Annotated in this window: 115 protein-coding genes, 2 tRNA genes and 1 other RNA gene (1 of these 118 running past the window's edge); 53 read left to right on the top strand and 65 right to left on the bottom strand. The window is 68.8% G+C overall.

Features of this window, described 5'->3' with window-relative positions; all coding sequences use genetic code 11:
* Together ACZ5IK_RS35975 and ACZ5IK_RS35970 are read right to left on the bottom strand one after the other, a co-directional pair.
* A protein-coding gene (locus ACZ5IK_RS35975; protein ID WP_465491732.1) for a GMC family oxidoreductase crosses the window boundary here: on the bottom strand, positions 1-210 show its 5' portion. The gene continues 1371 nt to the left of window position 1, outside the view; only the first 210 of its 1581 coding nucleotides appear in the window; the start codon lies at positions 208-210; its stop codon lies beyond the left edge, outside the window.
* 105 nt (positions 211-315) lie between these two features.
* Entirely contained in the window at positions 316-1089 is a 774-nt protein-coding gene (locus tag ACZ5IK_RS35970; protein ID WP_465491731.1) for a hypothetical protein, read from the bottom strand.
* Between the two features lie 66 nt (positions 1090-1155).
* On the opposite strand from ACZ5IK_RS35970, the gene purS reads away from it, so the two are divergent.
* Both purS and purQ read left to right on the top strand, forming a co-directional pair.
* Positions 1156-1395, top strand: a complete 240-nt coding sequence (gene purS / locus ACZ5IK_RS35965) for a phosphoribosylformylglycinamidine synthase subunit PurS (RefSeq protein ID WP_465491730.1) — start codon at positions 1156-1158, stop codon at positions 1393-1395.
* The gene (purQ, locus tag ACZ5IK_RS35960) at positions 1392-2075 is read left to right on the top strand and encodes a phosphoribosylformylglycinamidine synthase subunit PurQ (protein WP_101611286.1); all 684 of its coding nucleotides are present in this window, start codon (positions 1392-1394) and stop codon (positions 2073-2075) included. The genes purS and purQ overlap by 4 nt, the downstream gene beginning before the upstream one ends.
* Positions 2076-2299: 224 nt before the next feature.
* Here the strand turns inward: purQ and ACZ5IK_RS35955 are convergent, their stop codons facing one another.
* Together ACZ5IK_RS35955 and ACZ5IK_RS35950 are read right to left on the bottom strand one after the other, a co-directional pair.
* A complete protein-coding gene (locus ACZ5IK_RS35955) occupies positions 2300-4027 on the bottom strand; it encodes an ABC transporter ATP-binding protein (protein ID WP_465491729.1) in 1728 nt (575 codons plus the stop codon).
* A complete protein-coding gene (locus ACZ5IK_RS35950) occupies positions 4024-5661 on the bottom strand; it encodes an ABC transporter ATP-binding protein (protein ID WP_465491728.1) in 1638 nt (545 codons plus the stop codon). The genes ACZ5IK_RS35955 and ACZ5IK_RS35950 overlap by 4 nt, the downstream gene beginning before the upstream one ends.
* 119 nt (positions 5662-5780) lie before the next feature.
* On the opposite strand from ACZ5IK_RS35950, the gene purL reads away from it, so the two are divergent.
* Positions 5781-8066, top strand: a complete 2286-nt coding sequence (purL, locus tag ACZ5IK_RS35945) for a phosphoribosylformylglycinamidine synthase subunit PurL (protein WP_465491763.1) — start codon at positions 5781-5783, stop codon at positions 8064-8066.
* 74 nt (positions 8067-8140) lie between these two features.
* Here purL and ACZ5IK_RS35940 read toward each other — a convergent pair whose 3' ends face one another.
* The 6 genes from ACZ5IK_RS35940 to ACZ5IK_RS35915 all read right to left on the bottom strand — a co-directional run bounded on the left by ACZ5IK_RS35940 (position 8141) and on the right by ACZ5IK_RS35915 (position 13744).
* On the bottom strand, positions 8141-8986 hold the full coding sequence (locus ACZ5IK_RS35940) for a hypothetical protein (RefSeq protein WP_465491727.1): 846 nt from the start codon (positions 8984-8986) through the stop codon (positions 8141-8143).
* On the bottom strand, positions 8983-10089 hold the full coding sequence (locus ACZ5IK_RS35935; protein ID WP_465491726.1) for a pentapeptide repeat-containing protein: 1107 nt from the start codon (positions 10087-10089) through the stop codon (positions 8983-8985). Before ACZ5IK_RS35935 ends, ACZ5IK_RS35940 begins: the two co-directional genes overlap by 4 nt.
* Before the next feature lie 4 nt (positions 10090-10093).
* A complete protein-coding gene (locus ACZ5IK_RS35930) occupies positions 10094-10978 on the bottom strand; it encodes a flagellar basal body-associated FliL family protein (protein WP_410662639.1) in 885 nt (294 codons plus the stop codon).
* A 186-nt stretch (positions 10979-11164) separates the two neighbouring features.
* A complete protein-coding gene (locus ACZ5IK_RS35925) occupies positions 11165-12010 on the bottom strand; it encodes a lysozyme (RefSeq protein WP_465491725.1) in 846 nt (281 codons plus the stop codon).
* 187 nt (positions 12011-12197) lie between these two features.
* A complete protein-coding gene (locus ACZ5IK_RS35920) occupies positions 12198-13013 on the bottom strand; it encodes a lysozyme (protein ID WP_465491762.1) in 816 nt (271 codons plus the stop codon).
* A 104-nt stretch (positions 13014-13117) separates the two neighbouring features.
* Positions 13118-13744 carry a type VII secretion system-associated protein gene (locus tag ACZ5IK_RS35915; protein ID WP_410605070.1) on the bottom strand — a complete coding sequence of 209 codons (627 nt, stop codon included), beginning with the start codon at positions 13742-13744 and terminating at the stop codon, positions 13118-13120.
* Between the two features lie 53 nt (positions 13745-13797).
* Between ACZ5IK_RS35915 and ACZ5IK_RS35910 the strand changes: the two genes are divergently transcribed.
* The gene (locus tag ACZ5IK_RS35910) at positions 13798-14178 is read left to right on the top strand and encodes a sterol carrier family protein (RefSeq protein WP_465491724.1); all 381 of its coding nucleotides are present in this window, start codon (positions 13798-13800) and stop codon (positions 14176-14178) included.
* Positions 14179-14262: 84 nt separating this feature from the next.
* Here the strand turns inward: ACZ5IK_RS35910 and ACZ5IK_RS35905 are convergent, their stop codons facing one another.
* Positions 14263-15060, bottom strand: a complete 798-nt coding sequence (locus ACZ5IK_RS35905) for an SAM-dependent methyltransferase (protein WP_465491723.1) — start codon at positions 15058-15060, stop codon at positions 14263-14265.
* A gap of 203 nt (positions 15061-15263) precedes the next feature.
* Here ACZ5IK_RS35905 and ACZ5IK_RS35900 point away from each other — a divergent pair, with 203 nt between their 5' ends.
* The 6 genes from ACZ5IK_RS35900 to arfB all read left to right on the top strand — a co-directional run bounded on the left by ACZ5IK_RS35900 (position 15264) and on the right by arfB (position 20432).
* Positions 15264-16142 carry a helix-turn-helix domain-containing protein gene (locus tag ACZ5IK_RS35900; protein WP_465491722.1) on the top strand — a complete coding sequence of 293 codons (879 nt, stop codon included), beginning with the start codon at positions 15264-15266 and terminating at the stop codon, positions 16140-16142.
* Positions 16143-16438: 296 nt separating this feature from the next.
* Positions 16439-16678: a DUF397 domain-containing protein gene (locus ACZ5IK_RS35895; protein ID WP_037320466.1), complete on the top strand. Its 240-nt coding sequence runs from the start codon at positions 16439-16441 to the stop codon at positions 16676-16678.
* Complete coding sequence (locus ACZ5IK_RS35890; RefSeq protein ID WP_465491721.1) at positions 16662-17063, top strand: hypothetical protein; 402 nt, start codon at positions 16662-16664, stop codon at positions 17061-17063. The genes ACZ5IK_RS35895 and ACZ5IK_RS35890 overlap by 17 nt, the downstream gene beginning before the upstream one ends.
* 265 nt (positions 17064-17328) lie before the next feature.
* Complete coding sequence (gene purF, locus ACZ5IK_RS35885) at positions 17329-18867, top strand: amidophosphoribosyltransferase (protein WP_101611275.1); 1539 nt, start codon at positions 17329-17331, stop codon at positions 18865-18867.
* Between the two features lie 30 nt (positions 18868-18897).
* Positions 18898-19968: a phosphoribosylformylglycinamidine cyclo-ligase gene (gene purM / locus ACZ5IK_RS35880; RefSeq protein WP_101613593.1), complete on the top strand. Its 1071-nt coding sequence runs from the start codon at positions 18898-18900 to the stop codon at positions 19966-19968.
* A gap of 32 nt (positions 19969-20000) precedes the next feature.
* A complete protein-coding gene (gene arfB, locus ACZ5IK_RS35875; RefSeq protein WP_233222919.1) occupies positions 20001-20432 on the top strand; it encodes an alternative ribosome rescue aminoacyl-tRNA hydrolase ArfB in 432 nt (143 codons plus the stop codon).
* Here arfB and ACZ5IK_RS35870 read toward each other — a convergent pair.
* From ACZ5IK_RS35870 to ACZ5IK_RS35845, 6 genes are all read right to left on the bottom strand, one after another.
* Complete coding sequence (locus tag ACZ5IK_RS35870) at positions 20421-21179, bottom strand: GNAT family N-acetyltransferase (RefSeq protein WP_465491720.1); 759 nt, start codon at positions 21177-21179, stop codon at positions 20421-20423. The genes arfB and ACZ5IK_RS35870 overlap by 12 nt on opposite strands.
* 177 nt (positions 21180-21356) lie before the next feature.
* Entirely contained in the window at positions 21357-22007 is a 651-nt protein-coding gene (locus tag ACZ5IK_RS35865; RefSeq protein ID WP_465491719.1) for a VanZ family protein, read from the bottom strand.
* Positions 22008-22241: 234 nt separating this feature from the next.
* Positions 22242-23141 carry a Gfo/Idh/MocA family protein gene (locus tag ACZ5IK_RS35860; protein WP_101611271.1) on the bottom strand — a complete coding sequence of 300 codons (900 nt, stop codon included), beginning with the start codon at positions 23139-23141 and terminating at the stop codon, positions 22242-22244.
* 103 nt (positions 23142-23244) lie between these two features.
* Positions 23245-23502 (bottom strand): hypothetical protein, encoded by a 258-nt coding sequence (locus tag ACZ5IK_RS35855; protein WP_465491718.1) that lies wholly within the window; start codon positions 23500-23502, stop codon positions 23245-23247.
* 63 nt (positions 23503-23565) lie between these two features.
* Entirely contained in the window at positions 23566-24426 is an 861-nt protein-coding gene (locus tag ACZ5IK_RS35850; protein ID WP_101611267.1) for a 3-hydroxybutyryl-CoA dehydrogenase, read from the bottom strand.
* An 88-nt stretch (positions 24427-24514) separates the two neighbouring features.
* Entirely contained in the window at positions 24515-24700 is a 186-nt protein-coding gene (locus ACZ5IK_RS35845; protein ID WP_020632289.1) for a DUF3073 domain-containing protein, read from the bottom strand.
* A 207-nt stretch (positions 24701-24907) separates the two neighbouring features.
* Here ACZ5IK_RS35845 and ACZ5IK_RS35840 point away from each other — a divergent pair, with 207 nt between their 5' ends.
* Entirely contained in the window at positions 24908-25807 is a 900-nt protein-coding gene (locus tag ACZ5IK_RS35840) for a DUF8083 family protein (protein WP_465491717.1), read from the top strand.
* Here the strand turns inward: ACZ5IK_RS35840 and ACZ5IK_RS35835 are convergent.
* From ACZ5IK_RS35835 to ygfZ, 3 genes are all read right to left on the bottom strand, one after another.
* Positions 25804-26751, bottom strand: a complete 948-nt coding sequence (locus ACZ5IK_RS35835) for an asparaginase (protein WP_465491716.1) — start codon at positions 26749-26751, stop codon at positions 25804-25806. The genes ACZ5IK_RS35840 and ACZ5IK_RS35835 overlap by 4 nt on opposite strands.
* Positions 26748-27311, bottom strand: coding sequence for an RsiG family protein (locus ACZ5IK_RS35830; protein ID WP_400939987.1), 564 nt, complete (start codon positions 27309-27311; stop codon positions 26748-26750). Before ACZ5IK_RS35830 ends, ACZ5IK_RS35835 begins: the two co-directional genes overlap by 4 nt.
* A gap of 417 nt (positions 27312-27728) precedes the next feature.
* A complete protein-coding gene (gene ygfZ, locus ACZ5IK_RS35825) occupies positions 27729-28856 on the bottom strand; it encodes a CAF17-like 4Fe-4S cluster assembly/insertion protein YgfZ (RefSeq protein WP_465491715.1) in 1128 nt (375 codons plus the stop codon).
* Between the two features lie 30 nt (positions 28857-28886).
* Here ygfZ and ACZ5IK_RS35820 point away from each other — a divergent pair, with 30 nt between their 5' ends.
* Positions 28887-29741, top strand: coding sequence for an aminodeoxychorismate lyase (locus ACZ5IK_RS35820; protein WP_465491714.1), 855 nt, complete (start codon positions 28887-28889; stop codon positions 29739-29741).
* On the opposite strand, the gene ACZ5IK_RS35815 is transcribed toward ACZ5IK_RS35820, so the two are convergent.
* The 9 genes from ACZ5IK_RS35815 to ACZ5IK_RS35775 all read right to left on the bottom strand — a co-directional run bounded on the left by ACZ5IK_RS35815 (position 29734) and on the right by ACZ5IK_RS35775 (position 35668).
* The gene (locus ACZ5IK_RS35815) at positions 29734-30147 is read right to left on the bottom strand and encodes a hypothetical protein (protein WP_465491713.1); all 414 of its coding nucleotides are present in this window, start codon (positions 30145-30147) and stop codon (positions 29734-29736) included. The genes ACZ5IK_RS35820 and ACZ5IK_RS35815 overlap by 8 nt on opposite strands.
* On the bottom strand, positions 30135-31007 hold the full coding sequence (locus ACZ5IK_RS35810; protein ID WP_465491712.1) for a 5-oxoprolinase subunit C family protein: 873 nt from the start codon (positions 31005-31007) through the stop codon (positions 30135-30137). Before ACZ5IK_RS35810 ends, ACZ5IK_RS35815 begins: the two co-directional genes overlap by 13 nt.
* The gene (gene pxpB / locus ACZ5IK_RS35805; protein WP_465491711.1) at positions 31004-31615 is read right to left on the bottom strand and encodes a 5-oxoprolinase subunit PxpB; all 612 of its coding nucleotides are present in this window, start codon (positions 31613-31615) and stop codon (positions 31004-31006) included. Before pxpB ends, ACZ5IK_RS35810 begins: the two co-directional genes overlap by 4 nt.
* Positions 31616-31624: 9 nt before the next feature.
* On the bottom strand, positions 31625-32248 hold the full coding sequence (locus tag ACZ5IK_RS35800) for a heme-binding beta-barrel domain-containing protein (RefSeq protein ID WP_465491710.1): 624 nt from the start codon (positions 32246-32248) through the stop codon (positions 31625-31627).
* Positions 32249-32484: 236 nt separating this feature from the next.
* On the bottom strand, positions 32485-32805 hold the full coding sequence (locus ACZ5IK_RS35795; RefSeq protein ID WP_465491709.1) for a DUF1416 domain-containing protein: 321 nt from the start codon (positions 32803-32805) through the stop codon (positions 32485-32487).
* Complete coding sequence (locus tag ACZ5IK_RS35790) at positions 32805-33641, bottom strand: sulfurtransferase (protein ID WP_465491708.1); 837 nt, start codon at positions 33639-33641, stop codon at positions 32805-32807. The genes ACZ5IK_RS35795 and ACZ5IK_RS35790 overlap by 1 nt, the downstream gene beginning before the upstream one ends.
* A 21-nt stretch (positions 33642-33662) precedes the next feature.
* Positions 33663-34097: a DUF4395 domain-containing protein gene (locus ACZ5IK_RS35785; RefSeq protein ID WP_101611256.1), complete on the bottom strand. Its 435-nt coding sequence runs from the start codon at positions 34095-34097 to the stop codon at positions 33663-33665.
* Positions 34098-34332: 235 nt separating this feature from the next.
* Positions 34333-34752 carry a TlpA family protein disulfide reductase gene (locus tag ACZ5IK_RS35780; RefSeq protein WP_465491707.1) on the bottom strand — a complete coding sequence of 140 codons (420 nt, stop codon included), beginning with the start codon at positions 34750-34752 and terminating at the stop codon, positions 34333-34335.
* A gap of 22 nt (positions 34753-34774) precedes the next feature.
* Positions 34775-35668, bottom strand: a complete 894-nt coding sequence (locus ACZ5IK_RS35775) for an LmeA family phospholipid-binding protein (protein ID WP_465491706.1) — start codon at positions 35666-35668, stop codon at positions 34775-34777.
* A gap of 143 nt (positions 35669-35811) precedes the next feature.
* Between ACZ5IK_RS35775 and ACZ5IK_RS35770 the strand changes: the two genes are divergently transcribed.
* The 6 genes from ACZ5IK_RS35770 (at position 35812) to pstB (ending at position 41701) form a co-directional block, all read left to right on the top strand.
* On the top strand, positions 35812-36567 hold the full coding sequence (locus tag ACZ5IK_RS35770; protein WP_410604851.1) for a winged helix-turn-helix transcriptional regulator: 756 nt from the start codon (positions 35812-35814) through the stop codon (positions 36565-36567).
* Between the two features lie 66 nt (positions 36568-36633).
* The gene (gene mshD, locus ACZ5IK_RS35765) at positions 36634-37509 is read left to right on the top strand and encodes a mycothiol synthase (RefSeq protein WP_465491705.1); all 876 of its coding nucleotides are present in this window, start codon (positions 36634-36636) and stop codon (positions 37507-37509) included.
* A gap of 229 nt (positions 37510-37738) precedes the next feature.
* Positions 37739-38866: a phosphate ABC transporter substrate-binding protein PstS gene (pstS, locus tag ACZ5IK_RS35760; RefSeq protein ID WP_465491704.1), complete on the top strand. Its 1128-nt coding sequence runs from the start codon at positions 37739-37741 to the stop codon at positions 38864-38866.
* A 210-nt stretch (positions 38867-39076) separates the two neighbouring features.
* Positions 39077-39994 carry a phosphate ABC transporter permease subunit PstC gene (gene pstC / locus ACZ5IK_RS35755; protein ID WP_465491761.1) on the top strand — a complete coding sequence of 306 codons (918 nt, stop codon included), beginning with the start codon at positions 39077-39079 and terminating at the stop codon, positions 39992-39994.
* 2 nt (positions 39995-39996) lie between these two features.
* Positions 39997-40914, top strand: a complete 918-nt coding sequence (gene pstA / locus ACZ5IK_RS35750) for a phosphate ABC transporter permease PstA (RefSeq protein WP_465491703.1) — start codon at positions 39997-39999, stop codon at positions 40912-40914.
* Between the two features lie 10 nt (positions 40915-40924).
* Complete coding sequence (pstB, locus tag ACZ5IK_RS35745; RefSeq protein ID WP_101611249.1) at positions 40925-41701, top strand: phosphate ABC transporter ATP-binding protein PstB; 777 nt, start codon at positions 40925-40927, stop codon at positions 41699-41701.
* 277 nt (positions 41702-41978) lie between these two features.
* Here pstB and phoU read toward each other — a convergent pair whose 3' ends face one another.
* The 5 genes from phoU to ACZ5IK_RS35720 form a co-directional block, all read right to left on the bottom strand.
* Positions 41979-42641, bottom strand: coding sequence for a phosphate signaling complex protein PhoU (gene phoU, locus ACZ5IK_RS35740; RefSeq protein WP_101611248.1), 663 nt, complete (start codon positions 42639-42641; stop codon positions 41979-41981).
* Positions 42642-42721: 80 nt separating this feature from the next.
* Complete coding sequence (locus ACZ5IK_RS35735; RefSeq protein ID WP_465491760.1) at positions 42722-44125, bottom strand: LCP family protein; 1404 nt, start codon at positions 44123-44125, stop codon at positions 42722-42724.
* 837 nt (positions 44126-44962) lie between these two features.
* Positions 44963-45691: a GGDEF domain-containing protein gene (locus tag ACZ5IK_RS35730; protein ID WP_465491702.1), complete on the bottom strand. Its 729-nt coding sequence runs from the start codon at positions 45689-45691 to the stop codon at positions 44963-44965.
* 65 nt (positions 45692-45756) lie between these two features.
* Positions 45757-46368 (bottom strand): isopentenyl-diphosphate Delta-isomerase, encoded by a 612-nt coding sequence (idi, locus tag ACZ5IK_RS35725; protein WP_101613589.1) that lies wholly within the window; start codon positions 46366-46368, stop codon positions 45757-45759.
* A 58-nt stretch (positions 46369-46426) separates the two neighbouring features.
* Entirely contained in the window at positions 46427-47260 is an 834-nt protein-coding gene (locus ACZ5IK_RS35720; RefSeq protein WP_101611246.1) for an alpha/beta fold hydrolase, read from the bottom strand.
* A gap of 43 nt (positions 47261-47303) precedes the next feature.
* Here ACZ5IK_RS35720 and ACZ5IK_RS35715 point away from each other — a divergent pair, with 43 nt between their 5' ends.
* Complete coding sequence (locus ACZ5IK_RS35715; RefSeq protein WP_465491701.1) at positions 47304-47570, top strand: hypothetical protein; 267 nt, start codon at positions 47304-47306, stop codon at positions 47568-47570.
* A gap of 54 nt (positions 47571-47624) precedes the next feature.
* On the opposite strand, the gene dusB is transcribed toward ACZ5IK_RS35715, so the two are convergent.
* The gene (gene dusB, locus ACZ5IK_RS35710; protein WP_410666129.1) at positions 47625-48770 is read right to left on the bottom strand and encodes a tRNA dihydrouridine synthase DusB; all 1146 of its coding nucleotides are present in this window, start codon (positions 48768-48770) and stop codon (positions 47625-47627) included.
* A gap of 122 nt (positions 48771-48892) precedes the next feature.
* Between dusB and ACZ5IK_RS35705 the strand changes: the two genes are divergently transcribed.
* Positions 48893-49390 (top strand): hypothetical protein, encoded by a 498-nt coding sequence (locus tag ACZ5IK_RS35705; RefSeq protein ID WP_465491700.1) that lies wholly within the window; start codon positions 48893-48895, stop codon positions 49388-49390.
* A 155-nt stretch (positions 49391-49545) separates the two neighbouring features.
* Here the strand turns inward: ACZ5IK_RS35705 and ACZ5IK_RS35700 are convergent, their stop codons facing one another.
* Together ACZ5IK_RS35700 and ACZ5IK_RS35695 are read right to left on the bottom strand one after the other, a co-directional pair.
* Positions 49546-49935, bottom strand: a complete 390-nt coding sequence (locus ACZ5IK_RS35700) for a hypothetical protein (RefSeq protein WP_465491699.1) — start codon at positions 49933-49935, stop codon at positions 49546-49548.
* Positions 49920-50120 carry a hypothetical protein gene (locus ACZ5IK_RS35695; RefSeq protein ID WP_465491698.1) on the bottom strand — a complete coding sequence of 67 codons (201 nt, stop codon included), beginning with the start codon at positions 50118-50120 and terminating at the stop codon, positions 49920-49922. Before ACZ5IK_RS35695 ends, ACZ5IK_RS35700 begins: the two co-directional genes overlap by 16 nt.
* Before the next feature lie 145 nt (positions 50121-50265).
* On the opposite strand from ACZ5IK_RS35695, the gene uppS reads away from it, so the two are divergent.
* The 3 genes from uppS (at position 50266) to ACZ5IK_RS35680 (ending at position 53579) form a co-directional block, all read left to right on the top strand.
* Positions 50266-51024 carry a polyprenyl diphosphate synthase gene (uppS, locus tag ACZ5IK_RS35690; protein ID WP_465491697.1) on the top strand — a complete coding sequence of 253 codons (759 nt, stop codon included), beginning with the start codon at positions 50266-50268 and terminating at the stop codon, positions 51022-51024.
* Positions 51025-51096: 72 nt separating this feature from the next.
* Positions 51097-53133, top strand: coding sequence for a DUF2339 domain-containing protein (locus ACZ5IK_RS35685; RefSeq protein WP_465491696.1), 2037 nt, complete (start codon positions 51097-51099; stop codon positions 53131-53133).
* 44 nt (positions 53134-53177) lie between these two features.
* Complete coding sequence (locus ACZ5IK_RS35680) at positions 53178-53579, top strand: TIGR03667 family PPOX class F420-dependent oxidoreductase (protein ID WP_101611241.1); 402 nt, start codon at positions 53178-53180, stop codon at positions 53577-53579.
* 9 nt (positions 53580-53588) lie between these two features.
* On the opposite strand, the gene ACZ5IK_RS35675 is transcribed toward ACZ5IK_RS35680, so the two are convergent.
* Positions 53589-54143 carry a superoxide dismutase gene (locus ACZ5IK_RS35675; protein WP_465491695.1) on the bottom strand — a complete coding sequence of 185 codons (555 nt, stop codon included), beginning with the start codon at positions 54141-54143 and terminating at the stop codon, positions 53589-53591.
* Between the two features lie 135 nt (positions 54144-54278).
* Between ACZ5IK_RS35675 and ACZ5IK_RS35670 the strand changes: the two genes are divergently transcribed.
* Positions 54279-55241 (top strand): DMT family transporter, encoded by a 963-nt coding sequence (locus ACZ5IK_RS35670; RefSeq protein WP_465491694.1) that lies wholly within the window; start codon positions 54279-54281, stop codon positions 55239-55241.
* On the top strand, positions 55186-55650 hold the full coding sequence (locus ACZ5IK_RS35665; protein WP_465491693.1) for a DUF6328 family protein: 465 nt from the start codon (positions 55186-55188) through the stop codon (positions 55648-55650). The genes ACZ5IK_RS35670 and ACZ5IK_RS35665 overlap by 56 nt, the downstream gene beginning before the upstream one ends.
* Here ACZ5IK_RS35665 and ACZ5IK_RS35660 read toward each other — a convergent pair whose 3' ends face one another.
* Entirely contained in the window at positions 55651-56196 is a 546-nt protein-coding gene (locus ACZ5IK_RS35660; protein WP_465491692.1) for a hypothetical protein, read from the bottom strand.
* 77 nt (positions 56197-56273) lie between these two features.
* Here ACZ5IK_RS35660 and ACZ5IK_RS35655 point away from each other — a divergent pair, with 77 nt between their 5' ends.
* Positions 56274-58088, top strand: coding sequence for a LamG-like jellyroll fold domain-containing protein (locus ACZ5IK_RS35655; protein WP_465491691.1), 1815 nt, complete (start codon positions 56274-56276; stop codon positions 58086-58088).
* Positions 58089-58275: 187 nt separating this feature from the next.
* On the top strand, positions 58276-60480 hold the full coding sequence (gene helR / locus ACZ5IK_RS35650; RefSeq protein ID WP_465491690.1) for an RNA polymerase recycling motor ATPase HelR: 2205 nt from the start codon (positions 58276-58278) through the stop codon (positions 60478-60480).
* Between the two features lie 78 nt (positions 60481-60558).
* Here the strand turns inward: helR and ACZ5IK_RS35645 are convergent, their stop codons facing one another.
* The 7 genes from ACZ5IK_RS35645 to ACZ5IK_RS35615 form a co-directional block, all read right to left on the bottom strand.
* On the bottom strand, positions 60559-61053 hold the full coding sequence (locus tag ACZ5IK_RS35645; protein ID WP_465491689.1) for an Lrp/AsnC family transcriptional regulator: 495 nt from the start codon (positions 61051-61053) through the stop codon (positions 60559-60561).
* Between the two features lie 168 nt (positions 61054-61221).
* Positions 61222-62565: a diaminopimelate decarboxylase gene (gene lysA, locus ACZ5IK_RS35640; protein WP_465491688.1), complete on the bottom strand. Its 1344-nt coding sequence runs from the start codon at positions 62563-62565 to the stop codon at positions 61222-61224.
* Positions 62566-62722: 157 nt separating this feature from the next.
* Complete coding sequence (locus ACZ5IK_RS35635) at positions 62723-62881, bottom strand: DUF6307 family protein (protein WP_168214436.1); 159 nt, start codon at positions 62879-62881, stop codon at positions 62723-62725.
* 9 nt (positions 62882-62890) lie between these two features.
* The gene (locus tag ACZ5IK_RS35630) at positions 62891-63070 is read right to left on the bottom strand and encodes an RGCVC family protein (RefSeq protein ID WP_101611232.1); all 180 of its coding nucleotides are present in this window, start codon (positions 63068-63070) and stop codon (positions 62891-62893) included.
* On the bottom strand, positions 63067-64095 hold the full coding sequence (locus ACZ5IK_RS35625; RefSeq protein WP_465491687.1) for a fatty acid desaturase family protein: 1029 nt from the start codon (positions 64093-64095) through the stop codon (positions 63067-63069). Before ACZ5IK_RS35625 ends, ACZ5IK_RS35630 begins: the two co-directional genes overlap by 4 nt.
* Positions 64096-64605: 510 nt before the next feature.
* Positions 64606-65076 (bottom strand): heme-degrading domain-containing protein, encoded by a 471-nt coding sequence (locus tag ACZ5IK_RS35620; RefSeq protein WP_465491686.1) that lies wholly within the window; start codon positions 65074-65076, stop codon positions 64606-64608.
* Positions 65077-65109: 33 nt separating this feature from the next.
* Positions 65110-66339: a M20 metallopeptidase family protein gene (locus ACZ5IK_RS35615; protein ID WP_465491685.1), complete on the bottom strand. Its 1230-nt coding sequence runs from the start codon at positions 66337-66339 to the stop codon at positions 65110-65112.
* A gap of 76 nt (positions 66340-66415) precedes the next feature.
* Between ACZ5IK_RS35615 and ACZ5IK_RS35610 the strand changes: the two genes are divergently transcribed.
* The 3 genes from ACZ5IK_RS35610 (at position 66416) to ACZ5IK_RS35600 (ending at position 67665) form a co-directional block, all read left to right on the top strand.
* Positions 66416-66898, top strand: a complete 483-nt coding sequence (locus ACZ5IK_RS35610) for a tRNA adenosine deaminase-associated protein (protein WP_465491684.1) — start codon at positions 66416-66418, stop codon at positions 66896-66898.
* A gap of 23 nt (positions 66899-66921) precedes the next feature.
* Positions 66922-67374 carry a nucleoside deaminase gene (locus ACZ5IK_RS35605; RefSeq protein WP_465491759.1) on the top strand — a complete coding sequence of 151 codons (453 nt, stop codon included), beginning with the start codon at positions 66922-66924 and terminating at the stop codon, positions 67372-67374.
* Between the two features lie 84 nt (positions 67375-67458).
* Positions 67459-67665, top strand: a complete 207-nt coding sequence (locus ACZ5IK_RS35600; protein ID WP_465491683.1) for a CsbD family protein — start codon at positions 67459-67461, stop codon at positions 67663-67665.
* Positions 67666-67711: 46 nt separating this feature from the next.
* On the opposite strand, the gene ACZ5IK_RS35595 is transcribed toward ACZ5IK_RS35600, so the two are convergent.
* Together ACZ5IK_RS35595 and ACZ5IK_RS35590 are read right to left on the bottom strand one after the other, a co-directional pair.
* Positions 67712-67799 (bottom strand) — tRNA-Ser (locus ACZ5IK_RS35595).
* 42 nt (positions 67800-67841) lie between these two features.
* Complete coding sequence (locus ACZ5IK_RS35590) at positions 67842-68396, bottom strand: DUF305 domain-containing protein (protein ID WP_101611224.1); 555 nt, start codon at positions 68394-68396, stop codon at positions 67842-67844.
* 93 nt (positions 68397-68489) lie between these two features.
* Between ACZ5IK_RS35590 and ACZ5IK_RS35585 the strand changes: the two genes are divergently transcribed.
* Positions 68490-68936: a limonene-1,2-epoxide hydrolase family protein gene (locus ACZ5IK_RS35585; RefSeq protein WP_410604877.1), complete on the top strand. Its 447-nt coding sequence runs from the start codon at positions 68490-68492 to the stop codon at positions 68934-68936.
* A gap of 234 nt (positions 68937-69170) precedes the next feature.
* Here ACZ5IK_RS35585 and ACZ5IK_RS35580 read toward each other — a convergent pair whose 3' ends face one another.
* Positions 69171-70493, bottom strand: coding sequence for a BNR-4 repeat-containing protein (locus tag ACZ5IK_RS35580; RefSeq protein ID WP_465491682.1), 1323 nt, complete (start codon positions 70491-70493; stop codon positions 69171-69173).
* Positions 70494-70687: 194 nt separating this feature from the next.
* On the opposite strand from ACZ5IK_RS35580, the gene ACZ5IK_RS35575 reads away from it, so the two are divergent.
* Complete coding sequence (locus ACZ5IK_RS35575) at positions 70688-73174, top strand: endonuclease/exonuclease/phosphatase family protein (RefSeq protein ID WP_465491681.1); 2487 nt, start codon at positions 70688-70690, stop codon at positions 73172-73174.
* Between the two features lie 121 nt (positions 73175-73295).
* Here the strand turns inward: ACZ5IK_RS35575 and ACZ5IK_RS35570 are convergent, their stop codons facing one another.
* From ACZ5IK_RS35570 to ACZ5IK_RS35545, 6 genes are all read right to left on the bottom strand, one after another.
* Positions 73296-73667 (bottom strand): hypothetical protein, encoded by a 372-nt coding sequence (locus ACZ5IK_RS35570; RefSeq protein WP_465491680.1) that lies wholly within the window; start codon positions 73665-73667, stop codon positions 73296-73298.
* Complete coding sequence (locus tag ACZ5IK_RS35565; protein ID WP_465491679.1) at positions 73660-76401, bottom strand: FtsK/SpoIIIE domain-containing protein; 2742 nt, start codon at positions 76399-76401, stop codon at positions 73660-73662. The genes ACZ5IK_RS35570 and ACZ5IK_RS35565 overlap by 8 nt, the downstream gene beginning before the upstream one ends.
* Positions 76402-76416: 15 nt before the next feature.
* Positions 76417-76662, bottom strand: coding sequence for a hypothetical protein (locus tag ACZ5IK_RS35560; protein WP_101611219.1), 246 nt, complete (start codon positions 76660-76662; stop codon positions 76417-76419).
* Between the two features lie 3 nt (positions 76663-76665).
* Complete coding sequence (locus ACZ5IK_RS35555; RefSeq protein WP_101611218.1) at positions 76666-76926, bottom strand: hypothetical protein; 261 nt, start codon at positions 76924-76926, stop codon at positions 76666-76668.
* Positions 76927-77063: 137 nt separating this feature from the next.
* Positions 77064-77151: transfer RNA gene (locus tag ACZ5IK_RS35550), tRNA-Ser, on the bottom strand.
* Positions 77152-77223: 72 nt separating this feature from the next.
* On the bottom strand, positions 77224-77970 hold the full coding sequence (locus ACZ5IK_RS35545; RefSeq protein WP_465491678.1) for a PP2C family protein-serine/threonine phosphatase: 747 nt from the start codon (positions 77968-77970) through the stop codon (positions 77224-77226).
* 77 nt (positions 77971-78047) lie between these two features.
* Between ACZ5IK_RS35545 and ACZ5IK_RS35540 the strand changes: the two genes are divergently transcribed.
* The 5 genes from ACZ5IK_RS35540 to ACZ5IK_RS35520 all read left to right on the top strand — a co-directional run bounded on the left by ACZ5IK_RS35540 (position 78048) and on the right by ACZ5IK_RS35520 (position 87320).
* Positions 78048-79709, top strand: coding sequence for an N-6 DNA methylase (locus ACZ5IK_RS35540; RefSeq protein WP_465491677.1), 1662 nt, complete (start codon positions 78048-78050; stop codon positions 79707-79709).
* Complete coding sequence (locus ACZ5IK_RS35535) at positions 79710-80594, top strand: serine/threonine-protein kinase (RefSeq protein ID WP_410604886.1); 885 nt, start codon at positions 79710-79712, stop codon at positions 80592-80594.
* Between the two features lie 117 nt (positions 80595-80711).
* Positions 80712-81365, top strand: coding sequence for a L,D-transpeptidase (locus ACZ5IK_RS35530; protein ID WP_410666140.1), 654 nt, complete (start codon positions 80712-80714; stop codon positions 81363-81365).
* A 222-nt stretch (positions 81366-81587) separates the two neighbouring features.
* Positions 81588-84410 carry a PQQ-dependent sugar dehydrogenase gene (locus tag ACZ5IK_RS35525; protein WP_465491676.1) on the top strand — a complete coding sequence of 941 codons (2823 nt, stop codon included), beginning with the start codon at positions 81588-81590 and terminating at the stop codon, positions 84408-84410.
* An 87-nt stretch (positions 84411-84497) separates the two neighbouring features.
* The gene (locus tag ACZ5IK_RS35520; RefSeq protein ID WP_465491675.1) at positions 84498-87320 is read left to right on the top strand and encodes a PQQ-dependent sugar dehydrogenase; all 2823 of its coding nucleotides are present in this window, start codon (positions 84498-84500) and stop codon (positions 87318-87320) included.
* A 63-nt stretch (positions 87321-87383) separates the two neighbouring features.
* Here the strand turns inward: ACZ5IK_RS35520 and ACZ5IK_RS35515 are convergent, their stop codons facing one another.
* Positions 87384-88907, bottom strand: a complete 1524-nt coding sequence (locus ACZ5IK_RS35515; RefSeq protein WP_465491758.1) for a 3-hydroxyacyl-CoA dehydrogenase — start codon at positions 88905-88907, stop codon at positions 87384-87386.
* A gap of 170 nt (positions 88908-89077) precedes the next feature.
* Here ACZ5IK_RS35515 and ACZ5IK_RS35510 point away from each other — a divergent pair, with 170 nt between their 5' ends.
* Positions 89078-89272: a hypothetical protein gene (locus tag ACZ5IK_RS35510; RefSeq protein ID WP_410604889.1), complete on the top strand. Its 195-nt coding sequence runs from the start codon at positions 89078-89080 to the stop codon at positions 89270-89272.
* A gap of 10 nt (positions 89273-89282) precedes the next feature.
* Complete coding sequence (locus tag ACZ5IK_RS35505; protein ID WP_465491674.1) at positions 89283-89906, top strand: TetR/AcrR family transcriptional regulator; 624 nt, start codon at positions 89283-89285, stop codon at positions 89904-89906.
* Here the strand turns inward: ACZ5IK_RS35505 and ACZ5IK_RS35500 are convergent.
* Positions 89890-90579 (bottom strand): TetR/AcrR family transcriptional regulator, encoded by a 690-nt coding sequence (locus ACZ5IK_RS35500; RefSeq protein WP_465491673.1) that lies wholly within the window; start codon positions 90577-90579, stop codon positions 89890-89892. The two genes, ACZ5IK_RS35505 and ACZ5IK_RS35500, sit on opposite strands and share 17 nt — an antisense overlap.
* Before the next feature lie 129 nt (positions 90580-90708).
* Between ACZ5IK_RS35500 and ACZ5IK_RS35495 the strand changes: the two genes are divergently transcribed.
* Complete coding sequence (locus tag ACZ5IK_RS35495; RefSeq protein ID WP_465491672.1) at positions 90709-91161, top strand: nitroreductase family deazaflavin-dependent oxidoreductase; 453 nt, start codon at positions 90709-90711, stop codon at positions 91159-91161.
* A gap of 100 nt (positions 91162-91261) precedes the next feature.
* Here the strand turns inward: ACZ5IK_RS35495 and ACZ5IK_RS35490 are convergent, their stop codons facing one another.
* From ACZ5IK_RS35490 to ACZ5IK_RS35480, 3 genes are all read right to left on the bottom strand, one after another.
* Entirely contained in the window at positions 91262-91468 is a 207-nt protein-coding gene (locus ACZ5IK_RS35490) for a hypothetical protein (protein ID WP_465491671.1), read from the bottom strand.
* Positions 91469-91535: 67 nt separating this feature from the next.
* Positions 91536-92192, bottom strand: coding sequence for a response regulator (locus tag ACZ5IK_RS35485; RefSeq protein ID WP_184896984.1), 657 nt, complete (start codon positions 92190-92192; stop codon positions 91536-91538).
* A complete protein-coding gene (locus ACZ5IK_RS35480) occupies positions 92189-93364 on the bottom strand; it encodes a sensor histidine kinase (RefSeq protein ID WP_465491670.1) in 1176 nt (391 codons plus the stop codon). The genes ACZ5IK_RS35485 and ACZ5IK_RS35480 overlap by 4 nt, the downstream gene beginning before the upstream one ends.
* A 52-nt stretch (positions 93365-93416) precedes the next feature.
* Between ACZ5IK_RS35480 and ACZ5IK_RS35475 the strand changes: the two genes are divergently transcribed.
* Complete coding sequence (locus tag ACZ5IK_RS35475) at positions 93417-94499, top strand: hypothetical protein (RefSeq protein WP_465491669.1); 1083 nt, start codon at positions 93417-93419, stop codon at positions 94497-94499.
* On the opposite strand, the gene ACZ5IK_RS35470 is transcribed toward ACZ5IK_RS35475, so the two are convergent.
* Positions 94493-95134, bottom strand: coding sequence for a hypothetical protein (locus ACZ5IK_RS35470; RefSeq protein WP_465491668.1), 642 nt, complete (start codon positions 95132-95134; stop codon positions 94493-94495). The two genes, ACZ5IK_RS35475 and ACZ5IK_RS35470, sit on opposite strands and share 7 nt — an antisense overlap.
* 171 nt (positions 95135-95305) lie before the next feature.
* Between ACZ5IK_RS35470 and ACZ5IK_RS35465 the strand changes: the two genes are divergently transcribed.
* Both ACZ5IK_RS35465 and ACZ5IK_RS35460 read left to right on the top strand, forming a co-directional pair.
* Entirely contained in the window at positions 95306-96055 is a 750-nt protein-coding gene (locus ACZ5IK_RS35465) for a response regulator transcription factor (protein WP_101611202.1), read from the top strand.
* The gene (locus ACZ5IK_RS35460; protein WP_465491667.1) at positions 96033-97505 is read left to right on the top strand and encodes a sensor histidine kinase; all 1473 of its coding nucleotides are present in this window, start codon (positions 96033-96035) and stop codon (positions 97503-97505) included. The genes ACZ5IK_RS35465 and ACZ5IK_RS35460 overlap by 23 nt, the downstream gene beginning before the upstream one ends.
* A 1-nt stretch (position 97506) precedes the next feature.
* On the opposite strand, the gene ACZ5IK_RS35455 is transcribed toward ACZ5IK_RS35460, so the two are convergent.
* Positions 97507-98397 (bottom strand): serine/threonine dehydratase, encoded by an 891-nt coding sequence (locus ACZ5IK_RS35455; RefSeq protein ID WP_465491666.1) that lies wholly within the window; start codon positions 98395-98397, stop codon positions 97507-97509.
* Between the two features lie 46 nt (positions 98398-98443).
* On the opposite strand from ACZ5IK_RS35455, the gene ffs reads away from it, so the two are divergent.
* Positions 98444-98538, top strand: an RNA gene (gene ffs / locus ACZ5IK_RS35450) — signal recognition particle sRNA small type.
* Positions 98539-98911: 373 nt separating this feature from the next.
* Here ffs and ACZ5IK_RS35445 read toward each other — a convergent pair.
* Positions 98912-99745, bottom strand: coding sequence for a spermidine synthase (locus tag ACZ5IK_RS35445; RefSeq protein WP_465491665.1), 834 nt, complete (start codon positions 99743-99745; stop codon positions 98912-98914).
* A 30-nt stretch (positions 99746-99775) separates the two neighbouring features.
* Between ACZ5IK_RS35445 and ACZ5IK_RS35440 the strand changes: the two genes are divergently transcribed.
* Entirely contained in the window at positions 99776-101863 is a 2088-nt protein-coding gene (locus ACZ5IK_RS35440; protein WP_465491664.1) for a DNA polymerase III subunit gamma and tau, read from the top strand.
* Positions 101864-101923: 60 nt separating this feature from the next.
* Here ACZ5IK_RS35440 and ACZ5IK_RS35435 read toward each other — a convergent pair whose 3' ends face one another.
* Positions 101924-102766 (bottom strand): N-acetylmuramoyl-L-alanine amidase, encoded by an 843-nt coding sequence (locus ACZ5IK_RS35435; RefSeq protein WP_465491757.1) that lies wholly within the window; start codon positions 102764-102766, stop codon positions 101924-101926.
* A gap of 89 nt (positions 102767-102855) precedes the next feature.
* On the opposite strand from ACZ5IK_RS35435, the gene ACZ5IK_RS35430 reads away from it, so the two are divergent.
* Together ACZ5IK_RS35430 and recR are read left to right on the top strand one after the other, a co-directional pair.
* Entirely contained in the window at positions 102856-103212 is a 357-nt protein-coding gene (locus tag ACZ5IK_RS35430) for a YbaB/EbfC family nucleoid-associated protein (protein WP_005166259.1), read from the top strand.
* A 1-nt stretch (position 103213) separates the two neighbouring features.
* Complete coding sequence (recR, locus tag ACZ5IK_RS35425; protein ID WP_076156102.1) at positions 103214-103810, top strand: recombination mediator RecR; 597 nt, start codon at positions 103214-103216, stop codon at positions 103808-103810.
* A 173-nt stretch (positions 103811-103983) separates the two neighbouring features.
* Here the strand turns inward: recR and ACZ5IK_RS35420 are convergent, their stop codons facing one another.
* The gene (locus ACZ5IK_RS35420) at positions 103984-105096 is read right to left on the bottom strand and encodes a UDP-N-acetylglucosamine 2-epimerase (protein ID WP_101611195.1); all 1113 of its coding nucleotides are present in this window, start codon (positions 105094-105096) and stop codon (positions 103984-103986) included.
* Positions 105097-105157: 61 nt separating this feature from the next.
* Here ACZ5IK_RS35420 and ACZ5IK_RS35415 point away from each other — a divergent pair, with 61 nt between their 5' ends.
* The 6 genes from ACZ5IK_RS35415 to ACZ5IK_RS35390 all read left to right on the top strand — a co-directional run.
* Positions 105158-106174 carry a glycosyltransferase family 2 protein gene (locus tag ACZ5IK_RS35415; RefSeq protein ID WP_465491663.1) on the top strand — a complete coding sequence of 339 codons (1017 nt, stop codon included), beginning with the start codon at positions 105158-105160 and terminating at the stop codon, positions 106172-106174.
* Positions 106171-107469: a hypothetical protein gene (locus ACZ5IK_RS35410; RefSeq protein ID WP_465491662.1), complete on the top strand. Its 1299-nt coding sequence runs from the start codon at positions 106171-106173 to the stop codon at positions 107467-107469. The genes ACZ5IK_RS35415 and ACZ5IK_RS35410 overlap by 4 nt, the downstream gene beginning before the upstream one ends.
* 73 nt (positions 107470-107542) lie before the next feature.
* Positions 107543-109519: a DUF6541 family protein gene (locus ACZ5IK_RS35405; protein WP_465491661.1), complete on the top strand. Its 1977-nt coding sequence runs from the start codon at positions 107543-107545 to the stop codon at positions 109517-109519.
* A gap of 59 nt (positions 109520-109578) precedes the next feature.
* Positions 109579-110280, top strand: coding sequence for a glycosyltransferase family 2 protein (locus ACZ5IK_RS35400; RefSeq protein WP_465491756.1), 702 nt, complete (start codon positions 109579-109581; stop codon positions 110278-110280).
* Between the two features lie 12 nt (positions 110281-110292).
* Entirely contained in the window at positions 110293-110730 is a 438-nt protein-coding gene (locus ACZ5IK_RS35395) for a DUF2304 domain-containing protein (protein ID WP_101611191.1), read from the top strand.
* A 44-nt stretch (positions 110731-110774) separates the two neighbouring features.
* A partial coding sequence (locus ACZ5IK_RS35390) for a uridine kinase family protein (protein WP_465491660.1) occupies positions 110775-111338 on the top strand: 564 nt, incomplete at its 3' end.

The following is a 111338-nucleotide window of genomic DNA, read 5'->3' as shown; positions in this document are numbered from 1 at the left end:
CTGCTCGACCGTCTCGTAGTTCCAGTCCCACTTCGTCTTGAACAGGCCGGGGAACGCGGCGGGGATGTGGATCTCGTCGGCGTCGTCCTCGCCACCCGCCTCGAGCAGGAGCACCCGCGCTGACGGATCCTCGCTCAGCCGGTTCGCGAGCACGCATCCCGCGCTGCCCGCGCCGACGATGACGTAGTCGAAGGAGTCCTGATCGGCCACGGTGCCTCCTGCTGCTGCTCACCCGGTGTTGGCGCCCCGCCAATGGGCTCATCTTGGCCCAGCGCCGCGCTCCGAGCATCCCCCAGTCGAAGGATTGAGGCGCGCTCAGTCGGAGTCGGGTGAAAAAGAGGTCACGCAGGGGCCGCCTTCGCCACCGTCCTCGGTCTCGATCCGCCCTGGGCCCTGTACACCGTCGATGAGACCGGAGAGGTGCAGGATCGTCTGCTCGGCGGTGGTCAGCACGTCGGCCTTGTCGACGGTGTAGCTCGCCTCGCCGTGGATGACCTGCTGGACGCCGTCGCGGGTGGTGTCGGGCACCTCGTCGCACAGCACGGACAACGCGGCCGGGATGTCACGGGCGTTGATCGCGTCGACGAACTTGGTCCCCGCCTCTTCCCCGGTCTTGACGTCGGGGCGCGGCGACGGCCGCGTTTCGACGCTGGGCAGGGGCTCGGGCTCGCCGCCGACCTTGGCGTCGCGCACGCACCAGCCGCCTTCGCCGGGGATCATCGCGATCCCGACGGCCGGGCCGGTGGAGGTGAACGCGGCCGAGTACTCCTGTGCCGCACGCTGGTGCGCGGGCGTGCTGAGCTGTGCGCCCGCGGCGGTGGCCATGGCCTGCTCGAAGGCGTAAGACCGCTTCGACCGGATCGCGCACCAGAGCTGGCTGACCCGGTCATCATTGACGCCGTTCACGAACGACTGGCTGAGCTGCTCCGGCGTCGCGCGTGACGTGGTGTCGGCCTTCGACTTGAAGAACCCCGGCGTCACGAAGCCGGTGAACGCGACACCTCCCGCGATCAGGACGAAGACCAGCACGAGAGTGATCCAGAGCCAGGTCTTCGGCTTCTTCGGCGGCGCGTACTGCCCGTAGGTCATGCGGCAACCGTAGTGAAGTAGGCTCGGGCGGTACCCACGACCTGCGTGAATAAGGAGCAGCCTGCCGTGGCCCGAGTCGTCGTCGACGTCATGCCCAAGCCCGAAATCCTCGACCCGCAGGGGCAGGCCGCGCTCGGCGCGTCCGGTCGTCTCGGCTTCCCGGGGATCGTTGAGATCCGCCAGGGCAAGCACTTCGAGATCGAGGTCGACGACTCCGTCGACGATGCGACACTCGAAAAGATCGCCGAAGGTTTCCTCGCGAACCCCGTCATCGAGCAGTGGACCATCAAGCGGGTCGACGCGTGAGCGCGCGGATCGGGGTCATCACCTTCCCGGGCACGCTCGACGACGGTGACGCGGCCCGCGCGGTCCGCTACGCCGACGCCGAAGCCGTCCCGCTGTGGCACGCCGACGAGGACCTCAAGGGTGTCGACGCGGTCGTCATCCCGGGTGGCTTCTCCTACGGCGACTACCTGCGCGCCGGCGTCATCGCACGGTTCGCGCCGGTGATGTCGTCGGTGATCGAGGCCGCCCACCAGGGCATGCCGGTGCTGGGCATCTGCAACGGCTTCCAGATCCTGTGCGAGGCCGGGCTGCTGCCGGGCGCGATGATCCGCAACGCGGGCCTGCACTTCATCTGCCGTGACCAGTGGCTGCGGGTCGAGAACAACGACACCGCGTGGACCACCCGGTACGACAAAGACGCCGAGATCCTCATCCCGATGAAGAACATCGACGGCTGCTTCGTCGCCGAGCAGGCCACCCTCGACGAGTTGGAGGGCGAAGGCCGCGTCGTGTTCCGCTACGCCGGCGGCAACCCGAACGGCTCGCGCAACGACATCGCCGGGATCCGCAGCGAGAACGGCCGCGTGGTCGGTCTCATGCCGCATCCGGAGCACGCCATCGACGCCCTCACCGGGCCCTCCGATGACGGCCTCGGCATGTTCTACAGCGCCGTGGACGCCCTGTCTTTGATCGCGCGCTGACGTAAACGCGCCGAAGGGGCGCCGCTCCATACGCAACTCACGTTGGGTGCGGAGGGCGCCCCTTCATCGCGTTTACATGGGCCTTCGGCCCGAAAGAGGGCGCGCGATGTGAAGTCTCCGTCGGGCGCGGGGCGCCCTTGGGGAGACGCCGTTTCTGCCTAAGCGTGTGTCATGAAAGGGGCTTTCAGGACGAAAAGTGTCCTGAAAGCCCCTTTCATGACACTTCAGGAGGCAGCGGCCACCAGTGCCGCGTAAGGCCCATCCGCCGCCAAAAGCTCCGAGTGCGACCCCAGCTCGGTCACCTTGCCGCCCTCGATGACGGCGACCCGGTCCGCCGCGGCCGCGGTGTGCAGCCGGTGCGCGATCGCGATCACCGTGCGCCCCTCGAGCACCGCGCTCAGCGACCGCTCCAGCTCCCGCGCCGAACCCGTGTCCAGCAGTGACGTCGCCTCGTCCAGCACCAGGGTGTGCGGGTCGGCCAGGACCACCCGCGCCAGCGCGAGCTGCTGCGCCATCGCCGCCGGGACGGCGACCGCCCCGGCCCCGACCTTCGTGTCCAGGCCGTCCGGCAGTCCGGCCACCCACTCCGAAGCGCCGACCGAGGCCAGCGCGGCCAGCAGCCGCTCGTCCGGCCAGTCGCCGGCGGGCAGCGTGAGGTTGTCCCGCAGCGTTCCCGCGAACACGTGGTGCTCCTGGGTCAGCAGCAGGACCTCGCCGCGCAGGACGTCGTCCGGCAGCGTCGACACCTCGGCGCCGCCGATCCGCACCGAACCCGACGTCGGCGCCGACATCCCGGCCAGCAGCCGTCCCAGCGTCGACTTGCCCGCACCCGACGGCCCGACGATCGCCAGCCGTTCACCGGCGGGCACCCGCAGGTCGATCCCGTGCAGCACCTCGCGGTCCGCGTTGTAGCCGAAGCGCACGTCGCGGACCTCGATGTCCTGACCGCGCGGAGCCTCCGAAACCGAATCCGCCGAGGAAGGCGGCCGCACCCCCAGCAGCCGTCGCAGCGAGGCCCCGGCGACCTGCATGTCCGCGAGCCAGAACAGCGCCTCGTTCAGCGGGCCCGTCATGACCTGCGAATACAGCAGCATCGCGGTGATCGTGCCGAGCCCTTCCCAGCCGTTCGAATAGGCGAGCAGGCCCAGCCCGAGCATCACCGGCACCGGCAGTACGTAGCTGATCTCCAGCGACGGGATCCACCACATCTGCAGTGCCCGGATCTTGCGCTCGCCCAGCATCGCCTCGTCGAGACCGTCGTGCCCGGTCTGCACCCGGCGGCCGGTCAGGTTCAGCGCCTCGGCCGTCCGCGCGCCCTCCGCGGTCTCGTGCGTGGTCGACTGCAGCTCGGACCAGCGGTCCAGCATCCGCCGCATCACGTCCGGCACCCGCCGCTGGTACCAGATGTTCACCGGCACCAGCAGCGGCAGCGCGATCAGCAGGCCCAGCGCCAGGAACGGCGACGTGATCACCATCGCCACCACCGTGAACACCACCGTGACGGCGGCGATCAGGATCTCCGGCGCGCCGAACCGCACCGCGTGGTCGATGCGGCTGACGTCGGTGGTCGCCCGGCTGAGCAGGTCACCGGTACCCGCCGCTTCGACCGTGCCCAGCGGCAGGTTCAGCGCGTTCCCGACGAACTCCTCGCGGTTGCGCGCCAGGATCCGCTCGCCGAACACCCGCGCGCGCAGCCGCGCCAGGCCCTTGAACCACGCCTGCGCGCCCAGTACGACCACGAACGCGACCGCGAGCCAGGTGATCGTGGTGGTCGTCGTGCCTTCGACGACCTCGTCCACGAGCGAACCCAGCAGTTGCGGCCCGGCCAGCCCGATCGCGGTCGCGACGCAGAACAGGCCGAGCATCACGGAGAACTCGCGCTTGTTGTCCCGCGCGGTCTCCTTTATCCAGCGTCGGACGTCCTTCTTGTCTGCCAGCGGCAACTTCTTCATGCGGGCACTTTCGTACTCACGACCACATCGGCCACATGCGTCCACAATGGACTCTGACTGAACACGACGGTGGTCTTGCCGCGCCGCAGTTTCGCGACGCGTTCGGTTATGCGAGCTTCGGTATGCGCGTCGACGGCCGAAGTCGGCTCGTCGAGCAGCAGGACGTCGGCGTCGGTCGCCAGCGCGCGGGCCAGGTTCAGCCGCTGCCGCTGACCGCCGGAAACCTCGCGTCCGCGTTCGCCGATGACCTCGTCGACGCCGTTGGGCAGCGCCTCCACGATGTCTTCGGCGTCCGCCGCGTACAGCGCTTCGGTGATCTCGACATCGCCAGGCTCCGCAGGGGCGACCTGCTCGCGCAGCACCCCGGAGAACCAGATGTCCTGGTTGTGCGCGTAGACCACCCGCCGCCGCAGTTCGCCGAGGGCGACCTGATCCACCGGGACCCCGCCGACCAGGGCAGGTTCACTCGGATCGGTGAACCGCGCCATCCGCGAAGCCACCGCCTCGGCGTCGGCGTCGGCGTCGGCGCCGACGTCGATCACGGTCAGCTTCCCGGCCTCGGCCTTGATCCCGGACGTCCCGTCGTACAGGTCCAGCAGGCCTTCCGGCAGCGGGACCGGGGTTTCCGGTTCGGCGAGCGTGCGTTCGGTGGTCAGCAGTTTGCACACCTTGCGCGCCGAAACCAGCGCGGCGCTCAGCACGCCCGCGAACTCGGTCGCCGTCGTCACCGGGATCACCAGGAACACCGAGACGCCGTAGAACGTGATCAGCTCGCCGACGCCGATGGTGCCGTTGATCGCCAGCTGCGCGCCCAGCCAGGTGATGACCACCGTGACCAGGCCCGGCAGCGCGACCTCCGCTGCCGAAAGCCAAGCCTCGCTGCGGCCGACCTGCACACCGGCCGCCCGGACCCGCTGACTGGAGCGGCGGAAACGGTCGAGGAACTGCTTCTCACCGCCGACACCGCGAAGGATCCGCAGGCCGGAGACGATGTCCGCGGCCAGCGCGTTGACGTCGGTCTTCTCCTCGCGCTGTTTCGTCTGGCGCTTCTCCAGCGGCTTCAGCAGCGGGCCGATGCCCACCACCGCCAGCGGCACGCCGACCAGCGCGACCAGCCCGAGCAGCGGGGACGTCGTCAGCAGCGCCGTCGCGCACACGATGAACGCGATCAGCGAACCGAAGGCCCGGCCGAGTACTTCGAAGGAGTCGCCGATCGGGTTGATGTCGCTGGTGGTGATCGCGACCACGTCACCGGTGGTGGTCGTGTCCCGCAGGTTCGCGCCCAGCTTCGCCGCGTGTTCGGTGGCGAGCCGCTGGGTGACCCCGGCGCCGTGGATCCAGCAGCCGTAGGACGCGAAATGCTGCACCGTTCCCGCGAGTGTCTGCGCGATCCCGAGCCCGGCGGCCGCGAGACCCCACAGCCAGACGGTGTCACCGTCGCCGCGGCCGATCGCGTCGATGCCCCGGCCGATCGCGACCGGCAGCAGGGCGATCGGCAGCGACCACAGGGCACCGCTGATCGCCGAGACGACGAGCAGTCCCGGACGCGCGAGCATCATCGCGACCAGGTAGCGCCAGGCGGTCGGCTTGGCGGGCAGCCTCAGTCGCGGAAGGGGATATGTGGCGGAAAGCACGATTGTCGACGGTAAGCGGATCACCGCCGCCGGCGCGACCGATTTATCCGTGGGCGACCGCAAGGTGAACAACCCCCTCCCTTATTCTGGCGGCCGTGGCGAACCCTGATGTGGACACCGTGACCAGCACCGACGTCGACACCACCGCACGCGCCGAGGCGACTCCGGAACAGACCCAGCCGTACGTCGAGCTCGGCCTCGCCGACGACGAGTACGCCCGGATCCGGGAGATCCTCGGCCGCCGTCCGACCGACGCCGAACTGGCGATGTACTCGGTGATGTGGAGCGAGCACTGCTCGTACAAGTCCTCGAAGAAGCACCTGCGCTACTTCGGTGAGACGGCCACTCCCGAGATGAAGGAGAAGATGCTCGCCGGCATCGGCGAGAACGCCGGCGTCGTCGACATCGGCGAGGGCTGGGCGGTCACCTTCAAGGTCGAGAGCCACAACCACCCGTCTTACGTGGAGCCGTACCAGGGCGCCGCGACCGGCGTCGGCGGCATCGTGCGCGACATCATGGCGATGGGCGCGCGCCCGCTGGCCGTGGCCGACGCGCTGCGGTTCGGCCCGGCCGACGCGCCCGACACCCGCCGCGTGCTGCCCGGTGTGGTCGCCGGCGTCGGCGGCTACGGAAACTGCCTCGGCCTGCCGAACATCGGCGGCGAGCTCGTGTTCGACCCGAGCTACTCCGGCAACCCGCTGGTCAACGCCCTGTGCGTCGGCGCGATGCGCGTCGAGGACCTGCACCTTGCCTTCGCCTCCGGCAAGGGCAACAAGATCATCCTGTTCGGCGCGCGCACCGGCCTCGACGGCATCGGCGGCGTGTCCGTGCTGGCGAGTGACACGTTCTCCGGCGACGAATCCTCGGGCGGCCGTAAGAAGCTGCCCAGCGTCCAGGTCGGCGACCCGTTCACCGAGAAGGTGCTCATCGAGTGCTGTCTCGAACTGTTCGCGCAGAAGCTCGTCGTCGGCATCCAGGACCTCGGCGGCGCCGGGCTCTCCTGCGCGACCTCGGAGCTGGCGGCCGCCGGTGACGGCGGCATGCACATCTATCTCGACCGGGTTCCCTTGCGCGCCACCGGGATGACTCCGGCGGAGGTGCTGTCCAGCGAGTCGCAGGAGCGCATGTGCGCGGTCGTCTCGCCGGAGAACGTCGAGGCGTTCATGAAGGTCTGCGAGAAGTGGGACGTCATCGCCACCGACATCGGCGAGGTCACCGACGGCGAGCACCTGGTCATCACCTGGGACGACGAGATCGTCGTCGACGTCCCGGCGCACACCGTGGCGCACCAGGGCCCGGTGTACGACCGCCCGATCCAGCGTCCGTCCACACAGGACGCCCTGCAGGCCGACACCTCGGCGAAGCTGCCGCGTCCGTCCACTTCGGATGAACTGCGCGCCGACATCCTCAAGCTGATCTCGTCGCCGAACCAGGCGTCGAAGGAATGGGTGACCTCCCAGTACGACCGCTACGTGCGCGGCAACACCGTGTCGGCGCAGCCGTCGGACTCCGGCGTCATCCGGATCGACGAGTCGACCGGCCGCGGCGTCGCCGTCTCGACCGACTGCAACAGCAAGTTCGTCTTCCTCGACCCGTACGAGGGCGCGAAGCTCGCGCTGGCCGAGGCGTACCGCAACGTCGCCACCAGTGGTGCGAAGCCGGTCGCGGTGTCGGACTGCCTGAACTTCGGCGCGCCGACCGACCCGGGCGTGATGTGGCAGTTCGAGCGGGCCGTGCACGGGCTGGCCGACGGCTGTGTCGAACTCGGCATCCCGGTCACCGGCGGCAACGTCAGCTTCTTCAACCAGACCGGTGACGTGGCCATCCTGCCGACGCCGGTGGTCGGCGTCCTCGGCGTGATCGACGACGTCACCCGCCGCATCCCGACCGGCATCGGCGCCGAGGCCGGGGAAACCCTGCTGCTGCTGGGCGAGACCCACGACGAGCTGGACGGTTCCGCGTGGGCGCGCGAACTGCACGGCCACCTCGGCGGACTCCCGCCTCGCGTGGATCTGGCGCGCGAGAAGCTGCTCGCCGACATCCTCATCGCCGGTTCCCGCGACGGCATGATCTCCGCCGCGCACGACGTCTCCGACGGCGGCCTGATCCAGACGCTCGTCGAGACCGTCCTCATCGGACAGTGCGGCGCCCGCGTCTTCCTCGACTCGGAGCAGGACCCGTTCGTGCAGCTGTTCTCCGAGTCCGCGGGCCGGGTGCTGGTCGCCGTGCCGCGCACCGAGGAACTGCGGTTCACCGAGATGCTGACCGCCCGCGGCCTGCCGTGGCGCAAGACCGGTGTGGTGGACCCGGAGTCGGGCTCGCTCGAACTCCAGGACATCACCGAGTTCACCCTGGACGAGCTTCGGGAGACCTGGGAGAAGACCCTCCCGGCGCTCTTCAACTGAGCTGAAGGGGCCTTTCCCCGCGTAGGACGTGGCGAAGGACGCTTTCCTCCCATCCCATGAGGGGAAAGCGTCCTTTAGCTTTCTCTAGGCAGAACCGACCCGGTCGCGAGTTTCACGCCCTCCAGCGACGGAGGCTCCGCGAAGGTGGCGACGCTGAAGTCGACCGGCGCCTCGACGACTGTGTTGACCAACGACACCTTTCGCTCGAAGCGCGAGCGGGTGAGCACGAACTCACCGTGGATCGTCGCGTTCTCCAGCAGGAACTTCCCGGAGAGCTGGGTGTCGGTGAGGTCGAGATACGTCAGCACCTCGCAGCGATCCGCGCCGAACCAGCCGACCCGCCTGCCGAGCAGCCCCAGCTTGTCGAGCCGCGCGTCGCTGAGGTTGAGCGAAAGCGTCGGCCCGGTGGTTCCGGTGTGGGGAAGGATGTCGCGGATCAGCCGTTCGGCCGCGCGCCGGACCAGCCGTTCGCGTTCGGCCTCGGCCTCTTTTTCCTTGTCCCACTTGGTGTCACTCGGGAACTTCGGATGGTCGAACGGCCGCCGCAGGTAGGCGCACAACACGTCGAGCACGGTCTGCCGGTACTCCGGCCGCGTCCTGGCCAGGCCCGCGAGCGAATGCATCGCCCCGACCCGGACCTGGTCGGCGTCGTTGCCCAGCAGTTCGATCGACTTGGCGAAGCGCTCGTCGGAGATCCGGCTGCGCTCGATCTCGTGCCGGTCCTCCTCGGTACGCCGCCGCCGGTCGTTGAGCCAGAGCCCGTAGAGCGCGGCGATCGCCCCGCCCGCCAGCGCACCGGTCTTGAGCGCGTCCCCGCGGCTCGTCGCGCGATCCATGAGCAGCCAGGCGGTGACCCCGACCAGCACGGCGACCGAAGACAGCAACGTCCACAACAGCGGTGACCCGAGCAGACGTTTCATGAGTCCTTCACCGTCAGCCGGGCACGGCCGTCAGGCAGGGTCTCGACGGTCCAGCCCGCCGGGAGTTCGTGGTCCCTCGCCGGTTCCACCGTCGTGTTGTACAGCGACACCGTGCCGGGCGGCTCGCGGAAACTCAGGTCGCTGTAGCCCTCGAACCGCGCGCGGCGCAGATCCAGCGTCTCCTTGAACTCGGCTCCGGCGAAGACGGCGTCCTTCGCGAAGACGCTGTCCTTGAAGGAAGCCTCGCCCGCGAACACCGTGCCGCGGAACTCGACGTCTTCGCTGAACTGCACTCCGCTGAACCACGCCCGCTGCTCGAACCTGGCTTTATCGCAGCGGAAGAAGCCGATCAGCTTCTTCTTGGCCGTTCCCGCGCCGGTCAGGTACACCGGCCCGAGGAACACGCAGCCGGACAGGTTGGTGCTGCTGTACAAACCCGCGTAGCGGAGCAGGAGCTTGCCGATCTTCCGTTCCGAAAGGTCGAAGTACTCCAGTACCGCCCCGGTCAGGTCGAGGTCGTATCCCGGCGTGCCCTCGGAATCCGCCGCCGGGAGCAACTCCCCGATGAGCCGCTGGGCGGTCTGCCGCACCTGCAGTTCCTGGGCCTGCTCCACGCTTCCTTCTTTGGGAGGCGTGTTCCCTTGCCGCTTCGCCGTTTCGTACCGCGGATGCTCGAACGGCCGCCGCAGGTACGAGCACAGGATGTCCAGCACGGTCTGCGTGTAGATCTTGCGCCCGCGAGCCAGTCCGGCCAGCGCGTGCAGGGCACCCACCCGTACCTGGTCGGCGTCGTGCCCGAGCAGTTCGACGGCCTTCGCGAACCGTTCGTCGGAGATCCGGTCCCGGTCCTGGTCGGCCCGCCGCAGTTCGAGTTCCTGCCGCTGCCGCTCGATCTCCTGGCGCCGCTCCTCGACCCGGCGCCGCCGGTCGTTGAGCCACAACGCGTAGAGCGCGACGATGGCGCCACCGGCGATGCCGCCGGTCTTCAGCGCCTCGCTTCGGCTGGTCGCCGGATCGGTCAGCAACCAGCCGCCGACGGCGAGCAGCAGTACGAGGGAGACGACGAACGTCCAGAGCAACGGGGAGCGGAGCAGCCGCTTCATTCGCTCAGAATACGAAGAAGTTGCGGACACAGAAGGACTTGTCCGGGTTGTCGTCCGAAGAGATCCCCGACCCGCTCACCTTCTTGCCCTTGACCGTGCCTTCGATGTCACCGGTGATGAAACCGTCACCGATGCCCGCGGTCGAGGTGACCTCCAGCTGCGACGGCGCCGGGGCCATGATGTCGATCGAGTCGCCCATGGTCGCCTTCATGTCCGCGCAGACCAGCGACAGCGCGCCCGCCTTGTCCCCGGCGCTCACCTTGGCCAGGAAGTCCTTGAGGTTCTGGACGCCCTTCGGGTTGCCTTCGGAACCCGTGCCCCCGCTTTCGGTGCTCTTCGGGCTGCTCTTGGGCGCGCTCGACTTCGGGCTGCTCTTCGGCGCGGAAGTCGGCGCCTTGCTCGACGACGACGCGGGCGGCGGCGCGGCCGTGTTGTTGCCGTCGTCCTTGCTGAGCAGGAAGCCCGGCGCGAGGAAACCGGTGACACCGAAGGCGATCAGCACGACCAGGCCGATCACGATCCCGATGATCAGCCCGGTCTTGCTCTTCGACGGCGGCGCGGGCGGGCCGCCGTAACCCTGCGGGTAGCCCGGGTTGTTCGGGTCCCAGCCCTGCTGCTGCGCGTTCGGGTCCCAGCCTTGCTGGGGCTGCTGATACTGCTGCGTCTGGTCCCAGCCCTGTTGAGGCTGCTGCTGCGCGTTCGGGTCCCAACCCTGCTGGGGCTGCTGCTGGTACTGCTGGGTCTGGTCCCAGCCCTGCTGCTGCCCGTACTGCTGAGGCTGACCGTACTGCTGCGTCTGGTCCCAGCCACCCGGCTGCGGAGGCCCGCCGGGCTGCTGTCCCTGGGGATCCTGGCCGTAGGGCTGGCCTGGCTGGGGTGGGTAGGTCATCGGTCACGCCTTCCGTGCTGGGGCCTGAGGCTGGAGATCAGACGGCCGACGGTCGGCGCTGGTTCCGGATCCGCCCGTGCCAGGGGTTTCTGCTCGGAAAGGTACCTCGCGCGAGAAAGCGGCTCCCGGCCCGCTCGTCCTTCGGGACGAGCGGGCCGGGAGCCGGTTGTTCACGAAATGCGCAGCTCAGCCGTTGGCCAGTGCCTGCAAGCGGTCGTAGGCGCCGTTGAAGGTGTTCTGGTCGAGCGGGCTCGAGGTGTACTGCCACACGGTGTAGAAGCCCCAGCCGTTGGGAAGGGCGCCCACGGTGGACGCGTACCGCGCGATCCACAGCGGGACCGTGCCACCGAAGTTCTGCGACGTGCCGACACAGGTGTTCCACCAGCTCGTCGAGGTGTAGATGACGGGCCAGCGGCCGGTGCGCTGCTGGTAGCGGTCGTGGAACGCCCGGATCCATGCCCCCATGGACGCCTGGCTCAGGCCGTAACAGGTGGCGCCGTACGGGTTGTACTCCATGTCCAGCGCGCCCGGCAGGGTCTTGCCGTCCTTGGACCAGCCTCCGCCGTTGTTGACGAAGAAGTCGGCCTGCGCCGCGCCGCCGGAGACGTTGGGCAGGGCGAAGTGATACGCGCCGCGGATGAAGCCCTGGTTGTAGGAACCGTTGTACTGCTGGGCGAAGTACGGGTTCTTGTAGCTCGTGCCCTCGGTGGCCTTCGTCCACACGAAGCGCTTGCCCTGACCCCACCAGTAGGCCCAGTCGACGTTCTGCTGGTAGCTGGCGACGTCCATCCCCGCGACTGTCGCGAGCACGCCGGCTTCAGGCTGCGGCCGGGCCGCCTTTTCCTTGGACTCCGGGGTGGAGGTGTCGCCCTCGACCCGCCGGATCTGCGATCCGATCGTGTGGTCGTTCCGCACGAGATCCTGTTCGATCGACATGATCTCCGGGGACGGGGCGGCCGACGCCTGGACCGTGCTGCTGAGCAGGAGCAGCGCGGAACCGACGGCGATGGTGACTCTTCGGGAAGTGCGCATACGACAATCCCTTCACGGATAACCCTCGCTGAGGACGACTAACTGCAGGTAGCCGTCCGGGCACGATTGTTGACGACGAGTGCCGGGTTTGTCACTAACTTCCGTGAAATTGATGCTATGCGTGGGTGATTTTCATTTCCATCTGGACGGTGTTCTGTGATCTTGTAACACCCGGTCGGGTGAGAGTTCAGCCGATCGACATCGCGCGTACGCGATCTTCCGTGCCGTTGAACCAGTTCTGATCGCCGGGCAGGCTGCCCTTGTTCGAGAACTGCCAAATGGTGTGGGTCTTCCAGCTGGCGGGCAGCTCGCCGATCTCCGTGTTGTAGCGCGCGATCCACAGCGGGTTCTGCCAGAACACGTTGCTGTTCCCGGTACAGCGCTTCCACCAGCTCGTCGACGTGTAGATCGCCGGATGCCGTCCGGTCCGCCAGAGATAGGTCTCGGCGAACGACGCCATCCAAGCGACCATTTGCGCCGGCGTCCTGCCGTAACAGGTTTCGCCGTACGGGTTGTACTCGACGTCGAGCGCGCCCGGCAGCGTCTTGCCGTCACCGGACCAGCCGCCGCCGTGGTCGACGAAGTAATGCGCCTGCGCGGCGCCGTCCGAGATGTCGGGACGTGCGAAGTGGTACGCGCCGCGGATCATGTCGACACCGAAAGAACCGTTGTACTGCTGAGGAAACCGGGGATTGACGAATCCGGTGCCCTCGGTCGCCTTCACGTAGACGAACTTCGCGCCGGTCCTGGCCGCGCCGGGCCAGTCGACATCGCCCTGATGTCCGCTGACGTCGTGACCGAGCGTCTGCGCTTCGCCGCCGTACAGCGGCCCGACCGACACGTTGACGCCTTCGTGCAGCGCGATCTGTGAACCGGCGTAGTGCTCCTCGGCCCCGTCGTATCTGGGCCCCGCTTCCCGTGCGATGGCGGGGGTCTGCGCGAGCAGCAAGACCCCCGCCGCGAGGACGGCCCCCCAGCCTTTTGAACACACTCTGCGACTCATCACGTCGCCACGATCCCCCGTGACAAGGGAATCAGCGACTCGAACATCACTCGAAAGAGTTGCCTTCAGGCGGAAAAAATTGGGCCGAGTGGGTTAATCGAGCCCTAGCGACGCTCGTCCGAAAGGGCTTTGTCGAGGTGCTCCGAGGGGACGATCGCGGTGAGCCGATCATGCGGATTGATGGTCACGGGGTGCCCGGCGAGCAGCGGGACCATGTCCCGGCCCAGCACCGCGCGGGCGTGCGGCCATTCGCGCGGGACCAGCGCCTTCGCCGTGTAGGCGGGCACCAGCACCTGGCCGTCGGTGTTGTGGAAGCCGATGACCGTGCGCTGCACCGGGGAAAGGGCGTAGACGAACAGCGTCGAGTCGAGGAAGACCCGGGGCAGGTCGGCGGCCGGGCGGTGGTTCGTACGCACCAGCTGCAGCAACTGCTCGAGCTCGTTGCGCGGCTCCGGGAAACCGAGCGCCTTGGGCGAGGGGCGGTAGCGGTCGTTGGGGTGGAAGTCCTCGACGATCTCGCCCGCGCCGTTCACCGGGTACGCGCCGACGACCGCCCAGGACGGCACCGGGCCGTCGGGGTCGAAGGCCTCGTCGATGACGTAAAGCCAGCTGTTCGGATTGGCCCTGGCGTTGGCGCGCATCTCTTCGGTGATCTTCGGCTTGCCCGGTTTCCGCTTGCCCGCCGGGCTCGACGCCAACCGATCCGCCTCGTCCCGCTGCGCCATCGCCATCCCCACGTTCCGGGTGCCTGAAGGTTTGTTCGCGCTCACTCTACTGTTCTCCCATGGCCTCTTCGCGTTCGGTCGACCCCGCTGAGTTACGTGCCACGATCACGGCGATTTCCCCCTGGTTGAGCGGATCCGGGCCGGAGCCCGCCCGTCCTGAGCTGGCCGCGGCGGTGCGGCTGAGTCTGCGGACGCTGGCCGCGGACGCCCCGGGGAAGAGTGTCGAAGTGCGGGTGCCGCCGTTCGCGGCGGTGCAGTGTGTCGAAGGATTGCGTCATACGCGCGGGACGCCGCCGAACGTCGTCGAAACGGATCCGCGCACGTGGTTGGAACTGGCGACCGGGCGGCTCGGCTGGGCCGAAGCCGTCGAGTCGGGGCGGGTCACCGCCTCCGGGAGCCGGGCCGATCTGGCCCACTGGCTGCCGCTGGTTCGCCTCTGAACCTGTCCCCGGATGCAATGAAAGTCCCCTTCATTGCACATTTCGCAATGAAGGGGACTTTCATTGCACATCCGGGACCTGGGGTTACGCCTTCCGGCCGATCCCGCCCGAGATCGTCCGCTGCGCGGTGTTCAGCTCCTTGATCCGCGGGCCGTCCGGCCACCAGTCGGCGCACAGCTTGACGCCGGGCTCGATCATCTCGAGATCGTGGAACAGCTCCTTGATCTCGTCCTGGGTGCGGAAGGTGCCCGAGCCCATCGGGCTGTGGATGAAGAAGTCCTCCATCTTGCGCGCGACCTCGGACAAGTCGTCCTGAGGGTCGGAGAAGTGCGAGATCGCGACGTACGAACCCGACGGCAGCGCGTCGATGTACTTCTTCATGATCTTGGCGGGCTGCTCTTTCGGCCCGTTGAAGTGGTGCAGGGTCCCGAGCTGCAGCAACGCGATCGGCTGCGTGAAGTCGATGTGCCGGACGATGTCCGGGTTCGCCAGGATCCGCTCCGGCTCGAAGATGTCGTCCGAGACGAAGTGGGTGTTCTCGTTCTCTTCGAGCAGGGCCCGCCCGTGGGCGAGCACGACCGGGTCGTTGTCGACGTAGACGACCTTGATCTCGGGGTTGATCCGCTGCACGACCTGGTGCGTGTTCTCGGCCGTCGGCAGGCCGGATCCCAGGTCGAGGAACTGGGTGATGCCCGTCTGGCTGGCGAGGAACCGGCACGCGCGGATCAGGAAGCCGCGGTTCTCGGTCGCCAGGTCCTGCGCTTCGGGGGCCGCCTGCTGGACCTTCCGCAGCACCTCCCGGTCGATCTCGTAGTTGTCCTTGCCGAGGAGGAAGGCGTCGTACACCCGGGCGATGCTGGCCCGCGTCGGGTCGACACCCACAGGCACTCGTTCCGTCCGGGGCGGGGCGTCGGGCATCTTGAACCTCACAAAACTGTGTCGGAAGTCTCGGACTCTACGTAGAGTAGAACCACGTACGCGGCGGGTAAACCGAGCCATCCCTGTCGTGTCGAGGTCCAAACGTGTACTTTCAGTAATCGGCTAGTTCCCCTGGCGAGTGTTGGCGTACGAAAGGTCCCCGGTCGATGAACGCGGTCACCCCGTCCGGCGGTGAGCAGTCCCTGGGTCCCACCGCGCGGCGGATGATCCTCGGCTCACAGCTCCGCCGGATGCGCGAGGACGCGGGGATCACTCGCCAGGAGGCCGGCTACAGCATCCGCGGCTCCGAGTCGAAGATCAGCCGTCTCGAACTCGGCCGCGTGGGCTTCAAGGAACGCGACGTCGCCGATCTGCTGACCATGTACGGGATGACCGATCCCGACGAGCGGCAGCTGTTCCTCGACATGGTCAAGGAGTCGAACGAGCCGGGTTGGTGGCGCCGCTACGGCGACCTGATGCCGAGCTGGTTCAACGACCTCGTCGGGCTCGAAGAGGCCGCGGCCCGGATCCAGGTCTGGGAGCCGCTGTACGTCACGGGCCTGCTGCAGACCGAGGACTACGCGCGGGCGATCATGAGCCACGGCCGCAAGGACATGGTCAACGAGCAGATCGATCGCCGGGTCGCGCTGCGGATGCGGCGCCAGAAGATGCTCTCCCGGCCGGACGCGCCCCGGTTGTGGCTGGTGCTCGACGAGTCGGTGCTCCACCGCCCGATCGGCGATCGTGACGTGCTGAAGGGCCAGATCGACTACCTGCTGGAGATGATCCAGCAGCCGAACATCTCGGTTCAGGTCCTCCCGTTCGACCGGAGCGGCTACTCCGCGGACAGCGCGTTCTCGCTGCTCAGGTTCGCGGAAGAGGAACTGCCGAACATCGCCTACACCGAATACCTGACCGGCGCGCACTACATCGACAAGCGCGACGAGATCGAGCGGTACAGCCGGGCGCTGGACATGCTCGCGGTCGACGCGGAGACGCCGGACCGCAGCCGCCAGATGCTCCTGAAGCGCCGCGCGGAAATCTGAGCCGCTCACCGTTGTGGGGTTCGCCGCCGTCCCGGTGACGGCCGGGGTTTTCTTGCGTACACCCGAAAGTCTCGCCACAAGCGGTAGTTGTTCACCCAATGGGGTCGATGGTCCTCACACGTTAGTGGGGCTCACGGGGACCTTTGTCATCACGGTATGCGAATACTGCAAAAACTTCTGCACGTGCATTTACCGCTGCAGTCACACGTGCTAACTTTGGGATCACAAGCAAATGCACATGCAGATGCATCGCCCAAAGCGGTATCACTCAAGCTTCGTCGGGGAAGGTGGGGACCATGGCTGAACAGTTCGACAACGGCATCCCGGCCGATCGTCTTACCGGTGCGCACTGGCGCAAAGCGAGCTACAGCAACGCGATCGGCAACTGCGTCGAGGTGGCTCCGCTCGCGTCCGGAGAGATCGCGATGCGCAACTCGCGCTTCCCGACCGGGCCGGCACTGATCTACACCCAGGCCGAGATGGCCGCGTTCCTCGCGGGTGCCAAGGACGGCGAATTCGATGATGTTCTCGGGTGACACCATCACCGCGGAAATCACCGATATCGAAAGCGGCCTGCAGGAACTGATCCACCGCGGGTACCAGTTCGTGCACCCGTGCGACGCGAACGGCGAGGTCATGGCCGTGGTCGGCGTGCGAGTCCACGACAACGTGGTCGACGTGGTCCGGCTCAACGCCGAGGACGACGTGGTCGCGACCCGTATGCCGGGTACCGAGGAAGACATCCTCGAACCGGAAATGTGGCTGTGGCGATCCGCCGGCGACGCGGCGACGGTGCTGACGGCACTGCTCGCGCTCCCGGACGAGCGGACGCCCGGCTCGCTGTTCCTCCCGGAGACCGCGACCAAGGGCTGCTGGGTCCCTGGCCGCGGCGGCACGTCCAAGTGGCTGGCCGCCAGCTGATCTCCGACACCCCAATGCACAGTCGACCGCCTCTGTCGAGGGGGAGCGGTCGGCTGGTCGGGGGTCGTGAGTGGCGGGTCTTGACACCCGCCCGTCACTCACGGTCATTGAACGCCGTCCGCGTCCCGGCAGGCGATCATGGACGCGATCTCACTCACGGTAGTCAGTTGAAGCGTGTCCAGTGCCACGTCGCACGGCGCGTTGATCTCCGGCCCACCGTTTACACTGGTGGCGGCCTGCCCTCTTCTCCCCTGGGAGCACCTCGGTGGTTTCCGACCCGTCCCTCGCCGGACAGCCCGTGACCGACCAACCCGATCCGGAACCCCGCGAGGAATGCGGCGTCTTCGGTGTCTGGGCGCCCGGAGAAGAGGTCGCGAAGCTGACCTACTACGGGCTCTACGCACTTCAGCACCGCGGCCAGGAAGCGGCCGGCATCTCGGTCTCCGACGGTTCGCAGATCGTCGTCTTCAAGGATCTCGGCCTGGTCAGTCAGGTGTTCGACGAGCAGGTTCTGCAGTCGCTGCAGGGACACATCGCCGTCGGGCACTGCCGCTACTCGACCACCGGCGCGACCATCTGGGAGAACGCACAGCCGATCTTCCGGACCACCGCGACGGGCAGCGGACTGTCTTTCGCGCACAACGGAAACCTGGTCAACACCGCCGAACTCCGCGATCGCACGGTCGCCGCCGGCATCAAACCGCACCTCGGTCTGACCGGTTCGTCCAGTGACTCCGACCTGGTGTGCGGACTGCTCGCGGCCAACGCCGCGGACAAGGGCATCGAAGCCGCCGCGCTGGAACTGCTGCCCACCCTCAAGGGCGCCTTCTGCCTGGTCTTCGCCGACGAGTCCACGCTGTACGCCGCGCGTGACCCGCACGGTGTGCACCCGCTGGTGCTCGGCAGGCTCGAACGCGGCTGGGTGGTCGCGAGCGAGACGGCCGCGCTGGACATCTGCGGCGCGTCGTTCGTCCGCGAGGTCGAGCCCGGTGAGCTCATCGCGATCAACGCCGAGGGCCTGCGCTCCTCGCGGTTCGCGAACCCCGAGCCCAAGGGCTGCGTCTTCGAGTACGTCTACCTCGCGCGCCCCGACACCTCGATCGCCGGCCGCAGCGTGCACGCCACCCGCGTCGAGATCGGCCGCAAACTCGCCGGCGAGCACCCGGCGGACGCCGACCTGGTCATGCCGGTGCCCGAATCCGGCACCCCGGCCGCCATCGGCTACGCGCAGGGCTCCGGCATTCCCTACGGCACGGGCCTGGTGAAGAACGCCTACGTCGGCCGCACCTTCATCCAGCCGTCGCAGACCATCCGCCAGCTGGGCATCCGGTTGAAGCTGAACCCGCTGCGCGACGTCATCCGCGGCAAGCGGCTCGTCGTGGTCGACGACTCCATCGTCCGCGGCAACACCCAGCGCGCGCTGGTCCGCATGCTGCGGGAAGCCGGCGCGCTCGAGGTGCACGTCCGGATCGCGTCGCCGCCCGTCCGCTGGCCGTGTTTCTACGGGATCGACTTCGCGTCCCGCGCCGAGCTGGTGGCCAACGGCGTCGACCTCGACGGCATCCGCCGCTCCATCGGCGCGGACACCTTGGGCTACATCTCCCTGGACGGGCTGGTCGCGGCTTCGGAGCAGCCGAAGTCGCGCCTGTGCACCGCCTGCTTCTCCGGCGAGTACCCGATCGCGCTCCCCGAGGACGCGCTGATCGGGAAGCACCTGCTGGAGAGCATGGACTCGGTCAATGGCGCGGCGAAGCCCGTCAGCGCTGCCGGGTACGGTGCTGAAGACGCCATCCGGCGTCCCTAGTCCTTTCTTCCAGAGTTGGAGTCCGCTTCCGTGAGCGAGTCCACGAGCGCCACGTACGCCGCCGCCGGGGTCAGCATCGACGCCGGTGACAAAGCCGTTGAGCTGCTCAAACCGCACGCCGAGAGGGCCACCAGGCCCGAGGTGATGGGCGGGGTCGGCGGTTTCGCCGGGCTGTTCTCCCTGAAGCTGGACAAGTGGAAAGAGCCGGTGCTGGCCTCGTCGACCGACGGGGTCGGCACCAAGATCGCCGTCGCGCAGGCGCTCGACAAGCACGACACCGTCGGCATCGACCTGGTCGCGATGGTCGTCGACGACCTGGTCGTCACCGGTGCCGAGCCGCTGTTCATGCAGGACTACATCGCCGTCGGCAAGGTCGTGCCGGAGAAGATCGCGGCACTGGTCGGCGGCATCGCCGAAGGGTGTGTCCAGGCGGGCTGCGCGCTGCTCGGCGGCGAGACCGCGGAGCACCCCGGCCTGATGGGCGAGCACGACTACGACCTTTCGGGCACCGGCATCGGCGTCGTCGAAGCGTCGAAGGTGCTCGGCCCGGAGCGGGTCCGCCCCGGCGACGTCGTCCTCGCGCTCGGCTCGTCCGGCCTGCACTCGAACGGTTACTCGCTCGCCCGGCGCGTGCTGCTGGAGATCGCGCGCATGCCGCTCGACGGGCACGTCGAGGAGTTCGGCCGCTCGCTGGGCGAGGAGATGCTGGAGCCGACCAGGATCTACGCGAAGGACTGTCTCGCGCTGGTCGCCGAGGCCGACGTCCGCACGTTCGCGCACGTCACCGGTGGTGGGCTGGAACAGAACCTCGCCCGGGTCATGCCGCGCGGCCTGGTCGCGAAGCTCGAACGCGGCACCTGGACCCCGGCGCCGGTGTTCGCGCTGATCGGGCACCGCGGCAAGGTCGAGCGCGCCGAACTGGAGAAGACGTTCAACATGGGCGTCGGCATGGTCGCGATCGTCGGTCCCGACGACGTCGATCGCGCGCTCGCGATGCTGACCGCGCGGCACGTGCCGGCGTGGATCCTCGGCGACGTGCAGCCCGCGGAGGACCCGGACGGCCCGCGCGCCGTGCTTTCCGGTGACCACCCGCGCTTCTAAATCTGCTTGGACTCAGGTGACACACTGGGTCCGTGGCTGATGACGTGGTGATCGGTACCCGGTTCGTGATCCCGGGTGCCGAATTGAGCGAACGGTTCTCCCGGTCTTCGGGCCCGGGTGGGCAGGGCGTGAACACCACGGACTCGCGGGTCGAACTTTCCTTCGACGTGGCCGGTTCGGCTTCGATCCCGGAACATCTCCGGGCCCGGATGCTGGACCGGCTTTCGTCGCGTCTGGTCGACGGCGTCGTCACGATCGCCGCGTCCGAACACCGCTCCCAGTTGATGAACCGGGAAGCCGCGCGGGCGCGGCTGGTGATGTTGCTGGCCGACGCGTCGGCGCCCCCGGCCGCCAAGCGGCGTCCCACCAAACCTTCGAGAGGTTCGAAGGAACGCCGCCTGGCCTCGAAGAAGCGCCGCGGCGATGTCAAGAAGTCACGCCGCAGCGGTTACTCAGATGATTGACAGGTGCACGCACTCGGCCACGGTCTCGAAGCCGACCCGGCCGTAGACGCGCTCCGCCTGCCCGGCGCCCGGCGTCAGGAACACCGACTCGCCGCCACGGGCATGGGCCTCACGGGCCAGGTGCTCGGTCAGCGCCGCGGCGATCCCGCGCTGCCGGTACCCGTCGAGGACCCCGATCCCCGCTATTTCACTCGCGCCGTCGAGGACCGCCGTCGCGACCCCACCGCCGACACATTCACCGGTTTCGGTGAGCGCCATGACCGAGATCGTCTCGCCGTTCAGCTGGGAAGAGGACGGCTCGGCGTGCTCACCGGGGTCGGGTTCGCCGAACGCCACGGTCTGCGCCCGGATCATCAGCCGGAGTTCGGCGGGGGTGACGGGTGTCTTCAGGACGATCCCGCCGGGAATCGGCTGCCCGACGACCTGCCCCGGCGGGCAGACCATCAACGGGATCCGCCGTTCCAAGGTGTAGCCGCCTTCGACGAGCACGGCTTCGGCCTCGGGAGCGGCCTCGGTCAGGAACTCCAGCCGCGGCGTGAGCCCGCGTGCGCGGAACGTCTCGGTCAGCTTCGCGACGTCCTGCGCGGTGGGCTTCCCGCCGTTGTCGGGGATCGCGTAGTTGAGGAACATGTGGTCGTTCCCGGTGGTGAAGGTGGCCAGGAACGGCCCGATCCGCTCGGTTTCGCGGAAGTTCGCCGCGGTGGTGCGGATGTAGGACTGCAGAGCATCGATCGTGTCTGAACGCACTGGTGGACAAGCCTTTCGGGCAAGAGGAAGAGACGCACGGGAGATCCGCGTGCGTGGTGGAGCTGGCGTGAGCGCCGGCTAGCTCGTGCCGACGCCGCTGAAGGCGTCAGGCATGAGGCATCCCTCTTTCTTGGTATGAAGGCTTTCGCGATCACTTTCGCACGGCGGTCAACCGGATTACCGCCGCTGCGGATGCGCGATGCCCGAATAGCGCTCGTCCCACACCGACCTCGGGACCCGCAGCCGGACGGGGGCGTCGCACACCCGCCGGACCTGCACCGGGATCTTCACCGGTGGCCGGACGTCCAGCCGGTGCCAGAGACGTTTGCTCACCGCGGCGCCGATCACGGCGCCCAGCGTGTTCAGGAGGATGTCGTCGGCGGAGGTCACCCTGCCCGCCTGGATCAGATATTGCGTGCCCTCCACCAGCACCGAGACGGCCAGCGCGCCCAGCGCGATCCGGCCCAGTGACCGCAGACGGCGGGACCGCAACGGGAGCAGCGCGCCGAGCGGGCTCAGCATGAGGACGTTGCCCAGCGCCTGCCAAAGGTTGGCGCCGTCGCTCAGCGCGAGGCGCAGGTCGGTGCCGGGTTCGAGGCTCAGCCTGCTGCCCTGCGCGCCGGTCACCGGCATCGTGACCAGGCACAACACCAGGAGGCAGGCCAGCGCGAGCGTCATGTCCACGGCGGCGGTCGCCGACGCGGAGAAGCGGTCAGCTTGTCTTCGCCTTCGATGCGCCGCGAGCAGCGGCCACCCGAGCAAAGCGTAAGGAATCGCGGTGATCGTCAACGGGATCATCGCGCCGAAAGCGCGGAGCAGCTCGCCCATGGCCCTTCCTTTCCGGAGCGCTCAAAGATCACCTTCGCATCACAAGATCGACTCGGCATGGCGGGGCGACCGCACTAAGAGGTGATCTTTTCCGGTAGCGGAAAAGGCTTCGCCGTGCTGGGTACCGGGCGGCGACCGTCCACTTTGGAGCCTGTGGACAAACCTGTGGACGGCCGCGGCGCAACCGGAAGAAGGTGTTATCTCACAAGGAAAGCCTTGTGAGTGACCTGTGTACTACTTGGCGTGCCCGGCGAGTTCGCGCGCGCGTTCGATCAGTTTCTGGAGGTGCAGTCCGCGTCGCACGTCGCACGGATGCGACGTCGTCCCGCTCGCGGCCATCGCGGCGAAATCATCGAGAAGCGCGGTGTACGACTCGCCCGCCGAACCCGGTTTGCGCCCCAGCGTGCGGTAACCGTGCTCGCCGTAAACGGCCACTTCGACGACCGTCGGCTGGATCGGCAGCCGCAACGACAGAGTCGCCGTACTGGTCACGCCACCCGCGTGGGCGAACAGGAGCTGCCACAGATCGTCCTCGCTCCGGTGGGCGGCGAGCACTTCGGTGATCTCACCGAGCGCCGCGTCCAGCAGATCGAAGGCGTGCGGACCGATGTCGGCGAGCGCGCCGGAGTCGTGCCGCCACGCCGAATCCTGGTACTGCCCGCCGAGCAGCGCGCCCGAAAGCCAGCGCGCCCCACCGCCGCGCCAGCCGCCCGCTTCCTTGATCCCGTCGAGCCAGTCGCGGGTCATCGGAGAGAAACGCAAGGTCAGGACCACGAGCGCGGCCACCTCGGCGGCCTCGACCGCGTCCACGAGACGTCGCGCGCCGTCGAGATCCGCGGCGATCGGCTTCTCCAGGATGAGGTGCTTGCCCGCCTCAGCCGCCTTGACGGCCAGCTCCGCCTGAACGGCGGGCGGCACGGCGAACGCGACCGCGTCGACCTGGTCGAGCAGCTCGTCGAAACTGCCGACGGCCTCGGCGCCGTGCGCCTCGGCCAGTTCCGTGGCGGCTTCGGGACGCCTGGTCCAGACCGCGCACAAGCTCGTTCCGGGATGATCGGCGAGGCCCGGTGCGTGCACCGTCTTCGCCCACGGACCGGCACCGACCAGACCTGCACGCAGCTGTCCCTGTCCCACGCCCCCAAGTCTAGGTGCCCACCCGGCGCACCGGCTCCGCCCCACCCTCGCAACTAGTCCTCTAAATGCGGTCCTTGCACGCGCAACTACCGCTTTTAGAGGACTAATCGCGCAGGAGCGGGCGGGCCAGCCGGTCGTGGAGGTCCAGGAGTTCGCCGAGCTTGGCCATGCGTGGCCGGCCGCCCGGCCGTTGTCCGGGCAGATCGACGCCGACGCAGCGATAGCCGCGCAGCACGAGTTCGTTCGGGACGCCGCGGAGGTCACGCGCGGAAGCCGGGCCCGCGGTGGCGAGTCCGATGAGGCCGGTCAGCCCGGCGACGGTGAGCGCCTTAAGGCGCGTGTGCTCGCGCCGTCCATGCAACCGGGCGCGCCGGTCGCATGGACAGCCGTAGAAGTGGTCGCCCGCCGCTACGAAAGTCGCGGATCAGGAGTAGCTGTAGAACCCGCGGCCGGTCTTCTTGCCGAGCAGGCCGGCGTCGACCATGCGCAGCAGCAGCGGCGGCGAGGAGTACAGCGGCTCCTTGAACTCGGCGTACATCGAGTCCGCGATCGCCTTGATGGTGTCCAGGCCGATCAGGTCCGACAGCCGCAGCGGGCCCATCGGGTGCGCGGTGCCCAGTTCCATACCGCGGTCGATGTCCTCCGCCGAGGCGAAGCCCGACTCGATCATCCGGATCGCCGAAAGCAGATACGGCACGAGCAGCGAGTTCACGATGAACCCGGCGCGGTCCTGCGACCGGATCACCGTCTTGTTCAACGCCGTCGTCGCGTGCTCTTCCGCGCGGCGGGCGGTGTCGTCGCTGGTCAGCAGCGAAGGCACCAGCTCGACGAGCGGCAGCACCGGGACCGGGTTGAAGAAGTGGATACCGACCACCTGCTGCGGGCGGTTGGTCGCCATCCCGAGCTTCATGATCGGGATGGACGAGGTGTTGGACGCGAACACCGCGTCCTCACGTTCGACGATCTTGTCCAGCGACCGGAACACCTCGACCTTGGCCTGCTCCTGTTCCAGGATGGCCTCGATGACGAGGTCGCGGTCGGCGAACTCGCCGATCTCGGTGGTGAAGCGGAGTCGTCCGAGCGCCGCGTCGGCGTCTTCCTGCGAGAGCTTCCCGCTCTTGACGCCGCGTTGCAGCGACTTCTCGATCCGCGCCCGTCCGGAGTCCAGCGCCGGCTGGCTCACCTCGGTGATGATCACGTCCAGCCCGGCACGTGCGTGCACCTCGGCGATACCGGAACCCATGAGCCCGGCTCCGATGACACCTACCCGCGTTACGTCCGACACGGAACCCTCCTCGTATTTTGGGCAGCACGCGACACGCGAGGGTGGACCACGGGGTTCAGCCCGTCCCACCCTCGCGTGTCACGCCTGCTCAGCGGCGGTATTCGTCGTACCCGTCGTACGGGTCGTCGTCGTCCCGCTTGTCGTCCTCGTGCCCGTAATCCGAGGAACTACTGGACAGCTCGCGCTGCAAAGCATCGAAGTCGGTTTCGTGCGAGCTGTACTTGAGCTCGCGCGCCACCTTCGTCTGCTTGGCCTTAGCCCGGCCGCGCCCCATGGCTCGACCCCCTCGCACAGGGGCGGGGCGGCCGGGGGAATCGGCGGCCCCGCATCGTCTCGACAATTATTTCCTGCTGACACCGTACCGTGTCCGGGGGGTTGGATGCGACGTGGCACGGTGTGCCGGTGGCGACAGTGTTCACCGGACGCCGGTTACCGGCCGGTCGGTGGCGATAGTCGCAGGTCGGCGTGCCACGATGCTCGTGTGCCCCGTCCGTTCGCGGCTTATCTCCGCGTCTATGAGCCCCTGCTCGCGCTGGGTGATCCACCGGACGAACGCCTGCTCGAGGCCGTCGAAGCGGCCCGGCTCGATCGTTCGTCCGCGGGCGAGCGCGAGCAGACACTGTGGCTCAAGTCACAGCATGTCGGACGGCTGTTGCCCGCAGAGCTCGCGGACGGCAGGGCCGCGCCCAGTCTCGTCACCGACGTCCTCGTCCTGGACCCCGAAGACGTACCGGAAGGTGAGCACGGCGACGCTGGCCCTGGGCCGCTGATCTGCCCGATGGAGATCCGCGCCCGTTCGGCCGCCGCGCTGGTGACCTTCCTCGGCGACGCGCATCCGGCGTTGAAGAACGCGGTGCTCGGCGCGGGCGGCGCTTCGCTCGACATGATCCGCTCGCGGGCGAAGTCCGCCATCGGCGACTTGTCGGCTTCGGCCTCGCACACGCTCTCGACGACGTGGACCGTTCCTCTCCCGTGGTTCGTGCTGTTCGATCCCGGGATGCGCCGGGTCAAACTGGGCAAGGGCCGCGACGATCCCGAGCGTGAGGTGTCGTGGCGGGTCTCCATCGCCGACGCGCGGCATCGCGCCCGCGAGGTCGGTGACCTGCTCGAAGCGACCTTCGGCGATTCGGCACCCGGCCGGGTGCTGACCGAGACGCGGCGCTGGCTCGACAGCTTCCACCCCGGCTCCGCGGTCGAACTCGACTACGGCGGCCTCGTGCAGCTCTTCGCCGACTCGATCCTGCAGGCCGACACGACCGCCGAAGAGGTGCACGACATCCTCGACGCGCTCCGCACCGGCAACGTCGAAGAGCTGGCGGAACTGTTCGCCGACCTGCGCGACTTCTGGGGCGACCTGGCCGCGCGGGAACGCGCGAACTAGCCGAAGAGACCGGCGGCGACCCGCAGTTCGCCGACCGGCTTCCCGCCGCCGAGGACCGCTGCCTTGGGCAGCTGTTCCGCCTCGGCGCCCGGGTCGATGCCGAGGTGGCGCAGGGTCGCGAGCAGCAGCGGGATCCGTGCCCGCGCGGCGCCGTCGTCGATCTTCAACGCCAGCGCGGTGCCGTCCGGCAGCGCGAACGAGTGCACTCCCTCGGCGCCGCCCTTCGAGAACAGGCCGTCGACGTTCTTCATCAGCACGGTGTCCTCGCGGCCGGTGCCCGCCACCTGCCAAGGGTGCGCGCGGACGGCGTCCGCGACCCGGCGGTCCGGGCCGCCCATCGCGGTGACCAGCCTGCCGAAGGACCGAGCGAGGCCGGTGAGGGAGAACGCGAACAGCGGGGCACCGCAGCCGTCGACGCCGACGGTCTCGATCGTCTCGCTGGTGAGATCGGCGATGGTGGCTTGGATGACCTTCTGCAGAGGATGGGTCACGGCCGCGTAATCGCTGGTGGACCAGCCGAGCTGGGTGCAGGTCGTGAGCATCGCGGCGTGCTTGCCGGAGCAGTTCATGGCGGCGCGGCGTTTCCCGGCCGCGGCCACGGCGAGCATGCTCGGCTCGTGCAGCGGGAACGCGGGCGGGCAGGCCAGCGCGTCCTCGGTCAGCCCGGCGCGGGAAAGCATCGACAGCGCGCCTTCGACGTGGCCGGGTTCGCCGTTGTGCGATCCGCAGCCCAGCGCGAGGTCTTCGTCGCCGATCGTGAGGCCGGCGCGCAGCATCCCGACGGCCTGGAGCGGTTTGTTGGAGGAGCGCGGATAGACCGGCCGCTCGATGTCGCCAACGGAGAACCGCACCGACCCGTCCGGGGCTGTGATCACCAGCGCGCCGCGGTGCGTGCTTTCGACGAAACCGGAACGGACGACCTCGACCAGGACGGGATTCGTCACTCGGGCCCGCCGCGTTCGGTGTCGAGCAGGTCGTCGACGGACGCCGTGCCCTTGCGGTAGCGGGTTGCGATCTCGGCGTTGATCGTGTCCATCACGCCCTGCACCTCACGGCGGTAGGAGGAGACGGAGACCTCTTCGTCGGCGTACCTGTTGAGGGCGTTGACCAGCTTCTCGTCCGAGAGTGTGCTGACGTCGGAAAGGTCCGTGTCACCGATGAGCGCCTCGGCGAACCGCCGGTGCTCACCCGCCCGGGACGGCTCCAGCCGCTGATGCCTGCCCGAACCCGTGGCCGGGCCGATCGCGTTGTCCGCCAGGATCGCGGCCAGCCGCTCGACGACGCTGCTCTCACCGCCCGAGCTCCGGCGCTCCTGCTCGGCCCGCACGATGTCGATCCGCGCGTGCAGCAGCCGCCGCAGGTACGACAGGTCGGTCTCCTCCTGCGCGGCCTCGTCACGGCGCTCGCGCAGCACGGAAAGGGTCAGCTCGCCGAGGTCGCTGAGATACCCAGGGCCGAGCACGCGGTCGATACGACGGCGACCACCGGGCCGGACTTCGATCACGCGCGTAGCTTATCGCGCTCCAGCGGAAATGTTCCGCAGGGCGCGATACCACAAGGATCTCCGCCCCTCCCGAAGACCTCCCGCGCGCCACCGCTCTTTCGGTTCCTTCCAGAGCGCGCCCCCCACCCGTCCCGGGGGCGGCCCCTGGTCCAGTCTACCGGGGGCGGCGGGGGAAAAGTGCTGGTCGGCGGGGTTGTCCACAGGTGGGCAGAGTTGTGGATAAGTGCGAAGGGGACTTTCGCCGCGTGTGATGCGGGGAAAGCGTCCTTCGCGGCGTGCGATGCGGGGAAAGCGTCCTTCAGCCCCCGCCGGGGCCAGGAAGCGGGACCGAAGTACGTGAAGGCCCCCTTCATGCACTTAGGCGCAAGGAAGGGGGCCTTCACGTACTTGGAACGTGCGCGAAGGCCACGAAAGCCGTCACCCTCGCAGCCGCTGAGCCGCTTCCCGTCCGGGCGCCGGGGCCTCACCCGGCACGGAGTCCGGATCGATGGCCGCCTGCACGACGCGGTCCTCGGCGCCCACCAGCAGTTCGGCGCCCGGTTGCGTCGAGCGTTTGACCAGCGCCAGCGCGATCGGCCCCAGTTCGTGGTGCTGCACCACGCTGCCGACGCGCCCGACCGTCCGTTCGCCGAGGACCACCGGGTCCCCGGTCTCCGGCGTGATCTCCGGCGAACCGTCCAGGTGCAGCAGCGCCATGTACCGCGGCGGCCGCCCGACGTTGTGGACCTTCGCGACGGTCTCTTGCCCGCGGTAGCAACCCTTCGCCACGTGCGCGGCGGAGTCGACCCAGTTCACCTCGTGCGGGATCGTGCGCTCGTCGGTGTCGAGCCCCAGCCGCGGCCGCAGCGACTCGACCCGCAGCGCGTCGAACGCCCAGCTGCCCGCCGGCCGGGCGCCCGCGTCGGTCAGGCGGCGCCACCAATCGGCGAGCTCGGCGCGAGGAACGGCGAGGTCGACGCTGTTCCGTCCCGGCCACGGCATCCGCCGCGCGAAACCGCCGGGAAGGGACACGACCGAGTACGCGTCCGAGGCCGGCGAGACACCCACGGAGGTCAGCACGCGGTCCGCGTCGGGCCCGAGGACGGTGATCAGCGCCAGCTCGTCCGAGACATCGCGGATGTCCACTTTGGACCAGAACTTCATCGCTTCGAGGTACTCGCGCAGGGTCTGCTTGCCGCCGGAGGGCAACGCGCTGGAGGCCACGGCGCCCCGGTCGCTGTCCAGCCACACCGTTCCGTCCGCGTGCGCGACGACCATGTGGGTGTCGACGCGGCCGTGGCTGTCCAGCACGAGCGCTTCGGTGCCGGTGCCCTCGGCGAGTCCGGTGACGTGCTGCGAGATCACCAAATGCAGCCAGGACAAGCGTTCTTCCCCGGTCACGGCCAGGATCTCGCGGTGCGAACGGTCGATCACGACCGCGCCGCGCGTCGCCGTCCGTTGTTCGGCGAAGGGATCTCCCCAATGCCACGGGACTCCCTCCTCCGGATGCCCGTCGGGTGCCGCGATCGGTCCGGGGAGGTCGAGCAGGGGGGAGCGGTAGGGCATGAAACCCATGCTAGTGAGTACCGTGTCCGTATGCGCGTGCTTGCCTTTCTCGACGGGACCCTGGCCGACCCCGAAGCCGCCCACCTGCGGGTCGACGATCTCGGACTGCTTCGCGGTGACGGCGTGTTCGAGACGATCCTCGTCGTCGACGGCCGCCCTCGTGAGCTCCGTCCGCACCTCGATCGGCTGGCCCGTTCCGCGGCCATGCTCGACCTGCCGGAGCCGGACCTCGCGGCCTGGGAACGCGCCGCGCAGACGGTCATCGACAACTGGTCCGGCCCGGCCGAGATCGCCCTGAAACTGGTGTACACCAGGGGAATCGACGGCGATCCGGAGGCGAAGCCGTTCGGGTTCGCGCTCGGCGTGGAGATCGACGAGAAGGTCCAGCGCGCCCGCGTCGAAGGTGTCGCGGCGATCACCCTCGAGCGCGGTATCGAGCCCGAGCTCGCCGAGCGCGCGCCGTGGCTGTTGCTGGGCGCGAAGTCGATTTCGTACGGCGTCAACATGGCCGCGCTGCGGGAGGCCGCACGCCGCGGCGCGAGCGATGTGATTTTCACCGCCGCCAACGGTTCGGTCTTCGAAGGGCCGACTTCGACGGTCGTCCTCGCGAAGGACAAGACGCTCTACACGCCGCCGGCGAGCATCGGCATCCTGCCGGGGACGACGCAGGCGGCGCTGTTCCGGGGTGCCGAGCGGGCGGGCTGGTCGATCAAGGTCGAGCCGCTCCAGGTCAAGGATCTCAGCGAGGGCGAGGGCCTGTTCCTCGCCTCGTCGGTCCGCAAGCTGACCAGGGTGCACACTCTCGACGGCGCCGCGCTGAGCGACTCCAGCGCGATCCACGCCGAGCTGGCCGCCGCGTACGAGAGCGAATACGCGATCAGCTGAGCGGGCTGATGATCAGAAGGTGCGGCAGGATCGCTTCCTCGCGGTAGGCCGCGATCTTGTGGTGCCCGTCGAGGATCACCGCCGCGTCGATGGTCTCCAGGACGACCGCGACCGGCCGGTGCCCGCTCTTGATCGCCGTCCGGTAGTAGCCGACCCGCGAGACGTCGGCGGGCGGCCAGTCGGCGCTCGGGGTCAGATAACGGTCCTCGGCCAGTTTTTCGGGGCCGGTGACCTGGTACTCGCCGTCGGCGAAGAGATCGAGAAGCGGGCGGAGCGTATCGCCGAGCGGACGCCGCATCTGACCGGTCGCCAGCGCGATCCGCAGCGACTGCGGGAGTTCGGGCTGGGTGGGGACCGAAGTTGTGTCGATGACACCTGTGCCACCGTCGACCTTTACCTGTTCCACACCTTCGTGGACGAGTGAAAGCGGAGAAGGGTTCCGGGACGGGCCTGCGCGAGGGCCGGGAGTGACGCCTGTCTCACCACGGCCGCCACCGGATAACCACCGGTAGTTGGATGATCCGCCAAGAACACGACCGGCAGCCCGTTCGGCGGCACCTGCACGGCACCGGTCAACAGGCCCTCGCTCGGCAGTTCCTTCTCCGCGTATTCGTCCCCGCGAGTCAGGGCGGGCCCGTCGAGCCGGAGGCCGACGCGGTTGGATTCCGCCGTCACCGTCCAGGTCTTCGCGAGCCCGGCCGCCAGGTCCTCGAACCAGTGCGCCCGCGGCCCCGGCTCGACGGGCACGACCAGCTCCGCCGGAGCGATCGTGGGCAGTACGACGTCGGCGCCGCCGGGCAAGGACGGCGTGCCGAGCGGGAGCACGTCGCCCGTCTTCAGCGGAGCGGGCCCGATCTCCGAGAGGACGTCCCGCGAACGGCTGCCGAGTTCGGGGTCGACCGCGATCCCGCCGGAGACCGCCAGGTAGCACCGCAGGCCGGTGGCGGGCGTGCCGATCGCCACGACCTGGCCCTCGGCCAGCCACACCGGCGCGTGCGAGCCGACGGGGCGACCGTCGACCTCGACGGGGACGGCCACGCCGGTCACCGCGATCGTGCAGGACGCCGTCGCGCGCAGTTGCAGCCCGCCGAACAGGCACTCGACACCCGCCGCGGCTTCGTCGTTGCCGACGAGCCGGTTGGCGAGTTTCAGCGCCGGGACGTCCAGCGCGCCGGACGGCGGAACGCCGAGATGCGCGTAGCCGGGTCTGCCCAGGTCCTGGACCAGCGCCAGCGGGCCCGGCCGGACCACTTCGAGGGCCCTCATCCTGCACTCCGGAACCGCACGCGGTCGCCGGGCGCCAGCAACGCGGGTGGCTCTGCGCGCGGATCGAACAGGACGGCGCGGGTGTGGCCGATCAGCCGCCAGCCACCCGGTGAGACCCGGGGGTAGACCCCGGTGAACTCGCCCGCGATCCCGACCGAACCGGGCGGCACGCGAGTGCGGGGAGTCGACAACCGCGGCTGCCGGAGTGGCTCGGGAAGTCCTGTCAGGTAACCGAAACCGGGCGCGAACCCGGTGAACGCCACGGTGTAGACGGCGTCGGTGTGCAGCCGCACGACGTCCTCAATGGACACTCCCGCGTCCCGCGCGACGAGTTCGAGGTCTTCGCCGTCGTAGGTGACGTCGAGGGTGATCTCGCGAGGTTCGCCAGCGGGCGGATGTTCGAGATCAACGTCCGCCAGGAGTTCACGGACGGCCGCGAGGGCGCCCGAGCCGGGGATTTCCACCACCAGCAGACTGCGGGCGCCGGGGACGAGTTCGGTGATCCCGGACGGGCGCGCGGCCGAGACCGTGGCGTGCGCCGCGATCGTCTGGGTCGGTGAATCGCAGTCGAGCAGGGCGGCGTGCTCGCCGTAGGCACGCCACCGCACGGGAGACGGTCAGCCCACCACGCGACGCAGCAGCGCCGACGTGTGCGGCTGCAGTTCCTGGCCCATCATGGCGCGCTCCTCGACGTAGCCGAGTTCGCCGTTGACGATGCCGTAGAGCCGCGAAGAGGCCGTGACGTCCTTGGCCGTCGAGGTGCGGACGACGGCGTCGGTGCCCAGCTCCCAGGCCGGGACCGAGGCCTTGCCCCGCGGCTTGCCGTAGAAGATTTCCACGATGCCGGTGTTGTGGGTCAGCAGCAGTTCGATCGTGTCGTCGGCCTGCGGGCGCCAGAACCCGGATTCCCGCGCGGCGGGACGGATGACGTTGCCGTCTTCGTCGAGCAGCCAGGCGCGGGCCTCGTGTGTGAGGAAGGGACGGCCGTCGTGCGCGATGGTCAGCTGCATGCCGAACCGGCGCGGGCCTTCGATGGTCGGGTAGTCGACCTCGCCTTCGCCGCGCCAGACGCCGACGAGCGGCAAGAGCGCCAGGCAGGCGTCATTGAGGTTCGGGCCCTCGCGCAGGTTCGCCGTGTCGCCCGGGACGGGCATGTCGTCGAACTGGGGGAGGTTGCGTTCGCGCGTTTCTTCCGCGCGCTTCTCCGCGGCCTGGATGGCCTCGTCGCCACTAGCCGTCATGGGTCAGCGCTGGTCCGCGTAAAGCCGGTAGACGACGTACACGGCGAACCAGGTGATCGCGACGCCGGCGAGCACCAGCAGGGTCGTAAACAGGATCTCCACGCCACGCACTTTAGTCGCTACCTGCCCGGACGGCCTTCCGCAGGGTGCGTGGCCGTGCCCACAGGTGCCCCATGCGCGTGAAGGCCCCCTTCCCGCGGCTGAGCCGAGGGAAGGGGGCCTTCACGCGCGAAACGTCAGGCGACCGAGATCGCCAGCTGGTGCACGCCGGGTCCCTGAGCGGTGACCGAAGCTTCACCGTTGCCGGAGCGGTGCAGCGCGCGCACCGTCCAGTCGCCGGGGGCCGCGTAGAAGCGGAAGTCGCCGTCAGCCGACGAGACGACCTCGCCGGTGAAGTCGCCGCCGCCGTCCAGCAACCGCACGAAGGCGCCGCCGACCGGGCCTTCGGCGCCGGTGACCTTGCCCGCCAGCACCACCTGGCCGCGGGTGTCGTAATCGGCGGGCGTGGCCTCCTGGACCGGTGCGCCGCAGCTGTCAGTGTCGTTGCCTGTCGCCATCACTTGGCTCCCAACTCGACCGGCACGCCGACGAGCGAGCCGTATTCCGTCCATGAACCGTCGTAGTTCTTCACGGCGTCGTAGCCGAGGAGCTCGTGCAGCGCGAACCACGCGATGGAGGAGCGCTCACCGATCCGGCAGTACGCGATCGTGGACTTCGCTTCGTCGAGGCCCTCGTCGGAGTACAGCTCCTTGATCTCGCCCTCGGTCTTGAAGGTGCCGTCCTCGTTGGCGACCTTCGCCCACGGGACGTTCAGCGCGCCGGGGATGTGGCCCGGGACCTGGGACTGCTCCTGCGGCAGGTGCGCCGGGGCGAGCAGCTTGCCGGAGAACTCGTCGGGCGAACGCACGTCGACGAAGTTGCTGGTGCCGATCGCCTGGACGACCTCGTCGCGGAACGCGCGGATCGAGAGGTCCTGCTCCTTGGCCTTGTACGCGGTGGCGTCGCGCTTGACCTCGTCCGAGTTCAGCTCGCGGCCGTCGAGTTCCCACTTCTTGCGGCCGCCGTCGAGCAGCTGCACGTTCTCGTGGCCGTAGAGCTTGAAGTACCAGTACGCGTACGCGGCGAACCAGTTGTTGTTGCCGCCGTAGAGAACCACGCGGTCGTCGTTCGAGACGCCCTTCTCCGACAGCAGCTTCTCGAAGCCCTCCTTGTCGACGAAGTCGCGGCGGACCCCGTCCTGCAGGTCCTTGCGCCAGTCGAACTTCACCGCACCGCGGATGTGTCCGTTGTCGTACGCGGTCGTGTCCTCGTCGACCTCGATGAACACGACACCCGGGGTGTCCAGGTTCTCCTCGGCCCACTGGGTGGTGACCAGGACGTCTTCACGGCTCATGGAGCTGACTCTCTTTCTGGGTTAGGACGCGCGAGGGCTGGGACTGAAACGCTTGATGAGCAGGTACATCTCGCACCCGAGACAGAAGTTGAACGCCGCGTTGAGGAAGGCCGCGAACAGCGCGAACGCCGTCGCGACGAGCCCGAGCGCGGTCAGATCGGCGGCGAAGCCGACGGTGCCGACGACGGCGAACACGAAACCGACGGCCTGCGCGAACCGCAGCGGGGCGGCGTCCTCGCGTTCGGTCGTGGGGCCGAGGCGCGGCGCGACGAGGTAGCGGTAGACCAGGGAGTACGGCGCCGGCTTCAGGCCGATGAAGGCACCGATCGCGAACACCACCGCCTGCGCCGCGAGCAGTGGCCACCACTGGGTGATGAGCACGACCGCGAGCACGATCGTCGTCAGGATGGCGGCGAAACGCGGACCACGGGGGTCGACGGCCGGTCCTGCGGACATGGATCCTCCTGCGAACGAGAGGGAAAAGAGATCCGTGCCGGACGGGCACGGGGCAGCGGCTTCGAAAGCGCGATCAGCAGGCCGGACACAGGCTGCTGCGAACGCGGCACAGATCCACTGCGCGGCGCTGGGTCAGCAAGGTTCGGGGCAGCCTGTTCACGGGCACGAGGGTACGCAGAGCTCCCTCAGGTTGGGAACCGTGTTCACACCTTGGGACGCTTCCCAAAATTCGGGATCAGGCGTTCGCCAGGTGGGGTTTCAAGGCCTCGAGAAGGTCTTGACCTCGGGGAACGCCGCCGACGCGGAAAACCTCGCGGCCGTCCGGCGTCAAGGCCAGCGTCGTCGGAGTGCGCAATATGGAAAGTGCCTGGGCGACTTCCGGGGTCTCGGTGACATCCAGATCGACGTGGGTGAGGCCGTCGGTCTTCTCCGCGAGCGCGGCCAGGATCACGCGGGTGTGGCGGCAAGGCGCGCAGAACGTGGTGGAGATCTGGATCAAGGTGACGCCCTCGGGCGCGAGGGCGGCGGAGACGCGCTCCGGCAGTGTGGACGCGCTGGACTTGGCCGCTCGTACGCGGCCGTTCCGAGCCTGGAGCAGCGCGCCCGCCACCCCGCCGAGCACCAGAACGCCCAGCAGCACCCACACTCCGGTCAAATCAGCTCACCCCTGCGTCGGATCAACCTTGTGGTTTCGCTCCACTGAAGGCGACGTTCTTGCCTTCGCCCTTGATGGTCACCGAACCGCTGCTCACGCGCACCGACGTCGGGGTCACCGAAAACGGCATGGCGCCGGTGTCGATGGTCGCGTTGAAGTTCGGCAGCAGCGCGTCCTGCACCGCTTGGGGAACGACGGTGGTCTCCTTGTCATTCCCGAACTGCAGGCGCTTCGGCTCGATGCTGATCTTCTGGCCCTTCAGTTCGATCATCGCGAAGCAGAAGATCTCCACCTTCTGACCGGCGATCTGCACGTTGCCGGACAGCCGGATGCCCGCGCTGGAGCTGTCGATCGGTTCGCCCTGCGCGTTGGTGGTGGGCGGCGTCGTCTCGCCCTGGCCGCTTTCGCCGTTGCGGACGTAGTCCTCGGTGACCGGTTCGATCTTCAGGTTCTGGATCTTGTCGAGCGGAGCCTGCTTCGCGATGTCGGCGGCCTTGATGGTCACCTCGCCCTTGAGCGTCGCGATGGAGATCGCCTTCGTGTTGCCGTTGATCAGATCCGAAAGCGGCGCCGTGACGTCGCTCATGTCGGCGTTGAAGTCCACATCGCTCAACTTCGGCGGAACGGCCACGCCCTGGGCGTTGATGGTGATGTGACTGTAGTCACCGGAAAGGGCCTGCGTGAGGAACGGGAAACCGTGCACGGTGACCGCCGGATCGTTCTTCAGGCCAAGCTGTTCGCGGGCCTTCTGGGAGATCGTGTGCTCGGCGAACGCCGCCGCCCCGAAATCGGCTCCGACCAGCAGGACCACCAGCACGGCGAGGGCGATGAGCCAGCCCCGGCCACGCCGCTTCGGTCGCTTGGCGGACCGGCCGGGGGACGGTCGTCCGTCGTGCGCCACGGGCCTGCTCACCATCGCGTCAAATCTCCTTCGTAAACCTCTTTGGCCAGGTGTGATCGATCCAGCACGGGGTAGGTCCTCGGCTGTTCACCCGCTATTCTCACTAAGCACCGGCTGTAGCCACGTTCGAGGCGACTACAAGTGAGGGCGGTGCGGCGATGAGCCTGGACCTTCTGGTGTTGACTGCGGAACCCGACGCGACCGCGGTGCTTCCCGCCCTGGATCTGCTGCCCCACACCGTACGCGTCCGTCCTCCGGAAGTGACCGCGCTGCTCGACGCCGGCCACCGCGACGTCATCGTCCTCGACGCACGCAGCGATCTCGCCTCCGCGAAGAGCCTCTGCCGTCTGCTCAAGGGCGCCGGTGAGGACGAGGCCTCCACGCCGATCGTCGCCGTCGTCGGCGAGGGCGGGCTGGTCGCGGTCAGCGCGGAATGGCGCACCGACGACATCCTGCTCCCGACGGCCGGCCCCGCCGAGGTCGACGCCCGGCTGCGGCTGGTCACCACCCGCGACGGCGCCGCGTCCCAGGTCGACGCCGAGCTCCGGGTCGGTGAACTGGTCATCGACGAAGCGACCTACACCGCGAAGCTCCGCAAGCGCACTCTGGAACTCACGTACAAGGAGTTCGAGCTCCTCAAGTACCTCGCGCAGCACGCCGGCCGGGTGTTCACCCGCGCCCAGCTGCTGCAGGAGGTCTGGGGTTACGACTTCTTCGGTGGCACGCGCACGGTCGACGTCCACGTGCGGCGCCTGCGCGCGAAGCTCGGGCCGGAGCACGAGCAGATGATCGGGACCGTGCGCAACGTCGGCTACAAGTTCGAGCGCCCCTCCAAGGGGTCCGCCGCCAAGCAGCAGCAGGCCATCGCCCCGGACGCGAGCGTCTACGAGCCGAGCGAGCTTTCCGCGCACTGAATCCCTTCCTCTCCTGCCTGACAAGACGTCCAGGCGGGTACGGGGTTCCCGGGTAGGGTCGATTTCATGCTTGATCCGACGTGGACCGGTGAACCGGAAACGGAAGAGATCCATGACTTCCTCCTCGCCGTGCGCGAGGCGGACGGTCGTCCCGAGGACACCGGTTTCGCCGGTGGCCAGCACCTTCTGGGTCACTCGGGCGGCGAGTTGGTCGCGTACGCGCACCTGGACACCGAAGGCGACTCGCACGGCAATCAGGTCGCCGAGCTGTTCGTCCACCCCGCGCATCGCCGCGCCGGTCACGGCAGAGCGCTCGTCCGGGCTCTCGTCGAACGAGCCGACGGGAAGCCGCTGCGCGTCTGGGCGCACGGCGATCACCCCGGCGCCGTCCACCTTGCCGGGACCGAGGGCTTCGAGCGCGCTCGCGAACTGCTGATCCTGCACGCCGACGCGGAAGCCGCCGACTGGCCGGAGCCCGCGACCCGCGAAGGCGTCACGCTGCGCACGTTCGTCCCCGGTCAGGACGAAGAAGCGATGGTCCGCGTCAACGCGCGCGCCTTCGACTGGCACCCCGAGCAGGGCGCCCTGACCGCCGACGAGGTCCGCGCGACCGAGAAGGAAGCCTGGTTCGACCCCGAAGGCTTCTTCCTCGCGGAGGAGAACGGCGAGGTCGTCGGCTTCCACTGGACGAAGGTCCACGAGGCGGTCCCCGGCCGGTTCGGCGGCGAGCCCGCGGGCGAGGTCTACGTCGTCGGCATCGATCCGGACGCGCAGGGCGGCGGCCTCGGGAAGGCCCTCACGCTCGCCGGACTGCGGTATCTCCGCGACCGCGGACTGGGCCAGGTGATCTTGTACGTCGAGGGCGACAACGCCCCCGCGCTCGCGGTGTATTCGAAGCTCGGCTTCACCCGATACGAGGTCGACGTCCAATACGCTCGGTAACCGCGTTCACACTTGCGGCACTTGACCGGTCACGGAGAGCAGACGCGCAGGTCACGGCGGGGACACGGACCCCGTTCGGACTAGTCACGCTGCTCACATCGATGGCCTTGTTCACTTGTCGTTCACCCTTTGACGGCCACCTGTCCACTGTCAGTGCTTAGTGTCCGGATCCGGCAGGAACGTTCCCGTTCCACCGATCCGGCGAATGTCTCCCAGTGGAGGAAATGCAGTGAAGATCATGCGGCCCGCGGGCGCGATCGGCATCGTGGCTAGCGCCGCCCTCGTGCTCGGCGCCTGTGGATCCGACCCGGCGGCGACGAAGACCGAGGGCTCGGGCGCCGCGTCCGCGCCCAGCGGGACGGCCGGCGTCGAATGCGGCGGCAAGAACCCGCTTTCGGCCGAGGGCTCGTCCGCGCAGAAGACCGCGATCGACATCTTCGTGCAGCAGTACGCCGCCAAGTGCGCCGGTCAGAAGGTGAACTACAACCCCAGCGGCTCCGGCGCGGGCATCAAGCAGTTCAACGCGAACCAGGTCGACTTCGCCGGTTCGGACTCGCCCCTCAAGGACGGCGAGGAAGCCGAGAAGGCCAAGGCCCGTTGCGCCTCGGACGCGTGGAACCTCCCGCTCGTCATCGGCCCGGTCGCCGTCGCGTACAAGGTCTCCGGCGTCGACAAGCTGACCCTGACCCCCGAGGTCACCGCCAAGATCTTCAACGGCGGCATCACCAAGTGGAACGACCCGGCCATCAAGGCGGTCAAGGGCAACGAGTCCGTCAACCTGCCGGACAAGCCGATCCAGGTCATCTCCCGCACCGACGAGTCGGGCACCACCGACAACTTCCAGAAGTACCTGAAGGCGGCCTCGAAGGGCGCTTGGACCCAGGGCGACGGCAAGAAGTTCAACGGTGGCGTCGGTAACGGTGCCGAGAAGTCCAACGGTGTGGCCAGCGCGGTCAAGGCCACCGACGGCGCCATCACCTACGTCGAGTCCGCCTTCGCGAAGGACGGCGTCAACGCCGCCCTGATCGACAGCGGTTCCGGCGGTGTCGAGCTCACCGCGGCGAACGTCGCCAAGGCCCTCGACGCGGCGAAGTTCAAGAAGGAAGGCTCCAACGACCTCTCGCTGGACCTGAACGCGATCTACTCCAGCAACGTCGCGGGTTCCTACCCGGTCATCCTCGCCACCTACGAGATCGTCTGCTCCAAGTACGCCGACGCCGAGGTCGCCAAGGCCGTCAAGGCGTTCCTGAACGTCGCCGCCACCGACGGTCAGAAGCCGCTCTCGGACAAGGGCTACGTGCCGATCCCGCAGAGCCTGCAGGACAAGGTCCTGACCGCCGTCAAGGCCATCGCCTGACCCTGTTGCACACTGGCGATTGATCAGTAAAGACAGGCTGGACAGAAGTAGTCGATGAGCGATTCGTCTTCGCCCAGAACGCCCACCGGCGACCCCGGTGGGCGTTCTGGCGTCCGCGAGACCTTCACGGAGGACCCGATTTCGGAGCAACCTGCCGCGTCACCGCCCGAGAAGTCCTCGGTGCAACTCGCGAGCCCCAATTCCCGGACGGTGCGGCCCGGTGACCGCATCTTCCAGTTCCTGACCACCGGAGCCGGCGTCTTCGTCGTCTCGCTGATCGGCCTGATCGGGCTGTTCCTGCTGGTGCAGGCCATCCCGGCGCTCCAGGCCGACAACGCCAACTTCCTGACCAGCCAGACCTGGCAGACCGAACCGAACGACATGAAGTTCGGCATCATGGGCCTGCTGCTGGTCACGGTCTACAGCGCGTTGCTGGCGCTGATCATCGCGATGCCGATCTCGCTCGGGATCGCCCTCTTCCTCACGCAGTACGCGCCGAAGCGGCTGGCAAAGCCCTTCGCCTACGTGATCGACTTGCTCGCCGCCGTCCCGTCGATCATCTACGGCCTCTGGGGCCTGATGGTCTTCGCGCCGACGATCGAACCCTTCTCCCAGTGGGTCAACGACACCTTCTCGTGGATCCCGATCTTCGCGGCGGGCAACGTCTCGCCGGACATGCGCGGCACGATCTTCACCGCGGGCATCGTGCTCGCCGTGATGATCCTGCCGATCATCACCTCGCTGTCGCGTGAGGTGTTCGAGCGGACCCCGACCCCGCACATCGAAGGCGCGCTGGCGCTGGGCGCCACCCGCTGGGAGGTCATCCGCACCACGGTGCTGCCGTTCGGCAAGGCCGGCTACATCGGCGCTTCGATGCTCGGCCTCGGCCGCGCGCTCGGCGAGACGATCGCGCTCGCGATCATCCTGACCGGCGCGGTGGGCCGCGAGTTCACCTTCAGCCTCTTCGACGGCGGCGCCACGTTCGCCTCGAAGATCGCGGCGGACTACGCGGAGCTCAACAACGAGATCTCGGCGGGCGCGTACATCGCGGCGGGCCTGGTGCTGTTCCTGCTGACGTTCATCGTCAACTTCGCCGCGCGGTCCATCATCGCCAAGAAGGGGGACTGAGCATGTCCACCACGCTCGAGAAGACCCCCGCGTCCACTCCCGCCTTCCAGCAGGTCAGCCTGGCGCGGAAGACCAAGAACGGCATCGCGACGGTCCTGATCTGGCTGTCGTTCCTGATCGCCGTCGTGCCGCTGGTGTGGCTGCTCGCCACGGTGGTCATCAACGGCGTCAAGCGGATCCCCTACAGCAACTGGTGGACCGAGGACTTCGGCTCGGTGCTGTCGGACGAGGTCGGCGGCGGCGTGGTGCACGCCGTCATCGGGTCGGTGCTGCAGGGCCTGGTCTGCGCGGTCATCGCGGTCCCGATCGGCATGCTGGTCTCGATCTACCTGGTCGAGTACGGCCGCGGCAAGCTCGCGAAGATCACGACCTTCATGGTGGACATTCTCTCCGGTGTCCCCTCGATCGTCGCGGCGCTGTTCATCTACGCGCTGTGGATCACCACGTTCGGCCTCCCGCGCAGCGGTTTCGCCGTGTCGCTGGCGCTGGTGCTGCTGATGATCCCGGTGGTCGTGCGCTCCTCGGAGGAGATGCTGCGGATCGTCCCGGACGACCTGCGCGAGGCCTCCTACGCGCTCGGCGTGCCGAAGTGGAAGACGATCATGAAGATCGTCCTGCCGACCGCGCTGTCCGGCATCATCGGCGGCATCATGATGGCGCTCGCCCGGGTCATGGGCGAGACCGCGCCGCTGCTGGTCCTCGTGGGCTACTCCGCCTACGTGAACTGGGACATCTTCGGTGGCGAGCAGGCCGCTTTGCCGCTTCTGATGAACAACGAACGGGTCAGCAACCCGTTCGACGAGGGCACCGTCGCGTTCGACCGGATCTGGGGCGCCGCGCTCACCCTGGTGCTGATCATCGCGATCGTGAACCTCCTCGCCATGCTCTTTGCCCGTCTTGTCGCCCCGAAGAAGAAGTGAGCTGTTTGAGATGGCCAAACGAATCGACGTCAAAGACGTGGACATCTACTACGGCAAATTCCACGCCGTGGACGGCGTCACCCTCTCGGTGCCGCCGCGGAACGTCACCGCGTTCATCGGCCCGTCGGGCTGCGGCAAGTCGACGGTGTTGCGCACGCTGAACCGCATGCACGAGGTCATCCCCGGCGCCCGCGTCGAGGGTGAGGTGCTGCTCGACGGCGAGGACATCTACGGCAACGGTGTCGACCCGGTGCAGGTCCGCCGCACCATCGGCATGGTCTTCCAGCGGCCCAACCCGTTCCCGACGATGTCCATCCGCGACAACGTCGTGGCAGGGCTGCGCCTGGGCGGTACCAAGGGCAAGAAGCAGCTCGACGAGGTCGCCGAGCGCGCGCTGCGCGGCGCGAACCTGTGGAACGAGGTCAAGGACCGGCTGAACAAGCCGGGCGGCGGCCTCTCCGGCGGTCAGCAGCAGCGGCTCTGCATCGCGCGGGCGATCGCCGTGCGGCCGGACGTGCTGCTGATGGACGAACCGTGCTCCGCGCTCGACCCGATCTCGACCCTCGCCATCGAGGACCTGATCGGTGAGCTCAAGAAGGAGTACACGATCGTCATCGTGACGCACAACATGCAGCAGGCGGCGCGGGTTTCGGACCAGACCGCGTTCTTCAACCTGGCGGGCGTCGGCCAGCCGGGTCGCCTGGTGGAGCTGAACGACACCGAGAAGATCTTCTCGAACCCGGACGAGAAGGCGACCGAGGACTACATCTCGGGCAGGTTCGGATAGTCGCGCGCTGACGTGAACGCGCCGAAGGGGCGTCGTTCCGCACCAACCTCACGGTGAGTGCGGAGGCGCCCCTTCATCGCGTTCACGTGGGCCTTCGGCCCAAAAGAGGGCGCGCGACGGTGAAGTCTCGCCGTCGCGCTGACGCGCTGCCCGGCAAGACCTCTGCCGGTCACCCTGCCGGTTCCGTTGGTGGAAAGCGGAAGGGGCCCTTCACCGCGTGACATGCGGTGAAGGGCCCCTTCGGTACGTCTTATGCGGGGAAAGTCCCCTTCAGCTCCTAGAGCTCGTCCGGCCCGTAGCCGGGCATCTTGCCGGTCACCACGAAGATCATCCGGCGTGCGACCGAGACGGCGTGGTCGGCGAAGCGCTCGTAGAAGCGGCCCAGCAGGGTGACGTCCACGGCCGCGGCGACGCCGTGGTCCCAGTCCCGGTCCATGATGACCGTGAACAGGTGCTTGTGGATCTCGTCGACCTCGTCGTCGTCCGACTCGATCGTCCGGGCGGCCTCGACGTCCTTGGACTTGATGACCTGCTCGGCCTGCCTGGCCAGCTTGACGGCCACCTCGCCCATCTTGGCGAAGTCGCCTCGCACGGCGTCGGGCAGGACGGGGTCCGGGTGACGGCGGCGCGCGGCCTTGGCCACGTGCAGCGCCAGATCGCCCATCCGCTCCAGGCTTTCCGCCGCGTGGATCGCGGCGAGGACGGTCCGGAGGTCGGTCGCGACGGGTGCCTGCAGGGCCAGCAGCGCGTACGCCTGCTCCTCGCATTCGGCGCGCGCGTCGTCGACCTTCGCGTCGTCGCTGATCACCTGCTCGGCGAGTCCGAGATCGACCTCGAGCAACGCCCGGGTCGCCCGTTCCATCGCGTCGGCGACCTGGAGCGACATGCTCGCTAGGTTCTCGGCGAGCTGTTCGAGTTCGACATGGTAAGCCTCACGCATGGCCCAACCCTACGGGGAACAGGGGCCAAAAGCCGCATCCCAGAGTGAACCTGACGTGAACCCGGACTAACGAATGATCCTCAGCCTGAGCTGCCGCTCTTCTTGGAGCCGCTGGTCTTGGCGGAGCCGGTCGGAGTGGTCTCCGTGTCGCCCGCAGGGGGCGCCGGGGCCTTCTCTTCCAGCGGCGTGTTGTTGATCAGCGCCTGGAAGAGCGTCTTCGATTTGCTCTGCAACAGCACCTCGTTGCCGCGCTTGTTCGCCTCTTCGGTGGTGGGCACGGTGAGGAACTTGACCTTCTCCGATCCCATCCCCTTCATCGACTTCGCCAGCGTCATCATCTGGTTGATGCCGAGGTTCTCGCCGAACGTGGCCTTGGCGAACGCGTCGATGAAGCCGCTGAGCTTGCCGGTGTCCAGGATGACGTCCTTCGACATCACCGTCTTCAGCAGCGCGCCGAGGAAGGCTTGCTGCCGTTTGATCCGGCCGTAGTCCGACGTCGGGTCGCCCTTGACGTGCCGCGCCCGGACGTAGTTCAGCGCCTGGTCACCGGAGATCCGCACCTCGCCTGCCTGCGGGATGACCATGCCGAGGGTGTCGTCGTCGATGGGCTTCTCGTTGTAGACGGTGACACCCTGCACGGCGTCGACCATGGACTTGAAGCCGTTGAAGTCGATCCCGACGAAGTGGTTCATCTTCATGCCGGTGATCTGCTGGATGACCTTCGTGACGCACTGCGGGCCACCGACCGCGTAGGCGGTGTTCAGCTTCGTGATCTTCTGCGCGGGCGAGACCTTGTCCGAGTACGACGACGTCGCCGGGTCCCAGCGCTTGCATTCGGGACGGCTGATCTCGAGGTCGCGCGGGAAGGACACCATGACGACGCGTTGCCGGTCGGCGGGGACGTGCGCGATCATGACCGTGTCCGAGCGGGCACCCGGAGTGCCCTCCGTGTCGCCGACGCCGTCTTCGGCGGACGCGCCGTCACGGGAGTCGGAACCGACCATCAGGAAGTTCTCGTCGCCGGTCTGGCCCGCGGCGTCCTGGATGTCGGCCGAGTCCTCGTCGAGCGAGGCGACGTTGTTGAACTTCGCGTCGAACCAGGTCTGGGCACCCCACGCCGAACCGATGGACAGGAACACGAGCGCGGCCATCACGGCGGCCGAGATCCGGCCCGCCTTGGCCGCCTGCCTGGTCTTGCGTTCCTTCTTCTCCTGCAGGCGGGTCTGCGGAGACGACTGCTCGGCGCTCTCGGCCGGTTCGGCGTCCGTCGTCGTGACCACCCGCTGCAGGGCCGTGCGGGTCTGCTCCAGCAGCGCGGCAGGACGCGAGGCGAGCCGTTCGCGGCGCTCGCGCTTTTTGGTCTCTTCGGCTTCGAGCTCGTCGTGCGCGGCGGAGAACCGGGCGAGCGTGTGGTCGATCTTGCGCTTGGTGATCGTCGCGTCGTCGATCGCTTCGAGCTCGTCGGTCATCGTGAGCCGGTCCATCTCGGACCGCGGCGGGACGCCGGGTGAAAGGGACGGCGCCTGCTGGACCGGCGGCTGGGCCATCGGCGGCTGGACCGGGCGCTGAACAGGGCGGCGAGGACGGCGCGGCGGTGCCGGCGCCGCGGGCTGCTGCTGCGCGCCCGGGTTCACCACCGGCGGACGGCGCTGCGTCGGCGCTTCCGGGCCGGGCGCGGCCTGCGTGGAGCGGCGCGGGAGGCGGGCACGAGGCGCGCGCGGGCCCTCGGCGGGCTGGGGGTTCCGCGGCGGCGTCTGTGCCTGCGGGGGTGCGGGATCGGCCGCGCGAGGCGCAGGCTGCGTCGGCTCCACAGGGGCGACTGGGGCCGCAGAGCGGGGACGACGAGGCGCGGGCGCCTCCGTCCTGGCCGTGCGCGGACGGGGTCTCGGCGGCTCGGGCGTCGGCTCGTCCTGCCGGAGACGGCGCGGAGCGGGCGCCTCGGCGGCGGGGTCGAAGACCGGGCGTTCACCCGTATGACGTGCGACGACGTCGGAAACGCTGATCCCGCCGTGGGTGTCCATCGAGCGGCGGCGACCGCCGCGGCCGCGCTCACCGGCACTCCTGTCGGTGTGACTGTGGCGACCGGTTCCCGGGTTGTGGTGCTCGTCGGGCACTCGGTCTCCTTTCACAACTGGCGTCGAAGCTCTTTCGTTATCGTACGGACACCTCAGGTTCGTGACGACAACCATCCCGGAATTTTCTTCACCCAAGGTACCGATAAGCGCCGAGCGGTCCATGCGATCGGGTGAGCGGTCCTGGTTAAAGCTGCGTTAAAAGGGAGGAACCGTTACGCAGAGTGCGACAGTTAACCGAGTGAGTGGCTAGGCGCCCGCGGACTCCGCGGCGTTCATCGTACGGGGAATCATCAGCGACGATTCCTTATCGTGATAGGCCACTTTGTTCCGGCCTGCCCGTTTCGCCATATACAACAAAGCGTCGGCGCGGCGCAACTGCCGCTCGGGTTCCACCGTGCGATCCGGTTCCGCGTGAATCTCGTGCGCGAGCCCGACACTGATCGTCACCGAGAGGCCGGGCCGGATCCGCGGCCACGGATGGCGTGCCACCCGGATACGGGCGGTGTCGGCGATGCGCACCGCGCGGGCGGCGTCGACGTCCGGGAGGACGAGCGCGAACTCCTCGCCGCCGTAGCGCGCGCAGAACGCCTCGGGCGGGAGTCCTTGCTGCAACAGGTCGGCCACCTCGCGCAGCACCCGATCGCCCACCAGATGCCCGAAAGTGTCGTTGACGCCCTTGAACAGGTCGAGGTCCACCAACGCGATCGCGATCCCCGGCGGGCCGCGGTGTTCGACGGCCGGGCCGTGCAGCCATTGGTCGAGGTAGCGGCGGTTGTAGCTGGACGTCAGCGTGTCCCGCAGGCTGCCGGCCCGGGCGAGGTCGAAGGCGGATTTGAGGTGGTGGTAGGCGCGTCGCCAGTCACCCTGGGTGGCGAGAACCCCGGCGATCGACTCGTGGAGGCTGAGCAGATCGGTACTCGGCGCGCCCGGTGGGAACGCGGCCTCGTCGTCGGCTACCACGTTCACCTCCGCCACGAATTGGTTTTCGTCGTATAGGAGGCGGCTCTTGAGGTATCGGTACGGTCCGAAGTGAATATCGCTCAAGTGGACGACGGTTTCGCACCATTGTCACGCACCGAAGTGCCGTTCTGTAAGGCTGAAAACGGCTCGACGTCTTTGAGCTGCGAAAACTGATCCTTCGCCCAGTAACTCACGTCTGTCACATCATCATTCAGCAACAGTGCGTAATCACTCCAGCTCAGCCACCGCCAGTCGCCGACTTCGTCCGGATGCGGTTCCGGATCTTCGTCGACCCAGGCCACGAAGACCGGGCAGAACTCGTTCTCGACCACGCCCTCGAACGGCGGCGTCCGGTAGCGGTACGCCGGAAGGACGCACCGGAGCCCGTCCAGCCGGGGCAGGCCGAGCTCGAAGGCGGCGCGGCGCCGGACGGCCTCCTCGATCGGTTCACCCGGTGCGGGGTGCCCGCAGACACTGTTGGTCCATACCCGCGGCCACACCTTCTTCGACGCGGCGCGGCTGGTGATCAGCAGGGCCTGGTCGCTGCTGCGCAACAAATAGCAGGAGAACGCCAGGTGCAGCCGGGTGTTCTCGTGGTGCGCGGACAGTTTGGGCGCGGTTTCGCCGGTCGGCTCGCCGTCCTCGGTGACATAGACGATGCGTTCGGTGTCCACTTCGGTCGCGTTGTTCACCGGACCCACTGAACCAGCAGGCTCGCTGTAACCGGTACCGCGACCAGAGTTACCCCTGTTAGTGGGACGAGAGGTGCTCCACTAGCAAAGAAGTGACGGCCTCGGGTGCCTCTTCCACCACCCAGTGGGAGGCGTCCTCGATCATCTCGAAGCGGTACGGGCCGGTGACGCGGTTCGCGGTGTCGAGCGCGGCCGTCGAGCCGAAGGCGGCGTCCTCGGTGCTCCAGATGTAGAGCGTCGGGACCTCGATCGGCCCGATCTTCCCGCCGGGACGACCGGCGCGGTACCAGTTGAGCGCCGCTGTCAGCGCGCCCGGTTCGGACAGTCGCCGGACGTACTCGTCAATCTTGCTCGGCGACACCTTCCAGTCGAAGATGCGGCGCAGCGCGTCGGCGTTGTTCTCGAGCATCCGCCGTTCGGTGACGCGGGTCTGCCGCCACTCGGTCATGTACCCCGAACGGAGATGCTGGTCCTCGTCGGTCTTCATGGCCTCCGCCAGCGCCGCCGGATGTGGCGTCGAAACGACGGCGAGACTGCGGAGCCTGCCGGGATGCGCGTCGGCCGTCCACCACGCGACGGCGCCGCCCCAATCGTGCCCGACGAGGTCGAATTCGTTCCACCCCAAACGATCTGCGATCGCGAGGACATCACCGACGAGTTCGTCGATACCGTATTCGGACGCCTGTTCCGGCCGGACGTCCGGCGAGTAGCCGCGCTGATCCGGTGCCACCGCGCGATATCCGAGTACGCCGAGCGTCGCGACCTGGTGCTCCCATTCGACCGCGGCCTCGGGAAAACCGTGCAGCAGCAGGACGGGGCGGCCGTCTTCGGGGCCGGCCGCGATGGCGTCGAAGGTACCGGCCGCGGTCGGGATGCTCAGCTGCTCGATCACGACGACGACTTTACGGGGGCGGTTTCGGGCGACCGGTGAGGGATTGACGGCGCGTGTCCGATTCCCTTCCGTCGCGCTCGCGGGCGGACTCGGTGTCACCACGGCGAATGTCGCGGTGGCCGAAGGAACACCTGTTTCGGTCGCCGGGGTCTGTGACGGAAATCCCGGGTGTCAGCTCGGGCCGTTCTCGACCCTGAGCAGTTGTCAGATCGAACAGAGCAACATGGCCCGGTACTACACGATCACCATGCGGTGCTTCGAGGTCGACCACGACCAGTGGAAGTTCGCCTACAAGACCAGGGGCACCTGAGTCGTGAACGAAGACGCTCCCGCCCGCACGACCGGCGGGAGCGTTTTTCGTTGCCTAACCCCCCGAGTGCATGTCCTCGGCCTCGGGGACGCAGTCGTCGTCCGGATCGTCGAGCCAGCCGTGCGGCAGCGTGACCTTGCCCGGCGATCCCTGCCGCCCGCGCGGACCGGTGGCCGCGCTGGGGAACGGCGCGTCGTGGTCGAGCTGGGCGATCAAGTCGTCGAGCTGGTCCAAACTGGACAGCATCGCGAAACCGCGGCGAAGTTCGGAGCCGACCGGGAAACCCATGAAGTACCAAGCCATGTGCTTGCGGATGTCGCGCATGGCCTTGTCGTGGCCGTCGTGTTCGACGAGCAGTTCCGTGTGGCGGCGCAGCACCTTGGCGACTTCGCCGAGATTCGGCGGCGTGGGCTGCGCGCGCCCGGCGAAGGCGGCTTCCAGCTCGCCGAACAGCCACGGCCTGCCCAGGCAGCCTCGCCCGACCACGACACCGTCGCAGCCGGTTTCGTCGACCATGCGCAGCGCGTCCTCGGCCGAGAAGATGTCGCCGTTGCCGAGCACCGGGATGCTGGTGACCGCTTCTTTGAGCGCGGCGATCTTCGTCCAGTCGGCCTGCCCGGAGTAGCGCTGCGCGGCGGTGCGCGCGTGGAGACTGACCGCCGCCGCGCCCTCGGCCTCGGCGATGCGCCCGGCGTCGAGGTACGTCAGGTGGTCGTCGTCGATGCCCACGCGGAACTTGACCGTGAACGGCACGCCCGCCTCGGCCGCGGCCTTCGCCGACTCGCGCACGATGTCGGCGAACAGCTTGCGCTTGAACGGCAACGCCGCGCCGCCACCCTTGCGCGTCACCTTCGCCACCGGGCAGCCGAAGTTGCTGTCGATGTGGTCGGCGAGACCCTCGCCGGTGATGATGCGGACGGCTTCGGCCATCGTCTTGGGGTCGACCCCGTAAAGCTGCATGGACCTGGGCTTTTCGTTCTCGCCGAAGGTCATCATGTGCATGGTGCCGGGGTGGCGCTCGACCACCGCGCGGGCGGTGATCATCTCGCAGACGTAGATGCCCGCGCCGTACTCCTGGCACAGCTGCCGGAAGGCGACGTTGGTGATGCCCGCCATGGGAGCGAGCACGACCGGCGGATCGACCTCGTAGGGGCCGATCTTCAGGCTGGGCTTGCTCAGGGTGGCTGTCACGTCCTCCATTGTCGCCTGTGGTGTCTGTCACGTCGATCAGGGTCGGTGGTAGGCCGATCAGGTGAGTGCACGGGACGAAATCCGGAGGTCGTCATCGTCCGGCATGATGTGAGGCCATGGGGAGATCGAAGTTGACCATTGCCGCCGAGGTGGCGGGGATCGGCGCCTTACTTATCGCGGTCACGGCACTCATTGTCGTCGTCTTTTTTGACACCGGCGTCAAAATGCCGTGGAGTGGGGACGCTCAGCCGACCTCGAGCACAGTCTCGACCTCAGTGTCTTCCAGTCCGATTTCGACTCCCCAGCAGGCTTCTCCGGTTGGGGCGAACCCGGCCACTCGGGCCTCGGCCCGCGACGAGTTCTGGACTAGCACGCTTGGTCTCGTCTTCGCGGCCATCGGGGCGTTCTTCGCCATGATGGCAGCGACCACGGTCGTCTCCTGGCTGCTGGACAGGCTCTTCATCGTCAGCGCCTCGCTCGGCAGCGTCACTGTCTTCACGCCGGCCGCGAGCGCCCTTTACTTGTGGTATTTCTGGCCGTTCTTGTCCTCCACCGGAGTCACCTTCTTCTTGATCGGTATGGTCCTGGCCGCATTTCCCTGGGCCTTCGCCCTGGAAACGTGGATCTAGTGGCTTCGGCGCATCATCGGCAAGTTCCCGCGCTGTTTCGAAGGTCCGGAAGGCTGCCGATCGCGTGCGCCGCACGCGGGCGCCCGAAGTCGGCAATAAAGCCGCGAGGATCCTCGGAGATCGGCTTCACTGCTTTGCCGACGGCCGTCTGGATGTCAGGACGACTTCGCCAGCTGGCTGACTCGCTGGAACGACATGCCGAGAACTTCGCCGGCTTCACGTTGTGAAATCCCGAGGGCCAGCAGCTCTTGAACCGCCGCACGGTGTTCGGCCGCCGCCTCCGCCTGCTTGCGCTGGGCTTCCTCACGCAGGACTTCGGCGCGGGCCTGGTGATCTGTCACCGAATTCGGAAGGTGTACTTCTAGGTGCAGGTCGTAATCGTCGCTACTGATCTTCTCCATGATCTCGATGAGCTCGCTCGCCATCGTCACCACGTCCTTGTAGCGGAGTGCCTGTGTCGAACGGTCGATCTCGCGAACACGGATGAGCCAGAACCTGCCATCACGGGTGACTTCAGCGTGATAGGTCTTCACTTCTTCCACCATCCTTTCCCGAGGACGTCCTCGCACTCCTTGAAAATTTCTACGGCGAAGACCTCTCCCAGCTCGGTATGGCGTGGAATGGGGATCACCACACCGTTCAGGGTGTAGATGGTGTGGTTGGCGCCTTCGCGCTCCAGGCTCCACGCCGCGTGTTGCCTCCTGGCGGCGACCGCGATCTTCTTGATCACCTCTCGTCTCTTCATCAGAGTATGTCTAGGCGCGGGTAGACGCAACCGTCAATAGGGGGCTAGACGGTTCGCGGCATGTAGTGAAGTTCTTCCGGTTCTTGCTGGCGCGCAACGGAAATGCCGCGATTTCGGTAACTTCGCTTCCATGAGCGTCCGGACCAGACTCGACGACCTCTACGCACGGAGACTCCGCAACCGCCTTCTCCAAGGGCCGTTGCCCCGGCACATCGGCGTGATCATCGACGGCAACCGTCGCTGGGCTCGGCAGTTGGGCTTCAAGGACGTCCGTGAAGGTCACCGGCATGGCGCTCAGCACATCGCCAGGTTGATGACGTGGTGCGAAGGCCTCGGCATCGGGCACGTGACGGTGTACCTCGCCTCGGTCGACAACCTGGCGAAGCGCGCGTCACCGGAGATGACGTTCTTGATGCAGGTCATCGAGGACGTCGTCCGTGACCGGCTCACCGCGCCGGGCGCGAACTGGCGCGTCGCGCCGGTGGGGCGTCTCGACATGTTGCCGTCGTCCACGGTCGAGGTACTGAAGCGGGCTGAAGAGGACACTCGTGGCGCGACAGGGCCTGAGCTGACCCTCGCGATCGGGTACGGGAGCCGCGAGGAGATCATCGACGCCGTCCGTGACGTCGTGCTCGAAGGGGCGGCGGACGGTAAAAGCCTCGCCGAGATCGCCGAGAACGTTTCGGTGGAGGCCCTGTCCTCGCATCTGTACACGGCGGGCAGTCCCGAGCCGGACCTGATCATCCGGACCAGCGGTGAGGTACGCCTGTCCGGATTCCTGCTGTGGCAGGCCAAGGATTCCCAGCTGTACTTCTCCGACGTCAATTGGCCGGGCTTCCGGTACATCGACCTCTTGCGGGCCCTCCGGGTGTGGGCCAGATCGCGATGATCTTGCAGGTCGCGACCACATCGTCATCACGATTGAGTAGTGCTACGGATCCCGCGGCGGCCCTGAAGCCGCATGCTGTTCGCCATGACCACCGATGGGGATGTGCTCCTCAGGCTCGCCGGGGAGATCGACGACCTTGGGGCCCGCCTCGCGCGGGTCGGTACGGAGCTGCGGACCGCCCGGTCCGAAGCGGAACCGACGCACGAAGAGGCGCCTGACCAGGCGCCCAAGGAGCAGGCGCCCCGGGAGCGGGCCGAGCAGCAGGCTCCGGCGCCGCCCGAGCAGCAGGCTCCGGCGCCGCCCGAGCAGCAGGCTCCGGCGCCGCCCGAGCAGCCCGCCGAGCCGCAAACCTCACCGCAGGCCGCCCAGGCCCAGCACCAACCGCAGGTACCCCACCAGACCCAGCCGCCTCAGCCCCAGATCCCGCAGCAGCCGTACCCGCGCTACTTCACGCACCCGCAGCACCCCCAGTACCAGGCCCAGTACCAGCAGGCCCAGTACGCGCAGTGGCAGCAGCAGAACCGCCAGCAGTACCCGCAGCCGCCGCAGCAGCCGTACCGCCCGTACCAGCCGGTCCCGAGGACCACGCTGTCCGAGAAGCTGAGCAAGGAGGGCGCCGGCAGCAGGCTGCTGGCCTGGGTCGGCGGCGCGGTCACGTTGCTCGGCATCGTGCTGTTCCTCGTGCTCGCCGTCCAGCGCGGCTGGTTCGGACCGCTGCCGCGGGTGATCGGGGGCGCCGTCCTCGGCCTGACACTCGTCGGGATCGGCCTGAAGCTGCACCGCACCCCGGCGGGCCGCACCGGCGCGTTCGCGCTCGCCGCGACCGGGATCGGGGCGTTGTACCTCGACGCCATCGCCGCGACGACGATGTACGAGTACCTCCCGGCCTACGCCGGTCTCGCGATCGGGCTCCTGATCGCGGTCGGCGGGTTGCTGCTGGCCGTGCGGTGGAAGACGTCGCTGCTCGCGACGGCCGTCGTGCTCGGCTGTGTGGTCTGCGCGCCGCTGATCACGCAGGGTTTCACCCCCGAACTGGTCGCGTTCCTGTTGGTGGTCCAGGTCGCCTCGACGCCGGTGCAGCTGCGCCAGTCGTGGCCGTCGGTCGCGGTCGCCGCCGGGATCCCGCCGCTGGTCGCGTCGATCTTCAGCACGGCGTTCACCGGCTTCGGCGGCAGCATCGCCAACACCGCCGCCGCGCTGGCCGCGGGTGCCGTGGGTCTCGCGCTCGCCTTGATCGTCACCACCAAGCGTCCGGGTGACGCCGCCGCGCTCGCCCTGCTCGCCGTCGCGCCGGCGCCGTCGCTGCTCGCCGCGCTGTTCCTGCCGAAGACGTTGGCCGTGCTCGTCACCGCGTCGGTCGCGCTGGTGCTGCTGGGCGTGTGGGCGGCGGGCCAGTGGCTCAACGGCTGGACCGGCGACCTCGCGGGCGCCGCTGGGCTTCTCGCGGCCCTGCAGACGACGATGACGCTCTTCGACGGCAGCGCCCGATCGGCGATCCTGATCGGCGAAGGGGTCTTGCTGGCCCTGGTCGCGTTGTGGACGAAGAAGCACGTCGCGCTCTTCGGCGGGCTGGGCTTCGCAGTCATCGGCGGGTTCATCGCGCTCGCCTTCGACGTTCCGCCGACGCTCTTCTTCTTGATCAGGAACCGGCCGGACGCCGACCTCGCCGCCGCCCTGCTGGTCGCCGTCGCGATCGTGGCCGTCTCGATCACGCTTCCGTGGGTCGCACACCGGCTCGGGCTGTTCAAGACCGCGTCGGAGAACGTGGTGCCGTGGCTCTTCGCCGGGGTCTGCGCGCTCTACGGCGCCGGCGCGATGGTCCTGTGCGGTGCGCTGCTGGCCGTCCCCGGCCGCTCGGGTTTCCTGGTCGGCCACGTGGTGATCACGGTGTCCTGGACGGTCGCCGCGCTCGTGCTGCTCATCCGCGGCATCTCGGTGGTCGGCCTGCGGGTGACCGGTCTGGTGCTGGTCGGCGCGGCGGTGCTGAAGCTGGTCCTGTTCGACCTCTCCGCGCTCGACGGCCTCGCCAGGGTCGCGGCCTTCCTCCTCGCCGGCCTGGTGCTGCTCGGCGCCGGGACGCGCTACGCCAAGCTCGTCGCGTCTCGCTGAGGCGGACACGGAAGAAATACCGGCGGGTCGTGGTTGGTCGGTTCATGACCTACCAACCCGACCCGCGCCTCGCCGAGCGGGCGAAGGAGAGCGTCGCCTGGCTGACCACCATCAGCCCGAAGGGCAGGCCTTCGCCTCGCCCGGTGTGGTTCGTGCTCGACGGCGAAGACATCGTCATCTTCAGCCGGCCGGACACCGCGAAGACCCGGCACATCGAAGCCAACCCCGAAGTCAGCCTCCACTTCAACAGCGACGAGCACGGCGGCTCGATCCTGGTGATCGGCGGCAAGGCCGAGATCCTGCCGGACGGTGTCGCGTCGGAGCAGCCTGGCTTCCTCGGCAAGTACGAGAAGCACTACCCCGCGCTCGACTACGACACCCCGAAGTTCGACAGGGAGTACAACGTCCGGATCAGGATCCGGCCGGAGCGCACCTGGGGGTTCTAGAAAACACGGCTAGAAGTCGACCGTCACGCACGCCAGCCGTGCGCCCGCCGTCCCGGCGTGACCCGGGTCGGTGTGCGTATGCGTTTCGTGGATCACGATCGACTTGGCCCGCCGGGCGTCGAACGTCCAGTCCACTTTGGACACGGAGGCGCCGCGCCCGGAGGCGTCGGTGGTGAGGTCGAGCCAGATCTCGTTGCGGGGGTTGGCATAGGCGGGATCCACCGACGGCTTCACCGGGTCTTCGACGTTCTGGTGGTGCGGGCCCGCGAGGTCTCCGGTGGCACCGCACGGTTTCGTGTGCGCGTGCGCGCCGTATTCACGGTTGGGCAGCAGGCCGGTCACGAGGACCGCGGTCGAGGTGCCGTAAGCCTTCGAGGTCAACCCGAAGACGTGCGCGCGGGCACCGGGCGGGACCAATTCCGGTTTGTAGACCGTGAGGCCGCTCTTGGCGGTGATGACGTGCACCCGGGAACCGGGGGCGGCGGCGGTGGCGGGCCCGGCGCCGGAGGTGAAGGCCAAGGCGGCGGCGGACAGGACAAGGGTGACCAAGGGGACAGGGCGCATGCGCCCTGCTTAGTCCGCAAGACATCGGGCACGCCAGAGCGGTCACTCGGTCGGGCGATCATTCTCAAACTATGAGCACAGTGCGCGCGCCAGCGTCCGTTGAGGGCGGCGGCGGGGGCATGGATGGAAGGGTAAGTGAGTACTAATCCTCCGGATCGCACCTGGCTGGTCGCGGTCGCGGCCGCACTTTGGGGCACGGACGGACTTCTGCGGCTTCCGCTCGCCGAAGCGCTCCCCGCGGCCACCGTCGTTTTCTGGGAGCACTTGCTGGTGGTGCTCGTGTTGAGCCCCCTCATCCCGGGCGCCGTCCGCGCGCTGCGCCGGGTCGGACCGCGGGAGTGGCTGGCCGTGCTCGCCATCGGCGGCGGTTCCTCCGCGCTCGCGACGGCGATGTTCACCGCGGCCTTCAAACTGGGCGACCCCGTGACACCGTTGGTGCTCCAGAAGCTTCAGCCGGTTTTCGCCGTTCTGGCGGCGTATTTCGTCCTCCGCGAGCGGGTCCGCCCCGGATACGCCTTCTTTGCGATCCCGGCGCTGTTGGGTGCGTGGCTGCTGGCGTTCAAGGATCCGCTGAACATCCAGGTCGCCGCGGCGAAGGCGGCGCTGCTGGCGATCGGCGCGGCGGCGTTGTGGGCGGCGGGAACGGTGCTCGGCCGGATGCTCTCCACCGAGCTGGCGCCGAAGGAGGTCACCACGTTGCGCTTCACCGTCGGGCTCCCGGTCGCGGCGGGGATCGTGGCGTTCCAGGGCGGCGGGTTCGCGGTCGGCTGGGACAACGCGCTCGGCCTCGTCCTGCTCGCGCTGGTTCCCGGTCTGCTGGCGCTGAGCCTGTACTACGTGGGCCTGCGGTCGACTCCCGCCGCCAGGGCGACGTTGGCGGAGCTGGCCTTCCCTGTCACGGCGGCCGTTATCGGCGTATCGTTCCTGAACGCGCATTTGTCCGGTACGCAGTGGTTCGGTCTCGCCGTCGTGGTCGTATCGGTGACTTCGCTCGGCTGGCATGAAAAAGTCAGGCGTCAACCGATGGTCTTGGAGCCGCCGCATGGTCGAGCACACCGGAGAGACGAAGAACGAGCGCCTGACCCGCAACGTCAATGAACTCCTGCAGGAGCTCCGGGTCGCTCAGGCCGGTGTCCAGATCCTCTTCGGGTTCCTGCTCACGGTGGTGTTCACCGACGAGTTCCACGAGGCGAGCGGGTTCGAGAAATCCGTTCACCTGGTGGCCGTCCTGCTCACGGTCTGCTCGACGGTGCTGCTGACGGCGCCGGCCGCGTGGCACCGGCTGCTGTTCCGCACCGGGAACCGTGAGCGGATCCTGATCTTCGGCAACCGGTCCGTCCTGGCCGGGCTCGGCTGTCTCGCGGCCGCGATCAGCACGACCGTCGCGCTCATCGCCAAGGTCGTCTACGGCCCGATCGCGATGACGATCCTCGGCGCGGTGACGGCGGTGCTGTTCGTCGTCATGTGGTTCGTCGTGCCGAAGCTGATCGGCCGGAACGGCGACTGATCAGCTCCGAGTGCGAACCGGGGTGTCGTCCGGCAGGCCGAACGCGGCGGCCGACACCGTCTTCGGGTCGTCCGGGCTCGCGCCGTGGATCACCCGGCGAGCGCCGATCCACGAGAACATCGCCTTGACCGAAGGCGAGTAGCCCGCCCCGTCCTCCGCGAGTTTCCGGTCGAGCACGCGGTACCCGGACGGCGTGCGCTCGACGAGGTAGACCATCGGCTGCCGCCGGAATCCGCTGCCGACGACGAGCCCGCCGCCTTCTTTCGTGACCTCGTCGCAGCTCGCGACCAAGCCGATCTTGACGCGCTCGCCGTCCGGCCGGGTCTCGATCACCTTCTGCGTGCACACCCAGCGGACGTCCGGGAAGCCCGTGCTCGCGAGCGTTCCCGCCCAGAGCTTCGCGCGCAGATGCTCTTCGATCGGCGGCAGCGCCTCCCGGGCGACGGCGTCGTCCACCGCGGGCATCTCGTCCACGATCCACCAGGTGGCCGCGGCCACCACCACACCGACCCCGGCGAGTACGGGCCAGCGTTTGACGTTCCCCATGAGACGAAGCTACCGAGCGGAGCAAGTGTTCATCCGCGGTTCGAGACGCGTTGCCCGTGCGAACGTAGGTTGCGGCCGTGAACGACTCCTCCAGACGGACCTTCCTGCGCGGCGCGGGCCTGCTCGGCGCCGGTGCGGCGGTGTCCGCGTTGCCCGCGCTCGGTGCCCCGGCGGCCTCCGCGTCCTTCGGGCATCACGGCCCGGACGCCGAAGACGCTTGCTTCACCCTCGCGGTCCTGCCCGACACCCAGTACCTCTTCGACGCCGACCGCGGTGACCCCGCGCCACTGGACGCCACGCTGCGCCACGTCACCGGCGGCGACGAGAACATCGTGTTCCTGGCGCATCTCGGCGACCTCACCGAGAACGGGCAGCAGGGCGAGTTCGACCAGATCAGCCGGTCTTTCCAGCATCTCGACCGCCGCCGGTTCCCGTACAGCACGCTGGCGGGCAACCACGACATCAAGTCCTCGACCGACGACCAGCGCGGCCGCACGCCGTACCTCGACGCGTTCGGCCCGCAGCGGCAACGCGGTTCGCGGACCTTCCGCGGCGCGAGCCCGGACGGCTACAACAGCCACCACGTCTTCCGGGCCGGCGGGCGCGAGTGGCTGCTGCTCGCGCTCGACTGGCGGCCGTCGGCGGGCGGGCTGGAGTGGGCGCGGTCGGTGCTCGCGCGGAACCCGCGGCTTCCGGCCATCCTGACCATCCATGAATTGGTATGGGCCGACGAGGCGGGGCAGGCTCAGCTTTCCGAGTTCGGGCAGAAGGTCTGGGACGAGCTGATCGACGGGAACGACCAGATCTTCCTGACGCTCAACGGGCACTACTGGCCGCCGGGCCGCGCGGTGAAGCGCAACAAGGCGGGCAACGACGTCCATCTGCACATCACCAACTACCAGGACCGCTACTACGGCGGCAGCGCGATGATCCGGCTCTACCGGTTCGACCTCACGCGGAACGTGATCGACGTCCGCACGGTCTCGCCGTGGCTCGCCGAGCAGGCGCCGAGGCTGAACGAGTTGCAGCGGCAGGAAATCGAACGCACCGGCCCGGCGGACTACTTCAGCCTGGAGGTCGACTTCGACACGAGGTTCGCCGGTTTCGCGCCGGTCCCGGTCCCGCCCGCGCGGCCTGCCGAACGGCAGCTCATCCGCGGGACCGTGGCGTACTGGCGGTTCGAAGGCCGTGACGGCGCACCGGTCGACAGCGTCCGCGACCTGTCCGGCAGGGGCAACGACCTGGTCCGGGTGTCCCTGCCCGGCAGTGCCGCGGGCGCGCTGCGGTTCTCCGGTGAGTTCTCCGGGCGGCAGCCGTCGAGGTCGAGCCTCCGGTTCGACGGCGGCAAGAAACCGGCTCGCGGGGCGTATCTGCGCACGGCGGACTCCGCGCCGATGAACGCGGAGGCGTTCGCGCGCGGCTACACCGTCGAGGCGTTCGTGAAGCTGCCCGAGGATTTCAAGGACGGCGGCCACGCGTGGGCCGCGATCTTCGGCAGGCAGGGTTCCGGCGGGAAGGCGGGGAAGACCGGCGACGATCCCGGCGAGCCCGCGGCCACACTGTCCCTTTCGGACGGTGCGGCGTTCCAGTGGGCGGTGTTCCCGGTGAACCAGAACGGGATCTCCACCTGCTGGGGCCACGAACTGGCGTTGAAGGAATGGATCCACGTCGCCGCCGTCAACGACGGCAGGCGGACGACGCTTTACGTCGACGGGTGTCCGGTGTTGCGGAATCCGAAGACGACGGCGGCGGGGATCGCGAATCCCGGTGGCTCCTGGCTGATCGGCGCCTACGCCTACGACTCGATCGTCGAGCAGGCGTTCCACGGCTGGCTGGGCGACGTCCGCGTGGTAGGGCGGGCGCTGGAACCCCGCGAGTTCATGCTCGGCTGAGTGGTTCGAGGCAACGCGGATCGTGCGCGGTAATGGCGGGCTGTGGTTCCCATTGTCGCGCACGATCATTTCCGGAGTGATACCGGGTCCCTCTTGACAGATGGTGGACAATAAAAAATCGGCGCCTGATCAGGAATGCTGATCTGAACGCCGAATACCTGAGTAGTCTAAACGCTGTGAGGGGAACTTGTCAAATCAGGGGTACGACGAGGAATTGCGATCCGAACGGGAGTACATCGCGTCGCTCTACGAGCGGCTGGACACCGAACGCACGCGGGTGGGCGAGGCGTATGCCGGTGCGCTGCGGGGAGAAGGCTTCGCGCTGTCCGACCGGGAAGTCTCCGTCAGCACGAAAGCCCGCGAGATGGCCAGGCTGAAGGTCGCCGACGACGGCCTTTGTTTCGGCCGTTTGGACGCCCTTTCGGGAGGGCGTACGTACGTCGGCCGGGTCGGCCTTTTCGACGAACGGAACGACTACGAACCTTTGGTGCTGGATTGGCGGGCACCGGCGTCGCGCGCGTTCTACTGCGCGACCGGCGCGTCCCCCGAAGGAATGGCGCGACGCCGTCAGTTCCGCACCCTCGGCCGTAAGGTCCTCGATTTCACCGACGAGGTCTTCGGCCGTCCGGATCCGGCGGGGGAACGGGGTGACGTCGCGCTGCTGGCCGCGGTCAACGCGCCGCGCGGCGAGGGGATGCGGGACATCGTCGCGACCATCCAGGCGGAGCAGGACGAGATCATCCGGCTGGACCACGCGGGCGTCCTCGTGGTGGAGGGCGGCCCCGGCACCGGCAAGACCGCGGTGGCGCTGCACCGCGTGGCGTACCTGCTGTACACGAAGCGGGAGCGCATGGAACGCCGCGGCGTGCTCGTCGTCGGGCCGAGCAGTGGCTTCCTCGACCACATCGGCCGAGTCCTGCCGTCGCTCGGCGAGACCAGTGCCGTCTTCACGACGCCGGGAGGCCTCGTCCCCGGCCTGCGCACCGAACGCGAGGACCCGCCGCCGGTACAGCGGCTCAAGGGCTCACTGGCGATCCTGGACGTGCTCGCGGCGGCGGTGCGGGACCGGCAGGAACTGCCCTCCGAACCGGAGCCGATCGAACTCGACGACGTCACCGTGCCGCTCGACGCCGAGATCGCGGCGGCCGCGCGCGAGGTGGCCAGGGACAGCGGCCTTCTGCACAACGAGGCGAAGGCCGTCTTCGAGCGCGAGGTGATCACCGCGCTCGCGGCGCGCGCGGTCGACCGGATCGGGGCGGGCTGGCTGCCGGTGGACGACGGGCACACCCGCCCGGAGATGCTGAAGAACGTCCGGCGCGATCTGGAAGGCAGCGTGGGGCTCGGTACGGTGCTCGACCGTCTGTGGCCGGTACTGACGCCGCAACGGCTGCTGGCCGGCCTCTACGCCTCGCCGGAGCGGTTGCGGGCGGCAGGGGCCGACCCGGCGCTGTTCCGCGAGGACGCGGCCGTGTGGACGGTGTCCGACGTGCCCCTGCTGGACGAGGCCGTCGAACTGCTCGGCTGGGACCGCACGGCCGAGCGGCGGGCGGAGGAGCGACGGCAGCTGGCACAGAAGGAGTACGCCGAGCGGGTGCTGGAACTCATCGAGGTCGAAGAGGATCACGACGACTACGAGTTCGCGCTCCGGCCGACCGATGTGCTGAAGGCCGAGGACCTGGCGGAGCGGTTCGCGAAACGCGACGATCGGGATCTGGCCGAACGCGCCGCCGCCGACCGGGAATGGACCTACGGGCACGTCGTCGTCGACGAGGCGCAGGAACTGTCCGAAATGGACTGGCGGGTCCTGATGCGGCGGTGCCCCAGCCGGTCTTTCACCGTGGTCGGGGATCTCGCGCAGCGCCGGTCGCCGTCCGGCGCGCGGTCGTGGGACGCGATGCTCTCCCGGTACGTCGCCGACCGCTGGGTGTACCGGAAGCTGACCGTCAACTACCGGACGCCGTCGGAGATCATGGCGGTGGCGGCTTCGCTGCTGGGGAGTTTCGCCCCTGATGTCGTTCCGCCGGAATCCGTGCGTTCGTGCGGTGTCCGGCCGTGGGCCCGTCGACTGTCCGAAGTGGACATCGAAGACGCCGTCGCGGAGTTCACCCGCGAGGAATCGGGGCGGGAGGGGACGTCCGTGGTCATCGGGCCGCCGGGGGTGTCGGGAGCGATCGCGCCCTCCGCGGCCAAGGGGCTGGAGTACGACGCCGTCCTGGTGGTGGAGCCGGAGCGGATCCTCGCGGAAGGCCCGAGCGGCGAGGCGGAACTGTACGTCGCGCTGACGCGGGCGACGCAGCGGCTCGGGGTGCTGTACAGCGGTTCGCTGCCGAAGGTCCTCCGCGGTCTCGAATCCGGACGGCGGACTCCGGACGCGTATCTGCGTTGCGTCTAGCCTTCCGCGCGTGCAAGGAAAGGCCCGTTCCTTGCGAAATTTGCAAGTAACGGGCCTTTCATCGCACTGAGCCGCGGGCTACCGGGTCAGGTTGCCCCAGGCGTATGTCTGTTTTGCGAGTTTCAGGTAGATCAGGGTTTCGGTGCTGATGACACCCGGGATGGGCCGGATGTCGTCGTTCAGCACACTCAAGAGGTGTTCGTCGTCCCGGCAGGCGATCTCGGCGAGCAGATCGAAGCTTCCGGCCGTGAGCACGACGTAATGGACGTCCGGCAACCCGGAGAGCTGATCGGAAACAGCTCGCGGATCGCCTTGGACTCTGATCCCGACCATCGCCTGACGGCCGAGCCCGACATTCGCCGGATCCGTGACCGCGACGATCTGCATCGTCTCGTCCCGCAGCAGCCGTTGGACGCGCTGCCGTACGGCGCCCTCCGACAGTCCGACGGCCTTGGCCAGCGCTGTGAACGAGGCCCGCCCGTCGACTTGCAGTAGAGCGATCAGAGTGCGATCGGTATTGTCCAAACCTCTAGGTGTGCGCTGCTCCATCTGCGCGCGTGGTTCGTCACCCATGCCGTCCCTCCCTTTGTTTCGGCATGCGATTCTTGTCGCGCAGCGTATCGATCAATGTCCAGAATGCTACCGCCGTTAAGTTGTTTGTCGCGATTCTCTTTCTCGGAGCCGTCGCGCGAAGGATTCTGTCGCACGACAGGGAGGGCGCCGAGGTTTTCGGAAGGCGCGTCAGCCGAGGTCGCGTTTCAGCAGGTCTTCCTCGGTTTCGCGCCGGACGAGCAGGGTCGCGGTGCCGTTCGAGACGCCGACGACCGGCGGCCTGCCGACGAGGTTGTAATTCGAGGCGAGCGAGTGGTGGTATGCCCCGGTGCACGGGACGGCCAGCAGGTCGCCGGGGTGGACGTCGTCGGGCAGTGAGAGCCCGTCGGCGAGGATGTCACCCGATTCGCAGTGCCGCCCGACCACCGTCATCGGCCGCCTGGCCGCGCGGCTGCGCCTGCCGATCAGGCGTGCGGTGTACGCCGCCCCGTAGAGCGCGGGCCGCGCGTTGTCGCTCATCCCGCCGTCGACGGCGACGAACGTGCGCGAACCGCGTTTCACCGCGCAGACCCGGTACACGGTGATGCCCGCCTGGCCGACGATCGCGCGGCCGGGTTCGATCGTCAGTTTCGGCAGCGGGAAGGCGCGCGACGTGCATTCGTAGGCGAGTGCGACACGCAGACGCCGGACATAACCGTCGATGTCGAAACCGGTGTCCCCCGGCAGATAGCGGACGGCGTGCCCGCCGCCGAGGTCCAGTTCCCGCAGGGTGACGCCGTGGGTCTCGCGGAGCCCGGCGAGCACCCCGACCATCTTGCGGGCGGCCTGTTCGTAGAAGTCCACACGCGACACCTGTGAACCGATGTGGCAGTGCAGCCCGGCCAGGCGGAGCCCCGGTTGCGCGAGGACGGCGGAGACGGCTCGTCCGAGGTTGTCGCGGACTTCTTCGCGCAGTGAGAAGCCGAACTTCTGCCCTTCGGTGCCGGTGGTGATCGCCGCGTGCGTGCCGGCGGCGACGTCGGGTGTCACGCGGATCAGCACCTGCTGCGCGCCGGTGGCGAGCGCCCCGAGCTGCTCGATCTCGTCGAGCGAGTCCACCACGATCCGGCGGACGCCGTAGGACAGCGCGGCCTTGAGGTCTTCGGGGGTTTTCGCGTTGCCGTGCAGCAGGATCCGCTCGGCGGGGAAACCGATCGACCGCGCGACGGCGATCTCGCCCGCCGAGCAGGTGTCGAGTGAAAGCCCTTCCTCGGCGACCCAGCGCAGGACCGCGCGAGTGCACAGCGCCTTGCTCGCGTACGCCACCTCGGCGTCGGGGAGGGCCCGGCGGTACGCGCGGGCGTTCTGCCGGACCTCGTCCTCGTCGAGCAGATACGCCGGTGTCCCGAACCTCGCGGCGAGGTGGGACACCGGCGCACCGGCGAACAGCAGTTCCCCGCCCGGTCCGAGCTTGGTGCTCCGGGGCCAGACGCCGGGTTCGAGATGGTCGGCGGCCTCGCAGCCGAGGCTGGGAAGGAGCTCGCTGAGCGTCACGGTTACCTCCGCGTCGATCGGTCAGTGCTCTGCAAGCACAACTCCGATCGGCCCGGCCCGGCCGCTTCGCCAACACCTCCCTGACGCCTTCCGGGGTGTCACTGACGCGTTGTTAACGCGCGAGTAACCCCGACCACAGTGGATCAGGAGGCCAGTGTCAGCGGACCGGCTCCGGGACGGTGTCGAGCGCCCGCACCATGTGCACGGCCAGTGAGAACGCCGCCTCGTTGTCGAGTTCGGTGTGCTCGTTGACGATCTTCTTCACGGTGTCGACCCGGATCTCGTAGCGGGAGACGGGGACGGTGTCGGCGTTCATGGCGATCCTCTATTCGGTTGTTTCGGGTTTCGTGGCGCAGGTGCAACCGCGGCTGAAGCCGCCGGCCGCGGTCGCGGTGCAGAAGCGCCGGGCGATCGCGTCGTGCGCGGACATCGGATGCGGGCAGTTCGGGCAGCGGTCGTCGGCGGCGGGTTCCTCCACGACGCCGAGGGAGCGGGAGGCGGTCATCGCGCGACCGCCGTCGCCGATGCGCGCAACGGGGCGCCGACCTCGTGCAGATGTTTGAGGACGTACCCGTAGGAGGCGGCCCAGCCGCACTGCGCGTAGTCGATGCCGTGCTTCTCGCAGAACTCCCGCACGATCACCTGCGCGTGCTTGAGGTTCGGCCGCGCCATGCTCGGGAAGAGGTGGTGCTCGATCTGGTAGTTGAGCCCGCCGAGGGCGAAGTCCACCACCGGCCCGCCGCGCACGTTGCGCGAGGTGAGCACCTGCTTGCGCAGGAAGTCGAGCTTGTGACCGGCCGACAGCGTCGGCATGCCCTTGTGGTTCGGGGCGAACGAGCAGCCCATGTACACACCCCAGAGGCCTTGGTGCACGGCGATGAAGACGAAGCCGACGCCGGGCGAGAGGACCACGAACACGGCCGTCAGGTACGCCGCGACGTGGGCGAGCATCAGTGCCGCCTCGAGCTTCCGGCGTTTGAAGCCGCGCTGGAACATCGCGGTCACGCTCGACGCGTGCAGGTTCAGGCCTTCCAGCAACAGCAGCGGGAAGAACAGGAACGCCTGGTATTTCGCCATCCAGCGCAGGAAACCACGCCGCTCGGTGCCCTGCGCCTTGGTGAAGATGAGCGCGGCGAGGTTGACGTCCGGATCCTCGTCCTCGTGGTTCGGGTTGGCGTGGTGGCGGGTGTGCGTGCCGATCCACCAGCCGTAGCTGAGCCCGGTCAGTCCGCCGTGGACGAATCCGGTGACGTCGTTCGCCTTTCGGCCGCGGAAGATCTGCTTGTGTCCCGCGTCGTGGCCGATGAAGGACAGCTGCGTGAACATCATCGCGAAGAACGCGGCGAGGAACAGCTGCCACCACGAGTCGCCCAAGTGCGCGAACGCGACCCAGCCGCCCGCGAAAGCGAGCAGGTTCAAGGAGATCTTCACCGCGTAGTACACGCGCCTGCGTTTGAGCAGGCCGGCGTCGATGACCAATTTGGACAGTTCGGCGAAGTCGCTGCCCTGCCTCGTCTGTGTGGAGGTCATGGGAGATCACACCGTTCTGGTTCTCGTGAAAGTGGGCAAATCCAGCAACGGGTTCAGAACACCGAAGGGGTCCGGTTCGGCCGAGAAGGGCACTGGTACCACAACACGCCACGGACGCTCCGTGGTCTTCTTCAAGCGTCCCATGCGAGCGGGGCGGAAGCAATTCACCAAATCAGCACGATCTGGCGTACAGTCAAGGACATCGAGGGAAACTTCCCCCGGTTCCGTCCGGTCGCGAGGTTCGACCGGGGACAGGAGCACCGGCCAGACATCGTTTCCCTCGCGTTCATGGTCCCGCCGGCTTTGACCGGTGAGCAGCCGCCCGCCGCGCTCCACCGCGCGCCCCGAGGCGCCCATAAGGGCCAAGCCGCGATCGTCGATGGCCACGACCTCTGACCTGTCACCGTGTGCGCGCCCGCCCTCGGCGGGCGCGCACACGGTCAGAAACTTTTCTTTGCAGGCAATGTTTTTCGGGCATTGCCCCGATCCAGTTCGCCCCTGAGTATCCACTTAGGACAGTGCGGCGAGGAAGACCTCCAGTTGCTCGACGACGAACGCGTGGTCGTCGGCCTGAGGCAGTCCCGAGACGCCCACCGTGCCCACGGGGCCCACGCCGTCGACGATCACCGGGAAGACGCCGCCGTGCGCGGCGTACCGGTCCGGGTCGAGGCGAGAGTCGGCTTCGAACGTCGTGCCCTTCGCGCGGAACCGCTCGCCGACGAGGAACGAGCTGTGCCCGTAGCGGTCGACGACGCGGCTCTTGCGGTCGATCCACGCGTCGTTGTCGGCCGAGGTGCCCGGCAACGCCGCGTGGAACAGCCGCTGCCCGCCGCGGCGGACGGAGACCGTCACCGGGAGGGCGCGGTCCCGTGCCGCCGTGAGCAGGTGGATGCCCAGCTTCAGCGCGGTCTCGTTGTCGAACCGGCTGAAGACCAGGCGCTCCTCCTGCGTGGCCAGGACGGCCAGGGTGTCATCGCTCATGACGCCCATTAAATCAACACTGTTGTGTAATAGCTACCGGAGTGCGTCCAGGGCGAAGGCGGCGTACATCGCGACGCCGTTGGCCATGGCGTCCTCGTCGAAGACCACGCGGTTCGAGTGGTTCGCCTCCACCGTGGCCAGGTCGGCATCGGGCGGGCAGGCGCCGAGGAAGGCGAAGGTGCCCGGAACGCGTTGCAGGACATAGGAGAAGTCCTCCGCGCCCATCACCGGGTTCTCCATGAGCTCGGCGTTGCGGGCACCGAGCACCTCGGCCGCCAGTTCCAGCACCCGCCCCGCGACCTGCGGATCGTTGACGGTGACCGGGTAGCCGGGGACGACTTCGGCACTCACGCGGACGCCGTGCGCGGCACCGATCGCCTCGCACACCTTCGGCAGTTCCTCGCGCACGAACGCCAGCGTCCGCTCGGACAGCGTCCGGATCGTGCCCTCCAGGAACGCCGTCTCCGGGATGATGTTCGTCGTCGTCCCGGCCTCGAGCCGGGTCACCGAGACCACCGCGGGCTCGAACACGCTGACCCTGCGGGTCACCATCGTCTGCAGCGCGGTGACGATCGCCGCCGCCGCGGGCACCGGGTCGATCGCCTGATGCGGCGCCGAACCGTGGCCGCCCCGGCCGGTGACCTTCACGTGGAAGCTGTTCGCCGACGCCATGATCGGACCCGGCCGCGTCTGCACGATGCCGGACTCGACCTGGGTGAAGATGTGCAGGCCGAACGCCTTTTCGACGCGTTCGCCCGCGGCTTCGAGCACGCCCTCGTGAATCATGTGGCGCGCGCCGTGCTGGCCCTCTTCGCCCGGCTGGAACATGAACACCACCGAACCGGCCAGCTCGGCGGCGTGCTCGCTGAGCAGCCGCGCCGCTGACGCCAGCATCGCGACGTGGGTGTCGTGCCCGCAGGCGTGCATCACGCCGTCGTCGTCGGAGGCGAAGTCGAGGCCGGTGTCCTCCTGGAGCGGCAGCGCGTCCATGTCGCCGCGGAGAAGGATCGCCGGACCGGGTTTCCCGCCCCGGAGGACGGCGGTCAGCGAGGTGGTCGATTTGCCCTCGGTGATCTCCAGTGGCAGGCCCTCGAGGGCCGCCTTGATCGAGGCCTGGGTCTTCGGCAGGTGGAGGCCGAGCTCCGGATTCCGGTGGATCTCCCGGCGAAGCTCTACGGTTTTCGTTTGGAGCGCGCGGGCTTCGGCCAGCAAACCGGCGAAGCGCGCATCGGGGAGGGTGGGCAGGTCGGTGGGTCCGGTCATGTCTCGATAGTGGCGCATGCGGCGCTTCGGGTGCACCGTGCGTGCGTTCCGAATGCGGGCGGAATACGGTGTGCGCATGGCGGTGCAAGAGCCGATCACGGGGTTCGCGGTGGCCGTGGTGCGGGAGGACGGTCGGTGGCGGTGCAGCTCCCTTGATCCAGGGGCACTCGCCGAACTCGACGCTGCGATCACGGAGCTCGGCAAACTGCGTTCCACGGGTGCCTCCTTCGGGCTGCTGGCGATCGACGACGAGTTCTTCGTGATCGTCCGGCCGAGTCCCAGAGGGCCCTCACTGCTGCTGTCCGACGCCGCGGCGGCGCTCGACTACGACATCGCCGCGGACGTCCTCGACGTGCTGAGAGTCGATCCACCGGACGAGGACGACGAGGCGGTCTGGCCCGAAGGCGACCTGGAGATCCTGTCCGATCTCGGCTTGCCGGGGGCCGAACTCCAGGTGATCGTCGGCGAGGTCGACCTCTATCCCGACGAACAACTCCAGATGGTCGCGCAGCGGTGTGGATTCGCCGCCGAGTTCACCAAGATCCTGGACGAGATCTGAGCCCCTCCGCCTCCGCCGCCGACATCGCCGCCGTCCAGGCGGCGATCGCGGCGGCGCGGGGTGCGGGCGACGACGTGCCGATCGGCGCCGTCGTCCTGTCCCCGGACGGGACCCCGCTCGCCTCCGCGCGCAACGCCCGTGAAGAACTGGGTGACCCGACGGCGCACGCGGAGATCCTCGCGTTGCGGGCCGCGTCCGAGATCTACGGTGACGGCTGGCGGCTCGAGGGCTGCACGCTCGCGGTGACGCTGGAGCCGTGCACGATGTGCGCCGGCGCTCTCGTGATGGCCCGGGTCGCGAAGCTCGTCTTCGGCGCCTGGGAGCCCAAGACGGGGGCTGTGGGGTCGCTGTGGGACGTCGTCCGCGACCGGCGGCTCAGCCACCGCGCGGAGGTCGTCGGAGGCGTGCTGGAGTCCGAGTGCGCGGCCCTGCTCGAAGACTTCTTCCACGGGCAGCGGGGTAACCGCACCGGGTGACAGATGTGTCGGTTCCCGCTCTGCGGGTACTCCAAGATCACGCGGCCGCAAACGGTGGCCGCAGTCGAAGGAGGAACGTCCGCCATGAGCGTTTTCGACAAGGCGAAGGACAAGGCCGAGCAGGCCATCGGCGCCGCCAAGGAGAAGCTCGGCGAGAAGACCGGCAACCAGGACCTCGAGAACTCCGGCCGGGCCGACCAGACCGAAGGTCAGGTCAAGGAGGCCGGGCACGATCTTCGCGACCGCGCGGAAGGCGGCGTGCAGGACCTCAAGGACAAGTTCAACAAGTAGGCCACACGCAGAAGAGCCGGTCTCCGTGGAGACCGGCTCTTCGCTGCGGTGGCGGTGGGATTTGAACCCACGGACGGTTATTAGCCGTCACACGATTTCGAGTCGTGCTCCTTCGGCCGCTCGGACACGCCACCGCCGAGAACAATACCGGAGGGCCTTCCCGGCCTCGCAGGGGGTCAAGGAAGCTGCGCGGTGATCTCGTCGATCGCCGCCGTCTGGTTCTCGACGATCTCCTGTGCCAGCGCCTTCGTCTCGGCGTGCTCGCCCGACGACAGCACGGTTTTGGCCATCGTGACGCCGTTGCGCAGGTGCTCGGCCATCAGCGGGAGCCACGTCTTGTCGAACTCGGCGCCGGTCAGGTTCTGCAGCGAGGCGACCTGCCCGGCGGTGATCATCCCCGGCATCGAGTGTCCCGCGTGGCCCGCCGCGGGCAGTACGGCCGCGTTCCATGACTGCAACCAGCCGGTCATCGTCTGGACCTCGGCCGATTCGGCTTTGATGATCTTGGCCGCGGTGGCCTTCACATACTCGGAAGCCGACCGTTCCGAGGCCAGGTTCGCGACCTGGATCGACTGCTGGTGATGCGGGACCATCTGCTGGGAGAACGTGATGTCGGCCTGGTTGGCGCCAGGGGCGTTCGGTGCCGCCGGTGCGGCGCCCGTGGCCGTCGAGCAGCCCGCGAGCACCCAGACGACCAGCCCGAACAGTGCCATCGGCAGTCGTCGTCGCATCGATACCTCCGTAGTCGTGGGGAATCCGGCCCTCCGCTCTGTGATACGGCTGTGACCTTCCGGCGGTTCAAAATCGGATTAGCCTCGGTAGGCATGACGGATCCGAAGACCGTGGTGACCGGTTTCCTTCAGGCTCTCGAAGAGCTCGACATCGACCGCGCGCTGAGCTTCGTGGCGATCGACATCGTCTACCAGAACGTCCCGCTTCCCCCGGCCCGTGGCCTCTCGGCGGTGGAGAAGCAGCTGCGCACCATGGCCCGCTACGGCAGCGGGTTCGAGGCGCGCACCCACCACATCGCCGCCGACGGCCCGATCGTGCTCACCGAGCGCACCGACGTCCTCCGGCGCGGTTCGTGGGAGGCGGAGTTCTGGGTGTGCGGCACGTTCGAGGTGCGCGACGGCCGGATCGTGCTGTGGCGCGACTACTTCGACTGGACGACGTTCCTGGCCGCGAGCGCGAAGGGCGCGGGCAAGGCCGCCGTCGCCGGGGCGAAGTCGCTCATCGGCAAGTACCGGGCGCGGCAGGAGCTCGAGCGCTGAAGGTCGGGCGGAAATGACACACCGCCGGTGTACGGGCTCCGTCCTCCCCAGACGGGTCCCGTGCACCGGCGGTGCACCCCCAGTTCCCCCCGCTCGCCCTCCCCGGCGAGCGTCTGAAAGCTTTGGCGATGTGAGGAAGGACTGTGCCCTCGCTCACATCGCCAAAGGTAACTCCGGAATTGCCGGGTTGTCCCCGGACTTGAGGTTCATTTAAGGCAGGGAAACCCCAATGGGCTATTTGCGCGGCGTTCCCGCCACATAAATGTCACCGTCGGCCACGGCGACGTCACGCGCGCTGGACGCGCCGGTCGCCAGAATGCGGGCGGGGTCCCGGAAACCGGTGATCACCTCGACGCGCTGGACCGGTTTCGGTGTGGTGATCAAGGTTTCGGGCTTCCAGACGCGTCCGTTCTCGAGCAAGAACGTTTCGATGTTCGGCCGTCCGTCCCGGGTTCCGTAAACGCGCCAAGTGCCGCCATTGAGCTGTTCGATCTCGCGCAATCGGAGTCCGTTCGCGACTTCGCGCACTTCCCAGTCCCGGCCGTTCCACGCGCCCGCGAAATCGCGCGGCGAGCCCGCGACGTCGAACTGGAACCAGGTGACGAACGGCTTGCCGTCGCGCTGCGTGCCGACCTGCAGGATGTAGTCCGGCGACTTGAGCCCGCCGGGGAGTTCGAGCGGGGTTTCGGCGACCTTGAGGTACCGCTCCTGCTCGGCGTCGTCGACCTGGGTGCCGAGGTCGCGGCCCGCCGCGGAATGGAAGCGCAGGGTGCGGACGTCGAACGACAGGTAGTAGACGTTCCGGTGGTAGACGTCGTGTTTGTGCTGCGCCGGCCCGCCGCCGGCGAGCGTGTAGACGAACTGGATCCGCCCGGACGACGGCAGGTACCGCAGCTGGCCGACGTAGACCTCGTCCATGTGGTCGGCCCGGCCCAGCGAGCCGAACGCCCACTGCTTCCCGGTCAGCTGCACGGAGTTCTTCCAGGTCTTCCCGTTGTCGCGGGAGACGATGTACTTCATCGGGCGGAAGTCGCTGTTCGCGGTGGGATCGAGCTCGTTCGTCGTCTCGCGGTAGAACATGAACAGCGTGCCGTCGGCGGTCTTGACCGGCATCGGGTAGCTCGCCGAGTCGCCCTGGGGAACCTCGATGTCGGTCCAGGTGCCTTCGAGGGAATGGGCGCGCGGCGCGCGGCTGATCACGGTGCGCGTGTTGTGCATGCCGCGGAAGATCAGCAGGTGGCCGTCGCCGGCGAGCAGCATCGTCGGGTAGTTGTGCGGATCGGACTCGCCGTCGGCGATCTTCTTCGGCGCGGTCCAGCCACCGGTCCGGTGGTCGTAGGCCTGGACGTGGGTGTCCGCGGCCTTGCCCGACCACGAGATGAAGGTCTTGCGCGCGACGGGGTCGTACACACCGCCCGCGTTCGGCCGCCGGTCGGTGCGGGACGCGACCGTGCTCGCCGGGGTCATCACCTCGAACTCGGCCTCCGCCGCCTCGGAAACCGGGGTCACGAGACCGGCCGCGAGGAGTGGGATGAGCGCGCAAAGAAGTCCGCGCATGAAGACGCCTCCTGTGTGTGGCAGGCGGCGGATCTCGATCCTCTCACGTGAGAACACGGCAAAACCAGCCCTGAAAACGACGAAGGTGTTAGTGCGACCGGCCCAGCGGTGACGAATCGTTGTCTCGTCGTCTTCCTCATTTCACTTGTTCGGGGGAGTATTCCTCGACCGATCTTGCGAAGAGGGGACTCAGCGTGACCACATCCCGCCGTGCTGCCAGGAGACGGGCCCTGACCGTGGCCGTCACCTCCGGCCTGGTCGTGAGCGGTGCTGCCATCACAGCCGCTCCGGCCGCGCTCGCCGCGCCCAGCGCCGACGCCGTGATCGCCGAGGTCTACGGCGGTGGCGGCAACTCGGGTGCGACGCTGAGCAACGACTTCATCGAACTCGCCAACCGCGGCGCGGCGGCCGTGAGCCTCGACGGCTTCAGCGTCCAGTACGCGCCCGCGTCGGGGAACAGCTGGCAGGTCACGCCGCTGACCGGAAGTGTCGCGCCGGGCGCGCGGTACCTGGTCGCGGAGGCGAAGGGCGCGGGCGGCACCGTGGCCCTCCCGACGCCGGACGCCACCGGGACGATCCCGCTGTCCGCCACGGCGGGCACCATCGCGCTCGTCCAGGGCACCACCGCGCTGACCTGCAAGACCGCCGCCGACTGCGCGGCCGACACCCGGATCAAGGACCTGGTCGGCTTCGGCCCGGCCGCGGTCATCCGCGAGGGGGTGGCGGCACCCGCGCCGTCCAACACCGCGTCCGTCGCCAGGGGCACGGCGCTCGCGGACACCGACGACAACGCCGCCGACTTCACCCCCGGCGCGCCCACCCCGACCAACGGCAAGGGTGAGACGCCGGGTGAGACCGGCCCGCCGCCGGTGAACGCCAAGATCCACGAAATCCAGGGCACCACCCGGATCTCGCCGTTCAAGGACCTGAAGGTCGCCGGGGTCACCGGTGTCGTGACCGCGATCCGGAGCTTCGGTTCGGCTCGCGGGTTCTGGATCACCGACCCCGCGCCCGACGCCGACCCGCGCACCAGCGAGGGGCTGTTCGTCTTCACCGGCTCGACCACGCCCGCCGTGGCCGTGGGTGACGCCGTGACCGCCACCGGCACCATCCGCGAGTTCTACCCGGACGCGCCGGCGACCTCGCCGTACCAGTCGCTCACCGAGCTGACGAGTGCACAGTGGACGGTCGATTCGAGCGGGAACGCCCTGCCCGCCCCGACTGTCGTCACGCCGGACTCGGTCCCGGACACCGTCGCCCCCGCGCCGGGCGGCAGCATCGAGCCGCTTCCGCTGGAGCCCGCGAAGTACTCGCTGGACTTCTGGGAGACGCACGAGAGCGAGATCGTCAGCGTCTCCGACGCGCGCGTCGTCGGCCCGACGTCGTCGTTCAACGAGCTCTACGTGACCACCAAGCCGAAGCAGAACCCGAGCGTGCGCGGCGGCGCGGTGTACCTGGACTACGACCGGCTCAACACCGGCGTCCTCAAGGTCGCGTCGCTGATCCCGTTCGCCGAGGTGCCGTTCCCGAAGGTCAACACCGGCGACGTGCTCACCGGTGAGACCTCCGGCCCGGTCGAGTACAGCAACTTCGGCGGCTACACGCTGTTCGCGACGAAGCTGGGTGCCACCAAGGACAACGGGCTCAAGCGTGAGAGCACCCGCGCGCAGCGCAGCGGTGAGCTTTCGGTGGCCACCTACAACGTCGAGAACCTGTCCGCTTTGGACAGTGCGGAGAAGTTCGGCGAGCTGGCCAAGGCGATCGCCACCAACCTGGCGAAGCCGGACATCCTGAACCTGGAAGAGATCCAGGACAACAACGGGCCGGCCAACGACGGCACCGTCGTGGCGGACCAGACGCTGCAGAAGTTCGTCGACGCGATCGTCGCCGCCGGTGGCCCGCGCTACGAGTGGCGTCAGATCGACCCGGAGAACGGCAAGGACGGCGGCCAGCCGGGCGGCAACATCCGCGTCGGCTTCCTGTTCAACCCGGCTCGTGTGTCCTTTGTGGACCGCAAGGGCGGTGACGCGACCACCCCGGTCGGCGTGGTCAAGGAACGCGGCAAGACCCACCTGACCGTCTCGCCCGGCCGCGTCGACCCGGCCAACGAGGCGTGGGAGGCCAGCCGCAAGCCGCTCGTCGGAGAGTTCGTCTTCCAGGGCCGCACCGTGTTCGTCATCGCGAACCACTTCAACTCCAAGGGCGGCGACCAGCCGACCCACGGCCGCAACCAGCCGCCGGTCCGGAGTTCCGAGGTGCAGCGGGCCAAGCAGGCGACCGTGCTGCGCGGTTTCATCGACAAGGTGCTCGCGTCGGACAAGAACGCGAACATCGTCGTGGCCGGTGACCTGAACGACTACCCGTTCTCGCCCGCGGTGAAGACCCTGACGGCAGGCGGCGCGCTGAAGGACCTCATCGCGTCGCTGCCGGAGAACGAGCGGTACAGCTACGTTTTCGAGGGCCAGTCGCAGGTGCTCGACCACATCCTGGCGTCGAAGGCGCCGCGCGGGACCGACTACGACGTCGTCCACCTGAACGCGGAGTTCGCCCAGCAGGCGAGCGACCACGACCCGCAGGTGCTGCGGTTCCGGCCGAGCGCGGGCAACCCGGTCCAGGACGCGTTCTACGACCTGGCGGACTACCTGGAGAAGGTCCTCGGCCCTTACCTGCCGAAGCCCTGACCCCACGCGTTTAGTCCTCTAGTTGCGGTAGTTGCGCGTGCAACTACCGCAACTAGAGGACTAGTTGTGGTAGTTCGTACCCCGAACCGCCGCAACTAGAGGACTGGACGCGGGCCGGCGTCTAGGAGCGTTTCGCGCGCCATCCCAGGGAAAGGACGGCCTGCACGAGTTCCTGGTAGCTCGGCTTGACCTCTTCCAGGTACTTCTCCAGGTACCCGGCCCGCGCGGTCGGCACCGGCTGCGGGTCCTCGTCGTCCGGCAGCCAGGTGAGGCTCTCGACGTTGTGCTGGGCCATCTTCCACCACCGGGAAGCCCTGTCGACAGCGCGCTGCTCGCGTTCGGCGGCGTCCGCGACGGACTGGTGCGCCTCGGCGAGGCGGGCCTCCAGTTCGTCCGCGCGGGCGACCTCCCAGCCGCGGAGGTTCTCCGCCGAGGCACGCGCGAGGCCGACGATCTCCTTGTACCGCATGGCCGCGGTGATGCCGTCATCCATCGAGAAGCCCTTCCGGACGCTGGAACGGGATGATCACCTCGGGGGCGCCGTGGGTGGTGCGGTCGAAGAACAGCGCGCGACCCGGTCGCGGCGACCAGTGCACGACCTGCCCCGCGGCGAACGGCGACAGTTCGTTGCCTTGGACGTCCAGGGCCGCCCAACTGCCGATGTCGTCGGTGCCCGCGAAACCGAGCGTGTCCTTCAGCCGCGCGATGCTGCGCCACCAGCCGATGGTGTGGACGCCGTGTCCCGGACCCTGCTTCAGCAGCACCCGCAGCTGATCCAAGCCGCTCTTGAGCTGGCCGGGCGCCTTGGTCTCCAGTGCGGGAATCGAGGCGTCGACACCGTAAAGCAGGAGCACGTGAGCCTTGTCCAAAGAGGACAACTTTTCCGCGATATCGATTACCCGGCCGGGCAAATCGTCGACCAGCGTCGCCTTGTGGCCCTCCGCCTCCAGTCGCGCGGCCAGATCGGACACCGCGGGGAAGCATGCTTCGATGGGGCACGAGAGCACGAACTCCACCGCACCGTCGTGATGCTGGCGAGCCAAGGATCGTGCGGCGGAGTCCATGATGGACAGTGCTTCCGCCGTCGCGGCGCCCAAGACCGCGACGTTCCGTCCCGGCGCCTTCGGCAGTTCGACCCCGCAGGCGGCTTCGTCGACGTCGATGGACTGACCGAGCAGCGCTCGCGGTTTCTTCGTGGGCTTCAGATCGTTGAACGCCGGGAACTGTTCCAGCACCGGCGAATGCGCCCCGTCGAACAGCCGCGGCCGTTTGAACGACTCCGAGTACCGTTCCCACAACCGGTGCTGCAGCTTGACGAAGACGTCCTTGCTGCTCGCGTCCGGGACGTGGGCGAGCTGGTTCCCGTGCGCCACACCGGAATCGTGGTTGATCACCGCATGCCACTTCGGTGCCGAGACCGCCGCGTTGTTGGTCTCGGAGAGCACGCGCCGCGCCTTCGGCATCGCGATCCGCAGCGTGCACTGCTCGAACACCGCGGGCTTGCCCCAGAACGCCTCGATCCCGGCGACGTCCTGGCTCGCCAGCACCAGGTGGATGCCCTGAGACCGGCCTCGCCGCGCGATGTCCTCCAGCAGCTGGGTCGCGGTCGCCGTCACGCCGTCGCGGCCGGCGAACAGGTACTGGAACTCGTCGATCACCGCGACGATCCGGGGCCAGTGCCCGCCGGGGTCCTGCTCGCGCAGGTCCGCGAGGTTGGTGACCTCGTGCTGTTTCGCCGCGGCGGACCGGCGCCGCAGCTCGTCGGCGAGGTAGCGCAGCAGCGCCAGGCCGAACTCGCGGTCGGTGTTGACGTTGACCCCGATGAGCTTGGCGTGCGGCAGCCAGCTGGCGTCCCGCCGTCCCGGCGCGAGCCCGGCGAACGACACGCCTTCCTTGAAGTCCAGCAGGTACAGCGCGAGCTCGTCCGGCGAGTACCGCGCCGCGAAGCTGCCGAGCAGCGAGTACAGGAAGTTCGTCTTCCCCGAACCGCTCGGCCCGCCGATGAGCACGTGCGGGCTGGCGTCGCCGATGACGACCTCCACCGCCTCGCCCTCGAAGAAGCCGACCGGCGCCCGCAGCTCCCGCGCCGAACTCTCCTTGCCCAGTTCGGTGGGCAGCAGGTCGGCGAACGCGCGGGGGCCGCCCTGTTTGGCGATCAGGGCCTCGGCGATCCGCCCGGCGGCCCGGATGACCTGCCCGGACGGCATCGGCGGGTCGAGGTCGACGATCAGGTCGGGTCCGGTCATGCTGCTGATCGCGTGCCGGTCGTCGGTCAGGCTCAGCGATTCGACCGACGTCGACAGCATGGTCGGCACGTCGATCAGGATCAGGCAGATCCCGGCCGCGAGCGCCCCGGTGGCGACGCGTTTCAGCTCGCGGGCCCGCTCCGGTTCGAGGGTCTCCCCGTTGCCGTAGAGCACCGCGACGCGGAACGGTTCGACGCGCTGTCCGCTCGCCCGCCGGATTTCCCGCAGTGACGTGTGCCCCGCCTGCATCCCGGTCGCGTGGATGCGGCGGATGTGCCCGGCCAGTTCGTCGAGGAGGTCCTCGAGCCGCCCCGGGTCGTACAGCGTGAGCGCGCTCGTGCGGCTCAGCGGGTAGAGGTCGGGCAGGATCGCGGTCAGCTGCCCGACGTCCCACAGGTGGACGCGCACCGCGCCGGGTTCGAACGTGCTCAGCACCCGCATGAGCAGGTTCTGCACGATGCCGTCCACCGCGGCCCGAGTCTTCGGTGCCGACCTGATGGACAGATGCGACTCGTCGAGCAGGGGTATCGCGACGTCGAACGTGCGTTGGATGTCCTGGCCCGGCACGGTCGCCGAGCCGATGCGCCACAGGCCCGGCGCGGTGATGCCGGGGTTCCCGCCGACGCGACCGAGCCAGTTGCCCGGCTGCTGACCGGCGGGACCCGGCGCGTTGTTCGTGACCAGGTCGCGCAGGGCGCCCGGCCCGGCTTCCCAGTCCGCGTAGAACTGGCCGCGCACGCTGCCGAGCATGCCGAACACCTCGTTCGCGGCGGGATGCTGTGACCACTCGGCGTACTGGTCCGAAGTGGAGTTGTTCATCCCCACCCGGACGATGCGCTGTTCCAGCTCCAGTTTGGCCAGTTCCGCCTCGGCGGCCTTGCGGGCCCCGGCGGCGGCGCCGAGGACGAGCCCGATCTGGTGCCGGACCCGCTCCAGCGCCGTAACGACGCGATTGCGCTGTTCACTCGCTTTGCTGCCCATACCGGCTCGCCGATCTCAGAGGCGTGATTGGTAACCGCTGACCAGGTCGTCAGCGGCGGAAAGGCGCGTCAGGAGGTTTTCCAAGCCCTCGTCGGCCTGCGCCAGCTGCGGTGGCACCCATGGCACGGCTTGGGCCTGCGGTTCGACCAGGGCGCGCCGGGACTCCTCCAGCAGGCTTCTGGCCCGCTCGGCATGGGCACGTCCGTCGGCGAGGCCGGTTTGGACGGCCGTCAGCAGCTGGTGCAGTTCTTCGAGGTACATGGTTTAGAGGCGGGTCGAGTACGACTCGGCCGACGAAATGCCCGCCTGGATGGTGCTCTGCATGCCGGTGATGCCCTGCAGGGCCTCGGCGAGAAGCCCCTGTGCCTGGCTCACCTCGTGCTGGGTGCTGCCCTGGGTGGCCTGTGAAAGGGAAAGCTGGGCTTCTTCAAGAGACTGCGCTGCCTGCTGAAGTGCGGCGATGCTCGCAGATGCCTTCTCGTTCGCGAGCGCGATACCAGCGCGGATCTCTTCGACTCCGGCCATTTTGGCGGACTCCTTGGGACGTCGGGGGCTGGAACGACCACGTTTAAACTTAGCGTGATCAACTGACTCTGTTAAGTGAAGGTACTGCTGTGTAATCAACAAGGCCCCGGACGTCGGAACGTCCGGGGCCTTGCTGATGGCGGAGGATACAGGATTCGAACCTGCGAGGGCGTGAACCCAACACGCTTTCCAAGCGTGCGCCTTAGGCCGCTCGGCCAATCCTCCGTGGGGAACTTTACCGGATGCCCTTCCGGCCTTGCGAAGGTGGGTCTGACCTGCCTTTCCGGCCGGAACGCCTCACGGGTGCGCGGGCGCGAGAACGTCGGCGACGACGCAGGTGATGTTGTCCGGTCCGCCACCCTCGTTGGCCAGGTGGATCAGCCTCGGGACGGTCTCGGCGGGATCTTGGAAGGCGCCGAGGACGTCCTTGATAACGGTTTCGACAACCGTTGCCGTTAACCCATCCGAGCACAGGAGAAGACGGTCGCCAGGGGCCGCCTCGAAGGTCCAGATGTCCGCTTCGCCGCTCCCGGTGCTCAGGAGCGCCTTCATGAGCAGTGAGCCGCGAGGGTGCCCCTCGACTTCCGAGGCGTCGATGCGCCCGTCGTCCGCGAGGGCCTGCGCGAGCGTGTGATCGCGCGTAAAGCGCTGAAGCGTGCCGTCGCGCAGGAGGTATCCGCGGGAGTCTCCGATGTGCGCGGCGGCGAAATGGGCGCCGTCGAACAGCAGCGCGGTCAGGGTGGTGCCCATGCCGCGAGTCTCCGGTTCGCGCTCGGCCGTCGCGATCAGCCGGTCGTCGATCGCGCGGACCCCGCCGGAGAGGATCTCGATCAGGTCGACGTCCGCGAGGTCGAAGCCGCTGAGGTCCGCGTCGAGCCGGGACAGGACGCCGACCGCTTCGGCGCTCGCCACCTCGCCGTGCGGCTGGCCGCCGATGCCGTCGGCGACCGCCAGCATCCGGGCGCTGGTGTAGAGCGAGTCCTGGTTGACCTGACGGCGTCGTCCGACGTCCGAGCCGGCGGCGTACCGAAGGGTGTACGTCATACGACCCAGTAAAGCAGTTGTGTACTGAGTTCACAAACATAGGTCTGGAATGGTCAGCTGTCGGTTACGATACGCCGATGGAGGAGCAAGCCACCGTCAGCGCGGCGGACATCGCGCACATCGCCGGCGTCGGCCGCGCCGCGGTGAGCAACTGGCGTCGACGGTACGGAGATTTTCCGCCGCCCGTCGGCGGGACGGCGTCGAGCCCCCTCTTCTCGCTGCTCGACGTCGAAAACTGGCTGCGTGAGCGCGGGAAGCCGTTCGAGGTGTCGCTCGGGGACCGGATCTGGCAGCGGCTCCGGAACCTCGGCGACGACCTGTGGCTGAGCTCGCGGGTCGGCAGGGTGGGCACGTTCCTGTCGCGGCGGGCCGCCGGGGAGGAGTGGGACTTTTCGCCCCGCTACGACGATCCCGAGTTGCTCGAACTCTTGGACCGCTTCGCGGGCGAGGTGGGGGCGCGCGAGGCCTTCGAGTTCCTGTGCGAACGCTACGTCGAGGCGCACTCCCGCCAGCTGTCCGTCACGCCGGAACCGGTGGCCGCGTTGATGTCCCGGCTCATCGGTCCCGAACCCGGCGTCGTGCTCGATCCCGCGTGCGGGCTCGGGACGCTGTTGCTCGCCTCCGGCGGCACCCGGCTGCTCGGTCAGACCGACGATCCGGCGATTTCGTGCATCGCGGCGCACCGGCTGCTGCTCGCGGGCGCGGACATGGAGATGTACGGCGCGGACGCCCTGCCGATGGACTCCTACGAAGGACTTCTCGCGGACGCCGTCGTCTGCGACCCGCCGTTCAACGACCGGGAATGGGGTCACGACGAACTCGTCGGCGACCCGCGCTGGGAGTACGGCCAGCCGCCGCGCGGCGAGCCGGAACTGGCCTGGGTCCAGCACTGTCTCGCGCACGTCAAACCCGGCGGGCTGGTCGCGATCCGCATGCCGCCCGCCGCCGCCGGTCGCCGGACCGGCCGCCGGATCCGCGGGAACCTCTTGCGGGCCGGGGCTTTGCGCGCGATCGTGACGGTCGGCGGCGCGGATCTCTGGCTGCTGCGGCGCCCGGAGCCCGGCGAACGCCCGCCGTCCCGGTTGCTCCTGCTGGCCGATCCGTCCACTGTGGAGGAACAGTGGCGGGAGCACCTGCGCGGCGCCGAGGTGCCGGGCACGGTCCGGATCATCGACCTGCTCGACGAGGAGATCGACCTTTCCCCCGCCCGGCATCAGGCGAGGAACGAACACGCGGGCGAGGCCTTTCTGGAAGTCCGGAAGCATTTCGAGGGGATCCGGCCGGAACTGCCGTCACTGGCGGTGGCCGATGAGAACCCGCAGTTCACCACGATCGGCGAGCTGCTGAAGTCCGGGGTGCTCACGGTTCCGGAATCGGTGGAGGAGGGAGACGTCGTCGCGTCGCCCGCCGTGCCCGCGTATGTCCACAGTGGAGCGCCGGTCACGGTGGAGTCGCCGATGTCGAAGTACCGCACCGATCCCGAACGGCTGGACGCCGCGTTCCTCGCCGGCTGCCTGCGCGCGGCCGGGCAGATCGCGCCGACCTCGTCGACCAGGATCGACCTCAAGCGGACCCGGATCCCGCGTCTGCCGATCGAAACGCAACGTGCCCACGGGGAGGCGTTCACCCGGCTCGCCGCCTTCGAGGACGCCCTGCGCGAGGCGGCGGAATCGGGCCTGGAGCTGGTGCGGCTAGGCTTGGCAGGGCTAACGGAAGGTCAACTGAGGCCAGGGAACTAAGTGCTGATCGCGGACCGCTACGAACTCGACGAGCTGCCGCTCGGCCGGGGTGGGATGGGCGCGGTCTACGCGGGCCACGACCGGCATCTCGGCCGCCGCGTGGCGGTGAAGTTCCTCGGGCTCCCCGGCGGTCCGGACGCCGAACTCGAACAGCGTTTCATCCGCGAGGCACGGATCCTCGCCACTCTGGAACACGCGGGTGCGCCGACGCTGTACGACTTCGGCACCTACGACGAGCGGTTGTTCCAGGTCATGCAGTTCATCGAGGGGGTGACCGTCGCCGATCTCGCCGCCGAACACGGTCCGCTGCCGGTGCCGTGGGCGGCCGCGATCGCCGCGCAGGCCTGCGCCGTACTGTCCGCCGCGCACGCGCTCTCCATCTGTCACCGCGATCTCAAGCCCACCAACCTGATGCTGTGTCCCGACGGCAGCGTGAAGGTGCTCGACTTCGGGCTCGCGATGCTGCGCGAGACCGACGTCGCCCAGTTCACCCGCGCGGGGCAGATCCTGGGCACGCCCGCGTACATGGCGCCCGAGCAGATCCAGCGCGGGATCGCCGGGCCCCGCAGCGATCTGTACGCGCTGGGCTGTGTCCTGCACGAAATGCTGACCGGCAGGCAGCTGTTCACCGGCCCGACGGCGTACGCGGTGTTCGAGAAGCAGGTCAAGGAGAGTCCGGCCGAAGTGGACGGTGTCCCGGGTGGACTGAACGTCCTGCTCGCGGACCTGCTCGAGAAGGATCCGGAGCGCCGTCCCTCGGACGCGAACGAGCTGTTCGGACGGTTGGCCGTGTTCGCGCGGGACCTGCCGCCGCTGCCCGGATATCTGGACGAAGGCGCCAATCCGGGCCGGATGTACGCCCGGGTCGTCGGCCGAGTTCCCTGATTTCCGCAGTTCAGCGGCCTTGAGACAGGATCGTGACCTTCCGCCCAACAACCCCTTACGGGTGAGCCCCGTCTTTACCCATGTCAGACGCACTACGGACAATCGGGGGTAAGGGTCGTGAAGAAGTTCCTGGTGGGGGTGACCGCACTGGCCACCGCGCTGGTGTTGACCGCGTGTTCCGGCGACGCCGGGGGCGGCTCGCCCGGTGGCGGCGCCGTCGCGCAAGGCGATCCGGTGGGCGGGACGACGACCACGTCGGCGCCATCGACGTCCTCCGCCGCGCCGACCACGTCCTCCCGGACGCCGAGCAGCAGCAGTTCCGCGCCGAAGCCGTCCACGTCGTCGAAGCCCAAGCCGACACCGAAGCCCACGCCGAAACCGGCGGCCAAGCCCGCCGCGAACGCCGCCGACGTACCGTGCAAGGCCGCGCTGGCCTCGCCGGGCGTGAGCGCCTGCGTGGACCTCTCCGCGCTGAAGACGTGGCTGCTGCAGGACGGCAAGGTCATCTACGGTCCGGTCAAGCAGCTGCCCGGCAAGAAGGGGCACGCGACGCCGACCGGTGTCTTCCACGTTTCGGCCAAGGTCAAGAACTACCACTCGAAGCAGTTCGACGCGCCGATGCCGAACTCGGTGTTCTTCCTGCCGGGTATCGCTTTCCACACCGGCAGCCTCTCGGTGTACTCGCACGGCTGCATCCACCTGGCCGCGGCGGCTTCGCAGAAGTACTTCACGACGCTGCAGAGCGGCGACGTGGTGCAGGTCGTCGCCTGACCTTTCCGGCTACGTGAAGGGAGCCTTCCCCGCGTCACATGCGGCGAAGGCTCCCTTCGCCGCATGACACGCGGGAAAGTCCCCATCAGCTCCCCGCTCCGGGCGGAACCTCACGCGGATCATTGCGGTTCGGTTGCTTTGAGATAAATGAAAGCTCCTGGCGGCAATGACTTCCCCGTTCCCCGCGACGTGCCATGACACGCCGGAAATGGGGAAGTGCCGATGAACCGGAGCCGGGTCCTCACTCGCACACTCGTCGCACTGTCGGTTTCAATCCTGCTTTTCCCGGGATGGGTGGGCGCTCCGGAAGCGACCGGGGCGCCCACTCTGCCTTCCGGCTTCGTCCTTCGCGACCAGCCGAGTGGTCAGGCCGCGTTCGATCTGACCGATTTCGCTTATCTGCCGGACGGTTCGGTGCTCAGCACCGGCAAGAGCGGCAAGGTCGCGTGGGTGTCCACCGTCGGCCAGACGCGGACGATCGCGACACCGCCCGTGCACGACAACGGCGATCTCGGCCTCGTCGGTCTCGCCGTCGCCCCGGATTTCGCGACGTCGCGCCAGATCTACCTCGCGTGGTCGTTCGACACGGGCGGTGGCGCGTTCACCATGCGGGTGGCGCGCTGGACGGTGACCGGCGCGGACGTCCCCACCGGCCTCACGGCCGAACGAGTGCTCGTCGACCTTCCCGGTTTCCACGACGTCCACGGCATCACCGGGCTCGTCGCGGCCGAAGACGGGACGGTGTGGATCTCCATCGGCGACGCCGCCGACTTCACCAGGATGGATCCGGGCGCGTTGCGTTCACTGGACCTCGATCAGTTGTACGGCAAGATCCTTCACGTCAGTCCCGACGGCGCCGGTGTGCCGGGCAACCCGTACTACTCCGCCGCGGCGCCGAACGCGAACCGCTCCAAGGTCTTCTCCAGCGGTTACCGCAGCCCGTTCCGGTTCTCCCTCGACCCGCGTCTCGGTCTGCCGGTCGTCGGTGACGTCGGCTGGAACACCTGGGAAGAGGTGAACGTCGTGCGGCCGGGGGCGAACCACGGCTGGCCGTGCTGGGAGGCGAACGCCCCGACACCGGGGTACGCCGGGCTCGCGGGCTGCGCCGGTGTCGTCAACACCCCGCCGATCACCGCCTACCGCCACGGTTCCGGGGTGGACGAAGGAAACAGCGTGACCGCGGGGATCGTCTACAGTGGATCGTCCTATCCGGACGAATACCGGGGCGCGTTCTTCTTCGGCGACTACGTCACACAGAAGATCTGGACGATGACCTACGACAGTCAGGGCAGGCTCGTCCAGGCGCCGCAACGGCCGCCGAGGTTCACCGGTGTCGGCGGTCCGGTCAAGTTCGCGGCCGCGGTCAACGGCGACATCGTGTACGCCGACATCCACAGCGGGAACCTGCGGCGGCTCAGCTATCCGGGGACGAACGCGGAACCGGTCGCGGTGGCGACGTCGGGCACCGAGCCGTCGACGAGGACGGTGACCTTCGACGGCACCGGTTCCTACGACTTCGACGGCGATCCGCTGACCCATCACTGGGACTTCGGGGACGGCACGAGCCAGACCGGCGCCCGGGTGACCCACACCTACGCGGCGGGCCTGGTGAGGACCACCGCACGGCTGACCGTCACCGACCGGCTCGGCGCCACCGGCGGCACGGACGTCGCCGTGGTGCCGGGAAACCACTCGCCGGAACCGGTGATGACGGATCCCGGCGCGCGGACCTTCGCGGTCGGGGAACCGGTCGTCGTCGGCGCGACGGCGACCGACGCGGAGGACGGCGTGCTGCCGGTCACCTGGACCACGCTGATCCGGCACTGTCCGGAGGAGGCGACCTGCCACGCGCATCCCGGTTCGCCGGGCAGCGGCCCGGTCTTCACCTCGCCCTTCACCGACCATCAGGACTCGCGGGTCGAGATCACCGCGACGGTGACCGACAGCGCCGGGGTGACCGCGAGCGAGACCTATGTGGCCAGACCGCGGGAACACCGGCTGACGTTGACCGGCACCACCCCCGCCGCGCTGATCATCCCGGCGGAGGGCGGGGTCAACACCGCGATGGTGACCGAGGGTGCGACGTTCGAGGTGGTGGCGGAGGAGGTCGCCGCGGACGGCGTTTCGACGTTCGCGAACTGGTCCGACGGGAGGACCACGCGGACGGTGACCGTCACCGTCCCGCCGCACGACCTGACGCTGACCGCGACCTATCTCACCCCGATCGACCGGCGCTACCAGGCGGAACCCGCGCTGCGGCAACGTCTCGGCGCGCCGACCGGGCCGGAGGTCGTCGACGGGCCCGTGCGGTATCGGCCGTATGCGGGCGGCAGGCTCTACTGGAGCGCCGAGACGGGCGTGAAGCAGATCGAGGGCCAGATCCTGGCGAAGTACCTCGCGCTCGGCGGGCACGGGAAGTTCGGTCCACCCGCGACCGACGAGACCGTCACCGCGGACGGCGTCGGCCGGTTCAACCACTTCCCGAACCGGCCCGGCACGCTGCAGTCCTCGTTCTACTGGACACCGTCGACAGGCGCGCATCCGGTGTACGGGCGGATCAGGGTCAAATGGGCCGCGCTCGGCTGGGAGGCCGGGCCGATGGGCTACCCGGCGACGGACGAGCTCCCCACCCCCGACGGGACCGGCCGGTTCAACCACTTCAGCAAGAGCGCGTCGATCTACTACACGGCGCAGACCGACGCCAAGGCGATCTGGGGCCGCATCCGCGTCCGGTGGGCGGCGCTCGGCTGGGAGGCGGGCCCGCTCGGCTACCCGGCGACGGACGAGACCGCGACCCCGGACGGCGCGGGCAGGTTCAACCACTTCACGAAGGCGGGCTCCGTCTACTGGTCGATGGCGACGGACTCACACGCGATCTACGGGGCGATCCGGCAGCGCTGGGCCGCGCTCGGCTGGGAACGGTCGTACCTGCGCTACCCGGCGACGGACGAGTTCACCGTCCCCATCGGACGGCAGAGCAGCTTCCAGACCGGCTACGTCACCTGGAACCGGAGCACGGGGCAGGTGATCGACAGACGGTGGTGATCACAGTTCGATAAAGGCACTCGAAAGTGTGAAATGTCCACCTGGACCCCGTCGATGAGACGTTCGACTGGGGAAAGGGGCTTCTGCATGCCTTCGAGATTCCGTGCGCTCTGTCACGCCCTCGTGACACTGCTGATAGTGACCTTGCTGGTGCCGTTGACGTCCACTCCTGCGTCCGCGGCGCCCGTGTTGCCACCCGGCTTCGTCCTTCGTGACCAGCCGAGCGGTCAAGCTCCGTATGACCTGACCGACTTCGCCTACCTGCCCGACGGCTCGATCCTGACCACCGGAAAGGGCGGCAACGTCGCCTGGGTGTCCACCACCGGACAGGCGCAGAACATCGCCAGCCTGCCCGTCCGCAGCACCGGCGACCTCGGCCTGGTCGGGATCGCGATCGCACCCGACTTCGCGACCTCCCGCTCGGTCTACACCGCCCGCGCGGTCGACGTCGCCGGTGGCGGCATCGCCCTGCGCGCCTCGCGCTGGACGGCCACCGGCACCGCGCAGCCGACCGGGCTGACCGCGGAGAAGGTCCTCGTCGAGGGCGCGGCCAACACCGACATCCACGGCATCACCGGTGTCGTCGCGGCCCCGGACGGCACGGTGTGGGTCTCGACCGGCGACAGCTCCCGTTTCCAGGGACAGGCCGACCCGTTCGCGCTGAACGTGTACGACCTCGACAAGATCTTCGGCAAGATCTTCCACGTCACCGCGGACGGCGCCGGTGTGCCGGACAACCCCTACTACGCCGCGGCGAACCCGAACTCGCTGCGATCCAAGGTGTTCGCGAGCGGCTTCCGCAGCCCGTTCCGGTTCAGCCTCGACGCCAGCACCGGTCTCCCGGTGGTCGGCGACGTCGGCTGGGGCACCTGGGAAGAGATCAACTTCGTCCAGAAGGGCGCGAACCACGGCTGGCCGTGCTTCGAGGGCAACCAGCCCGCCGACGGTTTCTCCACGATGGCGCAGTGCGCCTCGGCCGTGAACACCCCGCCGATGCTGGTGGTCCAGCACGGCCAGGGCCCTGACAACGGCAACAGCATCACCGGCGGCATCGTCTACAACGGAGAGTCGTACCCGGAGGAGTACCGGGGCGCCTACTTCTTCGGCGACTACGCCACGCAGAAGCTGTGGACGGCCAAGTACGACACGCAGGGCCGGGTCGTCCGCGCGCAGGAGACGCCGCCGAAGTTCACCGGTATCGGCGGTCCGGTCAAGTTCGCGGCCGCGGCCAACGGCGACCTCGTCTACGCCGACATCTACAGCGGCATGCTGAAACGGCTCAGCTACACCACCGGGAACAAGGCGCCGGTCGCGGTCGCCACTTCCGAGACGAACCCCGAAACCCGCACGGTTTCGTTCGACGGCAGCGCTTCCTACGACTTCGACAACGACCCCCTGACCTACGAGTGGGACTTCGGCGACGGCACCACCGGCACCGGGGCGAAGGTCAGCCACACCTACGCGGCGGGGACCGAGAAGTTCACCGCCAAGCTGACGGTGAAGGACGGCCTGCAGGCGGCGGGCAGCACGGACCTCGCCGTGGCGCCGGGGAACCACTCGCCGAAGCTGACCATGACCGACCCCGGTGACCGCCTGTTCGCGGTAGGCGAGGAGGTCAAGGTCGGCGCGACCGTCACCGACACCGAGGACGGCGCCCTGCCGGTCACCTGGACCACGCTGGTCCGGCACTGCCCGGAGAACGCGGTCTGCCACGCGCATCCGGACCACGGTGCCACCGGCCCCGAGTTCACCATGCCGTTCACCGACCACACGGACTCGAACCTGGAGTTCACTGCGTCGGCGACCGACAGCGCCGGTGTCACGGTCTCGAAGACCTACGTCGCGAAGCCGAAGGAGCACCGGCTCACGCTGACCAGCAACGTCGCCGCTGCTCTCGGCATCACGCCGGAAGGCGGGGCGGCTTCGGCGATGGTGGTCGAAGGCGCGACAGTGGAGATCCAGGCGGCCGAGGTCGCTGCGGACGGTGCGTCGTTCTTCACCGGCTGGTCCAACGGGGCCACCGGGCGGCTGACGAACGTCACCATGGGCACCACGGATCTGACGCTCACGGCGAACTACATCACGCCGATCGACAAGCGTTACCGCGACGAACCCGCGGTGGCGCAACGACTCGGCGCGCCGACGGCGCCCGAGGCCGTCGACGGCACGGTCCGCTTCCGCACCTACGAGCGCGGACGGCTGTACTGGTCCAAGGAAACGGGCGTCAAGCAGATCGAGGGCGAGATCCTCAAGAAGTACCTCGCCCTGGGCGGCCACAAGGAGTTCGGCCCGCCCGCGACCGACGAGCAGACCACGCCGGACACCATCGGCCGCTTCAACGATTTCCCGGTGTGGCCCGGCAAGATGCAGTCGTCGATCTACTACACGGTGAACACGGGCGCGCATCCGGTGTTCGGCCGGATCCGGGTGAAGTGGAAGTCGCTGGGCGCGGAGGCCGGTGAACTCGGCTACCCGAGCACGGACGAGCACGTCACGCCGGACAAGGCCGGTCGCTACAACCACTTCAGCAAGAACGCGTCGATCTACTACACGGTGCAGACCGACGCCAGGGCGATCTGGGGCCGGATCCGCGCGAAGTGGGCGGAGCTCGGCTGGGAAGCGGGGCCCCTCGGATACCCGTCGACCGACGAGTCGGCGACTCCGGACAGCGTCGGCCGGTACAACCACTTCACCAAGGCCGGGTCGGTCTACTGGACGATGGCGACCGACGCGCACGCGATCTACGGCGCCATCCGGCAGCGCTGGGTCGCGCTCGGCTGGGAGACCTCGTACCTGAGGTACCCGACGTCCGACGAGATCGCGGTCTCCGGCGGACGGCAGAACAACTTCCAGGGCGGGTACGTGTTCTGGAACGCCTCCAACGGCGCGGTGACCGACCGCCGCTGGTAAGGCCGTAAGTACGTGAAAGCCCCCTTCACAGCGCCTAGCGCGGTGAAGGGGGCTTTCACGTATCTAGCGGAGAAGGTCGCCCGGTGAGGTGCCCGCCGAGGTGAGCGGCAGGCCGAGCGCGACCCGTTCGGTGAGCCAGCCGCTCGGCCGGTAGCGCTGGTCGCCGGTGCTCGCGACGAGCCCGCGCAGGACCCGCAGCACGAGGTCCGCGCCCGCCTCCTCGCCCCAGGTCAGCGGTCCGCGCGGGTAGCCGAGGCCGAGCCGGACGGCGGTGTCGATGTCCCCCGGCGTCGCGAGCCGTTGCCCGGCGATGAAGCAGGCGGTGTTGACGATCGACGCCAGAAGCCGTTGCGCGATCGGCGCGGGGCCGTCGCGGACCACGGTCACCGGCAGCCCGGTCGCGGCGAGCGCGCCCCAGGCGGTGCGGCCGGCGGCGGGGTCGAGCGCGGGATGGACCGAAAGGGTCAGGCGTTTCCCGTAGCCGCCGAGGGGATCGACCCCGACGACCCGGTCCACCGGGAGACCCGCGGCCAGCGCGGCGTCCACAGTGGACGATCCGATCGGGCTGACGATCAGGACGGTGTCCGGGTAGGCGGAGTGCACGACCTGGATCCCCGCCGCCGAGAGCAGCGTGCCGAGGCGTTCGTCCTCGACCCAGACCGGTGTCGCCGGCGCTTCCGGGGCGGGCGGCTCCGGGTCGGCCTGCTGCGCGCCGTCGACGTAGCGGTAGAAGCCCTCGCCGTTCTTGCGCCCGAACAGCCCGGCGGCGACCCGGGGCCGCGTCTGCCACGACGGCCGCAGCCGCGGTTCGCCGTGGAAACCGCTCCAAATGCTTTCGAGCACGGCGTGCGAGACGTCGAGACCGGTGAGGTCGAGCAGTTCGAACGGGCCGAGTTTCAGGCCCAGCACGTCACGCGCGACGCGGTCCACCTCGGCCGGGCTCGCGATCCCCTCGGAGAGGATCTGCAGCGCCTCGGTGCCCAGCCCGCGGCCGGCGTGGTTGACCAGGAAGCCCGGCGCGTCGCGGGCGAGGACGGGTTCGTGTCCCCAGCCGCGGACGAGTTCGGTCATCGCGGGCGGCAGCCAGTCCGCGGTCCGCGCGCCGGGGACGACCTCGACCAGCCGCATCAGCGGGACCGGGTTGAAGAAGTGGAGGCCGAGCAACCGGCCGGGATCGGTCAGCGCGGCGCCGATCTCGGTGACCGAAAGCGAGCTCGTGTTGGTCGCGAACACGGTGTCCGGGCCGCAGACGCGTTCCAGTTCGGCGAACAGCGCGCGTTTGATCTCGAGGTCCTCGCGGACGGCTTCGATCACGAGGTCCACGCCGTCGGCGGGCGCCAGCGGGCCTTCGGCCGCGATCAGCCGCCCTTTCGCGGACGCGGCGGCTTCTTCGGTGATCTTGCCCTTCGAGGCGAGTTTGCCGAGCATCGCGCCGACGTGGTCGATGGCCTCGCCGACCGCGTCGGGCCGGGCGTCGGCGAGCTCGACTTCGAGCCCCGCCGACACGGCGAGCTGGACGATGCCCCGGCCCATCACCCCGGTTCCGATGACCCGGATCCTGCCGACCTGCTCCGCCCACTTCTCCACCGCGAGCCGCCTTTCCCTCGATGCCGTCCCCGGCGTGACGTTAGCCGTCACGCCGATATCTCGCCCGGAAGGGTGATCCGTGCCCTACCCGGCGTAAGGCCACCGAACCGGCGCGGTCCCATCCGCGAAAACCGAGTGTTCCGCGCACCACCCCCGAAGGGAAAGCTCCCATGGCCACCGTCCCCGCCGCCGCAGCCGTCCGGACCACGCCGTTGCTCCTCGTCGCCGTTCTCTTCGGGGCCGTCGGCGCCTTCTTCGCGAGCCAGGCGTTGTGGCCGCTCACCGCGCTGGCCGTCGTTGTCGCCGTCGCCGTCCTCGCGGGCGGGGTCTGGCTGACCGGCCGGCAGGGAAGCCGCGAACTCTAAGATCCGTCATGTGACGGCGAAACGCTTGACGCGGGAAGAAAGCCGCGAGCAGACCAGACAGCGCCTGCTCGCGGCTGCCGCCGAGCTGTTCGCCGAACGCGGGGTCAACGGCACGTCGGTCGAGCAGATCGCCGAACGCGCCGGATTCACGCGCGGAGCCTTCTACGGCAACTTCGACGGCAAGCACGAGCTGGTCGTCGAGCTGCTGCGCCGCCGGACCCAGCGCGAGGCCGAGGAAGTGGCCGCGCTGAGCTCGGGTGTGGGTTCCTTCGCCGAGCTGATGGACCGGTTGCGCGCTTGGAACGTCGAGCGCGCCGAACACCTCGAAGGCTGGCTGATCCTGCGCACCGAGCTGGCCTTGTACGCGCTGAGGAATCCCGAAGCGCGGCCGCTCGTCGGCGAAGGCGAGAAGTCGACAAGGGCACTGCTGGAGACCTCTGTCCGGACCGAGCTCGCCGCCCGGGGCGCGGCGCCGCCCGCCGACCCGGCCTTTCTCGCACTGATCCTGCACGCGCTCGAGGACGGTCTCCTGCTGCAGCGTTTCCTCAGCCCCGAGGGGACCGGCGACGAGGACGCGGTGGACGCCGTCCAGCTGCTGATGCGGTCTTGGACCGCGCTCAGCCGGTCATCTTGATCCCGGTGAACTCGGCCATCTGACGGATTCCGTGCGCGAAGAAGGCGTCCGACGGGTCGACGGAGCCGACGTACTGGCCGAACAGCTCGAAGTTGATCATCCCGAACAGCTGGGTCCACGCCATGATCAGCCGGGACGTCGTCTCGGGGGCCAGGTTGATCTTGAGGATTCCGGCGACGGCGTCGAGCTGGTGCAGGAGTTCGACAGGCATCTCGCCGACCTCGGTCTCGACCCGGAGGTTGGCGTCGCGCAGCACCGCGACCAGTGCGAACGCCACCCGGCCCGCGGGCGCGATGGTGTCCTGCGGGGCCTGGTAGCCGGGAATCGGCGAGCCGTAGATCAGCGCGTACTCGTGCGGGTGCGCCTTCGCCCAGGCGCGGACCGCGTGCCAGATCGACTCCCATCGTTCCAATGAGGACTTCTTCGCGTCGTCGGCGGCCTCCGCGGCCTCGCCGACGGCGTTGTAGGCGTCGAGGATCAGGTCGGTCAGCAGCTGCTCGCGGCTGGAGAAGTACCGATAGAGCGCCGACGAGACCATGCCCAGCTCGCGCGCGACGGCGCGGAGTGAAAGGCCGAGCGCGCCGACTTCGGCGAGCTGGCGGCGGGCTTCGTCCTTGATCTCGCGAGTGAGCTCGGCACGGGCGCGTTCGCGCGCGGTCTGGGTGGCGGCCATGCTCTCACTGTAGAGCATCGCACCTAAAAGAGAGCACTGCTCTTGACTTGAGGCACCGCTCTGGTGTTCACTGCTCTTAACAGAGAGCGCCGCTCTCGCAGGTTTGTTCATAGAGCCTTAGGAGACGAGATGACCACCGCAGCCACCGCCACCCGCTACCTCAAGCCTGCCAAGGCGAGCAGCGCGTTCAACGAGTTCGTGCTCAAGCTGACGAGGCTCGGCGTCAGTGTCCTGGGTAGCAGGGTCCTCTCGGTCCGCGGTCGCAAGAGCGGTGAGCTGCGCTCGGTCCCGGTCAACCTGCTGAAGCTCGACGGCGAGCGCTACCTGGTCGCGCCGCGCGGTGTCACGCAGTGGGTCCGCAACCTGCGCGTCGCGGGCGAAGGGCAGCTCAGCGTCGGGCGGCGCACGGAGACGTTCACCTACACCGAACTCGCCGACGACGAGAAGCCCGAGATCCTGCGCGCCTACCTCAAGCGCTGGAAGTTCGAGGTCGGCGTTTTCTTCGACGGTGTCGACGCGAAGGCGTCCGACGAAACGCTCCTGGAGATCGCGCCCGGCTACCCGATCTTCAAGATCGCCTAGTGAGAGGTAGGGCGGGAGGGCGTGGTGGGTCCGGGTGGTCGTGAGTGGCGATTCGGGTTAGAACACGAATCGCCACTCACGACCAAACCGCACTGATCGCCTAGTCCTCGGACCGTGCCCGTCGCGTGCGGCGTGCGTTGGCCGCCACCAGCACCACCCCGACCAGGAAAGCGACGAGCCCGATCAGGAACCACAGTTTCTGCCCGGTCATGAAGCTGCCGGTCAGCACGCCGGCGCCCTGGAGCACCCAGACACCGCCGACCAGCAGGAAGACCAGTCCGATCGTGAGCGTGACCCAGCGTTTCATGCGCAGCTCCCCGCCTCGACGTGCCTTGGGGCGATTCTGGCACCGCGAGCCCCGTCCGGCGAACCGATCACCGGCCGCCGACGAGACCGTTGCGGTAGGCGTAGACGACGGCGTGCACCCGGTCGCGCAGCCCGAGTTTCGCCAGGATCCGGGAGACGTGGGTCTTCACCGTCTCCTCGCCCACGTGCAGGCGCACGGCGATCTCCGCGTTGCTGGAGGCGTCGGCGACCAGCATGAGGACTTCGCGTTCGCGTGAAGTGAGCCGCTCCAGCTCCGCCGGTTCGGCGGCGACGGGTTCGATGCTGGTGGCGAAGGTCGACACCAGCCGCCGGGTCACCGTCGGGTCGATCAGCGCGTCACCGCGCGCGGCCACCCGCATGGCCGAGACGAGCTCTTCGGGGGCGAGGCTCTTCAACAGGAACCCGCTCGCCCCGGCCCGCAGCGCGCGGTAGACGTACTCGTCCGAGTCGTAGGTCGTCAGCACGAGGACGCGGGTGTCGTTGCCCGGCGCGGACATGATCGCCTCGGTCGCGGCCAGACCGTCCAGTTTGGGCATCCGGACGTCGAGCACCGCGACGTCCGGGCGCAGCGCGGCCGCCTGCGTGACGGCCTCGCGTCCGTCCGCGGCCTCGCCGACGCATTCGAAATCCGCCTGGGTGTCCAGTACCGCGCGCATCCCGGACCGGAACATCGCGTGGTCGTCCGCCAGCAGAACCCGGATCACTCCGCCTCCAAAGGAAATCCGACTCGAACCCGCCAGTGCCGCCCGTCGTCGAGCGGTCCGCATTCCGCTTCCCCGCCGAACAACGCGACCCGCTGCCTGATCCCGGCGAGACCGCGTTTCGTCGATTCGGCGGCCGAGTTCCGGCTCGTGCGGCCGATTCCGTTCGTGATGGTGAGGACGACCTCGGTCTGCCGGTAGGCGAGGTCGATTTCCACTGTCTTGCCGGAGCCGTGCCGGAGTGCGTTCGTCAGCGCCTCCTGCGCGATGCGGTACAGCGCGATGTCCACCGACCCCGGCAGTTCCCGCGGTCCGCCGTGACTGGTCAGCCGCGCGGGAAGTCCGGCGGTGCGGAGGTTGTCGAGCAGCTCGTCGAGGTTGTCCAGCCCCGGTTGCCGCTGCGCGTCCCCGTTCTCCTTGCCGTGCAACAGATCCAGCAGACGCCGCAGATCGGCCATCGCGGCCCGGCTCGACGATTCGACGGCGGAGAGCGAACGCCGCACGGCGGGTTCGCCCTCCGGCAGCCCGAGTCGCGCGGCGCCGGCGTGCACGCCGATCGCGCTGACGTGATGCGAGATCACGTCGTGCAGGTCGCGGGCGATCGTCGTGCGTTCTTCGATGACGGCACGGCGCACCGCTTCGGTTTCGTGTTGTCGCCGTTGGTCCTCCGCGCGCTGGAGGTCGGCGATGTACGCGCGCCGCGCGGTCGTGTAGCGGCCGACCATCCACGGCAGCAGCCCGCTTATGCCGACGTCGATGAGCACCAGCCGCCAGTCCCGGGTGTCCCGGTCGACCGGGATGAGGATGCAGGCGAAGAGCCCGGCGAGCATCACGCCCAGCGCGGCCAGCGCGGGTTTGGTGGACAGCCAGGCGCCCGCGCGGTAGCCCGCGATCAGCACGCCCGCGTTGGTGGCCTGCAGATAGTGGTCGTAGGGGAACAGCAGGAGCGGCGCGGCGACGAGCAGCGCGCCGTGCGCGGCCGAAACCCAGCCGGAATACCGGGAAGGCCCGGCCAGCGCGATGTTCGCGAGGATTCCGCCGAACAGCACCACCCACGCCTGCCAGCCGAGCGAGAGCGGCGGCCCGTCGATGAGGAACAGCCCGGCGTCGGCCACCAGGCAGACGGCCGCGACCGCGCACGCCTGTCTCGCCAGCGAACCACTGATGTCCCGCACGTGCCCAACTCTGCCCTATTTCGGTGGACAGGGGTTCCTAAGATCAAAAGCCATGAAGGCCGCGAAGACGCCCGTGCTCTGGACGACCGGGGCGCCGGGGGCGGGAAAATCCACCACTGCCTGGGGTTTGTACACCCGCATCGCGGAATCGGGCGGCAACGTCGCTTACGTCGACATCGATCAGCTCGGGCTGATCGGCCCGCCCCCGGGAGGCGGTGAGGCCTCGCACGCGATCAAGGCGGCCAATCTGCTGCGGGTGCTGGAGATCCTGCGCCGCCGGGGTGCCAGGCAACTCGTCGTGTCGGGGATCGTGGACCCCGAAAACGGTATCGAGGCGTACTTCGAGGGCCGCGACTTCGAGCTCACGCTCATCCGGCTCACCTGTGATCGCGACGAACTCCGGAGCCGGTTCCTCGAACGCGGTTCGCCCGCCGCCGCCCTGCCCGACCTCTTCGCGGTGGCGGACGCCTACGACCGCACCGGCTTCGGCGAGCAGCTGGACACGACCGGTCAGCGGCCCGGCGAGACCGTGGACGCCCTGTTCCGACGCTGCGTCGTGGAAGACGGGCCGGTTCTGCCGCCAGCCACCGTGGACACTGTGGAGCCGCGGCCCGGGCCGGTGACCGTGGTGACCGGCCCGACGGCGGTCGGCAAGTCGACGGCCGCGTGGAGCGTGCTGCGGGACTTCTGGGAGCAGGGGGAGCCGGTCGCCTACGTCGATCTCGCGCAATTCGGGTTCGTGCACCCCGGCCCGGATCCGGCCGTGGAGGCGGCGATCCTCGCGGCCGTCTGGCGCGCTTACCGCGACGCCGGAGCGCGGCGATTGCTCGTCGTGGCCAGGGAGTTCCGCCCGGAGCACCGGCAAGTCTTCGACGACGTCGAGGTCGTCCACCTCGACGCCGACGCCGCGACGATCACCGGCCGCGTCCGTCGCCGGGCCGAGGGCGAATCCGCGCTGCTGGCCGGCGACGAACTCCGCGGCGTGCCTTCCGGCGTGCGGGACAGGGTGGCCGCCCGCGCCGTCGACGAGGCGGCCCGGATGCGGCGTTCTCGCGGCGACCGCGTCGTCCTCGACACCTCCGGACAGGAACCCGCCGAGACGGCCGCCGCGCTGCTCGCCGCCGTGCGTCAGTAACCGGGCGGAGGTCCGCCCTGGTCAGGCTGCCCCTGACCCGGCTGTCCCTGCTGCCCCTGCTGCCCTTGACCACGCTGGCCCTGTCCCGGCTGGCCGCCGTTCTGGCCGCGCTGGTTCTGCCCGGCCTTGCCGAGGGTCGTCGCCGTCGCGGTGTTCCCGGAGACCTTGGCGGTCACCGTCACCGTTTCGCCGATCTTGGGATCGCCGGCCTTCCGGGTCGACGAATCGACCGTGTAGACCTGCTTGTAGCCGTCCTTGCTGGTCAGGCTGACGGACGTCGCGCTGATCTCGGTGATCTCCCCGGTCTGCAGCCGTTCGGTGCTATAGCCGCCGTTCCCGTCGGAGACGACGAAGTCGCCGTGCAGCGCGTCGCGCGGCATCCCGCCGCCAGGGCCGACGAGCACCCGGCCGCCCGGGCCGCCCATCATCCCGCCCTGTCCCTGTTCGGCGCCGTTCGCGGCGGTTCCGGCCCAGATCGCGGCGCCGCCACCGGCGGCGATCACCACCGCCACCCCGGCCGCGATCGCGGTCTTGCGGCCCGACCAGGCCTTCTTCGGTTCGCCCGCCGGAGCCGGCGCGCCCCAGGCGGCGGTCTCACCCGCCGGGGGTTCGGCGGGTTTGGTCGGTTCGGTCATCTGGTCGCCTCCGTGTACTCGGTTGCGGCCAATGCTGTTCGCCGTCGCTGTGCGGAAGCTGTGCCGTCGGTGGGCACGCGCTGTGTTTCCTTCCCCTGCCGGGTGATCGTTCACAGGAAACGCACAGGCGGGACACAGGGAAGGCTCACCGGCGCCGCCCAGGATGGCAGCATGACCAGTGTGAACGTCCCTTCGTCCGGTTCCGCGAAGGCGGGCCTGCGCCGCGCCGACGGCAGCCCTGTGCGGGTGCTGGTCGTCGACGACGAGGCGACCTTGTCCGAACTCGTGTCGATGGCCCTGCGGATGGAGGGCTGGGACATCCGCACCGCCGCCGACGGCACCGAGGCGGTCCGCGTCGCCAGGGAATTCCGGCCGGACGCGGTGGTACTGGACGTCATGCTGCCGGACATGAGCGGCCTGGACGTCCTGCGCCGCCTGCGTTCCGAGGTGCCGAACCTGCCGGTGTTGTTCCTGACCGCGAAGGACGCGGTGGAGGACCGGATCGCCGGGCTCACCGCGGGCGGCGACGACTACGTCACCAAACCGTTCAGCCTGGAGGAAGTCGCCCTGCGGCTGCGCGCGCTGCTCCGGCGCGCGGGCGGGGTCGCCGGGCCGAGCGGTTCGACGCTGGTCGTCGGCGACCTGACCCTCGACGAGGACAGCCGCGAGGTGCACCGCGGCGGCGATCCGGTGCCGCTGACCGCGACCGAGTTCGAACTGCTGCGCTATCTCATGCGCAACCCGAAGCGCGTGCTGTCGAAGGCGCAGATCCTCGACCGCGTGTGGAGCTACGACTTCGGCGGCCAGGCCAACATCGTCGAGCTGTACATCTCCTACCTCCGCAAGAAGATCGACGCCGACAGGGAACCGATGATCCACACGATGCGCGGCGCCGGATATGTCCTCAAGCCCGCGGGCTAGGCGGCCGTGGTCCCTGCGGCGGCGGCTGATCGCGCAGGTCGCGGGGCTGCTCGCGCTCGTCTGCCTGGTGGTGGGCGTGGTGACCGAACTGGCGTTGCGGGACATCCTGATCGACCAGCTCGACGCCCGGCTCGACGAGACCAGCCAGCGTGCCGGCCGCCCGCCGCCATCGGGCCGTCCAGGCGGGGAAAGGGTTCCCGAGGGTTTGCGGGCCTACGGCCAGAGCACCGGTTCGTTGTTCGTGAGCGTGTTCCCGGACGGGCGCGTGCTCGCCGCGGTGCTGCGGTCCAGTTACGACGCGAAGATCCTCGACCCGTTCCCGCACGACGAGATCACCCGGACCCAGATCGACACGCTGCTGCGGTCGGGGCCGAGCAGCGAGCCCAGTGATGTGGACCTCGGGCCGCTCGGTGAGTACCGCGTGGTGGCGAAGCCGATCTCCAACGGTGGCATCTCGATCACCGGACTGCCCACCAAGGACGTCACGGACACGTTGTGGAACCTGGGTTTCATCTTCGGCGGGGTCGCCGTCGGCGGCATCGTGCTGGCGGGCGCGCTCGGCGCGGTGACCGTGCGGCGCACCATGAAACCCCTCGACCGGCTGGCCGCCACCGCGACCAGGGTCGCCGAACTCCCGCTGGACCGCGGCGAGGTCGCGCTGTCCGAACGAGTGTCCGAAGTGGACACCGACCCGCGGACCGAGGTCGGCAAGGTCGGCTTCGCGCTCAATCGCATGCTCGGCCACATTTCCCACGCGCTGTCCGCCCGTCAGGCCAGCGAGAGCCGGGTGCGCCGGTTCGTCGCGGACGCCAGCCACGAACTGCGGACCCCGCTCGCGGCCATCCGCGGCTACGCGGAACTCACTCGGCGGTCCGGCTCCGAGGTGCCGCCCGACATCGCCTTCGCGATGGGACGGGTGGAATCGGAATCGACGCGGATGACCGGGCTGGTCGAGGATCTGCTGCTGCTCGCGCGGCTCGACTCCGGCCGTCCGGTGGTGCACGAACCCGTCGATCTCTCCCGGCTGGTCGCGGACGCCGTCGCCGACGCGCACGTCGCCGGGCCGGAACACAAGTGGCTGCTGAAGGTCCCGCCCGAACCGATCACCGTCCTCGGCGACGCGGATCAGCTGCACCAGGTGGTGATCAACCTGCTGGGCAACGCCCGCACGCACACCCCGGCCGGCACCGAGGTCGCCACCTCTCTGTCCATAGTGGATTCAATGGCGACACTGTCCATTGTCGACGGAGGGCCGGGGATTCCGCCGGAGATCCTCCCGGACGTCTTCGAACGGTTCGCCCGCGGCGACGATTCGCGTTCGCGGGCGGCGGGCAGCACCGGACTCGGCCTGGCCATCGTCGCGGCCGTCGTCGGCGCGCACGGCGGGCAGGTCCGGGTCACCAGCCGCCCGGGGCGGACGGAGTTCCAGGTCCGGTTGCGGGCAGCCTGATTCAGGGAGTCCATTCGCTGTTGGCGCCGCACAGGATGACGCAGGGCAGTTCGCCCTCGGTCCGCCCGGCCAGCCACGCGGCGAACGGCACCGCGGCGGCCGGTTCGACGGCGAGGCGGAACTCCTCCCAGAGCCGGTCGCGCGCGGCCAGCAGTTCCGCGTCGCTGACCAGCACCGACGTCACCCTGTCCCGGAGCACGCCGAAGGGCACGCTCCCGATCCTGGTCGCGCCCAGCGCGGACGCCGCCACCGAGTCGATCTCCACGTCCACCGGCTCGCCCGCCTCCAGCGCCGCGCCGAGCGCGCGGCACCGCTCCGGCTCGACGGCGAACGTCGGCAACCCGGCCAGCGACGTCCCGGCGACCAGACCCCCACCGCCGACCGCGACCAGGAACGCGTCGACGTCCGGCGCGTCCTGGACGACTTCGGCCGCCACAGTGCCCTGACCGGCGATAACGGTGGGATCGTCGTACGCGTGCAGGTACCGCGTACCCGGCTCAGAGGCGGCTTCGAGCGCCTTCGCGGCCGCCTCCGCGTACGTCGCTCCGTGACGGATGAGCTTCGCGCCCGCCGCCTCGATCCGGGCCGTCTTCGCCTGCGGAGCCGACTCCGGCACAAACACCGTCGCGGGCAGATTCAGCAGAGAAGCCGCCGTCGCCACGCCCAGCCCGTGGTTGCCACCGGACGCCGTCAGCACCCGCTCCGGCAACGGCCCGCTCACCAGCGCGTTCACCGCGCCCCGCAGTTTGAACGACCCGCTCCGCTGCAGATGCTCCAGTTTGAGGACCAGGGGGCGCCCGTCGACCTCGGCGCGCAACACCGGCGTGTGTCGCACGAACGGGTGGACGGCGTCGGCGGCTTGGAGGACATCGGCCCAGGTCGGAGTACTCATACCCCCCACTGTCCTCCATGCCCGGACAGGAGTGACTACACTGGTCCCCGGACCCCGCGCGGCGTCCATCTTGTGAACCTCCCCAGGGCCGGAAGGCAGCAAGGATAAGCAAGCTCTGACGGGTGCGCGGGGTCCCCTTTATTTTTGGGGTGCGACCCCAAACCCGCCCGGCGGGGCTTCGCCCCCCGGACCCCCCACGGTTGGTCGCCTAGGTGACCGCGTCGCGTAGGGGGGCACGGTGCGGTGAGTCGGTCCTGCCTCGTGGCTGGCTTCGGATCACATAGTGACGAAGCCCTGCAGGTGTGTCGCGAAAGCCATTTTCGCGACGTCTGGTGTCCCGAAAGTGGCTTTCGCGACGTCTGTTGTGGCTGGGGGTCGAGTTTCCTCGGCTGAGCTGAGGGAAGGGGTCCTTCACGGCCCGGCCCCGTGAACGACCGCAGCCAGAAGCCGGTAGGTGACCGAGACACCCTCGGCCTTGACCCGAATCGCCACTCACGACCAGCGCGCGCGGGCCTCAGAAGATTCCGAAGACGTCTTTTGGCGGGATCGGCGACGGCAGGGACTCCGCGTCGGTGATGGGGCGCGCTTTGCCTTGCAGGTCGCGGAGGTCGTTCCCTGCCACGCAGCGGGCCGGGTAGGCGGACGAGGCGGCTCGGCGGGTCAGGTCCGTGACCGGGAGTTCCGTGCGGGACGCGGCGACCACGATGTTGCCGAAGCGGCGGCCCCGGAGGACGCCGGGTTCCGCGAGCAGGACCAGGTGCGGGAACGACGTCGCCAGTGTCGCCAGGAACCGGCGAAGGAACGGCAGGTTCGGGCCGTCGGAGACGTTGGCGACGTAGGTTCCCGCCGGCCGGAGGACCCGCGCGACCTCGTTCGTGAACTCCACGGTCGCGAGCCCGCCGGCGAGGACGCCGCGCTCGAAGGCGTCCACGATGACCAGGTCGGCCGAAGCGTCATACCGGCCGGAGACGCCTTCGCGGCCGTCGCCGACACGCACCTTCAGCCCCTTCAAGCCCAACTGCTCGCGGACGACCGCGACGAGTTCGCCGTCCGCGTCGAAGACCAGCTGCCGTGAGCGCGGCCGTGCGGCGGCGATGTACCGGGGGAGCGTGCAGGCCGCCCCGCCGACGTGCAGTGCGTCGAGCGGGCCTTCGCCGAGGCAGTCGACGACGTCGGCGATCCGGCGGATGTAGTCGAACTCGAGATCCCTGGGGTCGTCGAGGTCGACGTGTGACTGGGCGACGCCGTCGACCGAGATCGTCCAGGCGTTGGCGCGGTCGGCGTCACGGATCAGTTCGGCGGTGCCGAAGCGGACCGGATACGTGCCTGGGGTCGGTGCTGGTCTCACCCTGTCGGCCCTTCCCGGTAGTCTCGCCGCGTGGCTCTAGCTCTATACCGAAAGTACCGTCCGGCTACCTTCGCCGAGGTCGTCGGGCAGGAGCATGTGACCGATCCGCTGCGCATCGCGCTGGCGGCAGGCCGGATCAACCACGCCTACCTCTTCTCCGGCCCGCGCGGCTGCGGAAAGACGTCGAGCGCGCGCATCATGGCGCGTTCGCTGAACTGCGCCAAGGGCCCGACGCCGGATCCGTGCGGCGAGTGCAACTCGTGCCGCAACCTCGCGCCCGAAGGCCCCGGCAGCGTCGACGTCACCGAGCTCGACGCGGCCAGTCACGGTGGTGTCGACGACGCCCGTGAGCTGCGGGACAGGGCCTTCTACGCCCCGGCGGACTCGCGCTACCGCGTCTTCATCATCGACGAGGCGCACATGGTCACCACGCAGGGCTTCAACGCCCTGCTGAAGATCGTGGAAGAGCCGCCGGAGCACCTGATCTTCATCTTCGCGACCACCGAACCGGACAAGGTGCTGCCCACCATCCGGTCGCGGACGCACCACTACCCCTTCCGCCTGATCCCGCCCAAGTCGATGCGGGAACTGCTCGAACGCAACGTCGCCGCCGAGGGCGCGCAGGTCGAGCCCGCGGTGTACCCGCTGGTGATCCGCGCGGGCGGCGGTTCCGCGCGGGACACGCAGTCGGTGCTGGACCAGCTGCTCGCGGGCGCCGGGCCGGACGGCGTCGACTACCCGCGTGCGGTGTCCCTGCTCGGCGTCACCGACGTCGCGCTCATCGACGGCATGGTCGACGCGCTGGCCGCGGACGACGCGTCCGCGGTGTTCGGCACCGTCGAGAGCCTCGCCGAGGCCGGGCACGATCCGCGCCGGTTCGCCACCGACCTGCTCGACCGCCTGCGCGACCTGGTGATGCTGCGTTCGGTGCCGGACGCGGGTGAGCGCGGACTGGTCTCCGCGCCGGACGACGAGCTCAAGAAAATGAAGGAGCAGGCGGGCAAACTGGAGCCGGCCACGCTTTCCCGCTACGCCGACATCGTCCACAGTGGACTGTTGGAGATGCGGGGCGCGACCTCGCCGCGGCTGGTGCTGGAGCTGCTGACGGCGCGGATGCTGCTGCCGTCGGTCGCGGAGGGCACCGACGCGCTGCTCGCCCGGCTCGAACGACTCGAGCGCCGCGCCGCTTCGGCCCCGGCCCCCGTCGCGGGTGCCGTCCAAGCCGCGCCGGCCGCGCCGGTTGCTCAGGCTGCCCCGGTCGCCCAATCCGCTCCGGCACCGGCTCCCGCTGCGCCCGCAGGTGAGCCTGTGCGCGAATTCCAGCGGCCGTCGCAACGGTCCGCCGCTCCCGCCCAGCAGCCCGAACCCGCCCGGCAACCCGCACCGGCGCCTCAGCCCGTCGCGCGTCCCGAGCCGGTCGCCGAACGCCCCGCCCCGCAGCGTCCTTCCGCGCCCACTCCGCCTCCGGCGGCGCCCGCGGCTGCTGCGGCGGCGTCGCCGTCGGCGGGCGGGACGGACACGGAAGGGATCCGCGGCCGCTGGCCGAACGTGCTGGCCGCGATCCGCAAGGCCCCCGGCGGCACCGTGACGGCGTCGATGCTGACGCAGGCCGGTGTGGCGAACGTCGAGGGCAACGCCGTCACGCTCACGCACAACGCCGAACCACTGGCGCGACGGCTTTCCGAGCCGCACAACGCGGAGCGCATCGCGGCCGCGTTCAAGGAGGTCTTCGGCGGCGACTGGCAGGTGCGGTGCGTCCACGGCGCCGCGCAGACCCGGCAGGCCGCCACCCCCAAGGCCGCTGCGGCGGCGCCGCCGTCCGCGCCCGAGCGGTCCTTCACCCGCCGGTCCGCCGAGGCGCCCGGTGCCGCGGCGACCTCGGGAACGGCGGCTCCGCCTCCGCCGAAGCCGGAGCCCCAGCGCCCGAAGGTGGCGACGACCGAGCCGGACATCCCGCTCCCGCCCGAGCCGGTCGAGGACGACGAAGAGCTCTACTCCGAAGACGCGAGCCCCGCGCCGCCTCCTCCGCCGCTCCCGCCCGACAAGGACCCGGAAGAGATCGCCAGGAAGCTGCTCGCCGACCACCTCAACGCGCGCCCGCTCGAAGAACGCAATTAGTCCTCTAGTTGCGATAGTTGCGCGTGCAAGGACCGCAACCAGAGGACTAATTGCGAGGGCTCAGCCCGCGAGGTAGTCCGCGATGGCCTTCGCGATGACGGCGGCGTACTGCTGGCGGCCTTCTTCGCTCGACATCGTCGCGGCCTCGGCGGCGTTGCGCATGTTCCCGCATTCGACGAGCGCGACGGGCCGGGTCGAAAGGTTGAGCCCGCCGAGGTCGGAGCGCGGCGCGAGGCCGTTCGAACCGAGGTAGGTCGACGTCGGGAAGCCACCGGCGCGGATGCCGTCTCGCAACGCCGTCGCGAGTCTCGTCGAGGGCTCGCCCTGCTGGGCGTTCAGGGGCGGGGCCGAATACGCGACGTGGAAGCCGTGCGCCCCCGCGGAATTCGAGCCGTCGGCGTGGATCGACACGACCGCGTCCGCCCCGGCGTCGTTCCCGATCGCGGCACGCTCGTTGACGCAGGGCCCGACGCCGGTGTCGTTCTGCCGGGTGAGGATGACCCGGATCCCCTTGGCGCTCAAGGCCTCCGAGATCCGCTGCGAGACGTCCCAGGTGAACGCGTGCTCGGAATAGCCGGAATTCGTCGACGTTCCGGTGGTGTTGCACGGTTTCGTCTTGCCGCGCCCGGCCGGGACCTGCTTGTTGATCTCGCCGGGCCTGCCGGAGTTGCCGCCGTTGTGACCGGGATCCAGCACGACGACCTTGCCCGTCTTCGGCTGCGACGTGGCGGGAGGCGGCTGGGGCGCGCTCGAAGGCGGCACGCTCGGCGCGGAGCTCGGCTGCGGGAGGGTGGTGAGGACGGTGGTCGTCCCCGGGGCGGCCGGAGACGGCGGCGGTGCCGCGGGGGTCTCCACGCCGCACGCCGTGAACAGCGCCAATCCGATCGCCACCACAAGACCCATCCGTCGTCGCACGGCGCCAACGGTGCCACACGAGTGACGGCTAGGCTGGTAGGCGGCACAGGATTTTCCAGGAGAGGACCGATCGGATCATGGTGCAACCCGGTGGCGGCTTCGACCTGTCGCAGATCATGCAGCAGGCCCAGCAGATGCAGCAGAAGCTGGTCGAGGCCCAGGAAGAGCTGGCCAACACGGAGGTGACCGGCACCTCCGGTGGCGGCCTCGTCACCGCGACCGTGTCCGGCGACAGCCAGCTCAAGTCGTTGGCCATCGACCCCAAGGTGGTCGACCCCGACGACGTCGAGACCCTGTCCGACCTGGTCGTCGCGGCCGTGCGGGACGCCTCGGCCAACGCGCAGAAGCTCACGGAACAGAAGCTCGGCCCGCTCGCCGGCGGCCTCGGCGGCGGGATGCCGGACCTCGGCGGCTTCCCCGGGCTCGGCGGCTAGCTTGTACGAGGGTGTCGTCCAGGATCTGATCGACGAGCTCGGGCGACTGCCCGGCGTCGGTCCCAAAAGCGCGCAGCGGATCGCCTTCCACCTGCTGGCGGCCGATCCCGCGGACATCGCGCGGTTGCAGGAAGTGCTCGGCAAGGTCAAGGAAGGCGTGCAGTTCTGCGAGGTCTGCGGCAACGTCTCGGAGCAGGAGACCTGCCGGATCTGCCGCGACACCCGCCGCGACCTCACGGTCATCTGCGTGGTCGAGGAACCGAAGGACGTGCTCGCCGTCGAACGGACGCGCGAGTTCAAGGGCCGCTACCACGTACTCGGCGGCGCGCTGGACCCGTTGTCCGGCATCGGGCCGGAGCAGCTGCGCATGCGTGAGCTGCTCGCGCGGATCGGCGGCGCGGAGATCAGCGAGATCATCATCGCGACCGACCCGAACACCGAAGGCGAGGCGACCGCGACTTACCTCGTGCGGATGCTCCGCGACTTCCCCGGCCTGTCGGTGACCCGGCTCGCTTCGGGGCTGCCGATGGGCGGTGACCTGGAGTTCGCGGACGAGCTGACGCTGGGCCGCGCGCTTTCGGGGCGGCGGGCGCTCTAGGCGCGGCTTCTCCGGTTTCGGATGTCATGAAAGGGGCTTTCAGGACGAAAAACGTCCTGAAAGCCCCTTTCATGACATCCGGCGCCCGACACCGGCGCGACTTACCCCGGAAACGCGTGAAGGCCCCCTTCCCCCGGCTCAGCCGGGGGAAGGGGGCCTTCACGCGCAAAGTGTCAGCAGTAGCCGAGGCGCGCCAGCGTGTCGACGATGATCTCCGACGGGTGGAACTTCTCGACCCAGGACTCGCCGCGGCGGTTCTGGTAGGTGTCGAGGAAGTTCTGCAGCTTGTCCCCGCGCATCTCGGTCAGCACGACGGTCTCGCCGAGGTGCTGCGGCGTCTCGGTGCGCTCGCGGTGCACGGCGCACGGCAGGCCGAGGTAGTAGCACTCGGCCGACAGGCCGCCCGAGTCGGTGACGACGTACTCGGCACGCGCGACCAGCGGCAGGAACTTCAGGTACCGCATCTTCGGCTGGATGATGAAGTTCTTCTCGTCGAAGAGGTTCGCCAGGCCCAGCGCGCGGATCTTCTCGCGCTCGGGCGCGCCCGCCATGTAGAGGATCGGCATCTGCTTGCTCTGCTCGCGCAGGATCTCCAGCGCCTCGCGGTACTTGTCCGCGCGCGAGACCAGCTCGAAGCGGTGCAGGGTGGCGAGGCCGAACTTCTCCGGTAGCCCTTCGAGGTCGAGCGGCCCGTTGATGGCCAGCCGCATCGCGTCGATCGCGGTGTTCGCCTCGGTGTCGACGACGACGCCGCGGGCGTTGCGGAGGTTGTTCACCTCACGCGCGCTCGGCGCGAAGTGCATGTCGACGATCTTCGCGGCGATCTTCCGGTTCAGCTCCTCCGGCAGCGGCGACATGATGCTGCCCGACCGCGCGCCAGCCTCGACGTGCCCGACCCGCGACTTGAGGATCCGCTTCCCGATGAGCGAGCCGTACGGCGTGGTGAAGGTGTCGCCGTGCACCAGAACCAGCGGGGGACGGCCGTCCTCGACCAGCGCGGCCTTCAGCTCGGCGCGGCGGCTCCACGCGGTGCGCAGCACCTGCGCGGCCCAGCCCGGCACCTGCGCGGGCGACTCCAGGTTGTGCGCCTTCTCCTTCGGGACCAGCCAGACGTCGGGCTCCGGGAGGTTCAGGTCGGCGAGAACGTCCGAGACCTCGTCGACGTGCTGAGCGGTGAACCAGATCTTCGGCCGGACCCCGCGTTCGAGGATGCCGTGGTAGACCGGCGCGATTTTGATCAGTTCCGCCGTGGTGCCGAGAATGAAGGAAATCACCGGAAGAGCCATTCTGTCGGGGTCTGCGGTGCCCGAAGGATACTGGTGGGCCGCGCAAGGTAGCCTCGCCGGGGTGAGTGCGAATTCGCTCCTCCCGGCCCTGTCCGTCGTGATCCCGGTCTACAACGAGCAGGACTGGATCGACCGCAGTGTTGGCGCGCTGATCGCGTCGGCACAGGCGGCGAACTGGCCGGTCGAGGTCGTCGTGGTCGACGACGGTAGCACCGACGGCACCGGCGACAAGCTGGCCCGGCTGCAGGAGCTGTACGGCATCACCGTCCTCACCCAGCCGAACAGCGGGCGGTTCGAGGCGCGCCGGGCGGGCATCGCGAAGGCGTCCGGGACGCAGATCCTGCTGCTCGACAGCCGCGTGATCGTGGATTCCGCCTCGCTCGCCTTCCTCCGGGATCAGCTCGTCGACCACCCCGAGCGCTCGGTGTGGAACGGTCACATCAACGTCGCGTCCGAACACAATCCGTATGCGGGATTCATGGCCGGTCTGGTCAAGATCCCGTGGCGCCGTTATTGCGCGAACCCGCGGTTGATGTCGTTCGGTATCGAAGAGTTCGACGTCTTCCCGAAAGGCACCGGATTCTTTTCCGCGCCGAAGGACGTTCTCGAGGATTCGTCCAACGCGTTCGAGTCGCTCTTCGAAGACGTCCGTTTCGCCAGTGACGACACGGGTGTTCTGCGCTGGATCGCCGAACGCCACCGTATCTTCCTCGCCCCGGAGTTCTCCGCGACCTACCACGGCCGCGATTCGTTCAAGAAGTTCGTCGGGCAGTCGTATTTCCGCGGCACCACGTTCGTCGATTCGTATCTCGCGTCGCCCGGACCCGCGCGCAACGGCCTGTTCGCCGCGATGGCTGTCGGCGTGCTCGGACTCGGTGTCGCCGCGAAGCGCCCGAAGACCGCCGTCGCGCTGGCCGCCGCGGGTTCGACGGCCGCCGGGTTCGCGGTGACGAAGTTCGGCGCGACCAAGGCCGAGGCCAAGGCGGTCGCCCAGCTCACGCCCGTGTTCGCCGCCGGATTCGGGGCGGGGGCGCTCCGCGGCCTCTTCCTGGCGCTGCGTGCCCGGCTGCGTAAATGAGCACCGCGGTGAGCAGCGAGAAACTGGCCAAGGACACCGGGAAATCCGCCGGGCGGATCGGCGTCTACCTGCTGATCGCGATCGCGCTCGGCTATGTCTTGACCGTCGTCTGGGGCCGGACGCTGTCCAAGGCTGACAACGCTGTCCTTTTGTCGTTCTGGGGCATGTTGATGGGGCTGGGCGCCGCTCTGTCCCCGCTTGAGCAGGAGATCTCGCGCCAGTCCGCGCACGCCGCGATCGAGGGCCGCAAGGCCGGACGGCCGGCGGTCCTCGCCTTCGCCACCAGCGCGATCGCCGTGGTGGTCGTCGGGCTGGTCACCCTGCTCCCGCCGATCACGGACAAGGTCTACGGCGGCCAGTTCGCGCTCGCCGTGATCGTGCTGGCGGGCGGGCTTTCGTTCGCCTTCCAGTTCGCCGCGCGCGGGCTGCTCATCGGCCAGGACCACGTCCGGTCCTACTCCTGGCTGATCCTGGTCGAAGCGGCCGTGCGGATCCTCGTGGTCGGCGCGCTGGTGGTCGCCGGGCTCACCCAGCTGTACTGGTTCGCCATCGCCGCCGCGACAGGCTCGTTCGCCTGGCTGCTGTTCGCCCGCGGTGCCGCCCGCCTGGTCGACCCGAAGCTGGACGCCGACGAGCCCGCGAAACCGATCGTCACGAACATGCTCATGCTGCTCGCGGGCGCGGGGCTCACCGCGAGCGTCATCACCGGCTATCCGGCGCTGGTCAGTCTGCTCGCGCCCGGCGGCGACAAGGACAAGCTCGGCGTGCTCTTCCTGGCCCTGTTCGTGGCCAGGACGCCGCTCACGCTGATGGCGCCGGTCCAGGCGCTCGCCGTCCCGACCGTGGTGCGCCTGTCCAGCACCGAGGAGGGCAAGCGCCGGCTGCGCAGGCTGCTCGCGCTCGGCTCGATGGCCGCGCTCGCGCTCGCGGCCCTCGGCGCGCTGATCGGCTGGCTGATCGGCCCGTGGGTGGTCCGCCTGGTCTACGGCGCCAAGAACGATCCCGAGGCCTGGTGGATGGCCGGGCTGGTCTGGTCGTCGGTGCTGCTGGCCGCGATGCAGCTGCTCGCCGCCGTCCTGGTCGCGCAGGCGAAGGCCAAGAAGGTGCTGATCACCTGGGCCGCCGTCGTCGTCGCGACCGCGCTGGTCCTGCTGTTCTTCCCCGGCGACACCGTCGTGCGTGCCGTCGTGGGTCTCGCCGCCGGTCCGACCGTCGGGCTCCTGGTGGTCATGGCGTTCGTGGTGAGAGGCACCCCCGGGACGGGCAACGCACAGCCGTCCGAAACGTCTCGATAGTGTGGCCGCGCCATCGCGCGCCGCGATACGGGGTGGCGTTCTTAACGCCGAATAGGGTTGGACAGCGAATTCGATGAACGTTCTTTTGGTCTTGCTGGCGTTCTGGCTGCCGGGGCTCGTCTTCGGTGCCGCGATCAGGCTGCGCGGCTGGACCCTCGCCGCCGCGGCCCCGCTGCTGACCTTCGGCCTCGTCGCCATCGGCATCCCGATCCTCGGCGGTTTCGGCATCCGCTGGAACATGCTGAACGTCGGCCTCTGGGTCCTGCTGCTGTCCGTCGTCGGGTTCGGTGTCTCGTTCCTCGTGCTCCGTTTCACCGCGAAGCGTCACCCCGACTGGGCCGAAGACGAAGAGGACGCGCCGAGCCGTTCTTTGCGCGACCACCTGCTGATCGGCGCCGGTGTCCTGGTCGGGCTCGGCGTCGGCACGGTGACCTTCCTGCGCGGATCGCACACCCTGGAGAACGTCCAGCAGGGCTGGGACGCCCCGTTCCACGGCAACCTCGTGCGCTGGATCGCCGAGCACGGCGACGCGCGCGCGTCGACGGTCGGCACCATCGCGAACCTGCCGAACCAGACCGACTACTTCTACCCGGACACCTATCACGCGCTGCTCGCCCTGGTCTTCGGCAAGGGCGGCCTGACGATGATGCCGACGCTGAACCTGGCGGCGCTCATGGTCGTCCTGACCGTCCCGCTCGGTGTCGCGGCGATGTGCCGCGCCTGGCGCATGCCGGTCCTCGCGACCGCCGCCGCCGCGGCCGTGTCCACCTGGTTCACCGCGTTCCCGTACGACTCGCTGTGGCGTGGCCCGCTGTGGCCGTACGTCGCGGGCGTGGCGCTCGTGCCCGCGATGCTCGCGCTCGCCCGCCTGCTGCTCAAGCCGCACGGCATCGCCGGGCCGGTCGCGATCGGCGTCGGCGTCGCCGGGCTGGCCGGCCTGCACACCAGCCTGATCTTCGTGATCATGGTCTATTTCCTGCTGATCCTGCTCGCGGTGCTGTTCCGCCTCGAGAAGATCGATTGGCGCCGCAGCGCCGCCTCGCTGGTGGCGACGATCGCGATGGCGGCCATCCTCGGCGTGCCGCAGGTCCTGCCCGCGCTCTACAACGCGGGCGGCGTGACCAGCGCGTACTGGGCGTCGGAGACCAGCGTGTCCGGCGCGCTCGGGCAGACCATCACGTTCTCGCCGATGGCGGCCTTCCCGCAGTGGTGGATCGGCATCCCGGCGATCATCGGGGTGTTCTTCCTGGTCCGGCACCGGCGGATGCTCTGGATGGTCGGCGCGTACGTCGTCCTCGGCGGCCTGTTCGCCGCGACGATCTCGCTGGAGACCCCGCTCATCCACACCCTGACCGGGCCGTTCTACAACGACCACTGGCGGCTCGGCGCGCTCGTGCCGCTGGCGGGCGCCGTCGCGTTCGGCGAGTTCGTGCACACCGCGTCGGGCAAGTTCGCCGACAAGATCCGCGAGCGGAAGCCGAACCTGAACCCGGTCACCGCGGCCATCGCGGGCGCGCTGGTGATCGGGCTGGTCGTCACGGTGCTGAGCCGCGGCGGCTACATCGGCCGCAACTCCGCGCGGCTCGCGATGAACTACGGCAGCGACGGCCCGTCGGTCAGCAAGGGCGAGGAAGAGGCCTACGCCTGGCTCGGGAAGCACGTCGTACCGGGCGAGCGCGTCATGAACGACAAGGCCGACGGCTCGGTGTGGATGTACGCCCTTTCCGGGGCCCAGCCGGTCGAGTGGACCAACTACGGCGCCGAGTTCACCACCAAGGCGGGCTGGCTCAGCGTGTTCCTGAACGACATCAACCGCGATCCGCGCGTGCGCGCCGCGCTCACCGACCTCAAGGTGCGCTACGTGCTCGTCGGCAAGGGCAAGGTGGCCCCCAACGCGCAGTCCGCGGTGGGTCTCCAGCGCCTCGACATCACTCCGGGTTTCAAGCGCGTCTTCCACAACCCCGACGCGTCGGTTTACGAAATCGAAGGTCAGCAAGGTGTGGTCGCCGCCGGCGCCACCACCGGGTCCGACACCGCTCACGGCCAGTAAGAAGATAGAGTGATCCAGTGTCCAGTACGTCCGTGACCACGCGTCGCGTACTCATCGTGATGCCTGCCCTGAACGAGCAGGCCACTGTCGGCGCGGTCATTTCCCAGGTCAAGCAGTCCTTGCCGGGCATGGACGTGCTGGTGGTGGACGACGGTTCGTCCGACGACACGGCCAGGCTCGCCCGTGCGGCGGGCGCGGAGGTGGCCCGCCTGTCGGTCAACCTCGGCGTCGGCGGGGCGATGCGCACCGGCTTCCGGTACGCGGCCGCCCGCGGCTACGACGTCGTCGTCCAGGTGGACGCCGACGGCCAGCACGACCCCGACGAGGTCGCCGCCCTGCTCGACGCGCTCGACGACGCGGACATCGCGATCGGTTCGCGGTTCGCGGGCAAGGGTTCGTACAAGGCGAGCGGCCCGCGGAAATACGCGATGGTCGTCCTCTCGTTGGTTTTCTCCCGGCTCGGGAAGACCAAACTCACCGACGTGACCTCCGGGTTCAAGGCGATGGGCCCGAAGGCGATCAAACTCTTCGCGGGGTACTACCCGGCCGAATATCTCGGCGACACGGTCGAATCGCTGGTGATGGCGATCCGTGCCGAACTGAAGATCAAGGAAATCCCGGTGATCATGCGGGAACGGATCGGCGGGACGCCGAGCCATTCACCGGTGAAATCGGCCGTCTACCTCGGCCGCGCCGGACTCGCCCTGCTGCTGGCGCTGGTGCGCCGCCGCCCCGCCGTCGACTCGTCGGATTCGGCGTAAAAGGAGCTGATCATGGCCGGCTGGCGCATTCTCAGTATCGTCGTCGCCTGTCTTGTGCTGTTCGTCGTCCTCGAGATGATGCGACGGCGGAAACTGCGTGAGAAGTACGCGGGTGTTTGGCTCGTCCTCGCCATCGGCGTGGTGGTGCTCGCCCTCGTTCCGCAGGCCGCCGACTTCATGGCCCGCATAACCGGCGTCCAAACGCCGTCGAACTTCGTATTCCTCTTGGCCGGTGTGGTGCTGGCGCTGGTCGCGCTGCACCTGTCGACCGAGGTCGGGCATCTCGAGGAAGAGGTCCGGACCTCTGTCGAGGAGATCGCGCTGCTCCGCTGCGAACTCGCCGACGCCCAGCGTGACCTGGAAGAACGTGTCGCCGCGCTCGAAGCCAGGACGGCTACGCCCGACAACGTCAAAGGGCTCCCCGAAGTGAGCCCCGCACGCGCACGCTGATCGACGCGGTCCTGGCGGCCCCGCCCCGGCTGGGCGCCGTTCGCGTGCTCGCCATCGACGGGCCTTCCGGAGCCGGGAAGTCCACACTGGCCGGAAAGATCGTCGCGGACCTCGGCGGCCGCGGAATCCGTGCCGCCCTGGTCAGTACCGACGAATTCGCCACCTGGGAAGAGCCCGTTTCGTGGTGGCCGCGGCTGGAAACCGGTGTCCTGGAGCCATTGCGCGCGGGCAAGCCGGGCGGCTACCGGCGGATGGACTGGTCCAGCGGCGTCCCTCTGCCGGGTGAAGAAGTCGAGCTCGACGTTCCCGACGTCTTGGTGCTCGAAGGCGTTTCCAGTGGCAGGGCGCGGATCCGGCCGTCGTTGTCCCTGCTGGTCTGGCTGGACGGCGGGAGCGAAACCGAGCTCCTCGACCGCGGCACGGGCCGGGACGGCGAGGCATCGCGGGTGGAGCTGCGGCGCTGGCAGCTGTTCGAACGCGGCTGGTTCGCCGTCGACGGGACCAGGGTCGCTGCGGATCACCTGGTCGGGGGGGGGGGGGGGGGGGGGGGGGGGGGGGGGGGGGGGGGGGGGGGGGGGGGGGGGGGGGGGAGGGGAAAAAGAAGGATG

The sequence above is a fragment of the Amycolatopsis sp. NPDC031561 genome (assembly GCF_055580625.1).
This window is presented reverse-complemented; position numbering and strand designations above follow the sequence as displayed.

Coding starts and splice junctions, on each gene's coding strand:
- ACZ5IK_RS35600 (WP_465491683.1), top strand. CDS start 67,459: ATGAGCGTTTTCGACAAGGCGAAGGACAAGGCCGAGCAGGCCATCGGC.
- ACZ5IK_RS35400 (WP_465491756.1), top strand. CDS start 109,579: ATGCCTGCCCTGAACGAGCAGGCCACTGTCGGCGCGGTCATTTCCCAG.
- ACZ5IK_RS35940 (WP_465491727.1), bottom strand. CDS start 8,986: ATGAAACGTCTGCTCGGGTCACCGCTGTTGTGGACGTTGCTGTCTTCG.
- dusB (WP_410666129.1), bottom strand. CDS start 48,770: ATGGAGGACGTGACAGCCACCCTGAGCAAGCCCAGCCTGAAGATCGGC.
- ACZ5IK_RS35590 (WP_101611224.1), bottom strand. CDS start 68,396: ATGCGACGACGACTGCCGATGGCACTGTTCGGGCTGGTCGTCTGGGTG.
- ACZ5IK_RS35520 (WP_465491675.1), top strand. CDS start 84,498: ATGCCTTCGAGATTCCGTGCGCTCTGTCACGCCCTCGTGACACTGCTG.
- ACZ5IK_RS35630 (WP_101611232.1), bottom strand. CDS start 63,070: ATGACCGCCTCCCGCTCCCTCGGCGTCGTGGAGGAACCCGCCGCCGAC.
- ACZ5IK_RS35645 (WP_465491689.1), bottom strand. CDS start 61,053: ATGGGTGACGAACCACGCGCGCAGATGGAGCAGCGCACACCTAGAGGT.
- ACZ5IK_RS35460 (WP_465491667.1), top strand. CDS start 96,033: ATGTCCTCAAGCCCGCGGGCTAGGCGGCCGTGGTCCCTGCGGCGGCGG.
- ACZ5IK_RS35920 (WP_465491762.1), bottom strand. CDS start 13,013: ATGAGTCGCAGAGTGTGTTCAAAAGGCTGGGGGGCCGTCCTCGCGGCG.
- ACZ5IK_RS35910 (WP_465491724.1), top strand. CDS start 13,798: ATGGCCTCTTCGCGTTCGGTCGACCCCGCTGAGTTACGTGCCACGATC.
- ACZ5IK_RS35475 (WP_465491669.1), top strand. CDS start 93,417: ATGAAGGCCGCGAAGACGCCCGTGCTCTGGACGACCGGGGCGCCGGGG.
- ACZ5IK_RS35405 (WP_465491661.1), top strand. CDS start 107,543: ATGAACGTTCTTTTGGTCTTGCTGGCGTTCTGGCTGCCGGGGCTCGTC.
- ACZ5IK_RS35820 (WP_465491714.1), top strand. CDS start 28,887: ATGCGCGTGCTTGCCTTTCTCGACGGGACCCTGGCCGACCCCGAAGCC.
- pstB (WP_101611249.1), top strand. CDS start 40,925: ATGGCCAAACGAATCGACGTCAAAGACGTGGACATCTACTACGGCAAA.
- phoU (WP_101611248.1), bottom strand. CDS start 42,641: ATGCGTGAGGCTTACCATGTCGAACTCGAACAGCTCGCCGAGAACCTA.
- ACZ5IK_RS35470 (WP_465491668.1), bottom strand. CDS start 95,134: ATGACCGAACCGACCAAACCCGCCGAACCCCCGGCGGGTGAGACCGCC.
- ACZ5IK_RS35770 (WP_410604851.1), top strand. CDS start 35,812: ATGAGCCTGGACCTTCTGGTGTTGACTGCGGAACCCGACGCGACCGCG.
- ACZ5IK_RS35890 (WP_465491721.1), top strand. CDS start 16,662: ATGATGTTCTCGGGTGACACCATCACCGCGGAAATCACCGATATCGAA.
- ACZ5IK_RS35845 (WP_020632289.1), bottom strand. CDS start 24,700: ATGGGGCGCGGCCGGGCTAAGGCCAAGCAGACGAAGGTGGCGCGCGAG.
- ACZ5IK_RS35540 (WP_465491677.1), top strand. CDS start 78,048: ATGGAGGAGCAAGCCACCGTCAGCGCGGCGGACATCGCGCACATCGCC.
- ACZ5IK_RS35925 (WP_465491725.1), bottom strand. CDS start 12,010: ATGCGCACTTCCCGAAGAGTCACCATCGCCGTCGGTTCCGCGCTGCTC.
- ACZ5IK_RS35810 (WP_465491712.1), bottom strand. CDS start 31,007: ATGAGGGCCCTCGAAGTGGTCCGGCCGGGCCCGCTGGCGCTGGTCCAG.
- ACZ5IK_RS35685 (WP_465491696.1), top strand. CDS start 51,097: ATGCTGTTCGCCATGACCACCGATGGGGATGTGCTCCTCAGGCTCGCC.
- ACZ5IK_RS35865 (WP_465491719.1), bottom strand. CDS start 22,007: ATGGGCGAGCTGCTCCGCGCTTTCGGCGCGATGATCCCGTTGACGATC.
- ACZ5IK_RS35930 (WP_410662639.1), bottom strand. CDS start 10,978: ATGACCTACCCACCCCAGCCAGGCCAGCCCTACGGCCAGGATCCCCAG.
- ACZ5IK_RS35900 (WP_465491722.1), top strand. CDS start 15,264: ATGAACGCGGTCACCCCGTCCGGCGGTGAGCAGTCCCTGGGTCCCACC.
- ACZ5IK_RS35435 (WP_465491757.1), bottom strand. CDS start 102,766: ATGGGTCTTGTGGTGGCGATCGGATTGGCGCTGTTCACGGCGTGCGGC.
- ACZ5IK_RS35660 (WP_465491692.1), bottom strand. CDS start 56,196: ATGGGGAACGTCAAACGCTGGCCCGTACTCGCCGGGGTCGGTGTGGTG.
- ACZ5IK_RS35585 (WP_410604877.1), top strand. CDS start 68,490: ATGACGGATCCGAAGACCGTGGTGACCGGTTTCCTTCAGGCTCTCGAA.
- ACZ5IK_RS35620 (WP_465491686.1), bottom strand. CDS start 65,076: ATGAGCGATGACACCCTGGCCGTCCTGGCCACGCAGGAGGAGCGCCTG.
- ACZ5IK_RS35490 (WP_465491671.1), bottom strand. CDS start 91,468: ATGAAACGCTGGGTCACGCTCACGATCGGACTGGTCTTCCTGCTGGTC.
- ACZ5IK_RS35560 (WP_101611219.1), bottom strand. CDS start 76,662: ATGTACCTCGAAGAACTGCACCAGCTGCTGACGGCCGTCCAAACCGGC.
- ACZ5IK_RS35570 (WP_465491680.1), bottom strand. CDS start 73,667: ATGGATGACGGCATCACCGCGGCCATGCGGTACAAGGAGATCGTCGGC.
- ACZ5IK_RS35500 (WP_465491673.1), bottom strand. CDS start 90,579: ATGGCCGCCACCCAGACCGCGCGCGAACGCGCCCGTGCCGAGCTCACT.
- ACZ5IK_RS35675 (WP_465491695.1), bottom strand. CDS start 54,143: ATGCGCCCTGTCCCCTTGGTCACCCTTGTCCTGTCCGCCGCCGCCTTG.
- ACZ5IK_RS35790 (WP_465491708.1), bottom strand. CDS start 33,641: ATGAGCCGTGAAGACGTCCTGGTCACCACCCAGTGGGCCGAGGAGAAC.
- ACZ5IK_RS35615 (WP_465491685.1), bottom strand. CDS start 66,339: ATGACCGGACCCACCGACCTGCCCACCCTCCCCGATGCGCGCTTCGCC.
- uppS (WP_465491697.1), top strand. CDS start 50,266: ATGAGCGTCCGGACCAGACTCGACGACCTCTACGCACGGAGACTCCGC.
- ACZ5IK_RS35525 (WP_465491676.1), top strand. CDS start 81,588: ATGAACCGGAGCCGGGTCCTCACTCGCACACTCGTCGCACTGTCGGTT.
- ACZ5IK_RS35800 (WP_465491710.1), bottom strand. CDS start 32,248: ATGACGGCTAGTGGCGACGAGGCCATCCAGGCCGCGGAGAAGCGCGCG.
- ACZ5IK_RS35735 (WP_465491760.1), bottom strand. CDS start 44,125: ATGGACCGGCTCACGATGACCGACGAGCTCGAAGCGATCGACGACGCG.
- ACZ5IK_RS35795 (WP_465491709.1), bottom strand. CDS start 32,805: ATGGCGACAGGCAACGACACTGACAGCTGCGGCGCACCGGTCCAGGAG.
- ACZ5IK_RS35565 (WP_465491679.1), bottom strand. CDS start 76,401: ATGGGCAGCAAAGCGAGTGAACAGCGCAATCGCGTCGTTACGGCGCTG.
- ACZ5IK_RS35395 (WP_101611191.1), top strand. CDS start 110,293: ATGGCCGGCTGGCGCATTCTCAGTATCGTCGTCGCCTGTCTTGTGCTG.
- mshD (WP_465491705.1), top strand. CDS start 36,634: ATGCTTGATCCGACGTGGACCGGTGAACCGGAAACGGAAGAGATCCAT.
- ACZ5IK_RS35430 (WP_005166259.1), top strand. CDS start 102,856: ATGGTGCAACCCGGTGGCGGCTTCGACCTGTCGCAGATCATGCAGCAG.
- ACZ5IK_RS35895 (WP_037320466.1), top strand. CDS start 16,439: ATGGCTGAACAGTTCGACAACGGCATCCCGGCCGATCGTCTTACCGGT.
- ACZ5IK_RS35455 (WP_465491666.1), bottom strand. CDS start 98,397: ATGAGTACTCCGACCTGGGCCGATGTCCTCCAAGCCGCCGACGCCGTC.
- ACZ5IK_RS35635 (WP_168214436.1), bottom strand. CDS start 62,881: ATGAACGCCGACACCGTCCCCGTCTCCCGCTACGAGATCCGGGTCGAC.
- pstA (WP_465491703.1), top strand. CDS start 39,997: ATGTCCACCACGCTCGAGAAGACCCCCGCGTCCACTCCCGCCTTCCAG.
- ACZ5IK_RS35935 (WP_465491726.1), bottom strand. CDS start 10,089: ATGAAGCGGCTGCTCCGCTCCCCGTTGCTCTGGACGTTCGTCGTCTCC.
- ACZ5IK_RS35915 (WP_410605070.1), bottom strand. CDS start 13,744: ATGGCGATGGCGCAGCGGGACGAGGCGGATCGGTTGGCGTCGAGCCCG.
- ACZ5IK_RS35465 (WP_101611202.1), top strand. CDS start 95,306: ATGACCAGTGTGAACGTCCCTTCGTCCGGTTCCGCGAAGGCGGGCCTG.
- ACZ5IK_RS35785 (WP_101611256.1), bottom strand. CDS start 34,097: ATGTCCGCAGGACCGGCCGTCGACCCCCGTGGTCCGCGTTTCGCCGCC.
- ACZ5IK_RS35510 (WP_410604889.1), top strand. CDS start 89,078: ATGGCCACCGTCCCCGCCGCCGCAGCCGTCCGGACCACGCCGTTGCTC.
- ACZ5IK_RS35420 (WP_101611195.1), bottom strand. CDS start 105,096: ATGGCTCTTCCGGTGATTTCCTTCATTCTCGGCACCACGGCGGAACTG.
- ACZ5IK_RS35555 (WP_101611218.1), bottom strand. CDS start 76,926: ATGGCCGGAGTCGAAGAGATCCGCGCTGGTATCGCGCTCGCGAACGAG.
- ACZ5IK_RS35700 (WP_465491699.1), bottom strand. CDS start 49,935: ATGGTGGAAGAAGTGAAGACCTATCACGCTGAAGTCACCCGTGATGGC.
- ACZ5IK_RS35580 (WP_465491682.1), bottom strand. CDS start 70,493: ATGCGCGGACTTCTTTGCGCGCTCATCCCACTCCTCGCGGCCGGTCTC.
- ACZ5IK_RS35970 (WP_465491731.1), bottom strand. CDS start 1,089: ATGACCTACGGGCAGTACGCGCCGCCGAAGAAGCCGAAGACCTGGCTC.
- ACZ5IK_RS35410 (WP_465491662.1), top strand. CDS start 106,171: ATGAGCACCGCGGTGAGCAGCGAGAAACTGGCCAAGGACACCGGGAAA.
- ACZ5IK_RS35680 (WP_101611241.1), top strand. CDS start 53,178: ATGACCTACCAACCCGACCCGCGCCTCGCCGAGCGGGCGAAGGAGAGC.
- ACZ5IK_RS35625 (WP_465491687.1), bottom strand. CDS start 64,095: ATGACCTCCACACAGACGAGGCAGGGCAGCGACTTCGCCGAACTGTCC.
- ACZ5IK_RS35545 (WP_465491678.1), bottom strand. CDS start 77,970: ATGACGTACACCCTTCGGTACGCCGCCGGCTCGGACGTCGGACGACGC.
- ACZ5IK_RS35955 (WP_465491729.1), bottom strand. CDS start 4,027: ATGAAGAAGTTGCCGCTGGCAGACAAGAAGGACGTCCGACGCTGGATA.
- ACZ5IK_RS35495 (WP_465491672.1), top strand. CDS start 90,709: ATGACCACCGCAGCCACCGCCACCCGCTACCTCAAGCCTGCCAAGGCG.
- ACZ5IK_RS35665 (WP_465491693.1), top strand. CDS start 55,186: ATGGTCGAGCACACCGGAGAGACGAAGAACGAGCGCCTGACCCGCAAC.
- ACZ5IK_RS35775 (WP_465491706.1), bottom strand. CDS start 35,668: ATGGTGAGCAGGCCCGTGGCGCACGACGGACGACCGTCCCCCGGCCGG.
- ygfZ (WP_465491715.1), bottom strand. CDS start 28,856: ATGCCCTACCGCTCCCCCCTGCTCGACCTCCCCGGACCGATCGCGGCA.
- ACZ5IK_RS35610 (WP_465491684.1), top strand. CDS start 66,416: ATGGCGGTGCAAGAGCCGATCACGGGGTTCGCGGTGGCCGTGGTGCGG.